General features: G+C 67.7%; 87 protein-coding genes, 1 tRNA gene, 2 rRNA genes and 7 pseudogenes (1 of these 97 running past the window's edge). 26 read left to right on the plus strand and 71 right to left on the minus strand.

Annotation, left to right across the window (positions count from 1 at the left end; translation table 11 throughout):
• The 21 genes and pseudogenes from gltB to NVV57_12600 form a co-directional block, all read right to left on the minus strand.
• Window positions 1-4,132 (minus strand): annotated as a pseudogene (gltB, locus tag NVV57_12500) (glutamate synthase large subunit); it reaches 403 nt to the left of the window's first position.
• 148 nt (window positions 4,133-4,280) lie between these two features.
• Window positions 4,281-5,219 carry a prolipoprotein diacylglyceryl transferase gene (gene lgt / locus NVV57_12505; GenBank protein MCR6713442.1) on the minus strand — a complete coding sequence of 313 codons (939 nt, stop codon included), beginning with the start codon at window positions 5,217-5,219 and terminating at the stop codon, window positions 4,281-4,283.
• A complete protein-coding gene (gene trpA, locus NVV57_12510; GenBank protein ID MCR6713443.1) occupies window positions 5,216-6,007 on the minus strand; it encodes a tryptophan synthase subunit alpha in 792 nt (263 codons plus the stop codon). Before trpA ends, lgt begins: the two co-directional genes overlap by 4 nt.
• Window positions 6,008-6,012: 5 nt before the next feature.
• Window positions 6,013-7,215 (minus strand): tryptophan synthase subunit beta, encoded by a 1,203-nt coding sequence (trpB, locus tag NVV57_12515; protein ID MCR6713444.1) that lies wholly within the window; start codon window positions 7,213-7,215, stop codon window positions 6,013-6,015.
• Window positions 7,212-8,036: an indole-3-glycerol phosphate synthase TrpC gene (gene trpC / locus NVV57_12520; protein MCR6713445.1), complete on the minus strand. Its 825-nt coding sequence runs from the start codon at window positions 8,034-8,036 to the stop codon at window positions 7,212-7,214. Before trpC ends, trpB begins: the two co-directional genes overlap by 4 nt.
• 63 nt (window positions 8,037-8,099) lie before the next feature.
• Window positions 8,100-8,525, minus strand: coding sequence for a DUF2752 domain-containing protein (locus NVV57_12525; GenBank protein MCR6713446.1), 426 nt, complete (start codon window positions 8,523-8,525; stop codon window positions 8,100-8,102).
• A 1-nt stretch (window position 8,526) separates the two neighbouring features.
• Window positions 8,527-8,871: a hypothetical protein gene (locus tag NVV57_12530; GenBank protein ID MCR6713447.1), complete on the minus strand. Its 345-nt coding sequence runs from the start codon at window positions 8,869-8,871 to the stop codon at window positions 8,527-8,529.
• Window positions 8,872-8,917: 46 nt separating this feature from the next.
• Window positions 8,918-9,154, minus strand: a complete 237-nt coding sequence (locus NVV57_12535) for a hypothetical protein (GenBank protein MCR6713448.1) — start codon at window positions 9,152-9,154, stop codon at window positions 8,918-8,920.
• 42 nt (window positions 9,155-9,196) lie between these two features.
• The gene (locus NVV57_12540) at window positions 9,197-10,738 is read right to left on the minus strand and encodes an anthranilate synthase component I (GenBank protein ID MCR6713449.1); all 1,542 of its coding nucleotides are present in this window, start codon (window positions 10,736-10,738) and stop codon (window positions 9,197-9,199) included.
• Window positions 10,735-11,091 carry a phosphoribosyl-AMP cyclohydrolase gene (gene hisI / locus NVV57_12545; GenBank protein ID MCR6713450.1) on the minus strand — a complete coding sequence of 119 codons (357 nt, stop codon included), beginning with the start codon at window positions 11,089-11,091 and terminating at the stop codon, window positions 10,735-10,737. The genes NVV57_12540 and hisI overlap by 4 nt, the downstream gene beginning before the upstream one ends.
• A gap of 41 nt (window positions 11,092-11,132) precedes the next feature.
• Window positions 11,133-11,858 (minus strand): GNAT family N-acetyltransferase, encoded by a 726-nt coding sequence (locus tag NVV57_12550; protein ID MCR6713451.1) that lies wholly within the window; start codon window positions 11,856-11,858, stop codon window positions 11,133-11,135.
• Window positions 11,859-11,914: 56 nt separating this feature from the next.
• Window positions 11,915-13,690: an ABC transporter ATP-binding protein/permease gene (locus tag NVV57_12555; protein ID MCR6713452.1), complete on the minus strand. Its 1,776-nt coding sequence runs from the start codon at window positions 13,688-13,690 to the stop codon at window positions 11,915-11,917.
• Complete coding sequence (locus NVV57_12560; GenBank protein ID MCR6713453.1) at window positions 13,687-15,543, minus strand: ABC transporter ATP-binding protein/permease; 1,857 nt, start codon at window positions 15,541-15,543, stop codon at window positions 13,687-13,689. The genes NVV57_12555 and NVV57_12560 overlap by 4 nt, the downstream gene beginning before the upstream one ends.
• Window positions 15,540-16,310: an imidazole glycerol phosphate synthase subunit HisF gene (gene hisF, locus NVV57_12565; GenBank protein ID MCR6713454.1), complete on the minus strand. Its 771-nt coding sequence runs from the start codon at window positions 16,308-16,310 to the stop codon at window positions 15,540-15,542. Before hisF ends, NVV57_12560 begins: the two co-directional genes overlap by 4 nt.
• A complete protein-coding gene (locus NVV57_12570) occupies window positions 16,310-17,230 on the minus strand; it encodes an FKBP-type peptidyl-prolyl cis-trans isomerase (GenBank protein MCR6713455.1) in 921 nt (306 codons plus the stop codon). Before NVV57_12570 ends, hisF begins: the two co-directional genes overlap by 1 nt.
• A gap of 48 nt (window positions 17,231-17,278) precedes the next feature.
• A pseudogene (gene pafA / locus NVV57_12575) lies at window positions 17,279-18,687 on the minus strand (Pup--protein ligase).
• 20 nt (window positions 18,688-18,707) lie between these two features.
• A complete protein-coding gene (locus NVV57_12580) occupies window positions 18,708-18,890 on the minus strand; it encodes a ubiquitin-like protein Pup (GenBank protein ID MCR6713456.1) in 183 nt (60 codons plus the stop codon).
• A 9-nt stretch (window positions 18,891-18,899) separates the two neighbouring features.
• Window positions 18,900-20,408, minus strand: a complete 1,509-nt coding sequence (gene dop, locus NVV57_12585; protein ID MCR6713457.1) for a depupylase/deamidase Dop — start codon at window positions 20,406-20,408, stop codon at window positions 18,900-18,902.
• Window positions 20,408-21,811: a proteasome ATPase gene (gene arc / locus NVV57_12590; protein ID MCR6713458.1), complete on the minus strand. Its 1,404-nt coding sequence runs from the start codon at window positions 21,809-21,811 to the stop codon at window positions 20,408-20,410. The genes dop and arc overlap by 1 nt, the downstream gene beginning before the upstream one ends.
• 2 nt (window positions 21,812-21,813) lie before the next feature.
• Complete coding sequence (locus tag NVV57_12595; GenBank protein MCR6713459.1) at window positions 21,814-22,773, minus strand: tRNA (adenine-N1)-methyltransferase; 960 nt, start codon at window positions 22,771-22,773, stop codon at window positions 21,814-21,816.
• Between the two features lie 42 nt (window positions 22,774-22,815).
• Window positions 22,816-23,940, minus strand: coding sequence for a M50 family metallopeptidase (locus NVV57_12600; GenBank protein MCR6713460.1), 1,125 nt, complete (start codon window positions 23,938-23,940; stop codon window positions 22,816-22,818).
• 57 nt (window positions 23,941-23,997) lie between these two features.
• Here NVV57_12600 and NVV57_12605 point away from each other — a divergent pair, with 57 nt between their 5' ends.
• From NVV57_12605 to NVV57_12625, 5 genes are read left to right on the plus strand one after another with little or no spacing between them, the layout of a single operon-like run.
• Window positions 23,998-24,831: a PD-(D/E)XK nuclease family protein gene (locus NVV57_12605; GenBank protein MCR6713461.1), complete on the plus strand. Its 834-nt coding sequence runs from the start codon at window positions 23,998-24,000 to the stop codon at window positions 24,829-24,831.
• A 32-nt stretch (window positions 24,832-24,863) separates the two neighbouring features.
• Window positions 24,864-25,118: a type II toxin-antitoxin system prevent-host-death family antitoxin gene (locus NVV57_12610; GenBank protein MCR6713462.1), complete on the plus strand. Its 255-nt coding sequence runs from the start codon at window positions 24,864-24,866 to the stop codon at window positions 25,116-25,118.
• The gene (locus NVV57_12615; GenBank protein ID MCR6713463.1) at window positions 25,115-25,504 is read left to right on the plus strand and encodes a PIN domain-containing protein; all 390 of its coding nucleotides are present in this window, start codon (window positions 25,115-25,117) and stop codon (window positions 25,502-25,504) included. Before NVV57_12610 ends, NVV57_12615 begins: the two co-directional genes overlap by 4 nt.
• 33 nt (window positions 25,505-25,537) lie before the next feature.
• Window positions 25,538-26,629 carry a Gfo/Idh/MocA family oxidoreductase gene (locus tag NVV57_12620; protein ID MCR6713464.1) on the plus strand — a complete coding sequence of 364 codons (1,092 nt, stop codon included), beginning with the start codon at window positions 25,538-25,540 and terminating at the stop codon, window positions 26,627-26,629.
• Window positions 26,626-27,582, plus strand: coding sequence for an aldo/keto reductase (locus NVV57_12625; protein ID MCR6713465.1), 957 nt, complete (start codon window positions 26,626-26,628; stop codon window positions 27,580-27,582). Before NVV57_12620 ends, NVV57_12625 begins: the two co-directional genes overlap by 4 nt.
• Before the next feature lie 155 nt (window positions 27,583-27,737).
• Here the strand turns inward: NVV57_12625 and NVV57_12630 are convergent, their stop codons facing one another.
• A complete protein-coding gene (locus NVV57_12630) occupies window positions 27,738-28,412 on the minus strand; it encodes an HAD family phosphatase (protein ID MCR6713466.1) in 675 nt (224 codons plus the stop codon).
• Window positions 28,413-28,481: 69 nt separating this feature from the next.
• Here NVV57_12630 and NVV57_12635 point away from each other — a divergent pair, with 69 nt between their 5' ends.
• Together NVV57_12635 and NVV57_12640 are read left to right on the plus strand one after the other, a co-directional pair.
• Window positions 28,482-29,264 carry an alpha/beta hydrolase gene (locus tag NVV57_12635; protein ID MCR6713467.1) on the plus strand — a complete coding sequence of 261 codons (783 nt, stop codon included), beginning with the start codon at window positions 28,482-28,484 and terminating at the stop codon, window positions 29,262-29,264.
• A gap of 9 nt (window positions 29,265-29,273) precedes the next feature.
• Entirely contained in the window at window positions 29,274-30,131 is an 858-nt protein-coding gene (locus NVV57_12640) for a PAC2 family protein (protein ID MCR6713468.1), read from the plus strand.
• Window positions 30,132-30,138: 7 nt separating this feature from the next.
• On the opposite strand, the gene NVV57_12645 is transcribed toward NVV57_12640, so the two are convergent.
• On the minus strand, window positions 30,139-30,999 hold the full coding sequence (locus tag NVV57_12645) for an undecaprenyl-diphosphate phosphatase (protein ID MCR6713469.1): 861 nt from the start codon (window positions 30,997-30,999) through the stop codon (window positions 30,139-30,141).
• A 65-nt stretch (window positions 31,000-31,064) separates the two neighbouring features.
• Between NVV57_12645 and NVV57_12650 the strand changes: the two genes are divergently transcribed.
• Window positions 31,065-32,027 (plus strand): aldo/keto reductase, encoded by a 963-nt coding sequence (locus NVV57_12650; GenBank protein ID MCR6713470.1) that lies wholly within the window; start codon window positions 31,065-31,067, stop codon window positions 32,025-32,027.
• A 58-nt stretch (window positions 32,028-32,085) separates the two neighbouring features.
• Here the strand turns inward: NVV57_12650 and NVV57_12655 are convergent, their stop codons facing one another.
• Window positions 32,086-32,415 (minus strand): primosomal protein, encoded by a 330-nt coding sequence (locus NVV57_12655; protein ID MCR6713471.1) that lies wholly within the window; start codon window positions 32,413-32,415, stop codon window positions 32,086-32,088.
• A gap of 126 nt (window positions 32,416-32,541) precedes the next feature.
• Between NVV57_12655 and NVV57_12660 the strand changes: the two genes are divergently transcribed.
• Complete coding sequence (locus tag NVV57_12660) at window positions 32,542-32,712, plus strand: DUF5703 family protein (protein ID MCR6713472.1); 171 nt, start codon at window positions 32,542-32,544, stop codon at window positions 32,710-32,712.
• 13 nt (window positions 32,713-32,725) lie between these two features.
• Here the strand turns inward: NVV57_12660 and NVV57_12665 are convergent, their stop codons facing one another.
• The 3 genes from NVV57_12665 to NVV57_12675 all read right to left on the minus strand — a co-directional run bounded on the left by NVV57_12665 (window position 32,726) and on the right by NVV57_12675 (window position 35,621).
• Window positions 32,726-34,024: a M20/M25/M40 family metallo-hydrolase gene (locus tag NVV57_12665; GenBank protein MCR6713473.1), complete on the minus strand. Its 1,299-nt coding sequence runs from the start codon at window positions 34,022-34,024 to the stop codon at window positions 32,726-32,728.
• A gap of 22 nt (window positions 34,025-34,046) precedes the next feature.
• Window positions 34,047-35,450: a hypothetical protein gene (locus tag NVV57_12670; protein ID MCR6713474.1), complete on the minus strand. Its 1,404-nt coding sequence runs from the start codon at window positions 35,448-35,450 to the stop codon at window positions 34,047-34,049.
• 87 nt (window positions 35,451-35,537) lie between these two features.
• Window positions 35,538-35,621 (minus strand) — tRNA-Leu (locus NVV57_12675).
• A 390-nt stretch (window positions 35,622-36,011) separates the two neighbouring features.
• On the opposite strand from NVV57_12675, the gene NVV57_12680 reads away from it, so the two are divergent.
• Both NVV57_12680 and NVV57_12685 read left to right on the plus strand, forming a co-directional pair.
• The gene (locus tag NVV57_12680; GenBank protein MCR6713475.1) at window positions 36,012-36,788 is read left to right on the plus strand and encodes a hypothetical protein; all 777 of its coding nucleotides are present in this window, start codon (window positions 36,012-36,014) and stop codon (window positions 36,786-36,788) included.
• Between the two features lie 16 nt (window positions 36,789-36,804).
• Window positions 36,805-39,024, plus strand: a complete 2,220-nt coding sequence (locus tag NVV57_12685) for a sodium-translocating pyrophosphatase (protein ID MCR6713476.1) — start codon at window positions 36,805-36,807, stop codon at window positions 39,022-39,024.
• Between the two features lie 156 nt (window positions 39,025-39,180).
• Here the strand turns inward: NVV57_12685 and NVV57_12690 are convergent, their stop codons facing one another.
• The 3 genes from NVV57_12690 to NVV57_12700 all read right to left on the minus strand — a co-directional run bounded on the left by NVV57_12690 (window position 39,181) and on the right by NVV57_12700 (window position 43,657).
• Window positions 39,181-39,327, minus strand: a complete 147-nt coding sequence (locus NVV57_12690; protein MCR6713477.1) for a GPGG-motif small membrane protein — start codon at window positions 39,325-39,327, stop codon at window positions 39,181-39,183.
• Window positions 39,328-39,392: 65 nt separating this feature from the next.
• A complete protein-coding gene (gene ligD, locus NVV57_12695) occupies window positions 39,393-40,274 on the minus strand; it encodes a non-homologous end-joining DNA ligase (GenBank protein MCR6713478.1) in 882 nt (293 codons plus the stop codon).
• A gap of 26 nt (window positions 40,275-40,300) precedes the next feature.
• A complete protein-coding gene (locus tag NVV57_12700) occupies window positions 40,301-43,657 on the minus strand; it encodes an error-prone DNA polymerase (protein ID MCR6713479.1) in 3,357 nt (1,118 codons plus the stop codon).
• 95 nt (window positions 43,658-43,752) lie between these two features.
• Between NVV57_12700 and NVV57_12705 the strand changes: the two genes are divergently transcribed.
• The gene (locus NVV57_12705) at window positions 43,753-44,280 is read left to right on the plus strand and encodes a barstar family protein (GenBank protein ID MCR6713480.1); all 528 of its coding nucleotides are present in this window, start codon (window positions 43,753-43,755) and stop codon (window positions 44,278-44,280) included.
• A 40-nt stretch (window positions 44,281-44,320) separates the two neighbouring features.
• On the opposite strand, the gene NVV57_12710 is transcribed toward NVV57_12705, so the two are convergent.
• The 8 genes and pseudogenes from NVV57_12710 to NVV57_12745 all read right to left on the minus strand — a co-directional run bounded on the left by NVV57_12710 (window position 44,321) and on the right by NVV57_12745 (window position 49,536).
• Window positions 44,321-44,731, minus strand: coding sequence for a type II toxin-antitoxin system VapC family toxin (locus tag NVV57_12710; GenBank protein ID MCR6713481.1), 411 nt, complete (start codon window positions 44,729-44,731; stop codon window positions 44,321-44,323).
• A 2-nt stretch (window positions 44,732-44,733) separates the two neighbouring features.
• Entirely contained in the window at window positions 44,734-44,976 is a 243-nt protein-coding gene (locus tag NVV57_12715) for an Arc family DNA-binding protein (protein ID MCR6713482.1), read from the minus strand.
• Between the two features lie 725 nt (window positions 44,977-45,701).
• Complete coding sequence (locus tag NVV57_12720) at window positions 45,702-46,703, minus strand: hypothetical protein (protein ID MCR6713483.1); 1,002 nt, start codon at window positions 46,701-46,703, stop codon at window positions 45,702-45,704.
• A gap of 95 nt (window positions 46,704-46,798) precedes the next feature.
• The gene (locus tag NVV57_12725; protein MCR6713484.1) at window positions 46,799-47,308 is read right to left on the minus strand and encodes a hypothetical protein; all 510 of its coding nucleotides are present in this window, start codon (window positions 47,306-47,308) and stop codon (window positions 46,799-46,801) included.
• 91 nt (window positions 47,309-47,399) lie between these two features.
• Window positions 47,400-47,633, minus strand: a complete 234-nt coding sequence (locus NVV57_12730; protein MCR6713485.1) for a hypothetical protein — start codon at window positions 47,631-47,633, stop codon at window positions 47,400-47,402.
• A 431-nt stretch (window positions 47,634-48,064) separates the two neighbouring features.
• On the minus strand, window positions 48,065-48,349 hold the full coding sequence (locus NVV57_12735) for a hypothetical protein (protein ID MCR6713486.1): 285 nt from the start codon (window positions 48,347-48,349) through the stop codon (window positions 48,065-48,067).
• A 198-nt stretch (window positions 48,350-48,547) separates the two neighbouring features.
• Window positions 48,548-48,796, minus strand: a pseudogene (locus NVV57_12740) (ribbon-helix-helix domain-containing protein).
• A 47-nt stretch (window positions 48,797-48,843) separates the two neighbouring features.
• On the minus strand, window positions 48,844-49,536 hold the full coding sequence (locus tag NVV57_12745; protein ID MCR6713487.1) for a hypothetical protein: 693 nt from the start codon (window positions 49,534-49,536) through the stop codon (window positions 48,844-48,846).
• Window positions 49,537-49,814: 278 nt separating this feature from the next.
• Here NVV57_12745 and NVV57_12750 point away from each other — a divergent pair, with 278 nt between their 5' ends.
• Window positions 49,815-52,559 (plus strand): alpha-amylase family glycosyl hydrolase, encoded by a 2,745-nt coding sequence (locus NVV57_12750; protein ID MCR6713488.1) that lies wholly within the window; start codon window positions 49,815-49,817, stop codon window positions 52,557-52,559.
• Here NVV57_12750 and NVV57_12755 read toward each other — a convergent pair.
• The 5 genes and pseudogenes from NVV57_12755 to glgA all read right to left on the minus strand — a co-directional run bounded on the left by NVV57_12755 (window position 52,556) and on the right by glgA (window position 57,006).
• Entirely contained in the window at window positions 52,556-53,335 is a 780-nt protein-coding gene (locus NVV57_12755) for an RNA methyltransferase (protein ID MCR6713489.1), read from the minus strand. The two genes, NVV57_12750 and NVV57_12755, sit on opposite strands and share 4 nt — an antisense overlap.
• A 108-nt stretch (window positions 53,336-53,443) precedes the next feature.
• Window positions 53,444-54,532 carry an SPFH/Band 7/PHB domain protein gene (locus NVV57_12760; protein MCR6713490.1) on the minus strand — a complete coding sequence of 363 codons (1,089 nt, stop codon included), beginning with the start codon at window positions 54,530-54,532 and terminating at the stop codon, window positions 53,444-53,446.
• Between the two features lie 3 nt (window positions 54,533-54,535).
• Entirely contained in the window at window positions 54,536-54,988 is a 453-nt protein-coding gene (locus tag NVV57_12765; GenBank protein ID MCR6713491.1) for an NfeD family protein, read from the minus strand.
• A 21-nt stretch (window positions 54,989-55,009) separates the two neighbouring features.
• The gene (locus tag NVV57_12770; protein ID MCR6713492.1) at window positions 55,010-55,795 is read right to left on the minus strand and encodes an ATP-binding cassette domain-containing protein; all 786 of its coding nucleotides are present in this window, start codon (window positions 55,793-55,795) and stop codon (window positions 55,010-55,012) included.
• A 9-nt stretch (window positions 55,796-55,804) separates the two neighbouring features.
• Window positions 55,805-57,006, minus strand: a pseudogene (glgA, locus tag NVV57_12775) (glycogen synthase).
• A gap of 72 nt (window positions 57,007-57,078) precedes the next feature.
• Between glgA and NVV57_12780 the strand changes: the two are divergent.
• Window positions 57,079-58,320 carry a glucose-1-phosphate adenylyltransferase gene (locus tag NVV57_12780; protein ID MCR6713493.1) on the plus strand — a complete coding sequence of 414 codons (1,242 nt, stop codon included), beginning with the start codon at window positions 57,079-57,081 and terminating at the stop codon, window positions 58,318-58,320.
• Window positions 58,317-58,946: a phosphoserine phosphatase SerB gene (gene serB / locus NVV57_12785; GenBank protein MCR6713494.1), complete on the plus strand. Its 630-nt coding sequence runs from the start codon at window positions 58,317-58,319 to the stop codon at window positions 58,944-58,946. The genes NVV57_12780 and serB overlap by 4 nt, the downstream gene beginning before the upstream one ends.
• Before the next feature lie 131 nt (window positions 58,947-59,077).
• On the opposite strand, the gene NVV57_12790 is transcribed toward serB, so the two are convergent.
• The 4 genes from NVV57_12790 to fabG are packed head-to-tail and all read right to left on the minus strand — an operon-like array spanning window position 59,078 to window position 61,553.
• Window positions 59,078-59,530, minus strand: coding sequence for a hypothetical protein (locus tag NVV57_12790; protein ID MCR6713495.1), 453 nt, complete (start codon window positions 59,528-59,530; stop codon window positions 59,078-59,080).
• Window positions 59,517-60,026: a histidine phosphatase family protein gene (locus NVV57_12795; protein MCR6713496.1), complete on the minus strand. Its 510-nt coding sequence runs from the start codon at window positions 60,024-60,026 to the stop codon at window positions 59,517-59,519. Before NVV57_12795 ends, NVV57_12790 begins: the two co-directional genes overlap by 14 nt.
• A 4-nt stretch (window positions 60,027-60,030) precedes the next feature.
• Window positions 60,031-60,798, minus strand: a complete 768-nt coding sequence (gene fabI, locus NVV57_12800) for an enoyl-ACP reductase FabI (GenBank protein ID MCR6713497.1) — start codon at window positions 60,796-60,798, stop codon at window positions 60,031-60,033.
• 50 nt (window positions 60,799-60,848) lie between these two features.
• Entirely contained in the window at window positions 60,849-61,553 is a 705-nt protein-coding gene (gene fabG / locus NVV57_12805; protein ID MCR6713498.1) for a 3-oxoacyl-ACP reductase FabG, read from the minus strand.
• 170 nt (window positions 61,554-61,723) lie between these two features.
• Between fabG and NVV57_12810 the strand changes: the two genes are divergently transcribed.
• On the plus strand, window positions 61,724-62,659 hold the full coding sequence (locus NVV57_12810) for a hypothetical protein (GenBank protein MCR6713499.1): 936 nt from the start codon (window positions 61,724-61,726) through the stop codon (window positions 62,657-62,659).
• A 27-nt stretch (window positions 62,660-62,686) separates the two neighbouring features.
• Window positions 62,687-63,466, plus strand: a complete 780-nt coding sequence (locus NVV57_12815) for an SURF1 family protein (protein ID MCR6713500.1) — start codon at window positions 62,687-62,689, stop codon at window positions 63,464-63,466.
• Here NVV57_12815 and NVV57_12820 read toward each other — a convergent pair.
• Complete coding sequence (locus tag NVV57_12820; protein MCR6713501.1) at window positions 63,463-65,061, minus strand: ATP-binding cassette domain-containing protein; 1,599 nt, start codon at window positions 65,059-65,061, stop codon at window positions 63,463-63,465. The two genes, NVV57_12815 and NVV57_12820, sit on opposite strands and share 4 nt — an antisense overlap.
• A gap of 130 nt (window positions 65,062-65,191) precedes the next feature.
• On the opposite strand from NVV57_12820, the gene NVV57_12825 reads away from it, so the two are divergent.
• From NVV57_12825 to NVV57_12840, 4 genes are all read left to right on the plus strand, one after another.
• Window positions 65,192-65,854 carry a biotin transporter BioY gene (locus NVV57_12825; protein MCR6713502.1) on the plus strand — a complete coding sequence of 221 codons (663 nt, stop codon included), beginning with the start codon at window positions 65,192-65,194 and terminating at the stop codon, window positions 65,852-65,854.
• Between the two features lie 9 nt (window positions 65,855-65,863).
• Window positions 65,864-66,568 carry an energy-coupling factor ABC transporter ATP-binding protein gene (locus NVV57_12830; protein ID MCR6713503.1) on the plus strand — a complete coding sequence of 235 codons (705 nt, stop codon included), beginning with the start codon at window positions 65,864-65,866 and terminating at the stop codon, window positions 66,566-66,568.
• Window positions 66,565-67,269 carry an energy-coupling factor transporter transmembrane protein EcfT gene (locus NVV57_12835; protein MCR6713504.1) on the plus strand — a complete coding sequence of 235 codons (705 nt, stop codon included), beginning with the start codon at window positions 66,565-66,567 and terminating at the stop codon, window positions 67,267-67,269. Before NVV57_12830 ends, NVV57_12835 begins: the two co-directional genes overlap by 4 nt.
• Before the next feature lie 137 nt (window positions 67,270-67,406).
• Window positions 67,407-68,165 carry a neutral zinc metallopeptidase gene (locus NVV57_12840; protein MCR6713505.1) on the plus strand — a complete coding sequence of 253 codons (759 nt, stop codon included), beginning with the start codon at window positions 67,407-67,409 and terminating at the stop codon, window positions 68,163-68,165.
• 130 nt (window positions 68,166-68,295) lie between these two features.
• On the opposite strand, the gene NVV57_12845 is transcribed toward NVV57_12840, so the two are convergent.
• On the minus strand, window positions 68,296-68,694 hold the full coding sequence (locus tag NVV57_12845; GenBank protein MCR6713506.1) for an arsenate reductase ArsC: 399 nt from the start codon (window positions 68,692-68,694) through the stop codon (window positions 68,296-68,298).
• Window positions 68,695-68,958: 264 nt separating this feature from the next.
• On the opposite strand from NVV57_12845, the pseudogene NVV57_12850 reads away from it, so the two are divergent.
• A pseudogene (locus NVV57_12850) lies at window positions 68,959-69,265 on the plus strand (metalloregulator ArsR/SmtB family transcription factor).
• Here NVV57_12850 and NVV57_12855 read toward each other — a convergent pair.
• The 9 genes from NVV57_12855 to NVV57_12895 are packed head-to-tail and all read right to left on the minus strand — an operon-like array spanning window position 69,262 to window position 76,323.
• The gene (locus NVV57_12855) at window positions 69,262-69,813 is read right to left on the minus strand and encodes a DUF1697 domain-containing protein (protein ID MCR6713507.1); all 552 of its coding nucleotides are present in this window, start codon (window positions 69,811-69,813) and stop codon (window positions 69,262-69,264) included. The pseudogene NVV57_12850 and the gene NVV57_12855 sit on opposite strands and share 4 nt — an antisense overlap.
• Before the next feature lie 3 nt (window positions 69,814-69,816).
• Window positions 69,817-70,146 carry a metal-sulfur cluster assembly factor gene (locus tag NVV57_12860; GenBank protein MCR6713508.1) on the minus strand — a complete coding sequence of 110 codons (330 nt, stop codon included), beginning with the start codon at window positions 70,144-70,146 and terminating at the stop codon, window positions 69,817-69,819.
• Complete coding sequence (locus NVV57_12865) at window positions 70,139-70,615, minus strand: SUF system NifU family Fe-S cluster assembly protein (protein ID MCR6713509.1); 477 nt, start codon at window positions 70,613-70,615, stop codon at window positions 70,139-70,141. The genes NVV57_12860 and NVV57_12865 overlap by 8 nt, the downstream gene beginning before the upstream one ends.
• Complete coding sequence (locus NVV57_12870) at window positions 70,612-71,877, minus strand: SufS family cysteine desulfurase (protein ID MCR6713510.1); 1,266 nt, start codon at window positions 71,875-71,877, stop codon at window positions 70,612-70,614. The genes NVV57_12865 and NVV57_12870 overlap by 4 nt, the downstream gene beginning before the upstream one ends.
• 8 nt (window positions 71,878-71,885) lie before the next feature.
• Entirely contained in the window at window positions 71,886-72,671 is a 786-nt protein-coding gene (gene sufC / locus NVV57_12875) for a Fe-S cluster assembly ATPase SufC (GenBank protein MCR6713511.1), read from the minus strand.
• Window positions 72,668-73,024, minus strand: coding sequence for a non-heme iron oxygenase ferredoxin subunit (locus NVV57_12880; protein MCR6713512.1), 357 nt, complete (start codon window positions 73,022-73,024; stop codon window positions 72,668-72,670). Before NVV57_12880 ends, sufC begins: the two co-directional genes overlap by 4 nt.
• On the minus strand, window positions 73,017-74,222 hold the full coding sequence (gene sufD / locus NVV57_12885; GenBank protein MCR6713513.1) for a Fe-S cluster assembly protein SufD: 1,206 nt from the start codon (window positions 74,220-74,222) through the stop codon (window positions 73,017-73,019). The genes NVV57_12880 and sufD overlap by 8 nt, the downstream gene beginning before the upstream one ends.
• The gene (gene sufB / locus NVV57_12890; GenBank protein ID MCR6713514.1) at window positions 74,219-75,652 is read right to left on the minus strand and encodes a Fe-S cluster assembly protein SufB; all 1,434 of its coding nucleotides are present in this window, start codon (window positions 75,650-75,652) and stop codon (window positions 74,219-74,221) included. The genes sufD and sufB overlap by 4 nt, the downstream gene beginning before the upstream one ends.
• Before the next feature lie 2 nt (window positions 75,653-75,654).
• Window positions 75,655-76,323 carry an HTH domain-containing protein gene (locus tag NVV57_12895; GenBank protein ID MCR6713515.1) on the minus strand — a complete coding sequence of 223 codons (669 nt, stop codon included), beginning with the start codon at window positions 76,321-76,323 and terminating at the stop codon, window positions 75,655-75,657.
• A 141-nt stretch (window positions 76,324-76,464) separates the two neighbouring features.
• On the opposite strand from NVV57_12895, the gene NVV57_12900 reads away from it, so the two are divergent.
• Window positions 76,465-76,713: a type II toxin-antitoxin system prevent-host-death family antitoxin gene (locus NVV57_12900; protein MCR6713516.1), complete on the plus strand. Its 249-nt coding sequence runs from the start codon at window positions 76,465-76,467 to the stop codon at window positions 76,711-76,713.
• Window positions 76,710-77,099 carry a type II toxin-antitoxin system VapC family toxin gene (locus tag NVV57_12905; protein ID MCR6713517.1) on the plus strand — a complete coding sequence of 130 codons (390 nt, stop codon included), beginning with the start codon at window positions 76,710-76,712 and terminating at the stop codon, window positions 77,097-77,099. The genes NVV57_12900 and NVV57_12905 overlap by 4 nt, the downstream gene beginning before the upstream one ends.
• Before the next feature lie 30 nt (window positions 77,100-77,129).
• Here the strand turns inward: NVV57_12905 and NVV57_12910 are convergent, their stop codons facing one another.
• The gene (locus NVV57_12910; protein ID MCR6713518.1) at window positions 77,130-77,765 is read right to left on the minus strand and encodes a hypothetical protein; all 636 of its coding nucleotides are present in this window, start codon (window positions 77,763-77,765) and stop codon (window positions 77,130-77,132) included.
• Window positions 77,766-77,908: 143 nt separating this feature from the next.
• Here NVV57_12910 and NVV57_12915 point away from each other — a divergent pair, with 143 nt between their 5' ends.
• Together NVV57_12915 and NVV57_12920 are read left to right on the plus strand one after the other, a co-directional pair.
• Window positions 77,909-78,829, plus strand: coding sequence for a COX15/CtaA family protein (locus tag NVV57_12915; protein ID MCR6713519.1), 921 nt, complete (start codon window positions 77,909-77,911; stop codon window positions 78,827-78,829).
• Window positions 78,830-78,881: 52 nt separating this feature from the next.
• Window positions 78,882-79,439: a YbhB/YbcL family Raf kinase inhibitor-like protein gene (locus NVV57_12920; GenBank protein MCR6713520.1), complete on the plus strand. Its 558-nt coding sequence runs from the start codon at window positions 78,882-78,884 to the stop codon at window positions 79,437-79,439.
• Between the two features lie 6 nt (window positions 79,440-79,445).
• On the opposite strand, the gene NVV57_12925 is transcribed toward NVV57_12920, so the two are convergent.
• From NVV57_12925 to NVV57_12980, 12 genes and pseudogenes are all read right to left on the minus strand, one after another.
• On the minus strand, window positions 79,446-80,264 hold the full coding sequence (locus tag NVV57_12925) for an NUDIX hydrolase (protein ID MCR6713521.1): 819 nt from the start codon (window positions 80,262-80,264) through the stop codon (window positions 79,446-79,448).
• 22 nt (window positions 80,265-80,286) lie between these two features.
• Window positions 80,287-81,983, minus strand: a pseudogene (locus NVV57_12930) (CTP synthase).
• Window positions 81,984-82,054: 71 nt separating this feature from the next.
• Window positions 82,055-82,345, minus strand: a complete 291-nt coding sequence (locus NVV57_12935; protein ID MCR6713522.1) for a hypothetical protein — start codon at window positions 82,343-82,345, stop codon at window positions 82,055-82,057.
• Between the two features lie 549 nt (window positions 82,346-82,894).
• Complete coding sequence (steA, locus tag NVV57_12940; GenBank protein ID MCR6713523.1) at window positions 82,895-84,073, minus strand: putative cytokinetic ring protein SteA; 1,179 nt, start codon at window positions 84,071-84,073, stop codon at window positions 82,895-82,897.
• A 5-nt stretch (window positions 84,074-84,078) separates the two neighbouring features.
• Complete coding sequence (recN, locus tag NVV57_12945; GenBank protein ID MCR6713524.1) at window positions 84,079-85,761, minus strand: DNA repair protein RecN; 1,683 nt, start codon at window positions 85,759-85,761, stop codon at window positions 84,079-84,081.
• Between the two features lie 2 nt (window positions 85,762-85,763).
• A pseudogene (locus NVV57_12950) lies at window positions 85,764-86,611 on the minus strand (NAD kinase).
• Complete coding sequence (locus NVV57_12955) at window positions 86,608-87,405, minus strand: TlyA family RNA methyltransferase (protein ID MCR6713525.1); 798 nt, start codon at window positions 87,403-87,405, stop codon at window positions 86,608-86,610. Before NVV57_12955 ends, NVV57_12950 begins: the two are co-directional and overlap by 4 nt.
• 14 nt (window positions 87,406-87,419) lie before the next feature.
• A complete protein-coding gene (locus NVV57_12960; protein ID MCR6713526.1) occupies window positions 87,420-87,590 on the minus strand; it encodes a hypothetical protein in 171 nt (56 codons plus the stop codon).
• Window position 87,591: 1 nt separating this feature from the next.
• Window positions 87,592-88,596, minus strand: a complete 1,005-nt coding sequence (locus tag NVV57_12965; protein ID MCR6713527.1) for an HAD-IIA family hydrolase — start codon at window positions 88,594-88,596, stop codon at window positions 87,592-87,594.
• Window positions 88,593-89,501, minus strand: a complete 909-nt coding sequence (locus NVV57_12970) for a tetratricopeptide repeat protein (GenBank protein ID MCR6713528.1) — start codon at window positions 89,499-89,501, stop codon at window positions 88,593-88,595. Before NVV57_12970 ends, NVV57_12965 begins: the two co-directional genes overlap by 4 nt.
• 83 nt (window positions 89,502-89,584) lie before the next feature.
• Window positions 89,585-89,701: ribosomal RNA gene (rrf, locus tag NVV57_12975) — 5S ribosomal RNA — on the minus strand.
• An 81-nt stretch (window positions 89,702-89,782) separates the two neighbouring features.
• A 23S ribosomal RNA gene (locus tag NVV57_12980) occupies window positions 89,783-92,880 on the minus strand.
• Window positions 92,881-93,218 lie beyond the last annotated feature (338 nt).

The following is a 93,218-nucleotide window of genomic DNA, read 5'->3' on the forward strand; positions in this document are numbered from 1 at the left end:
TCCCCAACGCCTTCGACCACCGCGGTGGCGCCCGAGTTGCGCACGCAGAACCGCTCGCCCACCTGTCCGCGCATGAAGAGTTCGCCGCTCGTGGCGCCGTAGGCGATGACGTTGCCCGCGATCACGTCCTGGGAGTCGTCGAGCATCGCGGCGCGGTCGGGGCGAACGATCACGCGACCGCCGCTGAGGCCCTTGCCCGCATAGTCGTTGACGTCGCCGAAGATTCGCAGCGTGACGCCCTTGGGCAGGAACGCGCCGAAGGACTGTCCCGCGGTGCCGGTCAGGTTCACGCTGATGGTGTCGTCGGGCAGCCCGACGCCCTGGTAGCGGCGCGTGACCTCATAGCCGAGCATGGTGCCCACCGTGCGGTTGACGTTGCGCACGGTGGTCTCGATGACGACGGGCTCGCCGGTCTCGAGCGCAACCTGCGCTTGCCTGATGAGCTCGTTGTCGAGAGCGGCATCGAGGCCGTGGTCCTGCTGCGTCGAGTTCTTGAGCGCCGAGCCCGCAGCCGGCACCGCGAGCACGGGCGCCAGGTCCAGGCCCTGCGCCTTCCAGTGCTGCACGGCCTTGCGGGTGCGGAGCACCTCGACGTGGCCGACGGCCTCCTCGATCGAGTGGAAGCCCAGCTGCGCGAGCAGCTCACGCACCTGCTGCGCGATGAACAGGAAGAAGGTCTCGACGAACTCGGGCTTGCCGCTGAAGCGCGCGCGCAGCTCGGGGTTCTGGGTGGCCACGCCGACCGGGCACGTGTCGAGGTGACACACGCGCATCATCACGCAACCGCTCACGACGAGCGGGGCGGTGGCGAAGCCGAACTCCTCGGCGCCGAGCAGGGCCGCGATGACGACGTCGCGACCCGTCTTCAGCTGGCCGTCGACCTGCACCACCACGCGGTCACGCAGCCCGTTGGCGACGAGCGTCTGCTGGGTGTCGGCCAGGCCGATCTCCCATGGCGCGCCCGCGTGCTTGAGCGAGTTGAGGGGCGAGGCGCCCGTGCCGCCGTCGTGGCCGGAGATGAGCACGACGTCGGACTTGCACTTGGCGACGCCCGCGGCAATGGTGCCGATCCCGACCTCGCTGACGAGCTTGGTGTGGATGCGCGCCTCTGGGTTCGCGTTCTTGAGATCGTGGATGAGTTGCTTGAGGTCCTCGATCGAATAGATGTCGTGGTGCGGCGGAGGCGAGATCAGGCCGACGCCAGGCGTGGAATGGCGCGTGGCCGCTACCCACGGATACACCTTGGTGCCCGGCAGCTGGCCGCCCTCGCCCGGCTTGGCGCCCTGCGCGAGCTTGATCTGCAGGTCCTCCGCGTTGACGAGGTATTCGCTCGTGACGCCGAACCGGCCGGACGCGACCTGCTTGATCGCGCTGCGGCGCTCGGGGTCGTGCAGGCGCTCCGGGGACTCGCCACCCTCACCGGTGTTGGACTTCCCGCCAAGGCGGTTCATCGCGATCGCGAGGGTCTCGTGGGCCTCTTGAGAGATGGAGCCGTAGGACATCGCCCCAGTGGAGAAGCGCTTGACGATGTCGCGGATGTGCTCCACATCCTCGATCGGGATGGGTCGGCGTTCGGAGTTGAACTCGAGCAGCCCGCGAAGCGTCATCAGGGTGCGCGACTGGTCGTCGATGAGGTCCGTGTACTCCTTGAACACCTCAAACTGCCTGGTGCGCGTCGCGTGCTGGAGCTTGAACACCGTCTCCGGGTTGAACAGGTGCACTTCGCCGTCGCGTCGCCACTGATACTCGCCACCGGTCGCGAGGCGCTGGTGCGGGGGCCGCTCTCCGCTCAGCGGATAGGCGTCCCGGTGCCGCCTGGCCACCTCTTCGGCGATGACGTCGAGGCCGATCCCGTCGATCTGGCTTGGCGTGCCGGCGAAGTGCTTGTCCACCATGGCGCGGCTCAGGCCGATCGCCTCGAACACCTGGGCTCCGCGATACGACGCGATCGTGGAGATGCCCATCTTCGACATCACCTTGAGCATGCCCTTGCCGAGCGCCTTGATGAGGTTCTTCACTGCCTTCTGCGCGGTGATGTCACCCAGGTACCCGGTCTTGGCGAGCTCCTCCACCGTCTCCATGGCGAGGTAAGGGTTCACGGCGGCGGCGCCGTAGCCGATGAGCAGCGAGATGTGGTGCACCTCGCGCACGTCTCCGGCCTCAACTACGAGCGACACCTTGGTGCGCGAGTGGTTCCGCACAAGGTGGTGGTGCACGGAGCTCAGCAGGAGCAGCGACGGGATGGGCGCGTGCTCCTGGTCGGAGTCGCGGTCGGAGAGCACGAGGAAGCTCACGCCCTCGTCGATCGCGTCGTCCACCTCGCGGAAGATCTCGGTGAGCCGACGCTCAAGGCCGGCGCCGCCCTCGTGGACGCGATAGCGGCCCTTGATGGTGCGCGCGGAGAAGATCCCCTTGAGACGCGGGTCGGCGTCGACGTGGATGATCTTGGCGAGCTCGTCGTTGTCGATCACCGGGAAGTCGAGCACGAGCTTGCGCGCGTGGGTGGGGTCGGATTCGAGCAGGTTCGGCTCGGGCCCGATCGCGCCGGAGATCGACGTCACGAGCTCCTCGCGGATCGCGTCGAGCGGCGGGTTCGTCACCTGCGCGAACATCTGCGCGAAGTAGTCGAAGAGCAGCCTCGGGCGCCCGGACAGCACGGCGACGGGCGTGTCAGAGCCCATCGCGCCGAGCGGCTCGGTTCCGGTCTTGGCCATCGGCGCGAGGAGAACCTTGAGCTCCTCCTCGGTGTATCCAAAGGTGCGCTGACGGCGGTTCACGGAGTGCATCGAGTGCACGATGTGCTCACGCTCGGGAAGCTCGGCGAGGCGAACCGTGTACTCGGACACCCACTGCCCGTAAGGCTGTTCCGAGGCCAAGCGGGTCTTGATCTCCTCGTCCTCGATGATGCGGCCGGCCGCCGTGTCGACGAGCAGCATGCGGCCGGGCTGCAGTCGGCCCTTGCGCACCACGGTGGCGGGGTCGATGTCGAGCACCCCGGCCTCGGAGCTGAGCACCACGAGGCCGTCCGCGGTCACCCAGAAGCGACCGGGACGAAGCCCGTTGCGGTCAAGCACGGAGCCGATCACGGTGCCGTCGGTGAACGTCAGCGACGCCGGACCGTCCCATGGCTCCATGAGCGAGCCGTGGTACTCGTAGAACGCCTTGCGCGCGGGGTCCATCTCGTCGTTCTTCTGCCACGCCTCAGGGATCATCATGAGGATCGCGTGCGGAAGCGAGCGTCCACCGAGATGGAGCAGCTCAAGCACCTCGTCGAACGACGCGGTGTCAGAGGCCGAAGGGGTGCACACCGGCATGAGCTCGGCGAGGTTGCCGAGCAGCTCCGAACGGAGCGTGCCCTCGCGGGCCTCCATCCAGTTCCGGTTGCCGCGGACCGTGTTGATCTCGCCGTTGTGGGCGATGAGGCGCAGCGGCTGCGCGAGTGGCCACGACGGGAAGGTGTTGGTCGAGAAGCGCGAGTGGACCAGAGCGAGCTCCGAGGCGAAGCGCTCGTCCTGAAGGTCGAGGAAGACCTGCTCGAGCTGGTAGGTCGTGAGCATGCCCTTGTAGCTGATCGTCCTCGCCGACAGCGAGGCGAAGAACGGGCCGCCCGCGTTCTCCGAGCGCTTCCGCACCCGGTACACGCGGCGATCGAGGTCGATCCCGGCAGCGCCGCCCGCGGCCACGAATACCTGGCGGAACACGGGCATCGCGGCGCGCGCGGAGGGACCGAGCGATTCGGGGTCGACCGGAACGTCACGCCAACCGAGGACACTCACTCCCTCGGAGGCAGCAGCGGACTCGAACCCGGCCACCTGCTCGTCCGCACGGCTCGGCTCCAGGAACGCGATGCCGACCGCATAGGTGCCCACAGGGGCAGGTCGAAGTCCACGACGGCGCGCAGGAAAGCGTCGGGAATCTGGGTGAGGATTCCGGCGCCGTCGCCGGTCTCCGTCTCTGCGCCAACAGCGCCGCGGTGCTCGAGATTCTTGAGTGCAGTGAGTCCGGCCTCGACGATGTCGCGCCCCGCGGACCCGCGCAAGGTGGCAACGAACGCCACGCCGCACGAGTCATGCTCGTACGCGGGGTCGTACAGCCCACCTGCATGCAGGTGATCGCGAAGCTCCGCGGCCATTACACCGTCCTTCTTCGCCGCGGGCGTGCGCCAACGGCTCCTTGAGGTTTCGGGGCGCCGTCGACCCGTCGTTCACACGGGTACACAGCGTACCGCGTAGGGGTGGCGGACAAGAATCTCCGCTGGTTCCACGCGAACGTCGGTGAACTTACCCGTCGTCGCCGGCCCCTGCGGGGGCATCGGCGCTGGGCTCGGCGGGATCACCGCCTGCGTCTGCTGAAGAGGGATCGCCTCCATTGGCAGGGACCGCCGCGAGTTCGTTGCGCGGCACGTGCACGGACAGCCGCCGCTGCCGTGTCCCCAGCCAGAAGAACACAATAGTCGACGCAACGAGCGCGACGATAGACACAAACACGTTGAGGCGAATTCCCCAGAAGTAGTGAGCGTCATCGATGCGCACCATCTCGATCCAGAGGCGACCGGACGTGTACACCACCACGTAGAGCCAGAACACGCGCCCGCCGCGCAGATCGAAGCGCCTGTCGAGGTAGACGATGAGCGCGGCCCCAGCGAGGTTCCAGATGAGCTCGTACAGGAACGTGGGGTGGAACGTGTGATACGCGCCGAAGCCCTCAGGACGGAAGGCCGGGTCGACGTACAGTCCCCACGGGAGGTGCGTGGGACGCCCGAACAGCTCCTGGTTGAAGTAGTTCCCGAGCCGGCCAATCGCCTGGGCCACGAGCACGGCGGGCGCTGCGGCGTCCATGAAGGTCACGAAGCTCACGCCTTGGCGGCGGCAGCCAATGTAGGCACCGAGAGCGCCAAGCGCTACCGCGCCCCAGATCCCGAGCCCGCCGTTCCAGATCTTGAACGCGTCGAGCGGCCTGCCGCCCGCACCGAAGTACTGGTCTGGCGACGTGATGAGGTGATAGATCCGCCCGCCGATGATGCCGAACGGCACGGCCCAGAACGCAACCGAGCCCACAACCTCCTTCTGACCGCCCCGCTCAACCCAGCGTCGGGTGGTGTACCAGATGGCGAAGAAGATGCCCGCGAGGATGCACAGCGCGTACATGTGGATGGTCAGGGGACCAAAAGTGAAGGTGCTCCAGCCCGACGGCGGGGCCGGGATATACGTGTGGGTCACCGTGCGCTCCTCACGCCTTGGGCGAGCTCCGCGACCTTGGCCCGGAGGGCGTCCAGGGCCGCGGCCTCATCGGGGTTGTCGAGAAGGGTGCGAACAAGCGCGGAGCCGACGATGACGCCGTCGGCATAGGCGCCAACTTGCGACGCGTGCTCCCCTGTGGTCACGCCGATCCCCACGCACACGTGCGAGGCACCTGCCGCGCGCGAGTCGCGCACGAGGCGCTCGGCCGCCGTGCCGATCGTGGCCCGCTCCCCCGTCACGCCCATGACCGCCGTGGCGTAGAGGAAGCCGGTGGTGGCGGCGACCGTGAAGTGAATGCGCTCCTGCGTGGAGCTTGGGGCAACCAGGAACGTGGTCTCGATCCCGTGCCGCCGCGCGGCGGCAAGCCACTCGTCGGCGTTGTCGGGGGTGAGATCGGGCAGGATCACGCCCGCCCCGCCTGCTGCCGCCAGGTCGGCGGCGAAGCGCTCGAGACCGTATTGCAGCAGCGGGTTGAAGTAGGACATCACCACGGCGGGTGCTCCCGCATCGACGGCCGCGCGCACGCCGGCGAAGACGTCCCGAACGCGCACTCCTCGCTGCAGCGCGGCCTCGGCCGCCTCCTGGACCGTGGGACCGTCCATGCTCGGATCTGAGTACGGCAGGCCAACCTCGACGCCGTCGACTCCCGCCTCGACCATCGCCGCGATCGCTCTGCAAGAGCCGTCGAGGCTCGGGTATCCCACGGGGAGATATCCGATGAGCGCCGCGCGCCCCTCCGCCTTGGCGGCGTCGATCGCCGCAATCATGCTCTTCACGCGTCCGCCTCCAGCAGCCCGAACCACCGTGCGGCCTGCTCCACGTCCTTGTCCCCGCGCCCGGAGAGGCTCACGAGGATCGTCGCGTCCTCCCCCAGCTCGCGACACAGCTTGATCGCCCCGGCGAGTGCGTGCGCGGACTCGATAGCAGGCAGGATGCCCTCGGTGCGGCTCAGCAGCGCGAACGCGTCCATGGCCTCCGCGTCCGTGACGGGCCAGTACTCCGCGCGGCCGATCGCCGCGAGCCATGAGTGCTCGGGGCCCACGCCGGGGTAGTCGAGGCCGGCGCTGATCGAGTGCGACTCGGTGATCTGGCCGTCCTCGTCCTGGAGGATGAACGAGCGCGAGCCGTGCAGCACCCCTGGGCGCCCGCCGGTGATGGTCGCCGCGTGTCGGCCCGTCTCCACGCCGTCGCCCGCGGCCTCGCAGCCGATCAGCCGCACGGGGTCATCGAGAAAGGCGTCAAAGATTCCAATCGCGTTGGAGCCGCCGCCCACACACGCAACCACAGCGTCGGGCAGTCCGCCCAAGGCGAGCAGCTGGGAGCGGGCCTCGGCGCCGATGACGCGCTGAAAGTCGCGAACCATGGCGGGGAACGGGTGCGGGCCCGCCGCCGTGCCGAAGATGTAGTTGGTGCTGTCGACGTTCGCGACCCAATCGCGGAACGCCTCGTTGATCGCGTCCTTGAGCGTGCGTGAGCCGGAGGTGACGGGAATGACCTCGGCGCCGAGGAGGCGCATGCGGGCCACGTTGAGCGCCTGGCGCTTGGTGTCCTCCTCGCCCATATAGATCACGCACTCGAGATCCATGAGGGCGGCCGCGGTGGCGGTGGCGACGCCGTGCTGCCCGGCTCCCGTCTCCGCGATCACCCGCGACTTCCCGATCCGCTTGGTCAGCAGCGCCTGGCCCAGCACGTTGTTGATCTTGTGCGATCCGGTGTGATTCAAGTCCTCACGCTTGAGGATGACGCGTGCTCCGCCGGCAGCGCGGGCGAAGCGCGGCACCTCGGTGACGATCGACGGCCGCCCGGTGTAATCGCGGGCGAGGCGATCGAGCTCCGCCTGGAAGCCGGGGTCTAGGCGCGCCTTGTCGTAGGCGTCTGTGAGCTCGTCGAGGGCCGCGACCAGCGCCTCAGGAACGAATCGCCCGCCGAAGTCGCCGAAGAACGGCCCAGGGGCCGCTTGGAGCGAACCCGTCACGGGCGTACCGAGCGCAGCGCGGGGTGGGCGCCCGCCGCGACCATCTCGGCAACGGCTTGGCGCGGATTGTCGTCCTTGACGAGCGCCTCGCCAACGAGCACCGCATCCGCGCCCATGCGCGCGTACTCGACCACGTCGTGGCTGTCGCGGATGCCGGACTCGGCCACGCGCAGGATGCCGTCGGGGATCGTGGGGGCCACCCGCGCGAACGTGTGCCGGTCAACCTCGAGGGTCTTGAGGTTGCGGGCGTTGACGCCGATGATGCGCGCGCCGGCGTCGGCCGCCCTCAGGGTCTCTTCGGTGTCGTGAACCTCCACGAGTGCGCACATGCCAAGGGAATGAACGCGCTCGACGAGGCTCTCGAGGGCCATCTGCTTGAGGGCCGCGACGATGAGCAGCACCATGTCTGCACCGTGGGCGCGAGCCTCCCACACCTGATACGGCGTGACGATGAAGTCCTTGCGCAGGATCGGGATGTCGACCTTCGCACGCACCGCATCGAGGTCGTCGAGGGACCCGTCGAAGCGACGCTCCTCGGTGAGCACGGAGATGACCGACGCTCCCCCAGCCTCGTACTCGGTTGCCAGTGACGCGGGGTCGCTGATCTCGGCGAGCTCGCCCTTCGACGGGCTCGCGCGCTTGACCTCGGCGATGACCGCGACCTCGTCACGAGCGAGGATCTGGCGGGCGTCGATTGCGCTGGGGAGCCTCGAGGCGCGCTCCTTGAGCGCATCCATCGACGTCAGCTGCTCGCGACGAACTAGATCCTCGCGAACTCCCGCGACGATGCTGTCGAGCACACTGGTCCCCGCCTCTCCCATGGCCCTATGGTAGCGCCGCGCGGAGGGGCCTCAGACCGCGGGGCGACCACGGCGTCGGGCCCGCTACGGGGCGAGGTACGAGGCGAGGGGACCTACGTTGCGCAGGACCCAGAAAGCGAGCACAAGGCCGGCAAGTGCCCAGTAGACGGCGGGATGTAGCCGTGGCGGCTGCCAGTTCCGTCCCGCGGCGTTGCCGGCCCACCAGGTCAGCGCGACAAGCGTGACGGGAATGACGAGCAGGATCGCGAGAGCGTTGAGCGAGATTGCGCCGACGATGTCGCCGTGGAGCAGTTGATGGACGGCTCGAAGGCCGCCGCAGCCAGGGCAGTAGATTCCCGTGGTCGCGTACAGGAGGCAGGCGGGGAACGCGCCGGATTCGAAAGGATTGCGGACGTACGTGTAGAGAGTCGCCGCACCGAGCGCGACCGCCGTCGTAACCGGACCCGCTAGGCGAGTGCGGAGCGGAGCGGCGGTCGCGCTCGTGGTCACATCAGCCGCCGAGCGAGGAGAAGGCGCCGGAGGTGAAGTTGTAGATCAGACCGAGGGTGCCGAGCACCGAGCCGATGATGCCGAGGATGAAGCCGACGTTTCCAAGATTGCCGTTGGTGGCGAGGCCCGCGGCCGCGGCCTTCTTGGAGTTGTTGCCCAGGATGATCGCCGGGATTCCGGCGAGGATGCCGCAGCACAGGATCGAGACGATGCCAAGAACGAGGGCCCAAACGCCCAGGTTGTTCTTGCTCGTGTTTCCCTGTGGCCCGTAAGCACCGGGCGGCGGCGGAGGAACCGGCGGAACCGCGGGCGGCGGCGGAGGCGGCGGAGGCGTCACTTCAGACATAGGTATTTCCCCTTCGTGAGTCGGCGCCCGGGACGGCGCCGTGGGGTTACCTTAGCGGCTGGCCGTGACCGAGCGCGCGAAGAACGGCGCCCGCGATGAGGGAAACCACCGCGAGCGCGACCCCGATCCACGTCACGATGTCGCGCTCGAGCATCATGCCAACGCCAATCACGATCGCCGCGATGACGAGGCCGGAGTTCAGCACCCAGGCCGCAACGGTCATGCCGTGGTTTGCCGCGGCCGGGTCCGGAAGGTCCTGCGGCTCGAGTTGGACGCTTGACATGGGGGCTCCTTGTACGAAAATCGGTGACTGCCTGCGGAGATTCTAGCGTGGCGAGACGCGCTCGAGACGGGAGGCGACGCGCACGGCTCGAACCATCGCGGCGGCCTTGTCGCGGGTTTCCTGCGCCTCGCGCTCGGGCACGGAGTCTGCGACGATCCCCGCCCCCGACTGTATGTGCGCGACTCCTTCCCGGATGAGTGCGGTGCGGATGGTGATCGCGAAGTCCATGTTGCCCGCGAAGTCGAAGTACCCCGCAGCGCCGCCGTAGAACGCGCGCCTGACTGGCTCGATCTCGTCGATGAGCGCGATCGCGCGGGCCTTGGGGGCCCCGGAGAGGGTTCCCGCCGGGAACGTCGCGGTGAACGCGTCAACGGCGGTGTGCTGCGGCTCGATCCGACCCACCACCGTGGAGCAGATGTGCATGATGTGGCTGTAGCGGTTCACCGCCATGAACTCGGTGACCTCCACCGAGGTGGGCTCGCACACCTTCACGAGGTCGTTGCGCGCGAGATCGACGAGCATGATGTGCTCGGCGATCTCCTTCGGGTCCTCGATGAGCTCCGCGGCGAGCGCCTTGTCCTCCTCCGGCGTCGCCCCGCGGGGCCGTGAGCCGGCAATGGGATACGTGCGCATCTGCCCCGCCTGCAGCGCTACGAGAGACTCCGGGCTCGCCCCCACGATCGCGAACTCGCGGCCCTCCCGATCCTCGATCTGGAAGTAGTACATGTACGGGCTCGGGTTGATGGTGCGCGCCACCCTGTACACGTCCAGCGGATCGCCGTCGAACGGCACGTCGAAGCGCTGAGAGGGCACCATCTGGAACACCTCGCCGTCGCGAATGGCGCCCTTCGCGAAGTGCACGGCCTCCTCGAACTCCCCCTCGGCACTGCGCGGGTGAATGGGCGCCTCTGCACCCTCGGCGAGCACAGAGACGTCCCCGGCGTCGGCGGCTGCGAGCGCGCCCTCCATGGCGTCGACACGCCGGACGGCGTCGTCGTAGGCCGCATCGATTCCCGTCTCCTGCGCGTCCGCGTTCACCGCGTTCGCTATGAGCCACACGCTGCCGTCGTGATGGTCGATCGCCGCAACGTCGGTCGCCAGGGCGAGCACAGCGTCGGGCACATCGATGTCCTTCGGCGCCTTCTTGGGCAGCGTGGGCTCCCACTGGCGGATGATGTCCCACCCGATGACGCCGACCATGCCGCCCGTAAGCGGCGGGAGGCCCTCAATAGGCTCCGACTGGAGCTCGGCGAGCACGCGGCGAATCGCGTCGAGCGGAGCGCCGTCGCTGAGGCCAACGGGGACCTCACCCGCCCAGTTGGCGTCGTCTCCATCGATGGTGAGCGTGGCGCGCGAGTGGACCCCAACGAACGACCAGCGCGAGCGAGAGCCATCGGGCTCCGCAGACTCAAGAATGAACGTCCCCGGCCTGCCGCCTGCGAGCGCTCGGTACACGGCGACGGGGGTCAGCGAGTCCGCGAGCACGCGGCGGACCACAGGGACCATCCGCCGGTTGGCGCCGAGAGCCACGAACTCATCTCTCGAGGGCCAGGTCTCGCCCCACTCCACCTTCACCGCGCTCACGCAGGCACCCCGGAAACGGCACCAAGGTCTCCCCCGGCGTCGAAGCACGAGCGGGCGCCGGTGTGGCACGCGGGCCCCGCCTGGTCCACCTTGATGAGCAGCGCGTCACCGTCGCAGTCGAGGCTCACCGACACGACTCGCTGGACGTTGCCCGACGTGTCGCCCTTGCGCCACAGTTCCTGGCGCGAACGGCTCCAGTAGACGGCCCTGCCGGTGGTGAGGGTCTGCGCGAGGGCGTCGTCGTTCATCCACGCGACCATCAGCACCTCGCCCGTGTCATGCTGCTGCGCCACGGCGACGACGAGGCCGTCTGGGGTGCGCTTGAGCCTTGCTGCGATGTCGTTGGCGAGCATGGCGCTTATCTTTCCACGTGCGCGCGGGCGCCCGTCACGCCCTACGGATGCGGCGTGCCCAGAGCTACGGCCGCCTGCTGCCCGAGCACGGCGAATCCAAGTGAGGCGCCCAGTCGCTGCGAGGGCTCGTTGCCCAGGCGAGAGCGCCACTGGGGCACGAGGCCTGCGTCGTGCGCCTCGGAGACAGCGACGGCGGACACCAACCGCGCGAAGCCCCGACCGCGCAAAGCAGGATGGGACACCACGCCGACCTGCGCGACGCCCTCGCCCCACCGTTCGTAGCCCGCAATCGCGGCCACCTGTCCCGAGTCCGTGATCGCGGCCCACCGGTCGGGCATGTCTTCGAGGCCGCCCTCATGCCACTCGGCGTCGGACACCGCGTCGCGGAGCTCCTCGACCGCCGCACCGTCGGCGGCTTGGATGCCGTCGCGCGGGGCGCCACCGAAGCCACCGTCACGGAAGGCGATGCTCGCGGTCCCGATGGGCTCCGGATCGCACCTCACGAGGCGCTCCATGAGCCTCGTCGTGGACAGCAGCTCGTCCGCGGGGAGGCCCGCGATGGCAGACAGGGCGGGGAAGGGCGCGACCACCACGGTCGCGGCGCGAATCCTCACCGCGACGAGCGCCGGCAGGTCCTCGCGCTGGACGGCGTGAATCCCCGCGGTGCGCATCGTTGCAGGAGGCACGCCAACCTGCTCGGCCCACGCCGCTACAACGCGAGACCACGCGCCAGGCGACAGGACACCTTCGTCCTCCGAGTGAGCCACGCTCCCCATGGTGCCAGCAGGGATGCGGTTACTGCGGGAACCTCGCCCGATTTGTCTCAGTCGCGCGTCTGCGACACCCAGGCCGCGTACAGCTCCGAATAGATGCCGCCGGCATCCACGAGCTCCTTGTGGTTGCCCACCTCGACGAGTTCGCCCTGCTCCATCACGCCGATGAGATCCGCTCGCTCCGCGGTCGACAGCCGGTGCGCAATGACGACGGACGTGCGGCCCTGCATGAGCCCCTCGAGCGCGCGCGAGATGCGCACCTCGGTGGCGGGGTCAACTGCACTCGTCGCCTCGTCGAGGACCAACAGGTCGGGATCGCGAAGGTAGGCGCGCGCGATCGACACGAGCTGCCTCTCCCCCGCGCTGAGCAGCTCGCCGCGCGGTCCCACGTGCGTGTCGAGACCGTCGGGGAGCGTCGCGAGCCACGACTCGAGACCCAAAGACTCAAATGCCGCAAAGGCGCGGCGCGAGAGGTCGTCGTCGGCAGCGTCGGGCAGGGCGTACGCAAGGTTGGTGCGGATGGTGCCGTCGAAGAGGAAGCCCTCCTGCGGCACCACGGCGACCGACCGCCGCAACGACGACATCGGCACGTCTCGCAGGTCTACACCGCCCACGCTGATCACGCCCTCGTTCGGGTCGATGAACCGCGACATGAGGCGCGCAAGGGTGGTCTTGCCGGAACCCGTCTGCCCCACGAGGGCGATGCGCTTGCCCGACGGCACGGTCAGGTCGATCCCCTTGAGGACTTCGGGGCCGCCTGGGTAGGTAAGCCGCACACCCTCGATCTTGAGCTCGCCGTGGCCGTGCGGGATGGGGGTGCCGTCCTCGCCCGGATCGGCGATCGTGACCTTGGCGTCGACGAGCTCGAGTACGCGCCGCCAGCCGACCATCGCCCGCTGCAGTTCCGCGAGCATCTCGATGATCCAGTTGAGCGGGCCGGAGAACGTGTATACGAGGAACGGGAACGCGACGACGGTACCCACGGTCATGTCGCCGTTGAGGGCGAGCGCGGTGCCGCCGATGAGCGCGAGGCCCGTCGCGATCGACTGGGCGAGGACGCCGGACGAGCTGTTCGCGGCCGAGAGCATTGATGCGCGGCGCTCCGCCTTGAGGATCTGATCGATCTGCTCCCCGAGCCGCGCCCGCATGCGCTGCTGCACGCCGTAGGAGCGGATGGTGGCGATGCCGACCAGCTGCTCCGAGGTCGCGGCGAGCAGGTCGGCCATCATGATGCGGACCCGCTGGTAGGCGCGCCGCACGCGGGGCTGCACCCACAGGAGGGAGGCCACCGCAGGGATGAACGCGAGAAGCACCAGCAGCGCGAGCTTCCACGAGTAGAAGCACATGACGACGAAGACGATGCCCGATTCGAGGGCGGCGATCAGCATCGCTGCCCCCGTCCACTGCATGAGGTCGCGCATGGTGTCGACGTCGCCCGTGACGCGGGAGACATAGCGCCCGCGGGCCTCTTCGTTCTGCGTCAGCACAGACAGTTCGTGCACCTTGGAGAACGCGTCGACGCGGAGGGTCGCGAGACCGGCCTCCGCAGCCCCGACCATGCGAGTGCGCACTCGCCACGCCACGACGGCAGAGATCAGCAGCACCACGACGCCCGCGAGTGCGTACTTCACGACGACGGTCGTGTCCACGCCCCCAGGGGCGAGGAGTCCCTTGTCAGTGATGCGCTGCGTGAGGAACGGCACCGCTGCCTGACCGGCCGCGGCGACGGCGGCGAGGGTGAGCGTGACGCCGAGACCCTTGCGGAACTCCGGGCTGACCTCGAAGCCGCGGCGGAAGGTCTCTTTGAGGCGGGGCTGGTCGCTCATCCGATGTACCCCGCTTCCTCTTCTGCCTGACGCTTGGTGTCTTCCTCGTAGGCGAGCACGAGCTCGCGGTAGCCGGGGTCGCGAGCGAGCAGGTCGGCGTGCGGTCCCGCGTCGATGACGCGGCCCTTGTCCACGTGGACCACATGGTCGGCGAGCAGGATCGAGGCGAGGCGGTAGGCGATGATCAGCACCGTTGGCCCGTTGCCGTCCTTGCTGAGTCCCGTGAGGATCTCGCGCTCCACGCGCGGGTCCACGGCGCTCGTCGCGTCGTCGAGAACGAGGATGCGCGGGGCGCGAACAAGGGCGCGCGCGAGCGCGAGCCGCTGCCTCTGCCCACCAGAGAGGTTCATGCCGCGCTCGTGGAGTTCGGCGTCGAGCCCACCGATCTGCTCCACGACGTCCGTGACGTTCGCGCGGCGAAGCGACTCCCAGATCTCCTCGTCCGCGAAGTCCTCGCCGAGTGTCACGTTGTCGCGCACGGTCCCCGCGAACACGAAGGCCGTCTGGGGCGCGAGCGCCACGTGGGACCCGAGCTCAGCGATCGTAGACAGGTCGATGTCGTCGAGCGTGATGTTGCCGCTCACCGGTCGAGCGAGCCGCGAGGCGGCGAGCGCGACCGTGGACTTGCCCGATCCCGTGGCGCCCACGAGTGCCGTGACGGTTCCGGGCTCAAGGTGCAGCGAGACATCACGGAGGATGACCGCGAGGTTCCCCTCGCCGTCGTCGGCTCCGATGTCGGCGCCATCGAAGCTCATGGTTCCCGCGCCATCGCGCTCCACGGCGACGTAGCCGGGCTCGTCTACCTCTGTCGCGGCCTGCGCGATCTCGCCGACGCGGCGGAAGGCGACGAGGGCGGACGGCATCTGCCCCAGCACCCAGCCGAGGCCGCGGATCGGCACCGACAGCAAAGTCACGAGGTAGATCGCGGAGACGACGTCGCCGATCGTGACCGCCCCCGCCGCGGCGCGGTACGCGCCGACGATCATGAGCGCCACCGAGCCAAGCGGCACGACGACGTCCATCATCGGCTCGAACCAGGCGGAGGTGCGGCCCGTGCGCGTGTCCGCGTCCCTGAGCCCCTTCGCCACAACGGCGAAGCGCGCGTTCTCCTTCTCCTCCGCGCCGAGCGCCTTGACGACGGTGCCGCCCTCGAAGCTCTCGTGCGCGATCGTCGAGACCTCGGAGCGCAGCGACTGCCCCAAGTCCCAGCGAGGCGTGATCACGCGCTCATAGGCGTAGTTGATGACAAGGATGACCGGGATGACGGCCAGCGCGGTGACCGCAAGCCACACGTCCATGGAGAACAGCGCCCAACCGGCGGCGAACATCATCACCACGGACCCCGCGGCGAACGCGAACGGATGCAGCGTGTTGGTGGCGGTCTCCGAGTCGGACGACATCGCGGACAGCATGCGACCCGGCTGGTTCGCCCTGTGCCACCCGAGGGGAAGAGACGCGAGGGCGTCGGCAACCACACGGCGGTGACGGGCGCCAACGCCCGCTACGGCATTGCCCTGGAACGCGCGCCGCAGGTACACGAGGATCGCGTTAAGGATGCCGATGAGCAGGAAGACGCTGCCGGCCATGATGATCGCGGTCATCGGGTCCTGCGTGTACTCGCCCCACACGCCCTGAATCGGCTCGCCGCCTACCCCAGGGATCACCACCTCGTCGGTGATGGTTCCCAAGAGGCGGCCGAACACGACCGTGGACAGCGAGAAGATCCCGGCGAAGCTGATGGACAGCGTGAAGCGCAACTTCTCCGTGCGCAGGGCGTGCATCAGCAGTTGCCCGGCCTTGTTCATGAAGCTGCCGGAGAGCTCGTAGTCGGCAGCCGTGGTCCGTGTGCTCATCGAACGTCGATTCCCGCGGCGCGCATGTGCTCCTTGACCTCGCCGATGGTCAGCGTGCCGAAGTGGAAGACGCTCGCGGCGAGCACTGCGTCCGCGCCGGCCTGGGCGGCCGCGACGAAGTCCTCCACGCGCCCGGCGCCGCCGGACGCGATGAGCGGCACCTTCACCACGTCGCGCACCTCCTTGATCATCGTCACATCAAAGCCGCCGGTGGTCCCGTCGGCATCCATCGAGTTGAGCAGGATCTCTCCCGCCCCAAGCTCCTCGCCCCGGCGTGCCCACTCGATCGCATCGATCCCCGTGCCGCGGCGCCCGCCATGAGTGGTGACCTCATACCCACTGGCCGTGTGCACCCCGTCCCCACAGCGTCGGGCATCTACGGACAGAACCAGCACCTGGCTGCCGAAGCGGCGGGAGATCTCGGCGATGAGCTCCGGGCGCGCGATGGCCGCGGTGTTCACGCTCACTTTATCCGCGCCGGCGCGCAGCAGCGTGTCGACGTCGTCCGCCGAGCGCACGCCACCGCCCACCGTAAGCGGCACAAAGACCTGGTCGGCCGTGCGGCGCACCACATCGACCATCGTCTCGCGGCCCGACGCCGAGGCTGAGACATCGAGGAACGTCACCTCATCTGCGCCTTCGGTTCCGTACCGCGCGGCAAGTTCGACGGGGTCGCCGGCATCGCGCAGGTTCGCAAAGTTGACGCCCTTGACCACTCGGCCGGCGTCAACATCAAGACAGGGAATGACCCTCACTGCAACGCCCATCACTCGACCGGCGTCCATACGTCGAGGATGTCTACGACGAACACGAGCGTGCCCTCTTCGGGGTAGCCGAACTGCGGCGGCGCGACAACGAGCACCTGCGATCCGGTGGTCTGGTCGAGAAGCGCCTCATCGAGAGCCGGAATCAGCTGCCCAGTGCCGAGCTGCGTGGAGAACGGCGCCGTGTCCTCCGGCCACGAGGACGAGTACTCCGTCCCGTCCTTCCAGCGCACGGCCTTGTAGTTGACGAGGATGTAGGAGCCGTCCTTGACCTGAAGTCCGTTGCCCTGAATGAGCGTCTCCGACTGAACGGTCGTCGGCTCCTTCAGGTCATCAGGGATGGTGATCGTCGGCTCACCCGTGTCCTTGTCGACGGTCACGGTTGGCAGGTCCGTTCGGGGCTCGATCTCGGTGCCGACCGCCCGATCCGACAGCACGTCGACGACGAGCGCGACCGTTGGCTCCGGTGCGGGAGCGGCGCTCGAGCCTCCCGGAGTCAGCGTGCCCTCCTTGGTGGCGGGCGCGACCACGAGAACGCGCATGCCGACGTTGCCGTCGATCAGCAGGTCGTAGAGGTTGTCGCCGAGAACCTCGCGCGCGAGGACGTAGGAGCGCGGGAGCCCATCGAACGTGTTGACGATCTCCGAGCCGTCGGAGAGCGAGACGCCGTACACGTCGAGCAGCAGCGGCTGGTTGTCGACGAGAGGCGCCCCATCGCCCTCGAACACGACCTTGCCTTGGGGCTCGGTGAACGTCTTGCCTTCGGGAAGCGTGATCGTGGGCGCGAGTCCGTCCGAGACGCCGATCGAGATCTCGTCGATGTCCGCCGAGGTGTCGCTTGCGGTCGCGTCTGGGCTCACCTTGGAGCAGGCCGTCAGGGTGAGCAACGCCAAGGCGACGGCCGCGAGGGCACGAGCGCGCATGAGCGTCCCTTCCAGGGGGTTGGTGGAGGAGCGTCCAGTATACGGAAATCAGGCTATGGCCAACGACTCGATGAGCTCGTCGACGCGCCCGTCCGCGCTGCGGAACGGGTCCTTGAGGAGCACGGTTCGCGACTCCTCACCCGTGACTTTGAGATGCACCCAGTCCACGGTGTAATCACGACCGGCACTGCTCGCCGCCTGCACGAACGCGCCGCGCAAATGAGCCCTGGTCGAGGTCGGCGCCGTGGTGGTCGCACGCTCAATGCGCGAGTCGTCGATCACGCGCTTGACGAGTCCCTGCGACTGAAGGCGGTAGAACAGGCCGTGCTCCGGGGAGACGTCGTGGAACGCGAGCTCGAGGCGGGCGAGGCGCGGGTCGTCGAGACGGCAGCCGAGTCGCTCCTGGTACCGATTGAGGATCTTGAGCTTGATCGCCCAGTCGAGCTCAGTGTCGATGAGCGAGAAGTCCTGGTTCCGCACGGCGTCGATCCCCGTTGCCACAGATCCAGGACCCGCTCGACCTCGTCGGTGACCGCGATGATGCCGCCGAGGTGTCCGCGCACCAAGTCCAGGTACGCCTGCTGGACCTCGACCGCGGTCAAGTGCCCCCCGTCGGCCAACTCAACGGTGGCCTTGCCGCCCAGGTCGTGCGCCACATCGCGGATCGCCTGCATCTCGCGCGCCAGGGCCAGTCCCGGCATCCTCACGCGCGCCTCCATGAGCCGCAGAATCAGGTCCGTTGAGCCCATCTTCAGCAGCGTCGTCGGCTCCGCCATCGTGGAGTCGCCGACGATGACGTGCATGCGGCGGTACAGCTCGGCATTGGCGTGCGGCTCGTCTCGCGTGTTGATCATGGGGCGAGACCGCGTTGTCGCTGAGCTCATGCCCTCCCACATGTGGTCCGCGCGCGGCGAGAAACTGAAGTGCGCGCCCTGCGGGGTGCGCGTGACGCAACCGGCGCCCGTCACAATCTGGCGCGTCACCAGGAACGGGAGCAGCTCGCTCGCGAATGCCTTGAAGTCGGCGCGGCGGCGCACCAGGTAGTTCTCGTGGCAGCCGTAGGAGTTCCCGGCGGAGTCCGTGTTGTTCTTGTAGAGGTGGATGGTGCCCTCAACGCCCACGGCGCGCAGCCGCTCCTCGCCGCCGGCGACGAGTCTCTGCACGATGCGTTCCCCCGCCTTGTCCAGCGCGATCAGGTCCGTCAGGTTGTCCGCCTCCGCGGTGGCGTACTCGGGGTGCGCGCCCACGTCGATGTACAGCCGCGAGCCGTTCGTGAGGAACACGTTGGAGGACCGCCCCCATTGCACCACGGAGTGAAAGAGGTGGCCCGCGACCTCCTCGGGCGTGATGGGTCGCGTGGTGGCGGTGTCGAGGTGGAGCCCGAACTCGGTCTCGAGCCCAAAGATGCGGCGGGCGGGGTCAACCTCAAGCGGCGGCGGGACGTCTGGGCTAATCATGTGGGCTGCTGCTCACCGGCTTACTGTCCGCCCTTCTGCACGAACGAGCGCACAAACTGCTCCGCGTTGACCTGCAGCGAGCCGTCGATCTCGTCGAGCAAGGCGTCGAGAGCGTCAGTGCTCTGCGCGGGCGCCGCGGGCGGCGGCGCGTCGTCGGGAACGTCGTCGTCGAAGGAGTCCTGGTTGACGCTTTGCTGAGGCATACGGCCACTCTACCCGCGCAGCAACTCGTCAAGGAGGGGGTGGCTGCCCGACGCTGGGTCGTCCAGGTGCACCACCTCAAGATGGCCGTGGGCCTCGTCGCGGTCGAGGACGACGGTCGACCAGCCTGCGGCGTCGACCACGTCCGGGAGCGCGGCGATGACGGCGCCGCGAAGGTACGCGCGGGTATCGCTCGGGGCGGTGGTCATCGCGGCGGCGACCTCCGCGTCGGTCGCGAGGCGCTCCACCTGACCCGCGGCGGCGAGCCGAGCGGACAGCCCCGTGCCGAGCTGGCTCCACACGATGTCGCTCGCCACGATGCGTGGGTCGTCCCAGGGAGCGTCCTTGCCGTCCTGACCGTACTTGGAGCGCATGCGGCCGAGCAGCTGCAGCTTGGCGACCCACTCCACCTCTCGCGCGGTCTCGAAGATGTCCCTGCCGAGCCGCTCAAGCAGCGACTCCCAGCGCGCGACCACCTGGGCGTCGGTCGCATCCGCGACGTATTCGCGGGCGATCTCGAGCAGCGCCCGCTGAATCTGGAGAGCGGTGGCGAGAGTGCCGTCGGCCAGTTGCAGCGTCTCGCGGAGCGTGAGGTCACGCGAGACGCGCTGCACGTCGCCGACGGGCTCGGCCAGCACGAGGGCGTCCAGCCGTTCGTCCTCGGCCTCAATGGCGGTCAGTACCAGGGATGTCGTTCCGAGCTTCATGAAAGTGGCGACGTCGAAGGTGGTGGCGTCGCCGATGATGATGTGGAGGCGGCGCCAGCGCTTGCGGTCCGAGTGCGGCTCGTCGCGAGAGTTGACGATGGGGCGGCGCAGCGTGGTCTCGAGGCCAACCTCGGCCTCCATGTAGTCGGCTCGCTGGGAGATCTGGAAGCCCGGCAGCTCACCGCGCATCCCCAGACCCACTCGGCCCGCGCCCGTGTACACCTGGCGCGTCACGAGGTGCGGCGTGAGACGCCGCGCCAACAGGTCAAAGTCAACATCGCGGCGGATCTGGAAGTTCTCGTGCGTCCCGTAGCTCGCGCCCTTGCCGTCGACGTTGTTCTTGTAGAGGCTCACCTCGGTGCCCTCCGCGGCCGCGAAGGCCGCAGCGGCCTCGAGCGCGATCGCGTCCCCGGCGCGGTCCCAGACCACGGCGTCGCGCGCGTTGGTGACCTCGGGCCCGCTGTACTCGGGGTGAGCGTGGTCAACGTAGAAGCGCGAGCCGTTGGTGAGGACGGCGTTGAGGTGCGCCGGGTCCTCCCACGACCCGCGGCGCCGGCGCAGCGTCACCGCGTTCGCCTCCGCGTTGAACTCGTGGGCGTCGGTCAGCAGCTCCGGGATCACGTGAGTCCTTGGCAGCCTCCGGCCCCGCTGATCCATGAGCGGATCCTCGCCGCCATAGTCCCAGCGGGTGGTGCGCTCCCCCGCCCACGCGCGGCACCCGCTTACTAGCAGGGATGACAGGAGAATGGGGTTGGCGCGGGGGTCCGCGGGATCGGTGATGCCGTACTCGGTCTCGAGACCGACAATCCGCATCAGGCGCCGCCGAGGTTCTTGGCCGCCACCGCCCTCGCCTCGGCGAGCTCCTGGTCCGCGGCCCACCGCAAGTGATCGGCCTTGATGCCGCGCGACTCACCTGCGACGGCGGCTTTGATGGCTGCGGTCTTCGCGCGGTCGACGACGTTGCGCACCAGGGCGCCGGAGACGAAGTGCTTGGCGTCCGGATGGGAGAAGATCTGATCCACGGCGGTGGCGGTGAGCGCGCGCACGGTCGCGACGCGGTCGCTCCCGTGCCGAGCAAGCTCCTCGCCGTTGAGAGGGAGGTCCGGAGTCAGATAGATCGAGAAGATGTCCGCCGCTCCCGCCGCATCCGGCCGCGCGACCTCGATCTTCACGTCAAGGCGGCCCGGCCGCAGGATCGCGGGGTCGATCATGTCCTCGCGGTTGGATGCGCCGATCACGATGACGTTGCCGAGGGCCTCGACGCCGTCGAGCTCGGTGAGCAGCTGCGGCACGATCGTGGTCTCCATGTCAGAGCTCACCCCTGAGCCGCGGGCGCGGAACAGCGCCTCCATCTCGTCGAAGAACACGACCACCGGAGCGCCGCTGTGCGCCTTGGCGCGGGCGCGCTCAAAGATGGTGCGGATGTAGCGCTCGGTCTCGCCCACGTACTTGTTGAGCAGCTCCGGGCCTTTGACGGACAGGAAGTAGCTGCGGTCCGTTCCCACTGCCTCCCCAAGCGAGTGCGCAACGGCCTTCGCGATGAGCGTCTTTCCGCAACCGGGAGGGCCGTAGAGCAGCAGGCCGCGCGGCGGGCGCAGGTTGTGCTCCTTGTACAGCTCGGGGTGGCGCAGCGGCAGCTCGATGGCGTCGCGGATGCGCTCGATCTGCGGGCCGAGGCCGCCGATGGAGCGGTAGTCCACGTCCGGCACCTCCTCGAGCAGCAGCGCCTCGACGCCCGTGCGCTCCACTCGCTCGCTCGCGAGTCCCGTGCGCGGGTCGATGATGACGGTGTCGCCCTCGTGGAGCTTCGCGTGCGCGTTTCCGCCGATGAGCTCCACGACGCGCTCGTCCTCGCCGCGCGCCACTACGAGCACTCGCGTGTCGTCGATGACCTCGCGAACGATCGCGGCCTGGCCAACGCGCTCGGGATCCGCGACGTCGACGATCACGCTCATGGCGTTGAGCAGCACCTCGTCGCCGATCTGCGGCTGCTTCTCGAGAGTGGGGAGCACCGCGACGCGCATACGGCGGCCGTTCGCCACCACATCAGCGTGCTTTCCCGCCCACGCCACGAAGGTCGCGAAGGTCTGCGGTGGGGCCGACGCCTCCGCGAGCTTCTCCTTCATCTCGCCGAGCTGATCGCGAGCGAGGGTGAGGAGGCGCTGAAGTTCTGAGTTGCGCGCCTCCAGCGACGCGACCCTGCTGTCGTTCTCCACGGTCATTCCTCCGTCACGTCCCTTCTCACCTTGCGTATCTTCCGCTCGCTGATGGCCCTCTCGCCGAGGTCCTCCGGCGTCCATTCCTCGTCTACCGGGTACGCGCCCTTGGCGGGCCGACGGTGGCGCAAGGGGGCCTCGACGCCAGGGGCCATTCTCCTCGCCGTGATGAGAAAGCCGGTGTGCCCCTGCATGCGGTGGTCGGGGCGGACGGCGAGTCCCTCGAGGTGCCATGTGCGCAGGAGCGTCTCCCAGGCGCGCGGCTCGGTGAACTCGCCGTGCTCGCGCAGCTCCTCGGCCACCCTGCTGAGCTGAGTGGCGGTCGCGACGTAGGCGAGGAACACGCCGCCCGGAACCAGGGCGTCGGCCGCCGCGTCAATGTTCTCCCAAGGCGCGAGCATGTCCAGGATGATGCGGTCCACACTGTGGGGCTCTAGTTCTGCCACGCGATCGGCGAAGTCGCCGATCTGCAGCGTCCACGCGGGGTGAGGTCCGCCGAAGTGGTGCTCAACATTCGCGCGGGCGATGTCCGCGAAGTCCTCGCGGCGCTCTATTGAGATGAGCTCGCCGCCGTCACCAACCGCGCGTAGGAGCGACATCGTGAGCGCGCCGGAGCCGACGCCGGCCTCGACAACGCGCGCTCCGGGATAGACGTCCGCCATCTGGATGATCTGACCCGCATCCTTGGGGTAGATCACGGCCGCACCCCGCGGCATCGACATCACGAAGTCGTTGAGCAGCGGGCGAAAGGCCTGGTAGACGGTGCCATTGGTGGACGTCACGACCGAGCCGTCGGGCTGGCCGATGAGGTCGTCATGCTTGAGCGAGCCGCGGTGGGTGTGGAACGTCTCCCCCGCGTGCAGCAGGACGGTGTGATAGCGCCCTTTGGCGTCGGTCAACTGCACGCGGTCGCCGTTGCGCAGCGGGCCGCGGCGCGCGTCGGCGCCGGTAGGGGTGGTCATAATGCTCAAGTCTATTGCGCGGGGGTAGGGCCACTTGAGCCGCTACTGGAGTGCGGAGAGCACGTCGGCTAGGCGAACGACGCCCACAACCTCGTCGCCGTCCATCACCGCCCAGGAGTCCGTGCGCCCGTACCATTCCCGCAGGCGCTCGATGAGCTGTTCGCCCGCGAGGTCCGAAGCTACGACGGCCCCGCGGGGAAGCGGGGTCGTGACGGATTGCAGCCCCTCGTGCTGGCGCTGCTGCTCGGGAACCCGGTTCATCGTCTCCATCGTCGCGACGCCTGCGGGCGCGCCGTCCGCGGCGAGAACGATCGCGAAGCTGGCGTTCCGGGCAGTCGCGGCGTCTCTCGCGGTCCCCACGGTGGCCGTGTACGGCACACCCGCGGCGGCGAGCATGAGCGTCGCGACACTCGCCGACTCGCGGCGCTCGCTGCTGTCCACCGCCCTGATCGCCGCGCTCGCCGATGGCCAGATGACGCTGAACAGCAGGAACGCGAAGGCCACATTGACGAGGTTCACGCCCTTGCCTTGAAGCACGGGGTACCCGACCGTGAATATCACAACGACGACCGCGAGCACGCGGCCGGACCAGCCGGCGACGCGAGTCGCCTTGAGGCGATCGCCGGTCGCGGACCACACCACGGCCTGCAGCACCTTCCCGCCGTCCATGGGGATACCAGGGAGGACGTTGAAGACGGCGAGCAGCACGTTCGCCCACACGAGCCACTGGACCACCGCCGCGGTGGTGCCGGTGAGAATGCCTGCCTGCAGCGTCGTCCAGGCTCCCAAGGCGACCACCGCATTGGCGAAGGGGCCAGCGATGGCCGTCACGCCGGAGACCTTGGGGGTCAGATCGCGGCCGTCAAAGCTCGTGACGCCGCCCCAGAGCGTGAGCTGAATGGTGTTCACCTTGCGCCCGAACGCCCATGCCGCGATCGCGTGTGCCAGCTCGTGGATGAAGACGGATACGAACAGCAGGACCGCGAGCAGCATCCCGAGCGAGAACGCGTGTGGCGTGACCTGGCCATCGCTGGAGCCGGAGTAGATGAAGGCGAGGACGAGCAGCATGAGCAGCGTCGACGGCTGAATGAGGATCTGCGCGCCCCTGATGGACCCGAGCCGGATGCCGCGGCCAGGAGTAGTCCGCTGCGGGGTTGGGCTCGCCATGTGGATAACCGTAACCGTTGGCGGGTCCGTGTCTGCCCACGCTTCTATGGTTGCCCCATGAGCGAACGCGCCCCAGCACTGTCCCCCTCGCGGGCCGGCGACTTCACGCAATGCCCGCTGTTGTATCGCTATCGCGCGATCGACCGCTTGCCCGAGCCTCCGTCGGCGGCGGCCACGCTCGGAACCCTGGTGCACGCGGTCCTTGAGGACCTCTTCGAGCTGCCCGCGGAGTCACGAACGGAGTTCGCGGCGATCGAGATGCTGGTGCCGCGCTGGGATCGGATGCTGCAGGAGCGTCCGGAGTATGGCTCACTTCACCAGTCCGACGCTGCCGAGGCTCAGTGGCTCGGCGACGCCAGGGAGCGCTTGCGTACGTACTTCGAGCTGGAGAACCCTTCGCGGATCGAGCCCGACGGCCGCGAGCTGTTGGTCGAGACGCAGCTCGAGGACGGTCCGCTGCTGCGCGGGATCATCGACCGGCTGGACGTGGCCGCCGATGGGTCGATCCGCATCATCGACTACAAGTCAGGGCGCTCCCCCGCTCCTGGCTACGGGCAGAAGGAGCGCTTCCAGATGCGCTTCTATTCGCTCGTGGTGGAGCGGCTGATGGAGCGTCGGCCCGCCTTGGCACGGCTGCTGTTCCTGCGGGACGGCGTACACGTGGACCTGCGGCCGTCGGACGAGGACATCGCGGCCGTGGAGCACGAGATACGGGAGGTGTGGCGGGCCATCGTGGCTGCCGCCGAACGCGGAGAGTTCCGGCCCAAGAAGTCGAAGCTGTGCGGCTGGTGTTCGTTTCAGGCCATGTGTCCCGAGTTCGGCGGGACGGTGCCGCCGTTGGATCCCGACGCCGTGGAGGCGGGGGTTGGGGTGCGGCCCACCAGAATATAGACATTGGTAGACATGGCGCCTACCCTGGATAAATGAAGACGATCACGGTGGCTGAGCTGCGACAGAACCCGACCGAGGCCCTTGCCGAGGTCGAGGCCGGAGAGACGTACGTAGTGACGCGGCATCGGCGGCCAATCGCTCGCCTGGTGCCGGTTGACCGGTCGCCCTTGGTGGTGATCCCGGCGAGGAACCCCAACGGACCCAGGTTGGCGGACCGGCCCAACATGCCTCGCCGCACCTACGCGGAGACCGAGGCGCTCCTGGCCGAGATGAAAGAGGATCGATGAGGTACTACCTGGACACGTCGGTCGCGGTGCACGCGATCGACGGTGAGGCCGGTGCCACGCGGTGGTTCGACTCTGCCACGGAGTCCGCGGAAGTAGTCTCCTCGCGCCTGCTGCAAACGGAACTGACCCGCTACCTGCGGAGGGAGGGCCTGCCGGTGGGTGAGCGAGCCGGAGTGCTCGACAAGACGGGCATGGCCGTGGTGGATGAGAGCGTGCTCGCATTGGCCGAGTCCTTCACGCCGCACGTCAAGACCCTTGACGCGATCCATCTCGCGACGGCACTCGCCTTCGGCAGCGACACCGTGATGGTGAGTCACGACGCGAACGTGCTGCGGCTAGCGGAGGAACTGGGACTGCGGACGCTGGATCCGGTCTCCCGGGCGTAATCCGCCCGGTCGGGGCGTGCCAGAGTGGTCCTCATGAGTGCAACGACGCCCTTCAGCTATCTCATCGTCGGCTACGGCTGGCGAGCACCCTTCTTCCTCAAGCCCGCGCGCGAGTTCCCTGGCACGTTCCGCGTCGCCGGCGTAGTCGCCCGGCGCGAGGAGGCCCGCGACGACGCCGCGCGCACGTGGGGCGTGCCCACATTCGCCACGCTCGACGACGCGCTCACCGCGGAGCGCCCGGACTTCGTCATCGTCTCGGTCAGCTGGGACGCCGCCCCTGGCATCGTCCGCGACCTCGCCGCCCGCGGCATCCCCACGCTGTGCGAAACGCCGCCCGCCCCGAACCAAGCCGAACTGGAGCGTCTATGGGACGACGTGGGAGAAACGGGCCTGGTACAGGTGGCAGAGCAGTACCCGCTCTACCCCGGCCACCTCGCGCGCAGGGCGGTGATCGACTCGGGCGCGATCGGCACCGTCAACGAGGCCGAGGTGTCCTCGACGCACATGTATCACGCAATGGGGATCATCCGGCAGATGCTCGGCGTGGGCTTTGAGGGCGCCGAGATCCGCGCGATTGCAGACACGCACGACCTCGCGACTCCCATGACGCACGCGGGTTGGGCCGCGGACGCCGCGCCCTCCCCCGCGAAGACCGTCCGCGCGCTCATCCGCTTCGAGGGCGGCAAGGTCGCCACCTACGACTTCACCGACAACCAGTGGTGGAACCCGCTGCGCCAGGACCGCATCGCGCTGCGCGGCTCGCTCGGCGAGATCGTGGACCTGCGCGTCACCCAACTCACTGGCGCTCGCACGTTCGTGACGTCCCACCTGGAACGGCGGCACACGGGGATCGAGCTCAACCTCGAGGGCAACGACCTGGACCACATCTCGTGGGGATCCCAGGTGGTCTACGACAACGCGTGGCAGGGCGCGCGCTTCTCTGATGATGAAGTCGCCGTCTCGAGCCTCCTTTCGCAGGTGGGCGCCTGGGCACGGTCCGACGCTCCCCCGCCCTATCCCCTGGCGCAGGGTTCGCAGGACTGGGCTTTAGCGCTCGGGATTGAGGCAGCGGCCGAATCGGGCGAGACCGTGCTGGTTGGCCGGCAGCCGTGGGCGGGCCAGTGAACGGCGTCTCCGCGTTCGATCGCCGGGTGTTGGGTGCGACCGGGCTCGAGGTCACGGCCGTGTGCATCGGCGGTGGGCCGCTCGGGTCGATGCCGGGCGCCTTCGACTACGACACGCCTGCAGAGCGAGGCGTCGCCACGGCCGTTGCCGTCCTTACCAGCCAGTTCGGCTTCCTCGACACCTCCGCCGGCTACAACGAGGGCGAGTCCGAGCGGCGCATTGGCGAGGCGCTGCGGCGCGTGGGAGGGCTGCCCGCCTCGATCGTGCTCGCCACCAAGGTGGACCCCGACTTCGTCACCGGCGAGTTCGATGGCGCGGCGGTGCGGCGATCCTTTGAGGGCTCGCTCGAGAGGCTGGGCGTGGACCGGGTGGATCTGCTGCACTTCCACGATCCCGAGCGGATCGCTTTCGACGACGCGATGGCGCCGGGCGGGGCCGTCGCCGAGCTGGCGCGCATCCGGGATGAGGGCCTGGCCGGCCACCTCGGCGTGGCGGGCGGACCGGCCTCGCTCATGGCGCGCTATCTGGACATCGAGGTGTTTGAGGTCCTCCTCACGCATAACCGCTGGACCCTCGCGGATCGCAGCGCCGACGCCGTCATCACCCAAGCGCACGGCTCCGGCTATGGGGTGATCAACGCGGCGCCGTTTGGCGGCGGCGTGCTGGCCCGCGGCTGGGACGCGGTGCGCGGCTACTGCTATGGGCCAACGAACCAGGCAACAGAGGAGGCGATCAAGGCTGTGGAGTTGATTTGCGCGGAGGTGGGTATCCCCTTGGGTGCCGCCGCCCTGCAGTTCTCGACCAGAGACCCACGAATCGACTCGACCATCGTGGGCGTCTCCCGCCCCGAGCGACTCGCGCAGATCGAGGCGTGGGCCGCGTTGGACATCCCCGGCGACGTGTGGGAGGCCCTTGAGGCGGCGTCGGGCAGGGACGCCGGGCTAACGAACTGACCCTCCCGCCGGTTTAGGCAGCTCAGTCCTGCTCATGGTGCGAAATGGCCGGCGTCTAGGCACTCCAGTCCGGGGCTCCGGACTCCAATAGGACTGGCGTGCCTAGATCGCACGCACGCGGCCCGCAAATCAGGACTGAGCTGCCTAAACGGAAATCAGCCCAGGCGGTCGATGACGTGGCCCGCCGCGATGTCACGGACATCCTCGACGGTGAGGCCCGCGAGCGTCGCAACTCGGCTCAGCCCATCGCGTGCCTCGATCGGAATGAGGCGCTCCACCCCAACGGTCCGCGCCCCTGAGGCCAGCGCCGACGCGACGCCCGCGATGGAATCCTCGAACGCCACACACTGCGTGATGTCCACCCCCAGGCGCTTCGCGGCCACGAGGTAAGCCTCGGGATCTGGCTTTCCCTTGCTGACCTCATCCCCCGTCACCACCACCGCGAACGCCTCCGGCACCCTCGCGAGCAACGCGTCAGCCAATTGGCGGTATGACATGGTGACGAGCGCACACGGGATGCCCGCCGCGAGCACCGCGTTGAGCAGATCGAAGGCGTCCTGCTGCCAGGGCGCCCGCTCGCGCACTTGCATCGTCACGCGATTGATGAGGTAGGCGATGATGTCGTCGAGCGGCATGAGGACGCCGCGTTCGCGCAGCACCTTCGCGGATGATTCGAGGGAGTTTCCCACGAGCTGCAGTCCGTCTTCGTGCGTCCAGGCAACGCCGAACTTGGCGCACAGCTCGGTCTCGGCGGCGATCCAGTACGGCTCGGAGTCAATGAGCGTGCCGTCCATGTCCCACAGCACGGCGGCCGGCACGTGAGTATTCATAGGGGTCCAGTCTAGGTGGGACCACCCGCCCAGCATTGCGTCGCATTTCCGCGATATACAGGGGGTGTCATGAACGCCACTCCCGCCACGGACCTCGTCATTCACCGCTTCGGCACGCCCGGCGCGCCGGTTGCCGTGCTGCTCCACGGACTCACGGAAGCCGGGACCACGTGGCCGGACCTGGTGGCGCGGTGGGGCGATCGCTGGGAACTGCTTGGAGTGGATCTGCGGGGCCACGGCGAGTCTCCGCGCTTCACCGCCGGGGAGCTCACGCACGCGCCGGAGGTGATGCACGCTGACGCCGTTCACGTCCTTGATCTGCAGGCCTCGCCCGTGGTGCTCATGGGGCACTCGCTCGGCGGTCTCGTTGCGCTCTGGGCCGCCCTGGATAGGCCCGACGCTGTGCGGGCTCTCGTACTTGAGGATCCCGCGCAGCCGGTTGCGGGCCGTGTCCCCTACCCCGAGTTCGTGAGATCCAATGAGGAGTTCCTCGACGAGATGACCGACCCGGCGAGGCGAGTGGCGAAGGTGGCTGCGATGCACCTCGAGACGCGCTGGAGCGAAGCGGAAATCGACGCGTGGGCAGCGTGCAAACCCCTCGTCGACCGCAACTACGTGCGGGAGGGCCTCTACTTCGACGACTCCGAATGGGAGTCGCACTTTGCGGCCCTCGCGGTCCCCACGCTCGTGGTGGTGCCGCCGACCAGCCCGATGGCGCCAGACATGCGCCGCGTGCGGAACCCTTCGGTGCGCAAGGTGGTGGTGCCGCGCTCGGGCCACTGCGTCCGCCGCGACCAGCCGGACCGCTTTTTCGGCGCCGTCGAGGAGTTTCTGGGTGGCGTGCCGGTCTAGGCTGGATGGATGGAGTTCGACCCGGACAACGTCCCCATCCCGGAGACCGAGACGCTCGTCATCGCGGCGTTCGAGGGCTGGAACGACGCGGGCAATGCCGCCTCCGCGGCGGTGGACCATCTGATCGACGTGCTGCGCGCCAAGGAGCACGCCACGCTGGATCCCGAGGACTACCACGACTTCCAGGTCAATCGCCCCGTGGCCTCCCGCGACGTGCACGGCGATCGCATCCTCACGTGGCCCGGCACCGTCATCTACACGGCCACGTGGCGCGGCGAGAAGACGCGAAAGATCATCCTCGTTCGCGGCATCGAGCCGTCAATGCGCTGGCGACAGTTCAGCACCGAGGTGCTCGACCACGTGCGCCAGTTGGGCGGCACGTCCCTGCTGACGCTCGGCGCGCTGCTCGTCGACTCGCCGCACACCCGGCCGCTTCCCGTGTTCCTCACCTCAGAGGACGCCGACGCTCGTGCCCGGCTCGATCTTGACCGCTCCGATTACGACGGGCCCACAGGGATCGTGGGCGTGCTGGGCCACGACGCTCAGCACCGCGGCCTGACCACGTACTCGCTGTGGGTGGGCATCCCCCACTACATCGCGCATCCGCCGAGCCCGATGGGAACGGTGCAGCTGCTCGGGCAGATCGAGCTGCTCCTGCGCGAGGAGCTCGAATACGGTGGCCTCGCCGACGACGCGGAGGCGTGGGAGAACGGTGCCGACGAGCTCATGGATGAGGACGAGGAGATCGCGGCCCACGTGGCGCAGCTCGAGTCCATGGTGGACGAGGCCTCGTTGCCCGAGGCCTCCGGCGACGCCATCGCCGCCGAGTTCGAGAAGTACCTGCGCCGCCGGGACTTCGGCAAGTAGCCGAACGTTAGGTCGCGCTGATGGTGCCCGTCGCCAACAGCGCCACGATCACGAGCGCGAACACGATCCGGTAGATCACGAACGGCATGAACGAGCGGTGCGTCACGAACCTCAGGAACCAGGCGATCACCGCGAGGCCCACGAAGAACGCGACCACCGCGGCGATGAGCGTGGCCGCCAACCCGGGTGCGCCGGGCGCCTGAAGCGAGTCCCACTCGGTCGCCAGCTCAAAGAGCCCCGAGCCGAGCACAGCCGGAATCGCCAGCAGGAACGAGTACCGCGCCGCGGCCTCGCGGGTGAGTCCCAGGAACAGCCCGCCGGAGATGGTGCCTCCCGAGCGGGAGACGCCGGGGATCAGCGCTAGCGCCTGCCAGAATCCCAAGGTCACTGCCTCGCCGCTCTTGAGGGACGCGAGCTCGCGCTTCTTGGCGCCGACACGGTCGGCCCACGCCAGCACCAGGCCGAACACCACCAGCACCACGGCCGTGAGGTAGAGGTTCCGGAACGCCGTCTCGATCACGCCCTTGAGCAGCACCCCCAGAATGACCACGGGAAGCGAACCAATCACGATGTACCAGGCCAAACGAGCGTCGGCCCGGTGCGCGCCAAAGCGCGAGCGAGCGTCGGACCCGTCGCGACCGATCAAGGCGAGCCACCACGCGGAGATGAGCCGCGCGATGTCGTGGCGGAAATACAAGAGCACCGCGAGCTCGGTGCCGATCTGAATGATCGCGGTGAACGCCGCGCCCGGGTCCGCGCCGTGCGGCAACAGCGCGCCCACCACCCGGATGTGGGCGCTGGAGGAGATGGGCAGGAACTCGGTGAGGCCCTGAACGAGGCCAAGAATGATTGCTTCCCACGGCGACATGCGAGCAAGGCTAACGCCCGCGAGTCGCTGCGACCGGCACCGCGCCAGCAGGTAGCGTCGCGTCCATGCAGGTGCGGCGCGTCGGGACAACGGGCTTGGAGGTCTCGGCACTTGCGTTGGGAACGATGACGTGGAGCCGTGACACCGACGCCGACGAGGCCGGCGAGCAGCTGGACCTCTTCCTCGACTCTGGCGGCACTCTCATCGACACGGCGGCCTCGTATGCCGACGGCGGTGCCGAGTCCCTGCTCGGCGACCTCCTTGGTGGCTCGATAGCCCGCGCCGACGTGCAGATCGTCACGAAGGCCGGGATCCGCCGCACCGCGCAGGGCGGGATCATCGACTCGTCGCGCGACACTCTTCTCGACACGCTGGATGCGAGCCTGGGACGTCTCGGCACGGACCACGTTGACCTGTTCCTCGTCCACGTCTTCGACCCCCAGACCCCGCTAGACGAGACGCTGCACGCCCTCGAGATCGCGGTGAACTCGGGCCGCGCCAGGTACATCGGCGTGAGCAACTTTCCCGCTTGGGCCACGGCCGCGATGGCCGCGCGGGCCACCGGCAGGCCCGCGCTTGCCGCCGCCGAGGTCGAATACTCGCTGCTTCAGCGCGGCATCGAGCGGGAGCTGGTCCCCGCGACCGAGGCGCTTGGGCTCGGAATCCTCGCCTGGTCCCCCCTTGGCCGTGGCGTGCTCACCGGGAAGTACCGCGCCTCCATCCCCGCGGACAGCCGCGCCGCGAGTGATCATCTCGCCGGGTTCGTGGAGCCCTACCTCTCGGACAGGGCCGGCGTCGTCGTCGATGCCGTGGCGACCGCGGCCGAGGGCCTCGGCGTCTCGCCGCTCGAGGTCGCGCTCGGGTGGGTGCTCGCGCAGGACCACATCGCCTCGGCCATTGTTGGGGCGCGGACCGCGGCCCAGCTCACCGCGAGCCTCGCCGCCGCCGACAACGACCTGCCCCACGCGATCGTCGCGGCGCTGAGTGAGGTGACCGAACCTCACGCCGGATACCCGGAGCGTCGGTAGTGCGGGCGCGTGCGTCCCTCCTTGAGGCGGCAAGCGCGCGCGGCTGTGGCTTGGCTCCCTACGACCTGAGGTCAAACTCCTCGATGTCGTCGTCCAACTCGTCGTCGTCCTCGACGGCGTGCGGGTCCAACTCTTCGTCGTCCCCCTCGGGGTCGCCGTCGGCCGCCGCGTCGTCCTCGAACTCGTCGTCCTCGTCGAGGATCATCGGAAGCCCCTCGGCGTACTCGACGTCGAGGGCATCCTCGTACCGATCAAAGGCCTCGGCGAGCGCCTCGTACGCGTCATCGACCATCGCGTCCTCGGGGGACCGCCGGTTCTCGATCGCGTCCAGGTGCCTCTCCAACGCCGCGGTCAACAGCAGCAAAGCCTCGCGTGCATTCGCGCTCATAACAATGACGGTACCTGCCACTACGCTGAAATGGGAGGGTTGATGGAAAACTCACGCCAGCCAAAGGGCCACGTCGTGTCTCCGGTGAGGGACCGTCGGGCGTCCGCCACACGCTTCGAATGGCGAGTGGTGGACATACCCGCGGACGTCTCGCGCGCCGACGCCAGGGCCATGCTCACCGACCACGCCGAGTTCGGCGCGTGGGAGTTGACGCGCAGCGTCCTGTTCGCTGGGGGCGCCCGACGGGTGTGGTTGCGCAGGCGGACCATGCGGGTTGTGCGCACGGACGCTGCGTAGTTGCTCTGCTGGCTCAGCAGTCCCTGAGGAAGGACTCGAGCACGCGGGTGCCGAAGGTCAGGGAGTCGATGGGGACGCGCTCATCGATGCCGTGGAACAGCTTCGAGAACTCGAGCTCCTTCGGCAGGCGCAGGGGCGCGAAGCCATAACCTGTTATTCCTAGCCCCGCGAGGTGCTTGTTGTCGGTGCCGCCCATGAGCGAGTACGGCAGCACCACGGCCTCGGGGTCGTCGAGCTGGATGGCCGCAATCATGCGGTCTACCAGGTCGGACTCGAAGGGCGCCTCGATGTACGGCTCGGTGATGTACTGCTCCACCTTGACGTTGGTGCCCGCGAGTTCCTCGACCTTGCGGAGCACAAGCTCCTCCTGACCCGCGAGGAACCTGGTGTCGACGAAGCCCGTCGCGGTGTCCGGGATGACGTTGGTCTTGTAGCCGGCGTCCATCATCGTGGGGTTGGAGGTGTTGCGGATCGAGGCGTCGACCATGGCGCCGATAGAGCCCAGCTGACCGATGATCGCCTGGAGGGTCGCGGGGTCCGTCGCGTACTCAACCCCCAGGATCTGGGCCGTTCCGCGCAGCAGCCGCTCCACCGTCGGGCTGATCTCGATGGGCCATTCATGGGTGCCGATACGTGCCAAGGCGCCCGCGAGGTGAGTGACGGCGTTGTCCTCGTGCACGAGCGAGCCGTGGCCCTGGCGGCCGGTGCCGACGAGGCGCAGCCACTGGATGCCCTTCTCGGCCGTCTGAACGAGGTAGACGCGCTTGCCCCGCACGTCGATGGAGAAGCCGCCGACCTCGGAGATCGCCTCCGACGCGCCGTGGAAGTCGTCCGGGTGGTTCTGGACCAGCCACTTGGCTCCCCGCGCGCCACCGTGCTCCTCGTCGGCGAAGAACGCGAGCACGATGTCACGCGCGGGCTTCTTCCCCGCCTTGATGAGCCGGCCTGCGGCCGCGAGGTACATCGCGTCGATGCCCTTCATGTCCACGGCACCCCGGCCCCAGATCATGCCGTCCTTGATCTCGGCCCCGAACGGGTCCACGGACCAGTCCTCCTTGAACGCGGGCACCACGTCCAGGTGGCCGTGGACCACGAGCGGCGGGCGCGTTCGGTCCTCGCCCTCCCACAGCGCGGTGAGGCTGGTGCGGCGGGGCTCGCTCTCCCGCAGGACCGGGTTGAGCCCAAGGTCACTGAGGTAGGTGGCGACGTACTCGGCGACGTCCCGCTCGCCTGGGCCGTCGACGTCCCCGTAGTTGGAGGAGTCGATGCGGATGAGGTCCTGGGCAAGCTCGATGACGTCCGTTTCAGGCATGCCGCCAGGCTACCCGGGGTGACTACATCGCCATGAATCCGTTGGAGATCACGACCGCGAGCACCGCGAGCCCGCCGATCGCGAAGAAATACACGATGCGCCGGTACCCCGCCTTCCACGCGGCGACGCAGATGCACGCGATCGCCCCCGGGATGAGGGCCAGCCCGTAGCGGCCCGTGACATTGGGGAAGTACTGGGGAACCGCCGTGTTCAGGTACGCCTGAACCTGCACGATCGTGGGATAGATGAAGACCCCCGCAAGCACCATCCAGCCAAGAGAGCGGCGGGCGGGCTCCTTCGCGCACGCGACGATCACGGAGAAGACCGCGCCGATGACGATGATGTTGAGCAGCCGCGTCCACGCGAGCATCAGCGCCACGTCAAGCGGCGGTTGCAGGTAGTACTCCGAGGCGAGATTGATCCCGCTGAACGCCGTCTCGAGCCATTCGGACCCGGGCAGGCCGGTAACGTCCCTCGTATTCAGGCCAACTAGGGGGTTGGTCCAGTACGGGTCTCCCCTCCCCCCTTGCAACAGCTGCCACAGGCCGTAGGGCACGAGCACCGCGAGCGCGATTGCGAAGGGCGCCACGAGGTCCGCCCGGTGGAATCGCCGGACCCGCAGGTCGCGCACGAGCCGGAACACGATGAGCAGGGCGATCGCGATGAACGGCACCGCGGTGATTGTCTTGGTGAGTCCGGCGAGAGCCGTCAGTACGGCGGGCAGCATCCAGCCGCGATAGTCCTCCACGAAGAGCTTGGCCGCGAGCCACACGGCTGCGGCCCCGAAGATGGCCGCAGCGGCGTCGGGGTTCACCGTGGTGGACGCGTGCAGAATGCGCGGGAACGCGGGGAGCAGCAGCGGCGCGATGACCGCCGCCGCGGGGTCGATGCGCCAACGCCTCAGCGCCACGTAGAGCATGAACATGCCGCCGGCGAGCCAGCCGATGCCCATGAGGCGCGCGGCACTGACGAAGTCGATGCCGGGGAAGATCGCGTCGACGGCGCGCGCGGGGAGGCCCACCACGGCGTAGTACAGCGGCGGGTGCGCGAAGTTATAGTTCTGGCCGTCGTAAGGGAAGGCCCAGGCGCCCTCACCCGAGCCGCAGTCGGGCAGCTCATAGCCCTCCTGGCCAACACACGCCCAGTGGTCGAGGATGGGCTGCGCGATCGCAGAACCCGCTCGCGGCAGCTGGAAGTGCGCCACCTGCCACGCGTAATCCGCGTGAGTCGGCTCGTCGATGCGGCTCAGGGCCTTGCCGGGGCCGAACACCACCGGAATCACGATCGCCGACGCCACGATCACGTAAATGACGGCGATGACGATGCGGGAACGAGGTGTGTCGTGGAACTTCGCGATCCACTCTTCTGTCGCATGAATCCACCGTGACGGCGCGAACCTGCTCGGCTCTGCGGTGGAGACGGACACGGGCTCTCCCTGGAGCTATGCGCACAATGGCGCCGCGTTCAAAACCCGACGTGATGAGGTGCGGCACGGGGGCCGCCGCGTACGTCGTGTCCGGAGGGGGACTTGAACCCCCACGCCCGTTAAGGGCACTAGCACCTCAAGCTAGCGCGTCTGCCATTCCGCCACCCGGACGAGGTGAACCAGGGCCCGCTGGGGCGCCCTAGCGCGAAGGAAATGTTAGCACGGGCCGCGCGGCCTCCTAAGCCAGCCACAGCGTCGGGCCGCGGTGGCGCCACCCCCGTTTGGCTCCGCACGGTACGTGTGACGCGAGTGGCGCGTGTGACGAAGCGGTGTGAGCGGGGACGCGCGCCGCCGGTCCCACCCGTCACTGCTTCCGTGCGGAGCCCACGGGGCCGGCGGAGCCCACGGGGCCGGTGGGGCCCGCGGGGCCGACGCTATGGCCACCGCCGCAGGGCCGTCGCCTTGCGCGGGACCCAAGTCCCCCGTCGGACGTGCTGGGCGTCACTAGCGTCACTAGAGGTCCCCCTGACCTGCGACGTCGGTGTCGCCCCGGAGCATCCCATGCCTACGCACTTGTACCTTTCGCTGATTCCGGAGGCCCTGATCGCCTCCATGCTCGAGCCCGAGGACTTTGGGCTGTACTACGCCATCGGGTCCGCGAAGCGCTCTCGGGGCCAGGCGGTGTACTTCTCGCTCGACCGCGACAAACTGCCCGTTGGCGCGTTCCCGCTCGCCGAGATCGACGCGAAGTGCGTGCCGCACCCGGACGGGCGGCCCAAGACATCGGTGTACGCCTCCATCTATCGCGTCCTCGAGCGCGTGCCGCGCGAGGCGCTCAAGGCGCTGCACCTGGCCACCGACGACGGGCGCGTGCTCACGATCAAGGCCTCGCCCTTCATCCCGGACGGCGAGAAGAGGAATCACCTCTACCAGGAGTTCTGCCCCGTTGGCCCCAGGGTCGTGTCCCGGCTGAATCCCGCGGAGTTCGCGTCCTTCATCACCGACGTCACGCAGCCCATCAACGTGCCCCGCATCGTGTTCGCGGAGCTGACTCTCGGCAACCTGAAGAACGACCCCAACCATCAGGACATCGACAACCTGCCGTATCCCAACATCGGGCACCTGCGGGACTGCCTGCACCACCTCGATGCGGGCGGCTCCCCCACCAAGACCGTGCTGCGCCAGATGACGGGCGAGGTGCTGTTCCGCACCATCCGCAACGGGTTCTTCGTTGGCGATCCCGCCGGAATCACGGCGTTCTACCTGCCCACTCGCGACGAGCTGGAGCGGGAGCACCTCGCCTGGTGGCGCTCGGCCCAGTCCACCTTCGGCCACTGAGAGAGGTCCTTGACACATGCCCAGCTGGTTCTGGATCGTTCCCGTCGCCTCGCTCATGGCGCTCGGCGCCGCGTACTACTTCTTCCGACAGATGATGAAGGAGTCCGAGGGCACGGAGACAATGACGCGCATCGCCGCGCACGTGCGCGCGGGCGCCATCGCCTATCTCAAGCAGCAGTACAAGGTGGTGGGCATCGTGCTCGTGTCCCTCACCGCGGTGTTCGTCGTGCTCGCCTATGTGCTCCACATGCAGAACCCGTGGGTGCCGTTCGCGTTCCTCACGGGCGGCATCTTCTCCGGGCTCGCAGGCTTCATCGGCATGCGCACCGCCACCTACGCGTCCGCCCGCACGGCGAACGCGGCGCGAGAGTCGCTCAATCGCGGGCTGACCGTCGCCTTCCGGTCCGGTGCCGTCATGGGGCTGACCGTGGTGGGCCTTGGGCTCTTCGACATCGCCGTGTGGTTCTTTGTGCTGTCACGCGTGTACGGCATCTCCGATGGTCACCACATCGTCATCATCACCACCACGATGCTGACCTTCGGCATGGGTGCGGCCGTGCAGTCGCTCTTTGCCCGCGTGGGTGGCGGCATCTTCACCAAAGCGGCCGACGTCGGGGCCGACTTGGTGGGCAAGATCGAGGCTGGCATCCCTGAGGATGACCCCCGCAACCCCGCGACGATCGCCGACAACGTGGGCGACAACGTGGGCGACGTCGCCGGCATGGGCGCCGACCTCTACGAGTCCTACGTGGGCGTCATCCTCGCCTCCGCGGCGCTCGGCGCCGCCGCGTACCTAGGGAGCGGCACCGACGCTCAACTCAGCGCCGTGGTCGCCCCCATGGTGATCGGCGCGCTCGGCACGCTGCTGTCGATCATCGGCGTGTTCCTGGTGCGAACCCAGGAGGGAGCGTCCCCCAAGGAGCTGCTCGCCTCGCTGGGCCGCGGGGTCAACGGCGCGGCCGCCATGATCGCGCTCGCCTCTCTAGGGGTGCTGCACCTCATGCACGTGCCCAATGTGTGGGGAACGTGGCTCGCGCTGCTCGCCGGCCTGCTCACTGGAATCATCATCGGCCGCGCGGCCGAGTACTTCACGTCGCAGGGCTACGCGCCCACCAAGCGGATCGCCGCGGCGTCCAAGACCGGGCCGGCCACGGTCATCATCTCCGGGGTTGGCGAAGGCATGCTCTCGGTGGCAATCCCCGTTGGCGCGGTGGTGACGGGCACGGCGCTCGCGTACTTCTTCGGCTCCGGGTTCGGGTTCACCACGGACACGATGGGCGCGGGACTCTATGGGATCGGCATCGCCGCCGTGGGAATGCTCTCCACGTTGGGCATCACGCTCGCCACCGACGCCTACGGCCCCATCGCGGACAACGCGGGCGGCAACGCGGAGATGAGCGGCCTGCCGCCCGAGGTGCGGCAGCGGACCGACCTCCTCGACGCGATCGGCAACACGACCGCGGCCACAGGCAAGGGCTTCGCCATCGGCTCGGCGGCGCTCACGGGCATCGCGCTGCTCGCGTCCTACATCGAGGAGGTCAAGATCGGCATCTCCCGCGTACTGGAGCGGGGCGGTGACTTTACGTTCCCAGATGGCTCAACCATGGCGTCGGGCGCCCAGGATGCGCTGCGGGACCTGTCCCTCATGGACATGATGGAGCGCTTCCAGGTGGTGCTCATCAACCCCAAGGTGGTCGCCGGAATGTTCATTGGCGCGATGCTCGCGTTCGTGTTCTCCGGCATGACGATGAAGGCCGTTGGACGCGCCGCGGGTCAGATGGTGGACGAGGTTCGCCGCCAGTTCCGTGAGATACCAGGCATCATGGCCGGCACCGCCGAGCCCGACTACGCCCGGTGCGTCTCGATCTCCACCAAGGCCGCGCAGCGGGAGATGATGCTGCCGTCGATCCTCGCGATCGCGACGCCCATCCTCATGGGTCTCGTGTTCGGGGTTCCGGGCGTGCTTGGCCTCCTCGCGGGAGGCGCGGTCGCGGGATTCTCGCTGTCGATGTTCATGGCGAACTCCGGCGGCGCGTGGGACAACGCCAAGAAGTACATCGAGGAGGGCCACCACGGCGGCAAGGGCTCGGACGCCCACAAGGCCGCGGTCATCGGCGACACGGTTGGAGACCCGTTCAAGGACACCTCGGGCCCGTCGCTCAACATCCTCGTGAAGCTCATGTCGATGGAGGCGATCGTGGTCGCCGGGGTCACGGTGGCGATTCACCTGCTTTGAGCGTCTTGCCTGCCCGACGCCGCGGCCGGGTTCGGCGCCCACCTGGCCCCAGCGTCGGGCAAAGGCAGGGACCACGTGAACGAACGTCCCTGTGGAGCGTGAATTCTCAGGCTCCACAGGGACGTTCGCGCGTTCAGTCCCTCTAGTTGCCGAGCGTCAACTCAGGATGCTGACGCCTCCCGGGCCCACGAGCAGGCCGAGCACGATCAGTACGACGCCCCACAGGACGTCCTTCTGCACGATCCGCACGATCCCGGCGATAACGAGAATCACGGCCGCAATGAACAAAATAGTGGTCCACATGGTGGCTCCCTTGTTCGATCTGGTCTTGCTTCTGTCGTTAGGGGCAACCGCCGCGGGTCGTGGGACTATTCCCCGCCCATGAGCGCGAGCAGCGGGCAGGGACGCTGTTTCAGCAGGTAAATGGCCTGTTCGGAAGTTTTCTGTGAGAGCCCGCTCTGGAGCTCTTCCCACGTCTGCGGGCACGCGACAGTTGGCCTCAGCCGCCCCCTAAGCGAGTAGGGGGTGACGGTGGTCTTCGCGGCCCTGTTCTGGCTCCAGTCGATGAGGATCCGACCCGCCCGCACGGCCTTACGGATGTTCGTGACGACCAGGTCCGGGCGCTCCTCTTCGAGAGCGGACGCGAGCGCGTGGCCGTACTCGGTGATGGTGTCCGAGTCGCGCTTGCCGTCGAGCGCGCCGTACAGGTGAATGCCCTTGGACCCGCTCGGCACCGGGACGGTCTCGATGTGGTCGTCGCGGAGGCGATCTCGAAGCAGCACCGCGAGTTCCACGAGCTGCTCGGCGGTGGCACCCTCACCAGGGTCCAGGTCAAAGACGATCCGGTCCGGGTTCCGCCTCGCCCCGCGCGGGCCAAAGCGCCATTGCGGCACGTGAAACTCGAGCGCGTTGTGCTGCACGTAGAACGCGAGCACCGCGGGCGAGTCGATGAGCGGGTAGGCGTTGGTGTGGTCGTCGTGCTCGATCGTGTGCGTGTGAATCCAATCGGGGGCGTCGTTGTCGATGTCCTTGTGAAAGAACACCTTGCCGGGCTTCTCTGCCGTCCCGACGCCGTCCATCCAGCGCTTTCGCGTCACCGGCCGGTCTTTGGCGAGCGGGATGAGGGCCGACGCCACGGCCAGGTAGTAGTCGAGCACGCCCTGCTTGGTGAGGCCGGTTGAGGGATACATGACCTTGTCCGGGTGCGTGAAGCGCACGTCGCGGCCGTCAACCTTCACCGAGTCCGTCATCCACCCATCGTGCGCCCCAATAGGCCCTAGCGGAAGTCGCGGCTCTTGCTCGGCACCTTGAGGCTGAGCGGCGCGATGTGCTCGGCGACCAGGTTGGTCGCGCCGTCCGCGCGCTCGATCATGCCGCGAATGACGAGCGCCGGGGAACGCCTGGCGACCGCCTGGTACCGCTTCCACACGGTCTGCGAGCAGATGACGTTGAGGAAGCCCGTCTCGTCCTCAAGCGACAGGAACGTCACGCCCTTGGCGGTGCCTGGGCGCTGGCGGTGGGTGACGACTCCCGCGACTCTCACGCGACGATCCGACTCGTGCGCGATCACGTCGCCCACGCGCAGCACGCCATTCGCGTCGAGCCCCTCGCGCACGAACACCGTGGGGTACACATCCGCCGAAACCCCCGACGCCCACACATCAGCCACAGCCATCTCCACATCCGTCATACCTGGTAGTTGCGGGGCTTCCACCCCGGTGACGACGCCGGGCAGGGTGTCCGGCCCCTCTTGCGACAGCACGCCCGACGCCCACAGGGCTTCTCGCCTCGTCACGCCTAGGCTCTCGAGGGCTCCGGCGGTGGCGAGGGTCTCCCATTGCGCGGTGCTCAGTTTCACGCGGCGGGCCATGTCGAGGAGCGAGGCGAATGGGCCGGCGGTGCGGGCATCCACAATGGCCTGCGCCACCTCCGTCCCTATCCCCCGGACCGACGCCAGCCCCATCCGCACAGCGAGGGTGCGATCCACGTTGACCAACCCGGCCATGTCCTGGCGCACCTCCCCGGGAATCTCAAACGGCGACTCGAGCCGCTCGACCACCGCCAAAGCCTCCGAGCGCGAAACGCACGGCCGCAGGATGACCTGGCCATGGCGTCGGGCATCCGCGGCGAGCGACTGCGGCGAGTAGAAGCCCATGGGCTGCGCGGCCAAAAGCCCCGCGTAGAAGGCCGCGGGCTTGTGGACCTTGAGCCAACTGGAGGCGTAGACGAGGTACGCGAAGCTGAACGAGTGGGACTCGGGGAAGCCGAAGTCGCTGAAGGCCTTGAGCTTGTCGAAGATCTGGTGGGCAACGTCCGCGGTGATACCGCGCTCGTTTGCGCCCACCATGAAGCGCGCGCGGAGGGCCTCCATGCGCTCGGGGCTGCGCTTGGAGCCCATCGCTCTTCTGAGTTGATCGGCCAGCGCGCCGTCGAAGCCCGCACAATCCATCGCCATCTGCATGAGCTGCTCCTGGAACAGCGGGACGCCCAGGGTCTTGCTCAGGGACTTTTCCAGCAGCGGATGCAAGTAGGTGATCTCCTCGCGACCCCGCGCGCGATTGATGTACGGGTGCACCGAGCCGCCCTGGATGGGACCGGGGCGGATGAGCGCAACCTCAACGACGATGTCGTAGAACTTTCGTGGCCTCAGTCGCGGGAGCGTGGCCATCTGCGCACGGGACTCCACCTGGAACACGCCCACGGTGTCCGCGGCGCACAGGAGGTCGTAGACGGCCTGGTCCTCTTGCGGGAGGTCGTGGAGGCCGAGCACGGTGCCTCCCGATTGCTCCCCCTCGGTCTCGCGGATGTACCGGAACGCGTATTTCAGGGCCGAGAGCATGCCAAGGCCAAGGAGGTCGAACTTCACGAGGCCCGCGTCCGCGCAGTCGTCCTTGTCCCACTGCAGCACGGTGCGGCCGGGCATGCGCGCCCACTCCACGGGGCATACGTCGATGACGGGGCGGTCACACAGCACCATGCCGCCGGGGTGGATGCCCAGGTGTCTCGGGAGGCGCATGAGGCGATCTGCCAGGTCCAATACCGGTTCCGGGATGTGGTCCAGATCCTGCGCCGGAGGAGGGTCCGGCCACATCGCGTCACGCTGCTGGGCCGCCCACTGCTCTTGCGCCTCCACCGGCACCCTGAGCGCGCTCCAGCGGTCTATCGACGTTGACCACGCGTCTTGCTGCCCGACGCCGTAGCCCAGTGCCCTTGCCGCGTCACGTACCGCCGAGCGGGGTCGGTATTGGATGACGTTGGCCACCATTGCGGCATTGATGCGCCCATGGCGGGCGAAGACGTGCTGGATGACCTCCTCGCGGCGGTCGGACTCGATGTCGACATCGATGTCTGGTGGGCCGTCGCGCTCGGGGGCGAGGAAGCGCTCGAAGAGCAGGCCATGCGTCACGGCGTCGACCGCGGTGACTCCCAGTGCGTAGCAGACGGCGGAGTTGGCGGCGCTCCCCCGTCCCTGGCAGAGGATGTCGGACTTGCGGCAGAACGCGACGATGTCGTTGACGATGAGGAAGTAGCCGGGAAAGTCCAGGGCCTCGATGACGGCGAGCTCGTGCTCGATCTGCTTCCATGCGCCCTTGACGCGTTCCCTGTCTGGGGGCCCATAGCGCTCTCTTGCGCCGCGGTAGGTCAGCTCCCGCAGCCACGTCGCCTCGGTGTGCCCCTCCGGGACGGGGTAGGGCGGGAGCTTGGGGGCGACGAGGGAGAGGTCGAAGGCGCATTCGGCGCCGAGCCTTGCCGCCGTGGTCACCGCCTGCGGGTGGCGGCGGTGCCGGTACATCATCTCCCCCGCGCTGCGGAGGTGTTGGCCTGGACTGCCGGGCAACCAGCCGTCCATGTCGTCGAGACTCGAGCGCGACCTTATGGCAGACAATGCCCCTGCTAGATCGGCGTCACGGGGGTTCGCGTAGTGGGCGTTCGTGGTGGCCACGAGTGGCAGCTGGGCGTCGAAGGCCAAATCAGCCAGGGCGTCGGCCACCTCCGAATCAAAAGGCGAGCCGCTGTCTGTGATCTCCACCGCCACGTTGTCGCGCCCAAACAGGGCCACGAGTTTGTCTAGTTCTGAGCGGGCGGCGACCATCCCGTCGGCCGTGACGGGTGGGCCGCCGAGGACGCCGCCGCCTAAGGCACGGCGAACGGAGCCTTTGCGACAACCTGTGAGGATGAGGAACTCGCCGCCGCCGGCCTCCGCGAGCCCCTCGAGCGTGTAGTGCGAGCGGCCCTTCTCGCCGGTGGCGAGGTGTGCCAGGCCGATCGCGCGGCTGAGGCGCGCGTAGCCGGCGGCGCCGCGTGCGAGCACCACCAGGTGCTGTGCGCGGGGGTCGGGAGCCTCGGTGGGGGCGTCGAGGATCGGCCGCCCGCGATTGTCGCTAAGGGCGAGGCTGAGCTCGGAGCCGAACACGGTTGGCAGGCCGATGGAGCGTGCCGCCTGGGCGAATCTGACAACCCCGTACAACCCGTCGTGGTCGGTGATGGCGAGCGCACTGAGCCCCAAACGGCCTGCTTCCGCCGCCATCTCCTCCGGCTGGCTGGCCCCGTCGAGGAAGCTGAAGGCCGTGTGCGAGTGCAGCTCGGCGTAGTCGATGACCTCCATCAGCGCGCCACCAGCGATCCCATCCATTCGAACATATGTTCGATTATGGCACTTGCACGTGACACCTGCGACTGCGCGAAGTCTGCGAGCCATCGAACCTCGGATCGGCAAAGATAGAACGCATGGCGGCCTTTGACGAAGATGCAATCTTCACCCACCCCCTCGACTTCGAGTTGGCGGGTGGGCCAACGCTGTTCTGGCGTGCGGAGGTCTTGGAAGCCGCAATTTCATGGCTTGGCGACAACGGCTACGACGTCGTCTCACTCGTCGCAGCCGAATGGGGTGAGCCGGCGCAGATGCACCGAGATCTGGCGCACGCCCTCAGTTTCCCTGCGTACTACGGCAACAACCTCGACGCTCTCAACGACTGCATGTTCGGTGTCGCGTGTGGGGAATATGGCATAGGAGCCGAGGCGGCCGGACTCGCACTAGTCCTAAGGAACTTCGATGGGTTCGTGCGGGACGACAGAGCCACCGCGCACCTAGCGCTTGAGATCTTCGCAGGTCAAGCGGCGTTCGCCATGCGTTTCGGTCGGAGAATTCTGATCTTGCTGCAATCCGACGACCCGAACCTGGTCCTAGATCCAGTCGGTGCGATCACACCGCGTTGGAACGGACGCGAGTGGCTCGACACTTCCAGAGAGCTGTAACTGAGAGAAGTTCACCGGGGTGCCGTTCCTGCGGATTCGCTCAACCGTCCGTCCAGGGGTTCATGACGGCAATCCCAGCGCCCTCAAAGTGCTTGACGTTGCGCGTTGCAAGCGCGTGGCCACCCGTTGCCGCTATCGCAGCGATCTGGACGTCGAGCGAGCCGGAATTCATCCCCGCCGCCTCTAGTGCGGCGCGGATCGTGGCGAATGCGAAGGCTTCCAGCTCCCCGAAAGACAGCACAGGAATGCCCGCGAGGCCCGCGTCGAGAACTGCTGTGAGCGCCCGCTTGCGTACGCCCTCGGGCAGCCTCGCGACTCCATAGCGCAGCTCCGCGACCGTGATCGCGGTTGTGGCGACCTCGGCACTGTGTTGCGCAAACCACGAGGTCACCGCCTCATCAGGCTCGGTGCGCATCGTCTCGCTGAGAACGTTGGTGTCAAGGATGATCACGGTCAGTCGAACTCAACCGGTTGGGTCACCTCGCGTGCCGGAATCTCGAGCTCAACGCCACCCAGTGCGCGGATCTCAGCCATCGCATCGAGCCACCGTTGACCGGCATTGGCACCCTGGGACGCGACGGCATCTTGAAGAATCTCCCTCACCTCAGCCTCCATGGAGCGGTCATGCCGGGCCGCGCGCTCCTTGAGCGCGCGCCTGGTCTCCTCGGGCAGATTGCGAATCGTCAGTGTGGCCATGGCTTGCCTCCTGACAGCAATGCTAGCATTGCTAGCGCGCATCCGTTCGGTCTTGCTAGTCATACACCGCCTCGAGCATCCACTGCCCGCCCTTGAAGGCCACGAGTACCGCTCGATCGCCGAGCGACACCTGCAGGTACGCCCCCTGGACGCGTCGCCGCTCCACCACCGCTGCGCAATGGGCCACGGCCCCGCCCACGCCTCCACGGGCCGCGGCCGGTCCCACACCGGCGCCTTCACTTGCCCCACATGGCCCGACGCTGGGTGCCGGTTCGCGGCGCGCGCTCGCTCGTCGTTGGGGTCGGCTTCGAGGCGCACCCACGTTGGCGGCGCGCTGATCGCGAGGCGGCGGTCGACGGTCACGGGGGTGCCGCCCGCGTCGAGCACCTCAACGGGGGCAGGGGTGGCGAGCACGGTCGCGGGCGCCGGATCCGGAATGCCCCCTGGCCAAGGATGAGCGAGCGGCCGGGACTCGGCCGCCTCTTGACCCCAAGGCAACGCCAATACCCGCTCTCGCGGAGATCGGCCGCCTTGCTCGCGAACGGCGAGCACACCGTCGGGCCCGAGCAGACCCTGGACGCGCTCAAGCGTGCGCTGCGCGCGCGAGTCCGCGCCGGAGACGCCGCCCCACAAATAGGACTGCTCGGATCCCAAAGGCACCACGTCCTCCGCGACCACGCCCAGACTCGTCAGCCCCGAGCGCTCCGGGCCCTCCGAGGTGCCGCTCAGCCAGCCCTCGAGCTGCCAGCGGACGCGGTCGGCCATGTGGTTGGCGAAGGCGCCCGCCCTTGCCCCAACGTCAGTGCGCCACACCCGCTCCAGTTGCTGACCGCGCTCCGTACCAGCGACGATGCGCACCTTGCCGCAGCGCATGCCGGCATCGAGCAGGGCGGCATCCAACCGCTCGGCGAGCAGGCGTGCCACGGGGACGAGCTGCTCGGAATTCTGGGCGGGCTCTTCGAAGACGTACTCGACCGCGATGTCCTCCTCCGCGCGGCGCAGCACGGGGGTGCGACATCCTCGCCGCGAGCGACGCGATGCGCCCACGCGCCAACCGGCCCAAAGCGCGCGAGGACGTCGGGGAACGGCAGCGCCGTGAATGCGCCGAGCGTCTCGATGCCGAGCCGCGTGAGCACGGAAACCAGGTCCTCCACCGCCTCGCGCTTGGTGCGCTCCATCGCCGCGAGGGCGAGCGTGCCGATGGGGTGTGGCGCGAGGAACGCCGCCGACTCCCCCGCTGGGATGAGCACAGACGCCCTGGCCGCGAGCACCGCCGCGAGCAGGCCGTCGGCCGCTCCTACTGAGCTTTCGCAGCCGGCGAGCTCCGCGACCGCGCTGACGAGCGCCTCGGCGAGCGCCTCCTCAGAGCCGTGGAAACGTGCCGCGCCGTCCGCGGGGATCATGAGCATGCCCGGCCGCGAGATCTCGACGCCCGCGACCACGTCCTCGGCGGCGGCCGCGACGGCCTCGAAGGCACGGGCGTCGCGGACCTCGTCGTACGGGAGGATCGTGATGTCGGGGCATGCGCGCTGCGCGAGGCGCTTGCGCTGGCCGCGCCTGACCCCGGCGGCACGGGCGGACGCCGAGACCGCGACCATGCCGCGGCCGTAGAGCACCGCGGCGGGCGCGCTGGGGCTCAGCCCGGCCTCCGCGGCCGCGGCGACGACGGGCCAGTCGGGCACCCACAGCACGGCGCGGCGGGTGGTGGCGACCACGGGGGTGGTCATGGCGCGCTCCCTGCCGCGCGTCACTGCCGAGCCGTTCGAACATGTGTTCGATTATGGCATTGGCCAGTGACATCGACCAGTCCTACGTGAAGTGACTACCCAATCGGATCACACGTCTGATAGTTCGGATCGCTGGCATGAGCCTCCCAATCCTCCATCGAGAGGTTGTTCAACTCCGTGCCAGTCATATCAGCGTCGATCTGGTATCCGTGTTCCTTTAGGCAGGCTCGCACTTCGGGGGTGTCCCACTGGTTGTTGTAAGCATCGACCACGGTGGGCTGGTCGGCGAACGCAGCGCTGGCCCAGTTGTCAAAGCGCATGGAACAGTCGTCCATGACCTCGTTGGCCGTCTTGTCACTCATGCCATCCGGCTGAACCGAGAGGTAGTAGGGGATCCGCAGACCTGAACCCGGCACAACTTCACGCGGGTCCTTGTCCATCACCGTGAATCCTGCATCCCTCAGGCATTGCTTGGTGAGTTCGGCCAGCTCATTGAGGTCCTCGAACGTCACCTCTCCGCGATCACGCGCACGCTCGAGCACCTCAATCTGTTGCTCGTCGGCTCCGTTTGCCTGTGCGGCTTCGACGTACTTGGCGATAGACATGCCGCCTGTTGATGAACTCGGTTGCGGCCCATCCGCACCACAGCCAGCAAGAACGATCAGTGATGCTGCAGCCAAAGTGCCTAGCGCGCGTCTAGACACTGAGGATCTTGGAGGTCGGATTCCCAAGGAAGTCCCAGTAGTGCTTCGACTGAGAGAGCGTCGCCGACACTTGGTGCAACTTGACGCCGGACGTAGTGCCGAAGTTCTCGGGGGAGTCCCATGCATAGACACTCCCGCCCACGTAGATCCTCGACGAGATCTTGACGACTCCGCATGAGCCGTTGGACGCGGTCTTCGCCGTGGAATGATTGGGGCCGTCGTTCACGTTGCTGATTGGACGGTCAGTTCCGTTGCAGTCGATCGTCCCAGAACCTGCACTCGCGGGGCCCGCAACGAATGCAACCCCCAACAATGCAATAACGACGACACTTCCGGCCTTCCGACCGAACCCCATCGGGCGAACGTTTGCTCGCATGTCAGTTACCTCTCTCTCGTGTTCATGCCCCCCCCCTCAGAGAGGCCTTGCCCGAACCCGTGATTGGGCTCGTCTCTGCACCGTACCGCCGATCCGGCCCCGGCGCATGCTGAGACTGAAGCTAGTCAGATTTGCGGCTTGCGCCCATCCGGTGGCCGGATTTAGGTACGGCCTCATGGTCATCGGAGAAGTGCGCGAGCCGCCGCGATGATCTCATCAATCGTGAGCCCAAGCTCCGGATTCGCCCTGAGCTCGGCCACCCGGCGCTCGACCTCTGCCTGCTACTCGACAGTGGGTACTGCGATTCCTGCATACCGCTGCCGCACGGCCTCTCCTGAGGTGCCGATGGCCTCTCCAAGCTCGCGCCATGACAGCCCGGCCTCGCGCCCCTTGGAGATCGCGTCCGCCAAATCTTTCTCAGCCTGCGCGCGACGGAACGCCGCGAGTTTGACGACCATCAGGGGTGGCATAGGGGCGTCGAAGTCCTCGGGATTCGGCTCGTAGGCTTCGAACGCATCCGCGAGCGAGTCCGCGTTCGCGATGAGATCTTCAAGCGAGCGAGGCATGCTGCCATTCTAGGCTGGCGACAAGTTAACTTGTCAAAGCGGTTCGGTCCGATCCGAGAGCATCGAGTGCGTCTCGCTCTGGGTCGGAAGCTTGCGAGCCGCTGCGATCGCCTCGTCTATCGTCATCCCCAGTTCAGGATTCGCCTTGAGTTCGGCCACCCGACGCTCAACCTCGGCCTGCTGTTCAGGGGTGGGAGCTGCGAGCGCGTCGCGAATCACCTCGGAACGCGTTCTCCCCTCGCGTTCCGCTCGCGCATCGAGCACCGCAAGTTCCTCTGCGGTGAGGCGCAGCGTGACCACCGTCGACGGCTCGTTTCCGCGACCCGGGCGGCCACGGCCGCGCTTCTTCAGTGCCGCAACGTCGTATCCGGCCTCAGCCTCGTCGGCCCAGGCCGCAATCTGCTCGTCGGTGACAGGTGCCCCGCTGATGCCCTCGCGCTCGTCCATGCCTTTAATGTAATACGATATTGCAACCGCTTCTAGTCCCTGCCGCGTCACGCCGCCCCCTCCAAGCTTGCCTGCCCGACGCTGGCTCGGCTTTCGCTCCGCAGCATCACGTCGGCGTCAAGCACCAGGGCGACGCGCCGGGGCTGGCCTCCCGCGCGGGAGGTCACCTCCACGAGCAGATCCCGAGCGCGCAGTCGGCCGTCACCCGCGCCGAGCCCTCGCCAGGCGGACTCGACAACGGCCAAGTTCACGTGTGCCCCATCCCACGGGCCGGCACTGATGAGAACAGCTCCCCGCTCTCGCGCGCGAGCAGCCAACCGCCGCCGATCCGCGTCGTTGAGCGCGAGCCGCGGTCCCAGCACCACCACCTCCATGCCGTCGACGCACGCGCCCGCAACGGCCGGTGCCTGCGCCCCCGGATGCGGAACCAGCGCGAGCCGCGCGAGCTCGATCCCCCTGCGCGCGGCCGCGACCACGCCAACGCTCGGCATCCCGATCATCGCAGTCCACGAGCCCTCGCGAGACGCCTCCGCCACCAGCGCGAGCACCAGGGACGTCGAACCCTGCACCGCGACCACCTGGCCGCGACGGAGGCCGGTGGGCAGAGCGTCGGACAGTGCGGGGGCAAGGGGAAGCGTTGGCGCGTCCCAACACTCCCTACTAGTACCAACCCGCGTCTGCACGGCGGCGAGCGCCGCCCTGGCCTTCTCGAGGCGCGCGGACTGAAGAGTGGCGTCCATGACCCCTCCCATCATTCGAACATATGTTCGATTATGGCACCTGGGTGTGACATGCGCGAGCCCGAGGCCAGCGCCCCTGCTCGGGCCGCGGTTCTGAACCGGATCTGGCTGGTTTCAGCGCAACATCAGGCCAGAAACACCTCGAATCCGGCTCAGGGCTGCGGGGGAAGGTGGGGCCGCTGGGGAAGGTCGCAGTTGCAGAGGTGCCGCCGGGTGCCGGTGCTACGCTGACCCCCAGAATGTAAGCGCGTACATTCACCTGCAAAGACGGAGGAACGGTGACGACCGAAGCACGGCCCACTCATCGGCGAACGGCCGCATGGATCGCCGCCGGCGTGATCGCCCTCGGCGCCGCAGGCATCGCGGCCGGCGTCCTCGCGACCAGCGCCGACGCAAGCCCCCACGCCGTGGCCCCAACCCGAGCAGACGGCACCACCGACAACTCCTTCTACTTCGTCATGACCGACCGCTTCAACGACGGCGACCCCTCCAACAACGACGGCGGCCTCGGCAGCGATCCCCAAGTCAGTGGCTACGACCCCACCAACTCGGGCTATTACCAGGGCGGGGACCTCAAGGGCCTCGAGGACAAGCTCGACTACATCCAGGGCCTTGGCGTCAACGCCATCTGGGTCACTCCCCCGTTCACCAACAAGGCCGTGCAGGCGGAGGACCAGTCCGCCGGCTACCACGGCTACTGGATCACGGACTTCGAGAACATCGACCCTCACCTCGGCGGCAACCAAGCGATGCAGGACCTCATCGGCGCAGCCCACGACCGCGGCCTCAAGGTCTACTTCGACATCATCACCAACCACACCGCGGACGTCATCGGCTACGACGGCGGCGACCGGATGCCCTACATCAGCACGGACGCCTCGCCCTACAAGGACGGCGAAGGCAACGCCTTCAGCCCCAGCAACATCGCGGGGTCCGACGCTTTCCCCACCTTGAGCGCCGACACCTCCTTCCCCTACACGCCGGTGCTCGCACAAGGCGAGGAGACAGCCAAGAACCCGTCCTGGCTCAACGACGTGACGATGTACCACAACCGCGGAAACACCACCTATACCGGGGAAGACGCCCTCTTCGGCGACTTCTCCGGCCTCGACGACCTCTTCACGGAGAACCCGGCTGTGGTCAAGGGCATGACGGACATCTACGAGGGCTGGATCAAGGACTTCGACGTTGACGGCTTCCGCATCGACACCATGCGGCACGTGAACGACGAGTTCTGGCAGAGCTTTGGCCCGGACGTGTTGAGCTTCGCCCACGACCAGGGCAAGAAGGACTTCTTCATGTTCGGCGAGGTCTATGACACCTCTCGCGCCAAGACCAGCCACTTCACCACCACGGCGGACCAGCAGGCCGTGCTCGACTTCCCCTTCCAGGACGCGACGCGCGCCTTCGCGTCCCGCGGCAACTCGGGCGAAAAGCTCGCGGACTTCTACGCGGATGACGACTGGTACACCGACGCCGACTCCAACGCCTACGAGCTGCCCACCTTCCTCGGCAACCACGACATGGGCCGCTTCGGCGGCTTCCTCCAGGCGGACAACGCCACCGCAAACGCGGACACGCTGCTCAGCAAGTACGAACTCGCCAACGACCTCATGTACCTCACCCGCGGCAACCCGATCGTCTACTACGGCGACGAGCAGGGCCTTACCGGCGATGGCGGCGACCGCGCGGCGCGCCAGGTCATGTTCGGCACGCAGATCCCCGAGTACACGGATGACGTCCTGATCGGCTCCATCGCCACGCCCGCGCAGCCGGTCTTCGACACGTCACAGCCGCTCTACACACAGATCGCCGCCCTCAACAAGCTGCGCGCCGACTACCCCGCGCTCGCCACCGGCGCCCAGATCACGCGCTACGCGGACGCGAACGTCTTCGCATTCAGCCGCTTCGACCGCGACGAGCGCCGCGAGTTCGTGGTCGCGCTCAACAACTCCTCGGACGCACAGACCGTCACCATCCCCACCTGGGGCGGAACGTTCGCCGCCGTCTACGGCGACGTCGGTGACAGCGCTCTCGCGGGCACCGACAGCAGCGTGACCGTGACAGTTCCCTCCTACGGCGCCGTGGTGCTCCGGGCCGACGCTACCCTCCCTGGCACGGACGCTCCCCAGATCTCGCTAGAGAAGACGCAGGTGCCGGCCGACGACCAGGGTCGCCTTCAGGTCACGGCCGACGTCACGGCCGAGTCGTACGCAGAGGTCAGCTTCTGGCGCCAGGCCACCAACCCAGACGGCACCGACGGCGAGTGGACCTACATCGGCACCGACGACAACGCCCCCTACCGCGTCTTCGACAACGTGAGCGGCATCGCCCCTGGCACGGACGTGCACTACGTGGCCGTGGCGTCGGACGGAAAAGGCCACGACACGAAGAGCGAGGCCATCGATGCAACGGTTCCCGCGCCGTCGGTCACCCTCGTGACGCCCGCCCCGGGCGACCTGCTCGGAGACACGCCGCTGGTGGCCGCCGAAGTGTGGCCGGACCGCGAGGGAACCACCGTCGAGATCCAGCGCAAACTCCCCGGAGGCGACTGGGAGAAGGTGGGCACCGACGACACGGCGCCCACGTACGCCGCCACGGACGATCTCACGAGCGTCGCCCCCGGCCAGGACGTCCAGTACCGCGCGGTCGCGACGCAGGGCGACATGACCGTGGAGTCCGCGATCTTCGCAGGCAAGTCGGGCGCCGCCGCGCAGCCTGCCGAGGTCTCGCTGCCGGGCACGGTGAACTCCGTGATGGGCTGCGGCGAGGACTGGGCGCCGTGGTGCGACCAGGCGCAGCTGACGCTCGACGACGCCACCAACCTGTGGTCGATCACGGTGGATCTGCCCGCCGGAGACTACGAGTACAAGATCGCGATCAACCGCTCGTGGGACGAGAACTACGGTGCGGGCGGACTCAAGGACGGGCCCAACATCCCGCTCGCGCTCACCAAGGACTCGACCGTGACGTTCACCTACGACAACACCACCCACCTGGTCACGGAGACAGGAGCGGGCTAGCGGTCGCGTAGCTCCCACATCGCCACCGCGGACGCCGCGGCAACGTTGAGCGAGTCCACGCCCCCGCGCATGGGGATGGTGACGGTGGCGTCCACATGATTGAGCGCGCGGCTGGTGAGCCCGTCGCCCTCGGTTCCCAGCACCAGCGCCACACGCTCATGGCCCGACGCCGCGAAGACATCGAGCGGAACGGCACCCTCTTCCAAGGCAAGGCCCGCGACGACAAACCCCAGCTCCCGGAGCTCATCCAAGGCGCCGGGCCACGTCTCAGCCCGCGTCCACGGCACCTGGAATACGGTGCCCATCGACACCTTGACCGAGCGACGGTAGAGCGGGTCCGCGCATTCGGGAGAGACCACCACGGCGTCGGCCCCAAGGCCGGCGGCGGAGCGGAAGATCGCGCCAACGTTCGTGTGATCCACGATCCCCTCGAGCACCACCACGAGCCTCGCAGAGGCGACCAGGGCACCCAAAGGGGGCAAGACGGGGCGGTGCATCGCCGCCAACGCGCCGCGGTGGACGGCAAACCCCGTAATGGCCTCGAGCTCGGAGTCGGAGCGAACGAGCACCGGTGTACCGAGAGGAAGCAACGGCGACACCGAATCGACCCACTTCGGCGAGCACAGCACGGACCGCGGCACGTGCCCAGCCGCCACGGCGCGCGCGATGACCTTGGCGCCCTCCGCCATGTACAGGCCGCGCTCGGCCTCGAGCGATCGCCGCAGCGCGACGTCGGTCAGGCCGCGATAGTCCGCGAGAAGAGCCTCTTCACTCACGATGACTTCCAAGGGTCTGAGTGAAAGACGTGACGCGTGTGACGGCCGCTCTCGCGAACGGCGTCACACGCGTCACATTGGTCACTGTGACCCTTGTCTGTCGACCGCTCACGCGGGCGGGGCTTGGCCCTTCTCCGCCTCGGGGTCGAACGGCTTGCCGGAACCGGTGCCGTGCGACTCGGCATCCGCGGTCACGCCCTCCGCGAGACGACGCGCCTCTTCGAGCGCCTTGCGCGGGTCCTCGAGCGCGGAGGTCAGTGCCGACTTTCGCTTCGAGGCAGCCCCAGGGTCGCGCTTGAGCGGCTCGGCACCGTCCTCGTAGCCGAACCCGGCTGCAACCGCCTTGAGCGCGCCCGTGAACTCGGTGGGCACGAACCAGATCTTGTTGGAGTCCGTCTTGGCGATCTCCGGAAGCATCTGCAGGTACTGGTACGCGAGCAGCTTGGAGTCCGCGTCACCCTCGTGGATGGCGTCAAACACCTGCAGGATCGCGCGCGCCTCGCCCTCCGCGCGCAGAATCTTGGACTGGGCCTCGCCCTCCGCATTGAGGATCGCGGACTGCTTGTTGCCCTCTGCGGTGAGGATCGCGGACTGCTTGACGCCCTCGGCGTTGAGGATCGCCGCGCGACGGTCGCGCTCGGCGCGCATCTGCTTCTCCATCGAGTCCTTGATAGAGGCTGGCGGCTCGATCGCCTTGAGCTCCACGCGGTTCACGCGAATCCCCCACTTGCCCGTGGCCTCGTCAAGCACGCCACGCAACTGACCGTTGATCTGGTCGCGGCTCGTGAGCGTCTGCTCCAGGTCCATGGTGCCGACGATGTTGCGGAGCGTAGTCGTCGTGAGCTGCTCCACACCGGTGATGTAGTTGGCGATCTCGTAGACGGCCGCCTTGGGGTCCGTCACCTGGAAGTAGATGACGGAGTCGATGTCCACCACGAGGTTGTCGGACGTGATGACGGACTGCGGCGGGAACGAGTAGACCAACTCACGCAGGTCCACCTTGTGGCGCACCTTGTCGAAGAACGGGATCAGGAAGTGCAGGCCGGCGTCGAGCGTGCGGCTGTACCTTCCGAGCCGCTCCACCAGATACGCCTGCGTTTGGCGCACCACCACGATCGCCTTGGCGATTGCCACGATCACGAAGATCGCGAAGAACAGAACGACGAAGACCCACAGCCAGTCGGTGACGTCAGTCATGAGTTACCCCTCCTCACTTACATGTGCCGACGGCACGTCTGCGGGCTCCACGATTGCCATGGCCCCCTTGATCTCTACAACGGTCGCGTACGCGTCCGCGGCCACGGCGCCCTCGCGAGTGCGAGCGGTCCAGACCTCCCCGTTGAGCTTCACGCGACCGGTGCGCGTGGTCACCTCGTCAAGAGCGACGGCCGTGCGGCCAACGAGGGCCGCGGTACCCGTGGACATCGCGCCGGTCTTGAAGTGCCGCATCAGCGCCGGGCGCAGCACGAACAGCAGCAGCGCGGACGCGATCGCGAACGTCGCGATCGACGCCCACAGCGGGAAACCGAGCAGCGACACTACTCCGGCCGCGAGCGCGCCGCCGGCAAGCATCGCGAACGTCAGGTCGAGGGTGAAGATCTCCGCGATCCCCAGCAGCATCGCCCCGATGAACCACCACAGCGATGGATTCATGACTGCCTCCTTACCCCTAACCTATCCTGCGCGTCGGGCGGTGTAGCGCCCACCGTCGGACAGCAGCTCCACCGGCATGGAATACGTAGTCGAGAGGTTCTCCGCCGTGAGCGTCTCCGCGAGCGGGCCAGCCGCCACAACCTCGCCGCCGCGCATCAGCAGGACGTGCGTGAAGCCCACGGGGATCTCCTCAACATGGTGGGTTACCAGGATGATCGCGGGAGAGCGCCGATCACCGGCGAGTTCCGTGAGCGCCGCGAGCAGTTCCTCGCGGCCGGCAAGGTCCAGGCCTGCGGCGGGTTCGTCGAGGAGCAGGAGCTCCGGGTCCGCCATGAGCGCGCGCGCGATCTGCACTCGCTTGCGCTCCCCCTCGCTGAGCGTCCAGAACTCGCGCTCCGCGAAGTCCGCCATGCCGAACGCGAGCAGCAGCGCCGCCGCCCGCTGCTCGTCAGGCTCCTCATACTCCTCGCGCCAGCGCCCAGTGATGCCGTGCGCGGCGGTCATCACCACGTCGCGCACCTTCTCCTCTGGCGGAATCCGGTCCGCTAGCGCCGCGCTGGAAAGACCCACGCGAATGCGCAGCTCCTGCGTGTCCGCCTCGCCAAGCACCTCGCCAAGAACGCGCGCCACGCCGGCCGTGGGGTGCGAGCGGGCACCTGCGATCGAGATGAGCGAGGTCTTCCCAGCGCCGTTCGGTCCGAGGACCACCCAGCGGTCCGCGCCATCGACGTGAAGGTCGACTCCGCGCAGGATCTCGTTGCCGTCCCTGCTGAGCGCCACGCCTTCGAACGCCAGCACCTCAGTCATACGGCGAGCCTATCGAAGAATGGACTGGTAAAGGCCCAGCGTACGCTCGCCGATGGCACCCCACGAGAAGTGCTCGCTGGCCCTTGCTCGCCCTGCGGCTCCCATGCCCGACGCTCGCTCGCCATCGAGCGCGACAGTCGCCAGGGCGGTGGCCAGGTCGGCGACGAACCGGTCTGGGTTGAGAGGGGTTCCCGTGCCGTCCGTGAGTTGCTCCAGCGGCACCAGCAGGCCGGTCTCGCCGTCGACGACGACCTCGGGGATGCCGCCGGTCGCGGAGGCCACTACCGGCAGGCCAACGGCCATCGCCTCGAGGTTGACGATGCCGAGCGGCTCGTAGATCGAGGGGCAGACGAACACGGTGCACGCATCCAGCACCGCGATGAGCTCCGGCCGGGGAAGCATCTTCTCGATCCAGATGACGCCATCCCTGTGCTCCTGCAGCCGCGCCACGGCCTCGGAGACCTCCCTGGCGATCTCCTGCGTGTCCGGCGCGCCCGCACACAGCACCACCTGGATCTCGGGCGGCAACTGCTCCACCGCCCGCAAGAAGTACGGAAGGCCCTTCTGCCTGGTAATTCGCCCAACGAAGACCACGGCAGGGCGAGAACGATCGATTCCCCACTCGGCGACCACAGCGTCGGCCCGTGCGCGGTCCTCATCAGAGACCGGCGGGGCCCATGACGCGACGTCGATGCCGTTGTGGATCACGTGGACGCGGGCCGGATCCACCGCCGGGTACGCGCGCAGCACGTCGGCGCGCATTCCGGCGCTGACGGCGATGATCGCGTCCGCGGCCTCGTACGCGGTCTTCTCGATCCAGCTGGAGACGCGGTACCCGCCGCCCAGCTGCTCGGCCTTCCACGGGCGCAGCGGCTCAAGCGAGTGGGCGCTCAGCACATGCGGCATCCCATAGAGCGTCTTGGCGAGGTGCCCCGCCATGTTCGCGTACCAGGTGTGCGAGTGCACCAGGTCCGCCCCCTGCAGTCATGCGCCATGGGCAGGTTGTGCGCGAGCACGTCGAGAGACGCGTCGCCAACGCCCCCACCGAGCGCCTCATAGCCCGTCACCCCGGGCTCGTCCCTTGGACCGTCGAAGGCGCGGACGCGCACGTCGATGTGACCCCGCAGCACGGCGGCGAGCTCGGTCACGTGGACGCCGGCGCCGCCATAGATGTGGGGCGGATACTCCCTGGTCAGAAGGTCTACTCGCATGTCCCCAACGCTAGTCCTGTCAACACGCTCCGGGGCCCGCCACAGGTCCCTCCCGCCGCCTATGCTGGGGACATGTCAGCGCCAAAGGTCCTCGCCATCGTCCTCGCAGGGGGTGAGGGCAAGCGCCTGATGCCGCTCACGGCAGCCCGCGCCAAGCCCGCGGTGCCCTTCGGCGGCACCTACCGCCTCGTCGACTTCGCGGTGAGCAACGTCATCAACTCGCGGTACCTCCACGTGATCGTGCTCACCCAGTACAAGTCGCACTCGCTCGACCGGCACATCGCGCGCACGTGGCGCCTGTCGCCGCTGCTCGGCAACTACGTGGCGCCGGTGCCTGCGCAGCAGCGCCGCGGTCCCCACTGGTACCTGGGCAGCGCCGACGCGATCTACCAGTGCGCGAACATCTTCGAGGACGAGCGGCCGGACATCGTGGTGATCGTCGGTGCCGACCACGTGTACCGGATGGACTTCTCGCAGATGGTGGACGCGCACCAGGCTTCAGGGGCCGCCTTCTCGATCGCGGGCATTCGCCAGCCCATCTCGCTGGCGCCCGAACTTGGCGTCATCGACATCGATCCCGAGGACCCGAGCCGCGTGCGCGCCTTCCTGGAGAAGCCGCGAGACCCGGCGGGCCTCGCCGACAGCCCCGGCGAGGTGCTCGCGTCGATGGGCAACTACGTCGCGGACGCGGACGCCCTCATGGAGGCGCTCGCCAAGGACGCCGACCGCGTCGGCTCCAAGCACGACATGGGCGGCGACATCGTCCCGTACTTCGTGGAGCGCGGCGAGTGCGGCTTCTACGACTTCCGCCACAACGACGTCCCAGGGTCCACGGATCGCGACCGCAACTACTGGCGCGACGTGGGAACCCTCGACTCCTACTTCGAGGCGCATCAGGACCTGATCGCGGTCTCGCCCGTGTTCAACGTCTACAACCACGAGTGGCCCATGCATCAGGGGCTCATCACCGCTCCGCCGGCCAAGTTCATCCACTCCGAGGAGGGGCGCCTTGGCCACGCCGCGGACTCGATCGTGTCGCCCGGCGTGATCGTCTCCGGCGCCACCGTCACGGGTTCCGTCCTCTCTCCCGGCGTGCGGCTTCACTCCTGGTCAACCGTGAGCGACTCCGTGCTCCTCGATGGCGTCGTGGTAAACCGGCACGCGCAGATCCACCGCGCCATCGTCGACAAGAACGTCATCGTCGAGGAGGGAGCGCGCATCGGCATCGACCGCGAGTGGGACCTGCAACGAGGCTTCACCGTGACCGAGTCGGGCATCACCGTCGTTGCCAAGGGCACCGTGGTTTCTTCATGACCCGCCTCCTGGTGATGGACGTCGATTCCACCCTCATCACCGCAGAGGTCATCGAACTCATCGCCGAACGTGCGGGCACTCGCGCCGAGGTGGCCCGGATCACCGAGGCGGCAATGCGCGGAGAGTTGGATTTCGCCGCGTCCCTCAAGGAGCGCGTCGCGACGCTCGCAGGGGTTCCAGGGACGGTGTTTCAGGAGGTCCTCGCGGAGGTCGAGTTCACGCCCGGCGCCGTCGAGCTCGTCGACGCCGCGCAAGGCGCCGGGTGGACGGTGGCGCTCGTGTCCGGCGGTTTCGCGGAGATCGTCGGCCCCCTCGCGCAGACCCTGGGGATCACGCTGTTCCGGGCCAATCGCCTCGAGGTGGCCGACGGCCGTCTCACCGGCCGCACGGTGGGTCCCGTGATCGACCGCGAGGCGAAGGAGCTCGCGCTGCGAGAGTTCGCCGCGGATCTCGGAGTCGCGCTGCAGGACACGGTGGCGATCGGGGACGGCGCGAACGACCTCGCGATGATGGCGACCGCCGGCCTCGGGATCGCGTTCAACGCCAAGCCCGTGGTCCAGGCTCAGGCGGACGTCGCCATCACCGAGCCGCGCCTCGACGCCGCGCTGCCTTACCTGGGGCTGTAGCGACCACCTCTTTTTGCTGCTGGTGGATTCTGCCTGCTGTTTGGCCGCTCGGTCTCCAGATGGTGGATCCCACCCGGTTCTGACCCTTATTCAGGCGGTATCCACCATTAGGGCGTCTTCGTGGTTTGGCGTTATGCGGGCCAGTGCACGTCCACCGCGAATCCTGCCGCTCGCATCGCCTCGATGAGGGCGAGCGTCTCGCGCTGCCAGCGGCCCCGCATCTCGGCGGGCGTGCCGTCGCCGCCTAGGCGCAGCGCCTCCGCCATTCCCCTGGCCACCTTCGCATTGCCCGACGCTGTTGGCTCCTTGCGTACCCACGTCCCCGTGTCCACGTCGAACGCCTCGCCGTAGAGCCCCGACTCTGGATCCCACAGGTGCTCTCTGTGCATGCGGTACTGCATGTCGGCGGGGGCGAAGTCGCTGGTAGACACCAAGAAGGGCACCACCTCGGCGATCGCGTCCGCCCACACCTCACCCTCGTGGCCCGGGTAGTACAGCACGCCGCTGTCGTGACGCGGCGCCCACCTCAGCAGCTGCCAGCGGTGCTCCTCGCGAGGGTCCTCGGGTGCGTCAGAAGTGGGCATGCGATGAGCAGATGGCCGTCAGCACGGCGCCGTGCTGCGTAAGCCCGGAGAGCGCGCCCTCGAAGTCGAGCAGCGCCGCAGTCCCCGTGGGAAGACCCTGAGCGATCCGCTGAAGCGCCTTCGTGTTGGATCCCGGTCCCGCGAGCCACGCCGCCGCGGCGGAGATCGTCGGCTCGTGCCCAACGACGGCTATGGCGCCCTCGTCGTGGACATCGCGAAGCAGGCCGATGAGGCCCCCAACGTGAGTCTCGTATAGGGCGGGCTCGGTGGAGGCCGCAGCGGCGGGGAACGTCGGCTGCATGAGCCGCCAGGTCTGCTGGGTGCGCACCGCGCTCGACACAAGCGCGCGCGAGATCTCAACCCCGGCGTCGGCCAGAGTCACCGCGAGTGCCTGTGCGGAGGTGCGGCCCTCGAGGGTGAGCGCCCGGTCGTGATCGTCCAGGCCGGGACGAGGCGCCTCGGCCTTCGCGTGACGCACGAGCACCAGGCGAGTCATGCGCTCAAGCGCCCATCGCGTGCACGCCGCCATCGACGTGAATCATCTCGCCGGTCGTTGCGGGGAACCAGTCGCTGAGCAGCGCGGTCACCGCGCGAGCCGCCGGCTCGGTGTCATCCGAGTCCCAGCCGAGCGGGGCGCGCGCATCCCAGTTTCCCTCCATCTGATCGAAGCCGGGGATGTGCTTGGCCGCGGTCGTCTTGAGCGGACCGGCGGAGACGACGTTGCAGCGCACGCCGTGGGGTCCCAGATCGCGAGCGAGGTAGCGGTTCACGGACTCGAACGCCGCCTTCGCGACGCCCATCCAGTCGTAGACGGGCCACGCGTAGCGCGCGTCGAAGGTGAGGCCCACGATCGAGCCCCCGCTCGACATGAGGGGCAGCGCAGCCTCGGCGAGCGCCTTGAGCGAGTACGCGGAGATGTTCAGCGCGACCGCGACGTCCTCCCACTGGCCAGCCATGAAGTTGCCGCCCATGACCGACTGCGGGGCGAAGCCGATCGAGTGCACCACGCCGTCGAGGTGCGGGACGTGCTCGCGGACCGAGTCCGCGAGCGTCGCGAGCTGCTCAGGGTTGGTGACATCGAGCTCGACAACCAGCGCCTCCTGCGGAAGGCGACGGCCCATGGACTGCGTGACCTTCAGCGTGCGACCAACGCCTGTGAGCACCACTTTGGCGCCCTCCTGCTGGCACAGCTTCGCCACGTCGAACGCGATCGAGGCCTCGGTGAGCACGCCGGTGACCAGAATGTTCTTGCCTTCAAGAATGCCCATAGTTTCCTCCTGTGAGTGAGCGTAGTGCCGCGGCGCAGCCGTGGTCTTTGTCAGTGGCCCATGCCGAGGCCACCGTCAACGGGGATCACGGCCCCGCTGACGTAACCGGCTGCGTCAGACGCAAGAAAGAGAGCAGCTGCCGCAACGTCGTCAACCGAGCCGAAGCGTCGGGCAGGAATGTTGGCCTTGTACTGCGCAACCAGGTCATCGCCGAGTTCCGCGGTCATCGCGGTCTCGATGAAGCCGGGCGCGATCACGTTCGCAGTGATCCCGCGCGAGCCGACCTCGCGCGTGATGGACCGCGCCATCCCGACGAGTGCGGCCTTCGATGCGGAGTAGTTGACCTGGCCGGGGTTGCCGAGCAGCCCGACAACGGAGCCGATCATCACGATGCGACCGTACTTCTCGCGCATCATCGAGTTCACCGCGCGCCGCACGGTGCGGAACGTGCCCGTGAGGTTGACGTTGATGACGTCCTCGAAGTCCTCGTCACTCATGCGCATGAGCAGGCCGTCCTTGGTGATGCCGGCGTTCGCGATCAGCACCCGGACGCGGCCGTGCCGTGCCTCGAGCTCGTCGAAGGCGGCGTTGACGGAGTCCGAGTCCGAGATGTCGCCGATCGCGCCGTCCACGCCCTCCGGAAGGTTTCCTCCGCGGTAGATCGTCGTGACGGTGTCGCCCGCGGCGACGAAGGTTTCCGCGATCGCCCTGCCGATGCCGCGAGTGGCGCCCGTGACCAGCACGTGTCGTGTCATGCTGGCAACGGTAGCCGAGCGCGCGCACGGCACACGAATCAACGCACGGCAGAGCGTTATCGAAGCGATACGATTTTCGGGGCCTAGGTACCCGTAACCCCTGCCACAATGTTGATAGTGTGCGCAGGACAGTTCGGCAGATGCGCAATGACGCGAACAAGGGAGTACGCATGACCATCGAGGACGCTGTGTCAGTCAAGGGGGCGCGCAAGCGCATTTCAAGGACGCTCGGCTTTGGACTCGTCGCCGGCGTCGCAGCCCTCACCCTCGCAGGCTGTGGTTCGGGCGACACCTTCATCGACGGTTGGTGGGACAACGGCGACCCGGTGCTGGTGCCGTCAAAGTCGAGCCTGTTCGACGCGGACGGCCAGCCGATGTGCAACGCGCCCACAGCCTTCGGCACCCTCGAGACCCGTGCCCGCTCGTACTCAGAGACCGGTGGCGTAGTCAACGCCTTCCTCTTCGAGATCGCGAATCCTGAGACGGACCCCGCCACCGCGAGCACCGCGAAGGAGCGAAACAGGCTCGAGGTGCTCCAGAAGAGCCCCGAGGCGATGTGGCAGCTGACGTTCCCGGCGTTCGACAAGGAACACGGCATCAAGACGCCGGAGGACATGCGCGCCGTCAAGACGGAACTGCAGGAGCACATGCCCGATCTCCTCACGGAGGGCGGCGTCACCGCATACGTCAAGGTTGACGACCAGTGGATCGAGGGGCCGCAGGGCCACTTCTCTGTTCGCCGCGCGGACGATCCAGAGAGCTACATCAAGGACAACAAGATCAACACCACGTTCAGCGGCCTCACGAACACCTACTGGGTGGCGCAGAAGGACGATGGCACCGAGTACCTCCTCGTTCGCAACAAGGAGACGGGCGTGGGCACCCTCATGCGTCACGGCGCGGACGACATCATCCTCGACTCCGCGACCGAGTCCTTCACGCGCTACAACGTTGAGAACGAGTCCACCGGAAACAACCCGGACCTCTCGCTCACCATCGTGAACGACCAGTGCCTTCCCATCGACGGCAAGCAGGTCTCGCGCTACTGGGTGTACGACTACGAGCTCCTCGACGGCACCGAGCAGCAGCCGAACGTCATCAAGTAGGCCCCTCGCCCCCGTTAGCATCGTGGGGTGTCGTCCTCGACGCGGGTGAACCGCGCGCTCACCGTCGCTGGCATCGTCGCGCTCGCGCTCGCCGTGAGCGTCGCCGCGGTATTCCTCGGGCGCTGGCAGTGGCACCGCCACGAGGGACGCGCGGAGCAGATCGCGGCTTTCGAGGCCGGCCAGGCGTCCGCCCCGGCTCCCCTTGGCGACGTTCTGCCCGACGGCACGGTCACCTTCCCAGATGACGCTCGCTGGCGCACGGCGACGGTTTCCGGCTCGTTCGACGCCGGCAGCCTCACGTGGCTGCGCAACCGACCTGTCAACGGCTCCCCCGCGACGCACGCGCTCGCATGGTTCATCACGGACGATGACCGCGCGCTCCTCGTCGACGCCGGTTGGGTCGAGGCGGAGGCCTCCCAGAAGCCCTCACTGCCCACCGAGCACCTTGAGCTCACCGTGACGCTGCGGCCCGCGGAGGACGACAACGGGACGCCAGGGACTCGCATCACCCCTGATCAGATGCCGGAGGCTCCCGCCACGGAGGTGCCAGGCTACGGGGTGCTCGCCACGGCATGCCAGGACCCGTGCGGAGCGCTGCCCGGCCTAGCGATCACTCCGCTGCCGGAGCTCAGCCTTGGCCCCCACCTCGCGTATACCGTGCAGTGGTACATGCTCGCGGTGGCGGCGCCCATCGTCGCGGTGCTGTGGATTCGAAGAGAACTGCTGGGAGAACAGGCGACGCCGGCGGTCACCAAGCCCAAGCGTCGGGCAGGCCTCAGTGACGAGGACATCGAGGACGCTCTCTAGGCGAGCGTCACCAGATCAAGGTAGGACGGGTTCCACAGGTCCTCAACAGCGTCGGGCAGCAGCAGCACGCGCTCCGGCTCCAGGGCCTCGACGGCACCCTCGTCGTGGGTCACCAGCACCACCGCGCCCTCATAGGTGCGCAGCGCCCGCAGGATCTCCTCTCGCGAGGCGGGGTCGAGGTTGTTCGTAGGCTCGTCGAGCAGCAGGACGTTCGCCTGGCTGACAACGAGCGTGGCGAGGGCCAGCCGAGTCTTCTCCCCACCGGAGAGCACTCGCGCCGGCTTGTACGCGTCATCCCCCGCGAACAGGAACGAGCCGAGCACCGAGCGCACGGCCGTGTCGTCGAGATCGGGCGCCGCGTGGCGGAGGTTCTCGAGCACCGTGGCGTCGAGGTCCAGCGTGTCGTGCTCCTGCGCGTAGTAGCCAAGCTTGAGTCCGTGACCGGGCTCGACCTCTCCCGTGTCAGGGTCCTCAACGCCGCCGAGAAGCCTCAGGAGGGTCGTCTTGCCCGCGCCGTTGAGGCCAAGGACCACAACGCGGGAGCCACGATCGATCGCGAGGTCCACGTCGGTGAACACCTCAAGCGACCCATAGGACTTTGACAGCTCGCTCGCCCGCAGCGGCGTCTTGCCGCACGACGCTGGGGTTGGGAAGCGCAAGTGCGCCACCTTGTCCTTCACGCGCTCCTGCTCCACGCCCGCAAGCATCTTCTCCGCGCGCTTCATCATGTTCTGGGCGGCTACCGCCTTGGTCGCCTTGGCGCGCATCTTCTCGGCCTGCGCATTGAGCGCCGCGGCCTTCTTCTCCGCGTTGTCACGTTCGCGGCGGCGCCTGCGCTCATCCGCCTCGCGCTGCTTGAGGTACAGATCCCAACCCATCGCGTACTGGTCGATCTCCCCCCTGTTGGCGTCCAGATGGAAGACCTTATTGACAACCGTGCGCACCAGGTCGACGTCGTGGGAGATCACGATGAGGCCGCCCGAGTAGGCACTGAGGAACTGGCGCAGCCACACGATCGAGTCGGCGTCGAGGTGGTTGGTCGGCTCGTCGAGGAGTAGCGTCTGAGCGTCGCTGAAGAGGATGCGCGCCAGTTCCACGCGCCGTCGCTGGCCGCCTGAGAGGGTTCCGATGGGCTGGTGCAGCACGCGGTCATCAAGCCCGAGGTTCGCGGCGATGCGGGACGCATCCGCCTCCGCGGCGTAGCCCCCTGCCGCACGGAAGCGCTCCTCGAGCCGCGGGTAGCGCTCCATGGCCTTGTCCCTGACCGCCTCGTCCTCGCTCGCCATGTCGTGCTCTGCCTGGCGCATCTTCGCCGCGACCGTCGCGAGATCCCTGACCTCGAGGATGCGCTCCATGGCGAGCTGCTCCAGGTCACCGGTCCGCGGGTCCTGTGGCAGGTAGCCGATAGTACCTTTGCGGGCGATGTGGCCCGATGTGGGCTGGGCTTCGCCCGCCAGCACCTTGGTCAGAGTGGTCTTCCCCGCGCCATTGCGGCCCACCAGGCCGATCCTGTCCCCTGCCGCAACCTGGAAGCTCGCCGGGCTCAGCAGCACTCGCGCCCCGATGCGCAACTCAACGTCCTTCGCCGAGATCACCTGTTCTCCTTGCCACGCCGAGCGCGATTTTGTCGATGTTCAACAACGTTTTCGCCGATTGGAGGCCCTTGAGGCTGGGATCTTTGTACGGACGCTATTGTTTCGCCATCCATTATCCCAGGAGGAATTCGTGAGCCTGCGCCGTCATCTGACCGGTCAGAACATCGCCCTTGTCACCGTCTTCGCGGGGTTCATCGCCGCGTCCACTCTGTGGGGCGGGGTCGAGTTCGCCGCCGGCGTGCCCTTCACCCTGCAGACCTTCGCCGTCCTTCTCGCCGGCGCGGTGCTCGGGCCGTGGCGCGGGGCCACTGCAGTGCTCATTTACCTCATCCTCGGCACCGCGGGCCTCCCGATCTTCGCCGGGCACACGACCGGCGCGATCGCATGGCCGAGCGCCACCGCCGGCTTCCTCATCGGCTTCCTCCCTGCGGCGTTCGTGACCGGCTGGATCGTGCGCGGCCTGCGCCGCCGTGCGCTCCTGACGTTCACCGGCGCGTTCGGCGCCGCCGTCATCGGCGGACTCGTGGTGCTGTACCCGATCGGCTGGGGCTACGTCGCGTGGAAGGCCGGACTGGACTTCACCGCGACCGTCGTGGCCGCCGCCCCCTTCGCCGTATTCGACCTCATCAAGTGCGTGTTCGTGGCGCTGGTAGCGACCGCCGTGCACCGCGCCTACCCGTGGATCTTGCCTGCCAAGCCAAAGGCGACGTCCGACGCTGTGGCTGCCCAAGCGTCGGGCGTCGCCGAAGGCGGTATTACGGGCGAGGCAGAAGAGGCCCTCGCTACCGCCTAACCTTGACTCATGATCGAGTTCAAGGACGCGGCTGTTACCGCGCCCGATTCGGGCGTTCCGATCCTCGATCCGACAACCCTCACCCTCACCGAGGACCGGATCAGCATCATCGGGGCCAACGGCTCAGGCAAGTCGACCCTCGCGCGGCTCATCAACGGACTGGTGATCCCCGTCAGCGGCACGGTCACCGTGGATGGGCTCGACACCGTCAAGCACGGTGCGAAGGTTCGCCGCAAGGTGGGCTACCTCTTCACCGACCCCACCTCGCAGCTCATCATGCCTACGGCGATCGAGGACGTGACCCTGTCGCTGCGGCGCATCATCGATGACCGCAAGGAGCGCAATCTCGCGGCGCTGGCCGCGCTCGAGGAGATCGGGCTCGGCGACAAGGCCGACGTCTCCGTCAACGCGCTCAGCGGCGGCCAGCGGCAGCTGCTGGCGCTCGCCGGCGTGCTCGCGGTGACGCCCTCGATCATCGTCGCGGACGAGCCGACGACGCTGCTTGACCTGCGGTGGCGCGCACACGTCGGCGCGCTGCTCCGCGCCCTTCCCGTCCAGCTCATCGAGGTCACCCACGATCTCGACAGCGCTTCGCGCGCCGACCGCACCCTGCTCGTCGACCGCGGCGCCGTCGTCTTCGATGGGGATCCGCGCGAGGCGATCGCGCTGTATCGCGACCTGATGTTCGGCCGCGTCAAGGACACGCAGGAATGATCTCGCTGCTCGGCATCTACCGGCCGCGACACACCCCGCTGCACCGGGCGTCGGTGGGGTTCAAGCTGGTGCTGCTGCTCGCGGCGACCATCTGCGTGATCGTGGTGGACGACCCGGTGACGGCGTGCGGAATCGCGGCCGCGTGTCTGCTGCTACTTCTCAGCACCGCTCCGCCGCCAAAGCCGACGCTGCGAGGGCTCCTGCTCATTGCGATCATGGCGGGCATCACCGTGATCTTCCAGGTGTGGCGCGGCGAGTACGCGAAGGCGGTCGATACGGCCGCGGACATCGTGGCGATCTCCGCCCTCGCGCTCGCCATCACGTGCTCCACGCCCATGGAGGAGGTCCTTGACGCGATCTCCACGCTCGCACGCCCCATCCGGCGCATCCTGCCCCCAGAGACGCTCGGGCTGATGTTCGCGATGACCCTCCGCGCGATTCCCGAGGCTGCCCGCCTGCTCGTGGAGGCGCGCACTGCTGCTCGCGCCCGCGGACTCGATCGCAGCCCCCGGGCCATCCTCATTCCCGCGGCCACGCGGTCCGTCGGATTCGCCCTGCAGTTGGGTCAGGCGCTGCACGCGCGTGGAATCGCAGAGGAGGCACCACCGGATCGCAAGCGGAAGCCCTCGCCTGCCGCGGAGCCAAAGCATGAACCCGGCACGAGCCGCCGCGCGCGGCGCAGGGATACTCTGAACCCGTGACGTTCAACGACAACGCAAGCATCAACTCCGGCCGCGTCCAGCGGCGCAAGGGGGCGCTGGCGGTGGAATCGCCATCGGCGGCGGCGCGGGCGGCATCGTCATCGTGCTGCTGTTCCTGCTGTTCCAGTTCATCGGCGGTGGCGACGCCACGAGGCGCGCTCAACGGGCTCACCAACGACACCCAGGATCAGACCACTGACGGCGACTACGCCGCGGCGTGCGACACCGGCGCTGAGGCGAACGCGTCTGCGGACTGCCGCGTCGCGGGCACGATCACCTCGCTAGACGACTACTGGTCCGACGCGATGCCCGCGCTGGGGCGCAATCTCGATCTGCCGGGAATCGTCGTCTTCGATGCGTCCACCTCGTCTGCGTGCGGCACCGCATCTTCGGCAACAGGGCCCTTCTACTGCCCGACCGACCAGACGATCTACCTCGACACCGCGTTCTTCAGCGAACTCGAGAACACCTATGGGGCGAGCGGCGGCCCGCTCGCCCAGATGTACGTCGTTGCGCACGAGTACGGGCACCACATCCAGAACGAGCTTGGCGTGTTCAACGTCGCTGACACCTCGCAGACCGGTGAGGACTCGGACTCGGTCAAGGTGGAGCTCATGGCCGACTGCCTCGCGGGCGTGTGGGCCGGCCACGCGGCCACCACCCAAGGCGCCAACGGGGTCACGCTCATTCAGCCGCTGACCGAGCAGGACGTGAATGACGCGCTGTCCGCGGCGGCTGCCGTTGGGGACGACCGCATCCAGCAGCAGGCAACGGGGCACGTCAACGAGTCCGCGTTCACCCACGGCTCCGCAGCGGAGCGGGTCAACGCGTTCAAGACGGGCTACACCAAGGGCACCGCGACGGCCTGCGACACCTTCGGAGTAATCGGCCGCTGACTCCCGGCCTGACCCGGCTCGCCCCGCCGCGCTCTCCCACCCGCCCGTCATGCCTGCCCCCGCGCTGAAATGGGCTCTGAGTTTCACGAAAACGCGACTTGGTGAACCTAGGCGTACATTTGGGGCGGCGTCACACGCCTAGGGAGGCGACGAGGTCGCGGACTCGCGCCTCGATCTCATCGCGGATGGGACGCACGGCGTCCAAGGACAGCCCGGCGGGGTCGTCGAGCACCCAGTCCTCGTAGCGCTTGCCCGGAACGTACGGGCACGCATCGCCGCAGCCCATGGTGATCACGACATCCGCCACCTGCACGTCTGCAAGGTCGAGGCGGCGAGGGGTCCCGGCCGAGATGTCGATCCCCACTTCCGCCATCGCAGCCACCGCTACCGGGTTGATGGCATCGCCCGGGGAAGAGCCCGCCGAGAGAACATCGATCCGGTCGCCCGCGAGCGAGCGCAGGAAGCCAGCGGCCATCTGCGACCGTCCCGCGTTATGAACACAGACGAACAGCACTGACGGTCGGGCCATGTTGACTCCTCGGGAAGGTTGATGGGTGGCCGCCGCCCGCGCGCTGGCGGCGGCCGGGCGGGATCTAGCTGCAGCAGCCGGGTGGGCAGCACCCGTCGTCACAGTTCAGCATGACGGTCCCCTTTCTGCATCGATGAAGGTCGATGCTTGCGCATCGTGACTCACTACATCGACGTTTGTCAATATATACGCCATACTGACCCCATGAGGAACCTCGAGGTGCTCTCCCCTGTCGCCTGTTGCACGCCGCTGGTGGGCACGCCGATGCGCCGCGCCGACGCCGAGTCCGTGGCGCGGGCGCTCAAGGCCTTGGCGGATCCGGCTCGTGTGCAGATCATCTCGATCGTGGCGTCGCACGCCAACGCGGAGGCGTGTGTGCGACCTGCAGGACGCACTCGGGCTGTCCCAGCCCACGGTCTCCCACCACTTGAAGGTGCTGGTAGATGCCGGGTTTCTCTCCCGCTCGCAGCGTGGCACGTGGGCCTTCTACGCGCTGGTCCCGGGTGCGCTCGGGACGGTTGCCGCCGCCCTTGCCGAGCCGGCGGCCGTAGCCGAACTCGTGACCGCCTAGTCCTCGTCAAGCATCGCGACGAGCCGCGTCGTGGTGCGCCAGTTGCGAATGGTCATGTGGCGATAGGGCACGGTGCCGACCACCGAACTCATCTTGGACCGCGTGCGCTGCGCGCTGAGCCTGCGGAAGTACACCGCGCCCTTGCCCTCCCACGCGGTGTCCACGCCCTCCCGGATGCCGAAGGCGGCCAGGGCGTCCGCCGTCGACGTCCGCGGGTGGAGGAACGCAACGTCGTAGTGATACTTGTCAGGCTCTGTGCCGAAGCCAGCCGGAGCGTCGGACACCGCGAGCCGCAACGTCTCCGAGGAGACGGCCACGACCACGGTGGCGACGCCAAACTCGCTCTCGAGCACACCCTCGACGGCGGCCGCGACGCTCATCTCGTCTCGCCCGGGAGCCGCGAGCAGCACATTCCCAGACTGGATGTACGTGCGAACGCCCTCGAAACCGGCGGCGTCAAGGGCGCTGCGCAATGCCGCCATGGGCACGATGTTGTTGCCGCCAACGTTGATGCCGCGGATCAGCGCGACGTGCGTGGCGACGGGCACGTGCTAGACGTTGAAGCCGAGCGCGCGGAGCTGCTCCCGACCGTCGTCGGTGATCTTGTCGGGACCCCACGGCGGCATCCACACCCAGTTGATGCGGAAGCCATCAACGAGACCCGAGAGGGCCGCGGACGCCTGATCCTCGATCACATCCGTGAGCGGGCACGCGGCCGACGTGAGCGTCATGTCGATCACCGCGTGGCGGTTCGCGTCGAGCTGGATGCCGTAGACGAGGCCGAGGTCAACGACATTGATCCCGAGCTCGGGGTCGATGACGTCGCGGAGGGCCTCCTCGACGTCCGCGGCATTGGACGGCGTTGTAGCAGTGTCAGTCATGGCTGCCTCCTTCTGTCGAAGCCTGAGCCTTCACGAGCGCGTCCCGCAGGGCCATCCAGCCCAGCAACGCGCACTTGATACGGGCAGGATACTTCCCCACTCCGACGAACGCCGTAGCGTCGCCGAGCAGGTCCTCGCGAAACTCGTCAAGGGGCTCACCCCTGTTGCTCATGAGAGCCCGGAACGCCTCGTAGGTGACGTCCGCGTGCTCAAGGCTCTCGCCCTCGACGAGCTCGCTCAGCACCGACACCGACGCCTGCGAGATGGAGCACCCGGAGCCCTCCCAACTCACCGACGCCACGGTGTCCCCGTCCACACCGACGCGCAGGCGCACCTCGTCGCCGCACGTGGTGTTGACCTGGTGCGACTCGCCGACCTGCGGCAGGTCAAGCGTCACGAGCCCGCGCCCGTGCGCCTCCCGCGCGTGGTCCATGATGACCTGCTGGTACATCTGTTCAAGGTCGCTCATACGGTCACTCCAAAGAAGCTCGGCACTGTCGCGAGCACCTCGAGGAAGGCGCGCGCGTCATCTTCGCTGGTATACACATGGCCCGACGCTCTGGTTGAGCCGGTGAGGCCAAGTCGCCGATGCAGGGGCTGGGCGCAGTGGTGGCCAACGCGCACGGCGATGCCGCGGTCGTCGAGCACCTGGCCCACGTCGTGTGGGTGAACGCCGTCGACGGCCACGGCGGCAAGGCCGAGCACGCCATGGGGCGCCGTGACCGGCCCCAACAGCCGCACACCGGGGATCTCTGCGACCCCCTCGCGCAGAATCGCGCCGATGCGCCGCTCGTGCTCCGCGACGTTGCCCATGCCGAGCGCACCCAGGTACTGAGCCGCAGCGGCCATGCCAACCGCCTGCGCCACAGGCTGAGTGCCGGGCTCGAAGCGCTGCGGGGCGTCGAGGAACGTGGTGGTCTCCATCGTCACGATCCTGATCGCGGAGCCGCCGTAGATGGATGGCGGGAGCGCGTTGAGCAGCTCCTTGCGCCCCCACAACGCGCCCACGCCGGTTGGGCCCAGCATCTTGTGGGCGGAGAAGGCGGCGAAGTCCACACCCAACTCCCCCACCGAAACCGGAAGGTGCGGCACGGACTGGCACGCGTCGAGGACGGTGATGGCGCCCACCTCGCGGGCACGGCGGACGAACGCGGCGACATCGGTGATGACGCCGGTCACATTCGACGCGTGCGTGAATGCGACGATGCGCGTGCGCTCAGTGATGACGGTCTCGAGCTCCTCGTAGCGCAGCGTGGCGTCGTCGTTCGCGCCGATCCAGCGCAGCGTGGCGCCCGTGCGCGCGGCCAACTGCTGCCACGGGATGAGGTTCGCGTGGTGTTCTGACTCGGTGACGACGATCTCGTCCCCCGCGCCCAAACGGAACCTCTCAGCGTCGGACCCTCCCAAGCCGTCGGTCGCCGCGGCGAAGCCGTTCGCCACCAGGTTGAGCGCCTGGGTGGCGCCGGGAGTCCACACGAGCTCGTCCGATGGCGCCCCAATGAAGGCGGCGACCTGAGAGCGCGCGGTCTCAAAGGCGTCGGTCGCCTCCTCCGCGAGCAGGTGCGCGCCGCGCGCTACCGCGCCGTTGTGGAACTGGTAGAAGTCCGCCTCGGCGTTGAGCACAGCGTGCGGCTTCTGGCTCGTTGCGCCCGAGTCCAGGTACACCAGCGGCTTCCCGTTCCGCACCGTGCGGGTGAGGAGCGGGAAGTCGCGGCGGACGTCGGGAAGCATAGCTGTGATCAGGCGTCGACCAGGAACCGGTCGTAGCCCTCGGCCTCGAGGCGAGCGGCGAGCTCGGGCCCGCCCTCTTCCGCCACGCGGCCGGCCACGAACACGTGGACGAAGTCGGGCTCGATGTAGTTCAGGATGCGCGTGTAGTGCGTGATGAGCATGACGCCGAGGCCCGTGTTGGCCTTGACGCGGTTCACGCCTTCGCTCACGATGCGCAGCGCGTCCACGTCGAGGCCGGAGTCGGTCTCGTCGAGGATCGCGATCTTGGGCTGGAGCAGCTCCATCTGGAGGATCTCGTGGCGCTTCTTCTCGCCACCGCTGAAGCCCTCGTTGACGTTGCGCTCAGCGAACTCGGGGTCCATGCGCAGCGCCTCCATGGCGCCCTTCACGTCTTTGACCCACGTGCGCAGCTTGGGAGCCTCGCCGTCGATCGCCGTCTTAGCGGTGCGCAGGAAGTTGGTCACGGACACACCGGGGACCTCCACCGGGTACTGCATCGCGAGGAACAGGCCCGCCTTGGCGCGCTCGTCAACCGTCATCGCGAGCACGTCCTCGCCGTCAAGCGTGACGGTGCCTGCGGTGACCTGGTACTTGGGGTGACCCGCGAGCGAGTAGGCGAGCGTGGACTTGCCGGAGCCGTTGGGGCCCATGATGGCGTGCGTCTCGCCGGAACGGATGGTCAGGTCCACACCGCGAAGGATCTCCTTGGTGCCCTCGGGGGTCTCGACCGTGACGTGCAGTCCGCGGATCTCGAGGGTGTGTGCGGGCGCGGTTTGAGTTGGCTCGGTGCTCATGTCAGCTCCTTGGTAGAGGTCGTGGGGTTGTCCACGTCGACGAGCACGCGCTCGCCGTCAATGCGGACGGGGTAGGTGGGAACGGGTGTGATGGCCGGGAACTCCTGGGGCTCTCCGGTGCGGACGTCGAAGCGCGAGCCGTGTGCCCAGCACTCGATGAGGCAGCCCTGGACCTCGCCCTCGGACAGGGACACCTGGCCGTGGCTGCATTCGTCGCCTATGGCGTAGAAGTCGCCGTTGTCGGTGCGGACCACCGCTACTGCAACGTCTTGGCCCGATGCTTCGGTGAGCTCGGCGAGCATGGCCGTGCCTGGCTCCATGTCGGTCACCAGGCACGCGAACTGGTCACTCATCGCCACCACCGACCGTGGCCAGCTCCTCCTCGACGTGTTCCAGCTCGAGGTCGATCTCGCGCATGAGCCCCTTCTCCACGGCCGGCACGCCGATCTCGCGGATGAGGTCCGCGAAGAAGCCGCGAACGACGAGCTTGCGGGCCTGCTCCTCGCTGATGCCGCGAGAGCGCAGGTAGAACATCTGCTCGTCGTCGAAGCGACCCGTGGCGGACGCGTGTCCGGCGCCCTCAATCTGCCCGGTCTCGATCTCGAGGTTGGGCACCGAGTCGGCGCGAGCGCCGTCAGTGAGCACCAGGTTGCGGTTGAGCTCGTACGTGTCCGTGCCCTCTGCGGCCGCGCGGATCAGCACGTCGCCGATCCACACCGTGCGGGCCGTGGCGCCCGCGAGCGCGCCCTTGTAGGTGACGCGCGAGGTGCAATGCGGCACCGCGTGGTCCACGAAGAGCTGGTGTTCCTGGTGCTGGCCGGAGTCCGCGAAGTACAGGCCGAACAGGTCGACCGTGCCTCCCTCTCCCGCGAAGGCGGCGGACGTGTTGAGCCGCACCACCTTGCCGCCGAGGGTCACCACGGTGCCGCGCAGGTGCGCGTCCCTGCCCAGCCGGGCAACGACCTCGCTCGCGTGAATCGCGTCGGACTCCCACTGCTGCAGGAACACGATGTTCGCCTTGGAGCTGTCCGCGAGGTCGATCGACACGAACTCCGAGTAGTTCGCCGTGCCGCGACGCTCCACGATGACCGTGACGTCCGACCGCTCGCCGATCTCGATGAGCAGGTGGCCGCGAACGTCCTCGCCGGCGCCCGTGAGGGTGACGGTGATCGGCTCCTCGAGTTCGGTGCCAGGGGCGACGCTCAGCGCCATGGCTCCCCCGCTCAGGGCAACGGCAACGGCCGACGCTCGATCACCGGGGGCGCGTACGGAACGGGCCTCGGCGTCGGGCTGGGAAACCTCGGTGAGGGTCACGCCCGCGGGGAGCGGAGTGGTTGCCCATGCGAGGTGACCTTCGCCGCCCTCGAGCGCGAAGAACCGCTTGAGGTCGCGCACTGGCGAGAAGCGCCAGTTCTCCTCGCGGCCCGTGGGCACGGGGAAATCGCTGGGGTCGAATGATGTGGGGCGGTCGGCTCGCGAGGAGTCCGGGAGCGCGCCATGAGAATGGTCACCCGCGAGCGTTGCGCGCGAGTGATCGGTGGTGATGGTCAACCGACGGATCCTTCCATCTGCAGTTCGATAAGGCGGTTCAGTTCGAGCGCGTACTCCATGGGCAGCTCGCGCGCGATCGGCTCTACGAAGCCGCGCACGATCATGGCCATGGCCTCGAACTCGGTCATGCCGCGGGACATGAGGTAGAACAGCTGGTCCTCGCTCACGCGAGAGACGGTGGCCTCGTGTCCCATGTGGACGTCGTCCTCGCGGACGTCGACGTACGGGTACGTGTCCGAGCGGCTGATCGTGTCCACGAGCAGCGCGTCACACAGCACGTTGGACTTGGAGCCCTTGGCTCCCTCGAGCACCTGCACGAGGCCGCGGTACGAGGTGCGCCCGCCGCCGCGCGCCACCGACTTGGAGACGATGGAGCTGGAGGTGTTGGGGGCAGCGTGCACCATCTTGGCGCCCGCATCCTGGTGCTGGCCCTCGCCCGCGAAGGCGATGGACAGCGTCTCGCCACGAGCGTGCTCGCCGAGCATGAAGATCGCCGGGTACTTCATGGTGACCTTGGAGCCGATGTTGCCGTCGACCCACTCCATCGTGGCGCCCTCTGCGGCCGTGGCGCGCTTGGTGACGAGGTTGTAGACGTTGTTGGACCAGTTCTGGATGGTCGTGTAGCGCACGCGGGCGTTCTTCTTGACGATGATCTCGACGACGGCGCTGTGGAGCGAGTCGCTCGAGTACACGGGAGCCGTGCAGCCCTCGACGTAGTGAACGTAGGAGCCCTCGTCCGCGATGATCAGGGTGCGCTCGAACTGGCCCATGTTCTCCGTGTTGATGCGGAAGTAGGCCTGGAGCGGAATCTCGACGTGCACGCCCGGGGGCACGTAGACGAACGAGCCACCCGACCACACGGCCGTGTTGAGCGAGGCGAACTTGTTGTCGCCCGGCGGGATGACCGTGCCGTAGTACTCCTTGAACAGCTCCGGGTGCTCGCGAAGGCCCGTGTCGGTGTCGAGGAAGATCACGCCCTGCGCCTCGAGGTCCTCGCGGATCTGGTGGTAGACAACCTCGGACTCGTACTGGGCGGCGACGCCCGCGACGAGGCGCTGCTTCTCCGCCTCTGGGATGCCCAGGCGGTCGTAGGTGTTCTTGATGTCCTCCGGGAGCTCCTCCCAGCTGGTGGCCTGCTTCTCGGTGGAGCGCACAAAGTACTTGATGTTGTCGAAGTGGATGCCACTGAGGTCAGCACCCCAGTGCGGCATGGGCTTCTTCTCGAACAGGTTCAGGCCCTTGAGGCGGAGGTCGAGCATCCACTGCGGCTCGTTCTTGAGCGCGGAGATGTTGCGGACCACCTCTTCGCTCAGGCCGCGCTTTGCACTCATGCCGGCGGCGTCTGAGTCGTGCCAGCCGTACTCGTAGTTGCCGATCGAGGCGATCGTTTCGTCTTGCGTCATGGGGACGCCCTGGGTGGGTGCGCTCATGGTCAGCCCTCCTTGCGGGTGGTGGTGGCGACGGGGATGGTCGCGGCGACTGGGATGGTGGTAGTGCACACGTGAGCGCCACCCGCGAGGGTGGACAGCCGCTGTACGTGAACGTCGAGAATGCGGGAGAAAGTCCTTGCCTCCGCCTCGCACCACTCCGGTGCGGATTGGGCGATGGACTGAACGGGGCAATGGCCCTGGCAGAGCTGCACGGTGACCCCACCCGGCCCCGGGCGAACGGATGTTGCGTAACCCCTCTTGCCCAGAGCGTCGGACAGTGCCTGGACGCGAACCTCCATGGGCGCGTCCTTGGGCACGGAGGGGCTGAGGTCGGCCTCGAGCTGCGCGGACTTGGCCTCCACGAACGCCTCGAGCTCGCCATGCTGGCGCAGGAAGCCCATGGCGTCCACGGCGACCTCCGCATAGGCGGAGGCGAGCGCCTGCTGGCCGTCCGCGGTGGCGACGAAAGAGCGCGCGGGGCGGCCGCGGCCGCGGGCGAGATGGCCCGGCTGCTCGTGGTCGGTGATGTTGCCCTCGTCCTCGAGCGCGGTGAGGTGGCGGCGGATGGCCGCGGGGGTGACGTTGAGCTCGTGAGCGAGCGTGGCTGCGGTGATGGGACCGGCGGTCACGATGAGGCTGAGCACACGATCCTTGGTGGTGTCGGCGGTCATTTTCCTCTCCCCTGACGGCCGTGCTGCGTGCGGCCATCAATTAACCAACATCTTCTTGCCTAAATACGTTCCCCGCAAGCAAGGCGAGCCTTACCTAAGCACGGATCTGCTTTAGGTGCTACAAGGTGCTACTTTGGATGCGTGGCATCCATCAACCAACGCGAGCTGCGCAACAACAGCGGCGAGGTGATGCGTGCCGTGCGGGCGGGCGAGACTTTCGTCGTCACGGTGCGGGGTGTCCCTGTCGCGACGCTCGCTCCGATCTCCGCGGGAGCCGTGCCGGACATCGCTCGGCCCGCGACCACCCGCCTCGATCCAGCGCAGTTCACGCGCGTGAGCCTCGCCGAACCGACGGCAGCGCTGCTCGACGACTTGCGCGGCGACCGATGACCCATTGGTACCTGGACACCTCCGCCGCGCTCAAGCTGCTCGTCGAGGAGCCGGAATCAGCGGCCTTCGCGGACTTCATCGCGAGCGAACAGCCGGAACTGGTGTCGTCGTTCCTCCTCGAGACGGAGCTGCGGCGCGTGTCCCACCGCCAACCCGCGGTCACCCAGGAGGCTGTGACCGGGCTGCTCGCCGGCGTCGGCCTCATGGATCTGCCGGCAAGCCTCTTTCGCGAGGCTGGGCTGCTACCCGGCGACACCTTGCGGTCTCTCGATGCCCTTCACCTCGGTTCCGCGATCCGCGCAGGGCTGGATTGCGTGCTCACCTATGACGCGCGCATGAGCGATGCGGCGAGGAACTTGGGCTTCACCGTGCTCGCGCCGGCGTGAACCCTTCGTCGCTCCGGAACTGGCCCACGGCTACTGCGACAGGGTGACGAAGCAATCCATCTGCGCATTAGTACCGTTGGCGGCCGCAGCTGCCAGTTGGTCGTTCACCGCTTGGTGGACCGCCTCCGCGAGGTCGTCCCCAGTGAGCCCCTCGAAGTCGACTTCAGTGCCCTCCTTCTCAAGGCAACGCGCGATCTCCCCGGCTTGAACTTCGAGGTGGGCGTTCTTTGCGGCGACCGAGCTCGGCTGCAACTGGTAGATGGCCTCGATCGCCTCGGAGTTGCGGCGGATGCATTCATCCGCAACGGGGTTGCCAGTCTCGGGACTCTCATAGAAGTAGGTAACGATCGGGTAGCCGCCCGAATCGTCCGTGGGATAGCGCTCCACATGGAATCCCGCGTCGCTGATGCACTCCAAAGAGGCGTCGATGGCGGCCGAATACTGTTCGAAGGTCAGTTCCCCCGCCTCTCGCGCGCTCTTGAGGGTCGCAAACTGTTGCTCACTGAGCCCCTGGCCCGTGGACCCCCCCACGAAGGAATCGACCAACTGTGCGAACGCGCCCTCGCTGGGCGCCGGCAGTGGCTGCTGGGCAGAGCACCCGCTCGCAATCATGGCAAGAGCCAAGAGCAAGACCGACGCGAGTCCGCGCGCGGACGACGCTGTCATGGCGTAGCAGCGACTCGTTGATGCAAAGCCATCGGAATACCCCCTGGGAGTGTCGCGCCACGCGGCGCGACGTCATCTGAACACTATTGGACGACAAGAGAACGCGCGCCTGCAAACCCTCGCCACCACCCTAGAATTGGCGGGTGACCGACGCCGTGGAATCCCGCCGTATGCCCCTTACCAGGGCACTCGACTGGATCACTGGCCACGCCCGCGCGCTGACCGTTGCCAACATCTTCACCCAGGGCGCCATCATCGTCACGGGCGCCGCGGTGCGCCTCACCGACTCCGGACTCGGCTGCTCCGACTGGCCCTACTGCGAGCCCGGCGAGTTCACCCCCGAGTTCCATGAGGCCACGAGCTACCACCCGTTCATCGAGTTCGGAAACCGCACCATGACGGGCCTTCTGATGGTGGTCGCGATCCTGATGGCCATCGCGGTCTGGCGCGCGAAGCCCAGCATGCGCTGGTGGGGACTCGTCCCCGGGTTCGGCGTGATCGTGCAGGCGGTGCTTGGCGGCATCCTTGTCCACGCAAACCTCAACCCGTGGCTCGTCGCCCCGCACCTTTGGCTCTCCGCGGGCCTCGTGTGGATCGCCGTCTACATCGCCTTGCGCTTCCGCGATGCGCCACGCCGCATTGGCCGTCCGCTCGCCGTGCTTCGCCTCGCCAACCTTGCGCTGTTCGTCGTCGTGGTCTTCCTTGGCGCGCTCACCACCGGCGCCGGCCCGCATTCAGGGGACCCAGATGCGACCACACGTCTCGCGCTGGATCCCGCCGAGATCGCGAAGGCACACGCGGGCTCGGTGTGGCTCTTCGTCCTCACTCTCGCCGCGCTCATCTGGCTCATTCGCCGCGATCGCTCCGCCGCCGAGCCCGAGGAGGTGCGCAAGGCCTGGACGGTGCTCATCATCGCGACGCTCCTGCAGGGCGTCATCGGCTACGCGCAGTACTTCCTCGGCCTTCCCATCGTGCTCGTTGAGCTTCACCTCGTTGGCGTGGCGATACTCAGCGCCGCGATGGCCGCCTTCTGGCACCTCGCACGGCCAGTCACAAACGGGTAACGGTTTCCTACCAGCGGTTGGAATGCCCGACGCTCTTGCCAGGCTTGCGCTCATGAGACACCTTGCGCTCGTGCTAGTTCTGGCCATCAGCTTGACCGCCTGCTCCGCTCCTGCGGCTGAGCCAAGTGCCCAGCCGACCACGGCGTCGGGCTTTGTCGTCACCAGCCCCGACTTCGCTGACGGCGGCGAACTTGCCGATTGGGCGACGGCGAACGCTTATGGCGGCCAGTGCGTCGGAGACAACCTCAACCCGGCGCTCGCCTGGACAGACGCTCCAGAGGGTACGCAGTCGTTCGCGATCACGCTCATCGACCGCAGCGCGAGCAATTACATCCACTGGGTGCACTTCGACATCCCAGGTGACGTCACGGGTGTTGCGCGCGGCGGCAGCGACGAGTTGGGCGGCGAGGATGGGACCGGGAACGAGGCTCCTGGCTACTTTGGCCCATGCCCACCGGGCCCCGACCACCGCTACGAGTTCACCGTCTACGCGCTTGACGCCACGCTGGGGCTTGAGCCCGGAGCCAATTTCGTGGACGTCAAGAAGGCGATCGACCAGCACGAGCTCGCCGAGGCGAGCATCTCAGGGATGAGGTCCGGCCCGGCGTAGCGGGCGCTAGTGCTCTCCCCTGGCGGGTGGGCGCCGCCATGGCGCGTCCGCGGGCCTGAGCGTGGAGAAGTCCGTCCGCATCGCCGCATCGAGCGCGAAGGCGCCCAGAAGCAGCGTCGGGCCAGCAATGTCCGCGCGCCGGATCGCGTTGAGGATCGACGGCACATCCACCCACGCGCCCACCATGTCCCGCTCCTCATCGGCGCGCTCGTGACGCTCGTCATCGGCCACGGGCGTGAGCTCGCGCGCCAAATAGACGCGGATCCCCTCCGAACTGCCGCCTGGGGACGTCAGGAAGTCGATCAGCACGTCCCAGCGCGCCGCGGTGAGGTCGGCCTCCTCGAACAGTTCGCGCTTCGCGGCATCCAGCGGGTCCTCGCCGCGCACGTCCAGCAACCCAGCCGGAGGCTCCCACGTCTCGGTGCGGACCGGGTGCCGATACTGACGCACCAGGTAAACCTGGGATTCGTCGTTGAGGGCGATGATCGCGACGGCGCCGGGGTGGTGCACATAATCGCGGGTCACGACCCCCGATTCGCCGAGGTCAACCAGGTCACTCGTGACGTCCCACACGCGTCCCGTGAACGACCGGCGCGAGTGCAGCACCTTGCGGCCGCCCACCTGGTCGGCGAAAGGCACGTAGTCAACGTCCGACGCTGGGGTGGTTTTCGCTTCGGCCTCGGCCGGTTCTTCGGGCAGTTCGGTCTCGGCGACCAGCTCCTCGGTTCCGGACTCCTCGGTAACCCGCTCCTCGGCGACCTCGACCGCGGGCTCAGCCGCAGCGTCGGGCACCGCGTCATCTACGGGCACCGCTTCGGAGGGCACAGTGCCCTTCTTCTTCGGCATATCAGGCCGTGGCCGGCACGGACGCGTCCACCGGCTCCACGGCCGCGGACTGCCGCTCGAGCGCAGCGCCGATCAGCCCTGCGAAGAGCGGGTGCGCCCTGGTGGGGCGGGACAGGAACTCGGGGTGGGCCTGCGTGGAGACGTAGTACGGGTGCACGTCGCGAGGGAGCTCCACGAACTCGACGAGCTGGCGGTCGGGCGACTCGCCGGACACGACGAGGCCCGCGGCCTCAAGCTGGGCCCGGTAGTTGTTGTTGACCTCGTAGCGGTGGCGGTGACGCTCGCCAACCTCGGTGGCGCCGTAGGTCTCCGCGATCACAGAGCCGGGCTTGAGCACGGCCTTGTACTCGCCGAGGCGCATGGTGCCTCCCATGTCCCCCTCGCCGCCGACGATCGCGAGCTGCTCCTCCATGGTGGCGATGACGGGGTGCGGCGTGTCGGGGTCGAACTCCGATGACGACGCACCCTCAAGCCCAAGGACCGTGCGCGCGTACTCCATGACCATGACCTGCAGGCCAAGGCAGATGCCGAGCGCGGGCACGCCGTTCTCGCGCGCCCAGCGTGCGGCACCGATCTTGCCGTCGACCCCGCGCACGCCAAACCCGCCGGGGATGAGCACGGCGTCCACGCCGCCGAGCGCGGCCTGCGCGCCTTCGGGCGTCTGGCAGCGGTCGGAGGCCACCCAGCGAATGTTGACCTTCGCCTTGTGGTGGAAGCCGCCCGCGCGCAGCGCCTCGCTCACGGAAAGATACGCGTCCGGGAGGTCGACGTACTTTCCGACGAGGGCAACCTCGACCTCCTTCTTGGGCCGGTGCACGCGGTCGAGCAACTCGCCCCACGGACCCCATTCGACGTCGTGGAAGGGCAGGTCGAGGCGGCGCACCACGTACGCGTCGAGGCCCTCGGAGTGCAGCACCTTGGGGATGTCGTAGATGGACGGGGCGTCAACGGCGTTGACCACGGCCTGCGTGTCTACATCGCACATGAGCGCGACCTTGGACTTGACCGACGCCGTGACCGGGCGGTCGGAGCGGAGCACCAGGGCGTCGGGCTGGATGCCGATGCTGCGCAGCGCGGCCACCGAGTGCTGGGTGGGCTTGGTCTTCTGCTCGCCGGACGGCCCGATGAAAGGCACGAGCGACACGTGCAGGAAGAAGACGTAGTCGCGGCCGACGTCGTGGCGCACCTGGCGCGCGGCCTCGAGGAATGGCTGGGACTCGATGTCGCCTACCGTGCCGCCGATCTCGGTGATGATGACGTCCACGTTGGGGCGGCCTGCGCGCGCATGCGGCGCTTGATCTCGTCCGTGATGTGCGGGATGACCTGGACCGTGTCGCCCAGGTACTCGCCGCGGCGCTCCTTGGCGATGACCTGCGAGTAGACCTGGCCCGTCGTCACGTTCGAGGAGGCGCTGAGATTGACGTCCAGGAAGCGCTCGTAGTGTCCGATGTCGAGGTCCGTCTCGGCGCCGTCGTCGGTGACGAACACCTCGCCGTGCTGGAACGGATTCATGGTGCCGGGATCCACGTTGAGGTAGGGATCCAGCTTCTGCATCGTCACGCGGATTCCGCGTGACCTGAGGAGGCGGCCGAGGCTCGAAGCCGTCAAACCCTTCCCGAGGGAGGAAACAACGCCTCCGGTGACGAAGATGTGACGGGTGACATGGTCCTGACCGGACGAGTATCGAGTTCGCTCCACGGAACTCCAGTTTACCAGTCCCGGCCGACGCCGTGCGAGGGTGGCGCGCCGACGGTTGGCTTGGTCATGGGTCAGGTGTCGGTGCCGAGGCCGGAAATGAGCTCGTCAGCGTCGCTCGCGTCGTAGTTCCCGGAGATCCCACCGGCCGCCTGAATCGCGGCCCCGGTGACCGCCCAGCCGCCATAGAACGTGGCGGCATTGGTCACCGTGGTCGCTCCCGCCGCCTCCCCCGCCGTGGCGCCCGTGAACCCGACGACCGTGCCACCGGACGCCGCGACGAACGCGCCCGCGAGGTCGGAGACATCGCCACCTGGCGCCACGAGCAGGAACATATCGGCCACCCCGGAGCGGTCCCCCGTCACCAGGCCTGCGTCCTGCAGCAGGGACCAGAGCGTGTCTGCGCGCTCCTGACCGGCGGCGTCGAACTCTCCGCCGGAGGCCAGGGGAGATTGCGAGGGCCGCCGAGAGCACCTGCGGGGTCGTGGAACCCTCCGGCGGGTTCGGCAGCGAGGCGGTGATCTGCTCCGCGAGAGCATCCCTGAATGGCCCGCGGTCCTCCGCAGTCCACTCCTTCGTGACGGCTACTGACGCGGTGATGACGGCCCCCGCCGTCTCGAGGCGGGCCGATGCCGCGCTCAGATCCTCGTCCGTGGCGTCCGCCGTGCGGACGAGCGCGATGCTGTGGCCCTGCAAGCGCGCGCGAACGGCCGCGGGGCCCGCGACATCAGCGAATTCCCTGCCCTGCTGCGCATCGGCCTGTGCGGCGGCCGCGTCGGCCTGCGCGCGCTCGAGCTCCTGCGCGTTGTCAGAACCGCTGAACAGGCCTTCGCTGAGCAGCCCGGAGCCGACGAGGATGCCGATCGCAAGCGCGAAGACCGCGAGCGCGCCCACGAGGAGCCTGCTGCGCGCGCTCATGCCGTGCCCCCGAACCACCCGGTGACCGCCGTCCACGCGTCCTGCACCCATGCGCGCACATCGTCGATGGACCACAGCGCGATGGCCAAGGTCGCGAAGGCGAGCACGAGCACGGTCCATACAAACAGCAGCGAGTGCCGATGCCGGTAGGTTGCCGCGATGACAGAGGCGTCCGTTGTGGAGCGGCGGGTCACGAGAGCCGTGAGGAACGCGCCGATGCCCACGTCCGGCTCGGCGCTGAGCACGTCGACGGCGCCCTGCCGACGGCCGGCGACGACGATGACCTCGGCCCCTGCATGGTGCGCTGCGAGCGCGGCAAGGTCGGCGCTGCCGAGCGCCACATGAGCGACGTCGTAGCCGACGCCCATCGCCTCGAGGCGAGACCCGACGCCCTGCTCGCCCTCGGGCACGATGACCCTGGCCTGAGCGAGCGCGGACTCTGGCGCCGATTCGATGCCGCCGATGATGACCGCCGGCCGCAGGTGCGCTGCGAGGCACGCGTCCACGGCACCACCTTCGGAGATGACGATGGGACGCCTGTCATTGATGAACAGCCGCAGCGCGCTTAAGTCAGCCGCCGTCGTTGGCGAGTCCGCCACCACAAGCACGATGCGGCCCGCGACATCGATTCCGAGGCTCGGCAGCCCAGCACCCTCAAAGAAGAGCTGCCCCTCGCGCTCGAGGCGCTCGATCGCGTGCGAACCGAACACCGCGACCTGCACCTTGAGGTGATCGAGCGCCGCGGTGTCTGCGGCAACGACTCGCTCCTGGGTCAGTGCCGTCCCGGTCGCGATCACCGCGGCCCCGCGCATGACCCGGTCAGCCGAGAGAGTGAGCATCGTTCCGTCGCGCAGCGCGAGCACGGCAGGTCCCGCGCCGTCGATGACCGCGAGTCCCGCCCGTAGAAGCGTGCGGGCCCCCGCGGCCGGCTGCCTGCCGGACGCCGTGCGCTGCGCGTTCACGACGGCGACGACACCCGCCGCGGCGAGTGCCTCCGCGTCCGCCTCGCGCAGATCGAGCACGTCGATGATCGCGACATCGCCCGGCTTCGCCTTCGCAATGAGCTCGCGCAGGTGCGTTCCGCTCCTCGCCGGACCGGTCACGGCACCCACCGTCGGAATGGCCTCCGTGGAGGCGTCGGCGCGCGCGCCAACGTCCTGCGGTGGTTCAGCCATGGACGTCATCGTCCCACGGACGAGGCCTCCAGAAGTTCAATCGCGTGGGCCCTCGCGGCACTTGACGACTCTTGGCCGGAGAGCAATCGGGCAATCTCCGTAATCCGGTCATCGCCGAGTACAGAGTGGACCTGGCTGCGCGTCACCACGCCGTCCGTCGCCTTCGCTACGACGATGTGAGCGTCCGCGAATGCGGCCACTTGCGCGAGGTGGGTGACCACGAGCACCTGGTGGGTCTTGGCGAGCTCGGAGAGCCGTTGACCCACCGCGAGGGCGGCTTTTCCGCCTACGCCGGCGTCGACCTCGTCGAAGACGAAGGTGTGACCCGGATGGGCCGAGCGGCCCGCGAGCGCCACCTCGATCGCGAGCATGATGCGCGAGAGCTCTCCCCCGCTGGCCGCGTCGGCGACGGGGCGGGGAACGGCCCCAGGGTGGGCGGCAAGGGTCATGGCAACCGCGTCGGCGCCCGACGGGCCTGGCTGGGTTGGCTCGATCGTCACCCCGAACTCGGCGTCGGCCATGGCAAGCTGCGCGAGTTCCTTCGCGACCGCGGTCGCCAGGGCGTCGGCGGCGGCGCGGCGTCCGCCGGAGACGCGCGCTGCGAGGTCCACGACGCGAGCCTCGCACCGGCGCTCGTGCTCGCGCCGGTTCGCGAGCGTCTCGTCCCATGCGTCATCTGCGGCAACGGTCTCTCTCGCTCGCGCGGCGTGGGCGAGCACCCCATCGAGATCGGTGGAGAGCCGACGCTGCAGGCCGGCTATCGCGGAGCGGCGGGTGTGCAGCTCGTCGAGGCTCGCGCCGTCCGCGTCGAGCCCGTCGAGGTACCGCGCCAGCTCGGTCGCGAGGTCTGCGGCGCCGTATCGGAGCCCGGCGATGCGCTGTGCGAGGTCCTCCAGGACGGGCTCGTGTCTCGCCGCGCCGGCGAGCGCCCGCGCGGCAGCGTCTAGCACGCCGATGGCGTTGACCTCGTCGTCGCCTGCGAGAATCGACTGGGCCGCTCCGGCGGCGGCGCGCACCTCGGCTGAGTTCTCCAGCACCGCGATCCGGGCGGCGAGCTCGTCGTCCTCGTGCGGCTGTGGGTCAACGGCGTCGATCGCCTCAAGATCCGCGCGGAGAGCCTCGATCACGGCCCTCTGCGTTGCGGCGCCCGACTCCATCTCGGCCAGGGCCGCGCGGGCATCCGCCCAGGCAGACCAGGCCTCGCGGTACTCGGACAGCACCGCGTCGTGGTCGGGACCCGCGAACGCGTCGAGAGTAGCCCGCTGCTTCGCGGGGGTCCTGAGCCTCACCTGATCCGCCTGACCGTGCACGGTAACCGCGTTCTCGGCAAGTTCGGCGAGCAGCGATTGCGGCACGGTCCGGCCGCCGAGCGTCGAGCGTGAGCGAGTGGTGGCACCAACGGTCCGCGCCACGATGACTGTGCCGTCGTCCTCAACCGCGGCGCCGGCGTCGGCAGCCAACCCGGCCGCAGCGTCGGGCATATCGAGGACCGCTTCGGCGACGGCCTCCGGGGCGCCCGCGCGAACCGTCGCGGCGTCTGCCTTCGCGCCAAGGATGAGTCCCAGTCCGGTGAGCACCATGGTCTTGCCCGCGCCGGTCTCTCCCGTCACGCACGTCAAACCCGGCCCGAGCGGCACGCGCGCGGACTCGATGACGCCAAGATTCTCGATGGCGAGTTCGTGCAGCACGCTCAGCCGTCCTGGACGGGGCCGCGCCAGCCGTTGATCGGCAGCGAGAACTTGCGCACCAAACGTTCGGTGAAGGGTGCGTCGGACATGCGCGCAAGCTTGACGGGCTGCGTGCCGCGGCGCACCTCTACCCTGCCGCCCCGCAGCACGTCGATGCTCCTGGAACCGTCGAGGACCACCTGCGCCTCGGACTCGGACCGTTCCGTGACCTCCACGGCGAACCACGACTCCGGACCCACAACGAGTGGGCGCGCAAGAGCGCGTGCGCGGCGAGTGGGACAAAGAGCAGCGCGTCCACGTTGGGCCACAGGATGGGGCCGCCCGCGCTGAACGCGTGAGCGGTGGAGCCCGTGGCGGTTGACACGACCACCCCGTCGCAGCCGAATGTCGAGACCGGTCGCCCGTCTACCTCGACCGCGAGTTCCACTGTGCGGCGCAGGTTTGCGCGCTCCACCGTCGCCTCGTTGAGGGCCCACCCGGTCTCGGTGTCGCCGTTTGGCTGCTTCACGAGAACCTCTAGCGTGTTGCGCTCCTCGACCGCGTAGTCGCCGGCGACGAGGCGCTGGATCGCGTGCCGAATGTCCTCGCGCTCGGCCTCCGCGAGGAACCCGACGTGCCCGAGGTTGATGCCCAGGAGCGGCGTCCCGGTGCCGCGCGTGATGCTCGCCGCGTGGAGGATCGTCCCGTCGCCGCCGAGGACGACGGCTGCCTCGATCGGCTGGTCGGTGCCCGGCTCGAAAGACGTGCAGATCTCGATGCCCTCGGCCTCGAGCGCGCGCGTCACAAGGTCGCCCGCATGCGCGGCATCGGCGCGGTGCGGATTGACCACCACCAGCATCCTGCGGCTCACAGGCGTCCCTTCGTCACGTGCTCAATCGCGGCCGCAAGGGCCGCACCGGTCAGCTGCGGCCTGCGGCCGTCGTCCCTAGCCTGCCACGCGAGCGATGCCCAGACGAAGAATTCCACGTTCCCAGTGAGTCCGGGCAGCTGCGAGCGCTCCAGCCTGTGGATAACCGCACCCTCATGTTCGAGCGCGGCGGCAACGGCCGCCACGGCGGCCGCGTGGTCGTCCGGGCGCGTCACGACGCCTCCAGCGCCCAGCTTTTCGCGGCCCACCTCGAACTGCGGCTTCACCATGAGCACCAGGTCGCCCGACGCCAGGGTTGCGCACAGCTGTCGCGTCACCAGGGTGAGGGAGATGAAGGACAGGTCCGCCACCACGAGATCGATGGGGCGCGAGAGTATGGACGGTTCCAGGTCCCTCAGATTGAGGCCCTCGATACACGTGACCCTGGGGTCGGTCCTGAGTTCGTCCACGAGCTGCCCGTGGCCCACGTCGATCGCGGTCACGTGCGCGGCTCCCCGTTCGAGCAGGACCTGGGTGAAGCCTCCGGTCGAGGCTCCCGCATCGAGGGCGCGGCGACCGCTCACCGCGAGACCGTCAGCGGCGCACGCATCGAGCGCGCCGATGAGCTTGTGCGCCGCGCGCGAGACGTAGCCGTCATCGTTGACTGTCAACTGGGCGTCATCGGCGACGTCCATCGATGCGCGAGTGAGCACGGCGTCGTCAAGCGTCACGGCACCGCGCTCGATGAGGTGTTGCGCGTGGGTGCGCGACCGTGCGAGCCCGCGTGCGACGAGCACGCGGTCCAGGCGCGTCAGCTCTCTTCGCGCAGGCGGTTGCTCAGCGCGTTCTGCACCTTGTCAAAGAAGTCGGCCTGCTCCTCGAGGTCCTCGGGGAGCTCGGTGACGGCCTCAAGCGCCGCCTTGACCTCCGCCGGGTACTCGACGTCGGCTACGGACTCGCGCGTCTCGTGGATGTCGCTCATATCAGGAGGCTACCCCCAAGTGTGGAAGCGTCTCAACCAGCAACTTCTCTCCGGCGTCCGTGGCGGCCCATGCGGCGCAGCACGCCGCGCGGACCCTATCGATCGCGCTTCCCCCGTCGACCAGGAGACGACCCTCGACCACGTGCGCTCTCGCCTCCCCAACGTGCCACCAGTTTCCGTCCTGTCGCGGCGCCGGATGAGTCTCAGCGAGGGAGCGCAGATCAGCGCCGATGTACGAAGGTCGATGCTCCGGCGGGGCGGTGAGGGTCTCCTTCACGTCACTGACCCCGGTGAGGACGAGCAGGCCGGGGATGCCGGCGGCGCGAGCTCCCTTGAGGTCGGTGTCGAGCCGGTCTCCGATCACGAGGGGCCGCTGCGAGCCCGCTCTCTTGGCGGCGAGCAGGAACATTCCTGGTTCCGGCTTGCCTGCCGCTGGCGGGGTTACCCCGGTTGCCGTGACCACGGCGGCCACCAGCGAACCGTTGCCCGGCGCCATGCCGCGCTCCGTGGGCAGGGTGCGGTCGAGGTTGGTCGCGAAGTAGTGCGCGCCCGCATTGATCGCGTACGCGGCCTCCGCGAGCTCCGCCCAGCCAATGTCCGGCGAGTAGCCCTGGATCACGGCCTCGGGATGATCGCCAGCGCCCTCCACCACGGCAAAGCCTTCTGCCTCCACGGCAGTGCGCAGCCCCTTGCCGCCAATTACCAGCACCTTTGCACCAGGCGCGCAGTGCTCGGCGAGCATCGCTGCCCCCGCTTGCGCCGCGGTGAGGATCTCCTCGTCCACGGCGGGAATGCCCAGGTCGGTCAGATGAGCGGCCACCTCGCCCGGTTCGCGCGACGCATTATTGGTCACGAAGACCAGCCGCATGCCCGACGCGCGGGCCGCCTTGAGAGCTCCGGGCGCAGTGGGGATGGCGTTGGGTCCCTTGTAGGCGACGCCGTCGAGGTCCACGAGCGCTACGTCGTAGGCGGTCTCGAGGGGGCCATCGGATCCGATGAGGCTCATGCCGGGTGGTCCTCGTCGAACGTGTCGTAGACAACCACATCCTCGTCCTCGGCGCCCGCCGGCTCGGAGTCCTTGGGCGGCTCAAGCGCGTCGGCCTCGTCGTTGCGGCCGAGCTCACGCAGCACGGTGGCCGTGGCCTCGTCGATACGAGCCCGCAGCTCCGGATCGGAAGTCGAGAGGCGCTTGAGCGATACGAGCGCCGCCTCCTTGTCTCCCATGTCGGCGCGAGCGCCAGCCACGACAATCGCGAGCTCGATGCGACCAGCCGGAGTAAGGCTTGCGGCCTCCGTCTCCTGCGCGAGCGCGATCGCGCGCTCAGGGCGCCCCAGTCCACGTTCACAATCGGCCATGAGTGGCAGATGCTCGCTCGAGCCGTTGAGCCTGCGAACGGTGCGGAACTCTCTCAGCGCCTCCACATACCGGCCAGTGGCGTATGCGGTCAGTGCTGCGGCCTCGCGGACCACGTCCACGCGGCCACCGCGCGAGGCGGCCACCATTGCATGCTGATATGCGAGCTCGGGATCGGACTCGAGCAGGTTGCCAGCCATGATGAGGTGGCGACCGACGTCTTCCGCGTTCTCCTTGCTCAGTGTTCGGAGCCGCGCGCGCACGGTGCGATCGAGCTGCCCGTAAACGATCTCTTCCGGGATCTCCGGTGCCGGCGGGCCCGTCTTCACGGGCTTGTCGGCGCGCTGGCCTCCGCGCTGGTCCCCGTCCTTGCGTGGTGGCCTTGCGCCATGGGGAGCGTCGGTGCGGCGCTTGTCGCCGTCGGTGCGGCGCTTGTCGCCGTCCCCGCTGCGCGGCTTGCCGGCATACCCACGAGTGTTGGGTGCCCCGCCGCGGCCGGAGGATCCGTTGGGGCGCGGTGCACGAGAGTCGCGCGGGGCGCGGTCGTTCGAGGCCATCTTGCTCCGTTCAGGTGTGCAGTTATCGTACGCAGAAATGACGAAGGGCCGCCCATCGTTGGGCGGCCCTTCGTTGAAAGAATGTCCCGCAGCGACCTACTCTCCCACACCTTCGCAAGTGCAGTACCATCGGCGCTGAGAGGCTTAGCTTCCGGGTTCGGAATGGGACCGGGCGTTTCCCTCTCGCTATGGCTGCGGAAACTCTATGGAGATATATCAGTTGCCCGACCGTATCTCGGGAACCGCACAGTGGACGCGTAGCAAATCAATAAAATCTGAGGTAGGTCAAGTTATCGGCCTATTAGTACCGGTCAGCTTCAAGGGTCTTTAGTCCCCTCTTCCACATCCGGCCTATCAACCCGGTGGTCTGCCGGGGGGCCTCTCGGGCCGAAGCCCATGGAAATCTCATCTTGAAACAGGCTTCCCGCTTAGATGCTTTCAGCGGTTATCCCTTCCCAACGTAGCCAACCAGCCGTGCTCCTGGCGGAACAACTGGCACACCAGAGGTTAGTCCACCCCGGTCCTCTCGTACTAGGGGCAGCCTTTCTCAAATTTCCTGCGCGCGCAGCGGATAGGGACCGAACTGTCTCACGACGTTCTAAACCCAGCTCGCGTACCGCTTTAATGGGCGAACAGCCCAACCCTTGGGACCAACTCCAGCCCCAGGATGCGACGAGCCGACATCGAGGTGCCAAACCATGCCGTCGATATGGACTCTTGGGCAGGATCAGCCTGTTATCCCCGGGGTACCTTTTATCCGTTGAGCGCTGGCGCTTCCACTTGCCACCAGCGGGTCACTAGTCCCGACTTTCGTCCCTGCTCGACCTGTCAGTCTCACAGTCAAGCTCCCTTGTACACTTGCACTCGCCACCTGATTGCCAACCAGGCTGAGGGAACCTTTGGGCGCCTCCGTTACTTTTTGGGAGGCAACCGCCCCAGTTAAACTACCCACCAGGCACTGTCCCTGATCCGGATTACGGACCGAGGTTAGATATCCAGAGTGATCAGAGTGGTATTTCAACGATGACTCCACCAATACTGGCGTATCGGCTTCAAAGTCTCCCACCTATCCTACACAAACCACACCGAATACCAATACCAAGCTATAGTAAAGGTCCCGGGGTCTTTCCGTCCTGCTGCGCGTAACGAGCATCTTTACTCGTATTGCAATTTCGCCGAGTTCGCGGTTGAGACAGCAGAGAAGTCGTTACGCCATTCGTGCAGGTCGGAACTTACCCGACAAGGAATTTCGCTACCTTAGGATGGTTATAGTTACCACCGCCGTTTACTGGGGCTTAAATTCAGAGCTTCGCCAAAGGCTGACCCTTCCTCTTAACCTTCCAGCACCGGGCAGGCGTCAGTCCGTATACATCGTCTTGCGACTTCGCACGGACCTGTGTTTTTAGTAAACAGTCGCTTCTCTCTGGTCTCTGCGGCCCTCAAACGCTCAGGAAGCAAGTTCCGTCACGCCTCAGGCCCCCCTTCTCCCGAAGTTACGGGGGCATTTTGCCGAGTTCCTTAACCACGATTCTCTCGATCGCCTTAGTATTCTCTACCTGATCACCTGAGTCGGTTTGGGGTACGGGCGGCTAGAACCTCGCGCCGAGGTTTTTCTTGGCAGCATAGGATCACCGATTTCCCTCTAAAGAGGTCATCTTCAGGTCTCAGGCCATGTGAGCTGCGGATTTGCCTACAGCTCGCCCTACACCCTTAAACGTGGACAACCATCGCCACGCTCGGCTACCTTCCTGCGTCACCCCTGTTAATACGCTTGCCTACTACAGATTCGGGTCGTGCGCGCCACAGAGATTCCCCGAAGGGTGCACCTGCTTTGGGCACTTAGCATTATCTGATTCGGCATGGGCGGTTCTTCGCCGGTACGGGAATATCAACCCGTTGTCCATCGACTACGCCTGTCGGCCTCGCCTTAGGTCCCGACTTACCCAGGGCGGATTAACCTGGCCCTGGAACCCTTGATCATTCGGCGGACGGGTTTCTCACCCGTCTTTCGCTACTCATGCCTGCATTCTCACTCGTGTGGCGTCCACGGCTGGGTTACCCCGCCGCTTCACTCGCCACACGACGCTCCCTACCCATCCACACGCTTGGATCCGAAGACCAGGCAGTGTGTGAATGACACAACTTCGGCGGTGTACTTGAGCCCCGCTACATTGTCGGCGCGGAATCACTTGACCAGTGAGCTATTACGCACTCTTTCAAGGATGGCTGCTTCTAAGCCAACCTCCTGGTTGTCTGGGCAACTCCACATCCTTTCCCACTTAGCACACGCTTAGGGGCCTTAGTTGGTGTTCTGGGCTGTTTCCCTCTCGACTATGAAGCTTATCCCCCACAGTCTCACTGCTGCGCTCTCACTTACCGGCATTCGGAGTTTGGCTGACGTCAGTAATCTGGTAGGACCCATCGGCCATCCAGTAGCTCTACCTCCGGCAAGAAACACGCAACGCTGCACCTAAATGCATTTCGGGGAGAACCAGCTATCACGAAGTTTGATTGGCCTTTCACCCCTATCCACAGCTCATCCCCTCGGTTTTCAACCCAAGTGGGTTCGGCCCTCCACGCGGTCTTACCCGCGCTTCAGCCTGGCCATGGATAGATCACTTCGCTTCGGGTCTAGACCCGGCGACTCAAACGCCCTATTCGGACTCGCTTTCGCTACGGCTACGCCACACGGCTTAACCTCGCCACCGAGCACTAACTCGCAGGCTCATTCTTCAAAAGGCACGCTGTCACCCCTGCTAGGGAGGCTCCAACGGATTGTAAGCACACGGTTTCAGGTACTATTTCACTCCCCCTCTCGGGGTACTTTTCACCCTTCCCTCACGGTACTGATTCGCTATCGGTCAGTAGGTAGTATTTAGGCTTATAGAGTGGTCTCTACGGATTCACACGGGATTTCTCGGGCCCCGTGCTACTTGGGATGACTCTCAGGAGTCCGCGCAATTTCGTCTACGGGGGTAACACCCTCTGTGCCGGGCCTTTCAATGCCCTTCGACTATTACGCGGATTTTTGACTCCTTGGTAGATCGGCAGATCTACCAGAAAGGTCCCACAACCCCGCTAACGCAACGCCTGCCGGCTATCACACGCTAACGGTTTGGCCTTTTCCGCTTTCGCTCGCCACTACTCACGGAATATCTCTTCCTGTCGGTACTGAGATGTTTCACTTCCCGACGTTCCCTCCACTCGCCCTATGTGTTCAGGCGAGGGTCACTGGACATGACTCCAGCGGGGTTTCCCCATTCGGACATCCTCGGATCAAAGCTCGTTTACCAGCTCCCCGAGGCTTTTCGCAGGTTACAACGTCCTTCTTCGGCTCCTACTGCCAAGGCATCCACCATGTGCTCTTAAAAACTTGACACAAAATTACAGATTTCAAAGATGCTCGCGTCCACTGTGCAGTTCTCAAGGTACGGGTGGGCCCGCCTACCACTGGCGCCTACGTGGTGTGATCCACGCGGTTCATCCAGATCCGACGGTCCGTCCGGCCGATTCAATCGGCCCGAGGTTGAGCCAAATTTCGATCCCTCAGGACCCAACAGTGTGCCATGTGGCGGCGCTTGCGTTGCTGCGACCGTTCCAGCCCCGAGGGGCGTACTAGGACGAGCGCTGCTGCGCTGTCACCACGTCGATGTTCCATCCATGAGCTCTCGCCGGCCTGCGTTTGAGGCCGATACGAGTTATGGACAGCTCGAAAGC

The sequence above is a fragment of the Demequina sp. genome, assembly GCA_024707205.1.
GTDB lineage: Bacteria > Actinomycetota > Actinomycetes > Actinomycetales > Demequinaceae > Demequina.

Excerpts from the sequence above, each read along its gene's own strand:
- NVV57_12965 (MCR6713527.1), bottom strand. The coding sequence starts at position 88,596 with ATGAGCCTCATCGGATCCGATGGCCCCCTCGAGACCGCCTACGACGTA.
- NVV57_12615 (MCR6713463.1), top strand. The coding sequence starts at position 25,115 with ATGAGGTACTACCTGGACACGTCGGTCGCGGTGCACGCGATCGACGGT.
- NVV57_12745 (MCR6713487.1), bottom strand. The coding sequence starts at position 49,536 with ATGGACGCCACTCTTCAGTCCGCGCGCCTCGAGAAGGCCAGGGCGGCG.
- dop (MCR6713457.1), bottom strand. The coding sequence starts at position 20,408 with ATGCGGATTGTCGGTCTCGAGACCGAGTACGGCATCACCGATCCCGCG.
- NVV57_12690 (MCR6713477.1), bottom strand. The coding sequence starts at position 39,327 with ATGTGGACCACTATTTTGTTCATTGCGGCCGTGATTCTCGTTATCGCC.
- NVV57_12635 (MCR6713467.1), top strand. The coding sequence starts at position 28,482 with ATGAACGCCACTCCCGCCACGGACCTCGTCATTCACCGCTTCGGCACG.
- NVV57_12895 (MCR6713515.1), bottom strand. The coding sequence starts at position 76,323 with ATGACCGCCGACACCACCAAGGATCGTGTGCTCAGCCTCATCGTGACC.
- NVV57_12835 (MCR6713504.1), top strand. The coding sequence starts at position 66,565 with ATGATCTCGCTGCTCGGCATCTACCGGCCGCGACACACCCCGCTGCAC.
- NVV57_12600 (MCR6713460.1), bottom strand. The coding sequence starts at position 23,940 with ATGGCGAGCCCAACCCCGCAGCGGACTACTCCTGGCCGCGGCATCCGG.
- fabI (MCR6713497.1), bottom strand. The coding sequence starts at position 60,798 with ATGGGCATTCTTGAAGGCAAGAACATTCTGGTCACCGGCGTGCTCACC.
- NVV57_12780 (MCR6713493.1), top strand. The coding sequence starts at position 57,079 with ATGTCAGCGCCAAAGGTCCTCGCCATCGTCCTCGCAGGGGGTGAGGGC.
- hisI (MCR6713450.1), bottom strand. The coding sequence starts at position 11,091 with ATGCTCGCCAACGACATCGCAGCAAGGCTCAAGCGCACCCCAGACGGC.
- ligD (MCR6713478.1), bottom strand. The coding sequence starts at position 40,274 with ATGACGGACTCGGTGAAGGTTGACGGCCGCGACGTGCGCTTCACGCAC.
- NVV57_12595 (MCR6713459.1), bottom strand. The coding sequence starts at position 22,773 with ATGACCACCCCTACCGGCGCCGACGCGCGCCGCGGCCCGCTGCGCAAC.
- NVV57_12645 (MCR6713469.1), bottom strand. The coding sequence starts at position 30,999 with ATGTCGCCGTGGGAAGCAATCATTCTTGGCCTCGTTCAGGGCCTCACC.
- NVV57_12700 (MCR6713479.1), bottom strand. The coding sequence starts at position 43,657 with ATGGATGGGATCGCTGGTGGCGCGCTGATGGAGGTCATCGACTACGCC.
- NVV57_12655 (MCR6713471.1), bottom strand. The coding sequence starts at position 32,415 with ATGAGCGCGAATGCACGCGAGGCTTTGCTGCTGTTGACCGCGGCGTTG.
- NVV57_12960 (MCR6713526.1), bottom strand. The coding sequence starts at position 87,590 with ATGAGCGACATCCACGAGACGCGCGAGTCCGTAGCCGACGTCGAGTAC.
- NVV57_12535 (MCR6713448.1), bottom strand. The coding sequence starts at position 9,154 with ATGTCAAGCGTCCAACTCGAGCCGCAGGACCTTCCGGACCCGGCCGCG.
- NVV57_12680 (MCR6713475.1), top strand. The coding sequence starts at position 36,012 with ATGCCTACGCACTTGTACCTTTCGCTGATTCCGGAGGCCCTGATCGCC.
- steA (MCR6713523.1), bottom strand. The coding sequence starts at position 84,073 with ATGGCTGAACCACCGCAGGACGTTGGCGCGCGCGCCGACGCCTCCACG.
- NVV57_12970 (MCR6713528.1), bottom strand. The coding sequence starts at position 89,501 with ATGGCCTCGAACGACCGCGCCCCGCGCGACTCTCGTGCACCGCGCCCC.
- NVV57_12920 (MCR6713520.1), top strand. The coding sequence starts at position 78,882 with ATGAGACACCTTGCGCTCGTGCTAGTTCTGGCCATCAGCTTGACCGCC.
- serB (MCR6713494.1), top strand. The coding sequence starts at position 58,317 with ATGACCCGCCTCCTGGTGATGGACGTCGATTCCACCCTCATCACCGCA.
- NVV57_12860 (MCR6713508.1), bottom strand. The coding sequence starts at position 70,146 with ATGACTGACACTGCTACAACGCCGTCCAATGCCGCGGACGTCGAGGAG.
- sufB (MCR6713514.1), bottom strand. The coding sequence starts at position 75,652 with ATGAGCGCACCCACCCAGGGCGTCCCCATGACGCAAGACGAAACGATC.
- NVV57_12610 (MCR6713462.1), top strand. The coding sequence starts at position 24,864 with ATGAAGACGATCACGGTGGCTGAGCTGCGACAGAACCCGACCGAGGCC.
- NVV57_12905 (MCR6713517.1), top strand. The coding sequence starts at position 76,710 with ATGACCCATTGGTACCTGGACACCTCCGCCGCGCTCAAGCTGCTCGTC.
- NVV57_12735 (MCR6713486.1), bottom strand. The coding sequence starts at position 48,349 with ATGCCTCGCTCGCTTGAAGATCTCATCGCGAACGCGGACTCGCTCGCG.
- NVV57_12765 (MCR6713491.1), bottom strand. The coding sequence starts at position 54,988 with ATGAATCCATCGCTGTGGTGGTTCATCGGGGCGATGCTGCTGGGGATC.
- NVV57_12870 (MCR6713510.1), bottom strand. The coding sequence starts at position 71,877 with ATGCTTCCCGACGTCCGCCGCGACTTCCCGCTCCTCACCCGCACGGTG.
- NVV57_12795 (MCR6713496.1), bottom strand. The coding sequence starts at position 60,026 with ATGACTCGCCTGGTGCTCGTGCGTCACGCGAAGGCCGAGGCGCCTCGT.
- NVV57_12810 (MCR6713499.1), top strand. The coding sequence starts at position 61,724 with ATGACCATCGAGGACGCTGTGTCAGTCAAGGGGGCGCGCAAGCGCATT.
- NVV57_12830 (MCR6713503.1), top strand. The coding sequence starts at position 65,864 with ATGATCGAGTTCAAGGACGCGGCTGTTACCGCGCCCGATTCGGGCGTT.
- NVV57_12790 (MCR6713495.1), bottom strand. The coding sequence starts at position 59,530 with ATGCCCACTTCTGACGCACCCGAGGACCCTCGCGAGGAGCACCGCTGG.
- NVV57_12555 (MCR6713452.1), bottom strand. The coding sequence starts at position 13,690 with ATGAGCGACCAGCCCCGCCTCAAAGAGACCTTCCGCCGCGGCTTCGAG.
- NVV57_12605 (MCR6713461.1), top strand. The coding sequence starts at position 23,998 with ATGAGCGAACGCGCCCCAGCACTGTCCCCCTCGCGGGCCGGCGACTTC.
- NVV57_12580 (MCR6713456.1), bottom strand. The coding sequence starts at position 18,890 with ATGCCTCAGCAAAGCGTCAACCAGGACTCCTTCGACGACGACGTTCCC.
- NVV57_12715 (MCR6713482.1), bottom strand. The coding sequence starts at position 44,976 with ATGGCCACACTGACGATTCGCAATCTGCCCGAGGAGACCAGGCGCGCG.
- NVV57_12720 (MCR6713483.1), bottom strand. The coding sequence starts at position 46,703 with ATGACCACCCCCGTGGTCGCCACCACCCGCCGCGCCGTGCTGTGGGTG.
- trpC (MCR6713445.1), bottom strand. The coding sequence starts at position 8,036 with ATGGGAGAGGCGGGGACCAGTGTGCTCGACAGCATCGTCGCGGGAGTT.
- NVV57_12620 (MCR6713464.1), top strand. The coding sequence starts at position 25,538 with ATGAGTGCAACGACGCCCTTCAGCTATCTCATCGTCGGCTACGGCTGG.
- NVV57_12865 (MCR6713509.1), bottom strand. The coding sequence starts at position 70,615 with ATGAGCGACCTTGAACAGATGTACCAGCAGGTCATCATGGACCACGCG.
- fabG (MCR6713498.1), bottom strand. The coding sequence starts at position 61,553 with ATGACACGACACGTGCTGGTCACGGGCGCCACTCGCGGCATCGGCAGG.
- NVV57_12845 (MCR6713506.1), bottom strand. The coding sequence starts at position 68,694 with ATGGCCCGACCGTCAGTGCTGTTCGTCTGTGTTCATAACGCGGGACGG.
- NVV57_12530 (MCR6713447.1), bottom strand. The coding sequence starts at position 8,871 with ATGTCTGAAGTGACGCCTCCGCCGCCTCCGCCGCCGCCCGCGGTTCCG.
- hisF (MCR6713454.1), bottom strand. The coding sequence starts at position 16,310 with ATGGGCGTTGCAGTGAGGGTCATTCCCTGTCTTGATGTTGACGCCGGC.
- NVV57_12910 (MCR6713518.1), bottom strand. The coding sequence starts at position 77,765 with ATGACAGCGTCGTCCGCGCGCGGACTCGCGTCGGTCTTGCTCTTGGCT.
- NVV57_12560 (MCR6713453.1), bottom strand. The coding sequence starts at position 15,543 with ATGAGCACACGGACCACGGCTGCCGACTACGAGCTCTCCGGCAGCTTC.
- NVV57_12630 (MCR6713466.1), bottom strand. The coding sequence starts at position 28,412 with ATGAATACTCACGTGCCGGCCGCCGTGCTGTGGGACATGGACGGCACG.
- sufC (MCR6713511.1), bottom strand. The coding sequence starts at position 72,671 with ATGAGCACCGAGCCAACTCAAACCGCGCCCGCACACACCCTCGAGATC.
- NVV57_12770 (MCR6713492.1), bottom strand. The coding sequence starts at position 55,795 with ATGACTGAGGTGCTGGCGTTCGAAGGCGTGGCGCTCAGCAGGGACGGC.
- NVV57_12640 (MCR6713468.1), top strand. The coding sequence starts at position 29,274 with ATGGAGTTCGACCCGGACAACGTCCCCATCCCGGAGACCGAGACGCTC.
- NVV57_12570 (MCR6713455.1), bottom strand. The coding sequence starts at position 17,230 with ATGCGCGCTCGTGCCCTCGCGGCCGTCGCCTTGGCGTTGCTCACCCTG.
- trpA (MCR6713443.1), bottom strand. The coding sequence starts at position 6,007 with ATGATTGCGGCGATCGACGCCGCCAAGGCGGAGGGGCGCGCGGCGCTC.
- NVV57_12725 (MCR6713484.1), bottom strand. The coding sequence starts at position 47,308 with ATGTCTATCGCCAAGTACGTCGAAGCCGCACAGGCAAACGGAGCCGAC.
- NVV57_12760 (MCR6713490.1), bottom strand. The coding sequence starts at position 54,532 with ATGACTGACGTCACCGACTGGCTGTGGGTCTTCGTCGTTCTGTTCTTC.
- NVV57_12685 (MCR6713476.1), top strand. The coding sequence starts at position 36,805 with ATGCCCAGCTGGTTCTGGATCGTTCCCGTCGCCTCGCTCATGGCGCTC.
- NVV57_12705 (MCR6713480.1), top strand. The coding sequence starts at position 43,753 with ATGGCGGCCTTTGACGAAGATGCAATCTTCACCCACCCCCTCGACTTC.
- NVV57_12880 (MCR6713512.1), bottom strand. The coding sequence starts at position 73,024 with ATGAGTGACCAGTTCGCGTGCCTGGTGACCGACATGGAGCCAGGCACG.
- NVV57_12650 (MCR6713470.1), top strand. The coding sequence starts at position 31,065 with ATGCAGGTGCGGCGCGTCGGGACAACGGGCTTGGAGGTCTCGGCACTT.
- NVV57_12665 (MCR6713473.1), bottom strand. The coding sequence starts at position 34,024 with ATGCCTGAAACGGACGTCATCGAGCTTGCCCAGGACCTCATCCGCATC.